Here is a 115343-nt window from a genome sequence, read left to right as displayed (position 1 = left end):
GGTCGAGCGCTGCTTTACAGACGGCGTGAACCATAGTGGAGGCCTTCAGGACATCGCGCCAGTAGCCGGCCTTCATGGCTGAAAGGTTGCGCACGACCAGCGGCAGAGCTTCCGCGCCAGGCGGGCGCAGACTGGATGACCAGTTGATGACCTGGCCAGGCGCGATCAGCAGAGCAACAAAGAGTGCGACCTGCGCCGCGATGAGCAGGACAAGCATGAGACACTGGGCGCGTGTCAGCGGCGCCGCAAACAATGCGGTGATCACGGTCGCTCCTTTCGCGAGTGAATGGTTCAGGTGATGGGCACGAGTGCCGCCCTCACCGCATCATCGAGGGGCGTATGCGACTCGCGCCGAGCAGGCTAGCCAGCCTGCCATTGTCCAGCGCGAGGCTCTGCTTCCACAGCCAGCGCATTTCGATCGCCTCGCGCATGAAGCGCACGAACGGCGCCGCGAACCAGAGCGTGATCCACGGGAACGGCTTCACCGGCAGGTCGGGACGGCCGACGACGCGGCGGACGGCGTCGATCATCTCGCGGCCGGTCGCATCGTAATTAGACGGAAGTCCGGCTGGCTTCGCGGTGGGGGTCGCCTGCGCCGAAATTCTCTTTTCATCCGCCGGCTCAATTATATCACCACTGTCCAGTCCCCGCGCGAAAAATATTCCTCTTTCGCTTTATCGGAAATCATGATTGTATCTCCCCATCCCGCCTCGGCACGAGGGGCGTATCGCGATCGTCACGGCACGCGGGGTGGGATGCGGTGGGCGCAGCGGCTCGCAGCGTGACGAAGGTCATGCGGACGAACGAAGCCGTTGCGCCGGCGAAATCGTAGGGTCCTGGCCACCCGGTGCTGAGGCCAAGCGCGCGACAACGCGTTCGCGTTGCGCGGGCGACGGGGGCAAGACAGCCGGTCCCCGGGGAGAGGACGTATAAGCCGTCAAAACCATCGCGCGGGGAATGCCGGGATGCCTCGGCTGAACCTGTGGTTCCTGCCGCCTGCATTCTTGTTCGCAGGCGGGCCATGGGTGCGGCCAGCACCCGGCATTCCCCGCGCCCTCGGCTTTCGAGGGCGAAACGACCGGCACAGCTCGGACGCATCGCGCGCCGCGAGGCGGAGACGACTTGCCCGGACGGCGCCGACGATCGGACGAATGATGGATCGCTCCCCGCATGATCGCCGCGGGCTCAGATCGCCTTCCGGCCGGCCAGGGCCGACACGATCGCTTCCGACAATTGGCCGAGCCGGAACGGCTTGGCGAGCAGCGCGGTCGTCGCCCGGAGTTCCTCCGGCACCAGCGAGGGATCGGCGAAGCCGGACATGAAGACGATCGGCAGCTCCGGCCATCTGCGGCGCACCTCGCGCGCCAGGTCGATGCCGGTCATGGCGTCCGGCAGCAGAATGTCGGTCAGCAGCAGCGCGAACGGATCCGGCCGCTCCAGCGCGGCGATCGCGGCCGTCGCATGGGTGACGACAACCGGGCCGTAGCCCATCGAGGTCAGCATGGTCGATGCCATCGCGCCGACCAGCGGATTGTCCTCGACCACGAGGATCCGTTCGCCGGTCTGCGGCCGCGCCAGCCGCGCCGCACCGGCCCGCGCGCGACTGCCGGCGCCCGGCCCCGCGCTCGGCAGATACAGCGTGACGCAGGTGCCTTCCGCCACCCGGCTGTCGATCAGCACCGTGCCGCCCGATTGCCGCGCAAAGCCATAGACCATGCTGAGGCCGAGGCCGCTGCCCTTGCCGAACTCCTTGGTGGTGAAGAACGGCTCGAAGGCGCGGCGCGCGATCTCGGGCGGCATGCCGGCTCCCATGTCCGACACCGCGATCGTCACGTAGTCGCCGGGCATGATGCGCTCGTCGCCGTCGTCGAGCGGCTGGTCGAGCACGGCATTCGTCGTCGTGATCGTCAGGCGCCCGCCGCCGTCCATTGCATCCCGCGCATTGAGCGCCAGATTGAGCAGCGCGTTCTGCAATTGCGTCGGGTCGATCAGGCAGTGCCACAGCATCGGGTCCTGCGCCAATGCGATCTCGATGTTCTCGCCGAGCGTCCGCTGCAGGATGGTCGTCATCCCGCTGACGAGCTGGTTCACGTCGGTGACCTGCGGCTGCAGCGCCTGCTTGCGGGCGAAGGCGAGCAGGCGGCGGTTGAGGTCGGCGACCCGCTCCGCCGCCTCGATCGCCCGCTCGACCATGCTGCGGCGGGAGCTCTCGCCGGGCGGGAGCGCGTCGAGCAGCAGATCGAGATTGCCGAGCGTCGCCGCCAGCATGTTGTTGGAGTCGTGCGCGATGCCGCCCGCCAACTGGCCGATGGCCTCCATCTTCTGCGCCTGCCGCAGCTCGTCCTCGATGCGCTTGCGCTCGGTGATGTCGACCGACAGCACGAAATAGCCGCGCACCGTGCCGTCCTGGCTGCGATCCGGCACCCGGATGGTCTCGCACCAGCGTTCGCGGCCGTCGGGAAACGCGATCTTCTCCTCGCCGCCCGCGGTCCGGCCGGCCAGCGCGGCCTCGATCTTCGGCCTCACCTCGCCGCGCCGGGCCGGATCGATGTAGTCGTCGATCCGGCGGCTGCGGCCGATCCCGCTGGGCGGCTGCGCATACCATTCGCGCGCGACGCGGTTGGCATAGCGGATGTCACCATCGGCGCCGACCTGGACGATCAGCGCGGGCACGTTCTCCGTGACCAGCAGATGCTGCTCGAAATTGTCGCGCAGCGCCTGCTCGGACGCCGCGCGCAGCCGCCATTGCCGCGCCAGGACGAGGCCGAATCCCGCGATCAGCAGATTGAGCCCGGCGGCGATGGCGCTGTAGTACAGCGCATTGTTTTTCCAGCCGGCCAGATATTCGATCGGGTCGCGCGCCACGGTCACCACCAACGGCAGGCCGGCGACGCGGCGATAGCTGATGCTCCGCGACGTTCCGTCCGTCATGCCGCTGCCCTCGAAGCTGCCGTGAGGGGCCTGCGGGAGATAGAGACTGAACAGCCGATTGGACCGGACGTTGCGGCCGGCGAAATCGTCGGCATGCGGCGTGCGCAGCAGGATCGTGCCGTCGTCGCGATAGAGCGTCACCGTTCCGCGCTGCCCGACGTTCAGCGACAGGAAGAACTGCCGCAGATTCTCGTAGTCGACAGCCACGACGATCACGCCGGCAAATCGTCCGTCCGGCATCATAAAGGCGCGGCTGACCGCGATGAACAGACCCCTGTTCACGCGCGAGGCCACCGGCACGTCGATGAAGAGACCGCGGCCGGGGTCATCGCGCTGGACCTTGTAATAGGCCCGATCGGCGAAATTGTTCTCGCGGCCGGGAACTCCGTTGCCGGCGCTGTCGCCGAGCAGATTGCCGTCCGCATCCAGCACGACGATGCCGCCCGCGGCGGGGTACGGCACCACCCTGCGCTTCAACTCGTTGATCAGCGCCGGATTGCCGGCGGTGAGCAGCGATGGGTCCTGCTTGAGACTGTCGATCGTCGTGTTCAAGAGCACGTCGACGCCCTGGATGTTGCGCAGCATGTATTCTTCGAGCGCGCGGGCGAGATCGCCGTTGGCGGCCTCGGTCGTCCGATAGGTCTCCCGATAGTTGACGGAAAGCATGTGCGCCACGAAGGCATCACACAGCAGCGCCAGCACGAGGCCACTCAGCACGATGATCCAGGGAGTCCAGCGCCGGTCCATCCAGGAGCCGGACGCGAACCTCGTCCAGGCGTCGACGATGCCTGCCTGCCGCGGACCGCGCCGATGGTCGGCTCTCGCTTTGATCTGGTCCGGCATGGCGTCGCATTCAGGAGGTCGTCGGGCGGTTTGATTGTGAATCGATCGGCGCGTCAAGCATCGGCGAAGGTCCGGATTGTGCCGAATTCCGCGTCTCCAGGCGCGTCGCGATCCATATCGCGGGCGCTCGATAGCACGGTTTGCCAGGGCGTGTCATCGGTACCCGCCAGGGGCTGCGGCGGTCGCGGAGGGGCTCGACGCGTCAAGACGCGATCAAAGCTGGAGCTCGAACGCCTCGCGCTCGGCGCGGCTCAGATGCAGGCCATGCTTGGTACGCCGGTCCAGGATGTCGGCGGCCGTGACGGCCCACTCCTGCTCGCGCAGGAAAACGAGCTCGCGCTCATAGAAGGAGGCACCGAAATGGCGGCCGAGATCGCCGACGTTGCGGGACGCTCCGAGCAGATCGCGCGCACGGGTGCCGTAGAGCCGCGCATAATGTGCTACCACATCGCGCGGCAATCCCGGATACGCGCCGGCGAGATCGGCAAGGAACCGATCGAACGGCGCGCCGAGATCGCCGCCCGGAAGCCGCGCGCCCGCCGTCCATGCCGGCGCCATCTGCGGAAACCACGGCGCGAGGCGTTCCATCGCCTGCTCGGCGAGCCGGCGAAACGTCGTGATCTTGCCGCCGAAGATCGACAGCAGCGGCGGCTGCCCGGGTGCACCGTGCACCTCGAACACGTAGTCGCGCGTCACTGCCGACGGATTGTCGGCGTTGTCATCGTAGAGCGGCCGCACCCCGGAGAAGGCGTGAATGATATCACCCTTGCCCGGCGCGGCCCGGAAATAGCGATCGAGCACCGCGAGCAGATAGTCGATCTCAGCACCATCGACAGCGACGTCGTCTGCGCGGCCATCATGCACGATGTCGGTGGTCCCAATCAGCGCCAGATCGGTCTCATAGGGATTGACGAAGATGACGCGGCGGTCGGTGTTCTGCAGCAGATAGGCCTGCGATCCGCTCCAGAATTTTGGCACCACGAGATGGCTGCCTTTGACAAGCCGCACATTGTGCGCGGAGTCGAGCCCGGCGACACCCTGCACCACGTCCTGCACCCAGGGACCTGCGGCATTCACCAGTGCCTTCGCGCGGACGATCTGCACCTCGCCATTCTCGGAGCGCATCTCCAGCCGCCAGGAATCGCCCTCGCGCCGCGCACTCACGGCGCGGGTGCGCGGCAGGATAATGGCTCCCTTGTGCGCGGCATCGACGAGATTGAGGATCACCAGCCGGGCATCGTCGACCCAGCAGTCCGAATATTCGAAGCCGCGCCGGAACTCGGGGCGCAGCGGCGCGCCCTCCGGCTCATGCGCGAGGTCGAGGTTGCGGCTCGCCGGCAGCTGCTTGCGGCCGCCGAGATGGTCATAGAGGAACAGCCCGGTGCGCACCAGCCAGGCGGGACGCTGCTCCGGCGAGTGCGGCAGCACGAAGCGCATCGGCCAGATGATGTGAGGCGCCGAGGCCAGCAGCACCTCGCGCTCGATCAGCGCCTCGCGCACCAGGCGGAACTCATAGTACTCAAGATAGCGCAAGCCGCCATGGATCAGCTTGCCCGAACGCGACGAGGTGCCTTGGGCGAAATCGTCCTTCTCGCACAGCAGCACCTTCAGGCCGCGGCCGGCGGCATCACGGGCGATACCAGCGCCATTGATGCCGCCGCCGATCACGGCGAGGTCCAACAGACCGTGATCGGATCCGCTGCGTGAGACCGTCGCATTCATCGCTTGCTGCTGCGCTTCTTCTCTGGCTTGCTGCGCGCAGCGGCGCGCGCCTTCGTCGCAGTCTTGGCCGGCTTCGCCGCTTTCGCCTTGGGCTCCTGCAGGCCATAGGTGGAAAAGCCCTGCGCTGTCTCGGCGATCTCCGCGTCGCCGAGGATGTGCGGCTGGCCGAGCGCGAGCGACAGATAGTACTGCTTCGCGATGGTCTCGAGCTCGACCGCAAGCCACATCGCCTTGTCGAGATTGGGGCCGACCGCGATCATGCCGTGATTGGCCAGCAGGCAGCCGTTGCGGCCTTCCAGCGCCTCCAGCGCAAGCTCGGACAATTCGGCCGTGCCGAACCGCGCATAGCCGGCGCAGCGAATGTCGGTGCCGCCGAACGCGGCCATCATGTAGTGGCAGGCCGGGATCGGCTTGCGCGAGATGGCGAGCACGGTGGCGTAGGTCGAATGGGTGTGCACGACGCCGCCGACATCCGGACGGCCGCGCATGATGTCGAGATGAAAGCGCCATTCCGTCGACGGCTTCAACGGCCCCTCCCAGGAACCGTAGTCCCCCTCGAGCGGCATCGCCGCGATCATCTCCGGCTTCATCGAGTCATAGGGCGTCGCCGATGGCGTGATCAGCATGCGGTCCTTGTAGCGGGCGGAAATGTTGCCCGAAGTGCCCTGGTTCAGCCCCGACGCATTCATCCATCGGCATTTGGCGATGATGGTCTCGCGGATCAGCCGTTCCTCGCGATTCATGTCGAAAACCTTTCGTCGTCAGCAGGGATTGAGCGGCGGCTCGCCGGCCAGATAGCGGCGAACCTCTTCGGCCGCCTGGTCGGCGGCAAAGGTGACGGTGCGCACGGAGGCGCCGGCGATGTGCGGCGTCAGCGTGACGTTGGGGAGCTGCAGCAGCGGCCAGTCCGGCGGGACCGGCTCGACGGCGAAGGTGTCGAGCATCGCGCCCGCCAGCCGCTGCGAGCTGAGCGCGTCATGGAGCGCGTGATAGTCGACCAGGGGCCCGCGGGCCGTATTGATCAGGATCGCACCCGGCTTGATTCGCGCCAGCGCGTCGCGATCGATGAAGCCGGTGGTCTCCGCGGTCACGCGGGCATGCAGGCTGATGACGTCGGCACGCGACAGCAGCTCGGCCAGCGCGACATGCTCGACCCCGTCGTTGCGGTCGTGCGCGCTGAGCTGAACGTAGGGGTCGGCCACCAAGATCTTGCAGCCAAACGCCTTCAACAGCTTCACCACGCGGGTGCCGATCGCACCATAGCCCACGATGCCGACTGTCATCTCGCCGAGCTCACGTCCCGTGCGATCGGCGCGGTAGAGATCGCCGCGCCACTCGCCGCCCCGCATCGACTCGTGGCCGCTGCGGATCAGCCGGGTCTCCGCGAGCATCGCGCCGATGGTGAATTCCGCCACCGCGCTGGCGTTGCGTCCGGGCGTATTGACGACGAGCACGCCGTGATCGCGCGCCGCCTGCATGTCGATATTGACCGGGCCGCCGCGCGACACCGCGATGAATTTCAGGCTCGGCAGCCGCCGCAGCATCGCGCGCGAGATCGGCGCGAGATGCGTGACCAGCAGGGGCGCCTCGCCGATGAACTCAGCGAGCTCATCAGGATCGCCCATGAACTCCTTGAGCCCGTCGAGCTTCGAGCCGGCATAGCCGTGCTCCATCGGCTCGTCCGGCCAGGGCTGCTCGAGCATGCGGATGTCGATGCCATCGCCGCAGATGGCGGTGATGCGCTGGGCAAACACCGAGGGCAGCATGAAGCGGTCGCCGATGATGGCGATGGAGCTAGACATGATCGGCACCCGTGCGCTGCGCGGCGAGCTGCTTCCAGACCGGCCGTGCCGCAAGACGGGCGTCGACATAGGCCGGGAACAATTGCGCATAACGTTCCGCCAGCGCCGCATCCGGCGCTTGCGGCTCATCCAGATACGGTCTCACCCATTCCTCCGCGCAGATCATCATGTCCGGGTAGAGCCCGGTCGCAACCGCCGCGATCATCGCCGCGCCCGATGCGCCGGCCTCCTCGCGACGGCAGACTCGAATCGTGCTGCCAAGTGCCGCACCAAGAATGGCGCCGAGCGCGCGGCTGCGCGCCGCGCCCCCGGTCAGGCGAATTTCCCTCGGCAGCGGTCCCATCGCCGCGTAGCAGTCGCGTGCGGCGAAGGCCAGTCCCTCCATCACGGCGCGCATCAGATCCCAGTAGCCGTGGCGGATGCGCAGGCCGACCAGTTGGGCGGACGCCTCGTGGGACACGAAGGGGCCTCGTTCGCCGGCGTCGGAGATGAACGGATGATACAGCAGCTCGCCCACCTTCGCCGCGAGCACATGCTCGTCGAGGCGCCGGATCAGATCATTGCGCGACCTCGCGATGCCTTCCATGGCGAGCACGCCGCGCGCGACATCGAGCAGCCAGTCGATGTTCAAGGTCGCAGCCATGGTCGACTGCATCTGCGCATAGTGACCGGGCACCGGGAACGGCATCGTATAGCCGGTCGCCTCGGCATTCAGCTTGACCGCGTCGGCGCCGTTCACCAGCCGCATGTGCATGCCGGTCGAGCCGATGATGGTGCAGCCGACGTCGGGTGCGGGATCATACAGCCCACCACCGAGCGCATTGCAGATGACGTCGACATAGCCGAGCGACACCGGCACGCCATCGGGCAAGCCCGCCTCGGCCGCGGCCGCCGCGGTCAAGCCATGCGTCGTCGTGACACCATCGACGACATCTGGAAACAGGCGCGCGGAATCGGCAATGCCGACGAGACGCGCGGCTTCGCCGTCGAAGCCGCGCCGGCGAAAGTCACCGCAGGAGAACGTCGCCTCGGACGGATCGGTCGCCCGCTTGCCGGTCAGCTTGAAGTAGAGCCAATCCTTGCAATGGAACGCCGTACCCGCGCGTTCGAGCATCTCTGCGTCATGCGCCTGCAGCCAGGCCAGCTGCGCCCCCTGCTGGCAGGCGTTGAGCCCCGATCCGGTGCGCTGATAATGCGCGGCGTTGCGCTCGCCGCCTCGGAAGGTCTCAACGAAGCCTGCCGCGCGCGAGTCGAGCCACAGCAGCGCGGGCGCGACTGGGCGGCCGTCCGCGTCGATCAGCCAGGTGCCGTCGCCCTGCCCGGTCACGGCGATCGCGGCGGCGCGACGGGACAGGTCCGGCAGCGCGCCGCCCAGGCCGCGCAACGCCGCGACAGTGTCGGTCCACGTCCGCTCCATGTCCTGCTCGACACGACCACCGGGCAAGGTGGTGTAGCTGTTCGGAATCGCGAACTCGCCGAGCTGGCGGCCATCCCGCGCAAACGCGACCGCCTTGATCACCGAGGTCCCGGCGTCGATGCCGATGATCACGTCGCGGGTCGCAGCCGAGGTCATGGTCAGCGCGCCTCCGCGTGGCGGACGCAGATGCCGTCGGCGCCGAAAATGTGGAGATGGCGTGACTCCAGCGCGCAGGGCACGACATCGCCCGGCCGCGCCGCGATCTTGCTCGATGTCACCGCGACCAGCAGATGACCGGCGCATTCGCCCGCAATATGCGACTGATCGCCGAGCCACTGGTTGGAGACCACGCGCAGCCGCGCCTCGCCGCTGCCGATCGCGATCCGCTGCGGCCGGATGCCGACCTTGATCCGATCGGTCCGCACCAGCGTCTGCTGTCCTGCCACGTCCAACGTCTGCCCGGGAATATGAAAGGCAACATCGGAGCCGACAGACAAGCGGAACCCGCCTTCCTCCTGCGTCACCACAGTCTCCAGCAGATTCATCGGCGGCTCGCCGATGAAGCTCGCGACGAACAGATTGGCCGGACGGTTCTTCAGCTCGCGTTCCCCAGCGAACTGCTGCAGCACGCCATCCTCCATGACGGCGATGCGATCAGCGAGCGCGCTCGCCTCGGTCTGGTCATGGGTCACGAAGATCGCGGTCATGCCGCGCTCGGCGAGCAGGCCCTTGATGCGGCCGCGCAGCACCGCGCGCAATTGCGGCTCCAACTGGCCCATCGGCTCGTCGAGCAGATAAAGGTCGGCATCGCGCACCAGCGCCCGTGCCAGCGACACCCGCTGCTGCTGGCCGCCGGAGAGCGCGCGCGGATGATGATCGAGAATGTCCTCGATCTCGACCAGGCGGGCGATGCTGTCGACGCGGTGGGCGATCTCGACGCGCGACAACTGCTGCGCCTTCAGGGCGAAGGCGATATTCTCGCGCACCGTCAGCGGCGGATACAGCGAATAGCCTTCGAACGCCATCGCGACCCTGCGCTTCGCCGGCGCCAGATCATGGATCGGCCGCTGCGCCAGCGCGATCGATCCAGAGCTCACACTCTCGAAGCCGGCGATCATACGCAAGGTCGAGGTCTTGCCGCAGCCGGACGAGCCGAGCAGCGCGACGATCTCGCCGGCCTTCACCTCCATGTCGAGCGCGCGCACCGCGTGAACCGGCGCCTTGCCTCGGCTGTGATAGACCTTGTCGACGTTGCGGATCTCGAGCATGCCCATCTCACATCCTCACGCCGCCTGCCGACGCGGCAAGACACCAATACGGTCTCCCGTCGCATGGTCGAACAGCAGCGCCGCTTCAGGCACGAACCGCACGAACACGTCCTCGTCGGCGCCGGCTTCCAGCGCCTCGGGCGCCAGCGCCGCCAGCCACTCGGATCCGTCAGCAAAGCGCAGCAGCACCACGGCACGCTCATGAATCGGGGTGACGGCGACGGTGCGTGCGGGGATCGCGCCTTCACCGCCATGGCGCGTCACCGCGACATCGTCCGGCCGCACGCCCAGCCAGCAGCGCTCCCGCGCATCCGCCGGCAGATCATCGACGTCGAGCCGGACCTGCGTCCCGGCGATAGCCGCTATCAACCGGCCCTGCTCCACCACCGGCACGACCTCCGAGAGATTGATGCTGGGATCGCCGAACAGCCGCGCCACCGCAACCGACGCCGGCCGCGCATAGATCTCCTCCGGACGCGCCACCTGCACCAGGCGGCCATTGATCAGCACGGCAATGCGATCGGCGATCGCCATCGCCTCGCGATAATCCTGCGTCACATAAAGCACCGCCGCAGAGCTCCGGCGCAGCAGGCTCGGCAGCTCCAGCCGCATCTCGTAGCGCAGCTTGGCATCGACGTTGCGCAAGGGATCGTCGAGCAGCAGCACCTCAGGATTGCCGATCAGAGCGCGCGCCAGCGCGGTGCGCTGCTTCTGGCCGTTCGACAGTTCACGAGGCTTGTGGCCGAGCACGTGCTCGATCTTCAACAGCCGGCTCATCGCCGCAACCTTCGCCGCGACATCGGCTGCGCCCGTCGCCCGCAGGCCGCTGGCGATGTTGTCTCGCGCGCTCATATGCGGAAACAGCGCAAAGTTCTGGAACGCCATGCCGATGCCGCGCTGCTCCGGCGCCGCATCGACGATCGAACGGCCCCCGACCAGGATGTCGCCCGCATCAGGCTCGAACATGCCGGCGATCATGCGCAGCAGCACGGTCTTGCCGCTCCCGGACGGGCCGAACACCGCGACGATCTCGCCGGGCTCGACCGCGAGCGACACGCCCTTGGCGCAGCTTGCGGCGCCGAAGCTCTTGTCGACCGATTGGAGTTCGAGACGCGCCATGTATCCTCAACCCTTCACTGCACCGAGCGAGAGACCTTCGACCAGATAGCGCTGCGCATAGAGCGCGAGCAGCAAGGTCGGCGTCACCGACAGCACGATTGCGGCTGCGATCTGGCCATATTGGATGCCGGACGCCGTCACGAAGGCGAGCGCCCCGACCGTCACCGGCTGCTTGTCGGCGGAGGCCAGGATCAGCGCGAACACGAAATTGTTCCAGCAGAAGATGAAGGACAGCAAGCCCGCCGCCGCGATCCCGGGTCCCGCCAACGGAACGGCAATGCGCGTGAAGGCCTCGCGCCAGGAATGCCCGGCCAGCCGGTAGGCATGCTCGATGTCGGGGCTGATGTCCTCGAAATAGCCGCGCACGATCCACAGGATCAGCGGCAGCGCGATCAGCTGGTAGACCCAGACGATGCCGAAATACGTGTCGTTCAAGCCGAGCTGCTGGTAGTACAGCGACAGCGGCAGCAGCACCAGGAGCGGCGGCGCGAAGCGGAACGACAGCAGCGTGAAGGCGATGGTCTCGCCGAGCCGGAACTTGAACCGCGCGAACGCATAGGCCGCGGGCACGCCGAGCAGCAGCGCCAGGATCACCGAGGCGCTCGACAGGATGAAGCTGTTCATGAGGTTACGCATGAACGAGATCTGCAGATTGCCGGCTGCCGTACGGAGCTGTCCCGAGATCAGCGCCTCGTAATTGGCGAGCGTCGGCTCGAACAGGATGCGCGGCGGGATACGCAGGATCTGCTCGTTGCTCTGGAACGACATCATGAGGATCCAGACGATCGGGAACATGAAGAAGACGAGCACCAGCGAGAGCGCAATGCCGCGGAAGATGCGCCCGGCGAGACTGGAATGATCCATCGGCGGCCTCCTCAGGCGTGACCGTGGGCGCGTTCGCGCAGCCGCAGCCAGTTCTTGATGAAGATGTTCGACAGGATGTTGGTGATCAGCCACAGGATCATCAAAAGCGCCGCCGAGCGTCCGACATTGGTGTACTGGAAAAATTCCAGATAAGCCTGCACCTGGAACACCATCAGCCGGTCGCCGGGGCCGCCCTGCGTCATCGCATAGACGATGTCGAACTGCTGGATGGAGTCGAGCAGCCGGAACAGCGACGCCGTGATGATGTAGGGCGCGAGCATGGGCAGGGTGATGCGGAAGAACACGAAGCTCGCCGGCACGCCGTCGAGCGCCGCCGCCTCGAACGGCTGCCGCGGCAGCGAGCGCAGGCCGGCCAAGAGCAGGATCATGATAAAGGGCGTGTAGACCCAGACGTCGACCAGCACGACGGTGAACAGCGCGGTCGACGGATCGGACGCCCACTTGAAATCGTGCGCGCCGAACAGGCCGACAAGATAGGACAGGATGCCGAAGCTCGGATTGGTCATCAGCTTCCACATCAGCGCGGCGATCGCCGGCGCCGTCATCAGCGGCAGCAGCAGCATGATCGAGACGGCGTTGTGGAAGCGCGTCGGCCGCCGCAGCAGGAGCGCGATGCCGAGGCCGAGCAGCAGTTCGGCGATCACGGTCACCGCGGTGTAGACGAGCGAGATCCGCAGCGTGTTCCAGAACGCAGGATCGGACAGGAAGTCGATGTAGTTGTCGACACCGATGAAGCCGCGCAAGTAAGGCAGGTTGAGCCGGTAGCGCTGCAGCGAATAGATCGCCGCGGTCACGAATGGCACCAGGATGGCGATGCAGACCAGCAGCGCCGGCAGGCTCAGCAGATATGGCAGCAGCCGTCCGCGCCATCTCTTCGCGCGGCGCGGCGCCGCGTTGGTTTCGACAAGTTCAGCCATGCTCATGACAGGCGTGATCACACATTCGCGGTGATGGGCCGGTCCGGACGCCCGTGGGGGAGCGGCCGGACCGGCGGGTGGTCGTGGAGAGTCCGCGTCCAGCCTCAGCCGAGGCCGGCCTGCTTCAACTGACGGTTGATGCTCTCGGCCAGCTTGTCGAGGCCCTCGTCGACGCTGATCTCCTTGGCCACCATCTTCTGCAGCGAGGCCGCCCACTCCGTCGTGAGGTCGAAGAACAGCGGCTGCGCCGTGAAGTAGATCTTCGCTCCCGGTGCCGAGAGGTCATGCTGCTCGAGATAGCCGGGATAGGACTTGGCGATGCGGTCGCGGAATTCGCTGTCCTTCCACACAGAGGCGCGGACCGGATTGACGAAGTCCATCTTGCGGGCGCCGAACAGATCATGCTCGACGGAGGCCGCCCACTGCATGAACGTCCAGGCCGCATCCTTCTGCTTGGAGAAGCTCGACATCGCCAGCGACCAGATCCAGACGTTCGGCGTCGGCGCCTTGGCGGCCGGATTGGCTGCAAACGGCGCGTAGCCGAGATTGCCGCGCTCCTTGTTCTCGCCGCCGTTCATGAAGTAGCCGAGAATGTCGGCGTCGAAGATCATGCCGGAGGCGCCGGCGCCCAGATCAGTGCCGACCTGGTACCAGGTGTAGGTCGACCAGTTCTTGGGGCCCGAGCCCTGGATCATCCTGACCCACTTCTCGTGGAAGTCCTTCGAGGCCTTGGTGTTCATCGCGGCCTTGAGCTTGCCGCCCTCCATCACGAAATCCTTCTGGCCGAAATTGGCGTAGGCCGATAGGAAGCCCGGATGGATGGTGGCCCAGGAGCGCGAGCCGCGCACACCGACGCCGTAGGGACCGCCGGCATCCTTGGTGATCTTGGCCGCGACGTCGAGCATCTCGTCGAGGTTCTTCGGCGGCTTGACGCCGACCTTGTCGAATATCTTGCGGTTATAGGTGATGTTGTTGAGCTCGTAGCCCCACGGAATGCACCACTGCTTGGCCTTGCCGGAGCCGAGCTCGGAGCCGGCGACGCCATCCCAGGCCGTCGACGACCGCAGGCCGGGCAGCACGTCGTCCCAGGCGAAGGCCGGATTGGTCTTGGCGGGATCCTTGATGTAGGTGTTGAGGTCCTCGATCCAGCCGGCCGGACCATAGGTCCAAGTCATGTAGGCGCCGGTCATGAAGGCGTCGTACTGGTCGGACTTCGACGACAGCGCCGCCGTCACCTTGTCGAAATAGACGTCCTCCGGGAAGATGTCGTAGGTGACGTTCATGCCGGTGAGGCTCTTGAACGCCTCGATGTCGCCGATCATCGCATCGACGTAAGGATGCTTGTTCAAGAGCAGCTTGACGGTCTTGCCGCTATGCGCCTTCCAATTGAAGTCAGCGGCCATCGCCTTCGACATCGCGGACGCAAAGGCGGCATTGGCGGCGACACCGGCAATGCCGAGCTTGGCGGCACCGTCGAGCAGATCACGCCGGCTGATGCGCTTGCCGGCATAGGACGCAAAGAGATTCTTCTCACGATCGTACATTCAACCCTCCCTTTGTTTCTTGTAGAGACGTGTTCGCGTTACCTGCCCTTCCGACTCTTGTTCTTGGAGTTGCCAGATGTCTTCTCCGGCTTGTCAGTCGCCAATGCCTGAGCGGTCGCCTCGTCGATGATGAGGCCATTCAGGAAGCCGCTGCGCAGCACAGCGCGCAGGGCCGTGATCTTCGCCTCGCCGCCGCCGATGGCGACGATGCGGTGTTTCTTCAGATCGGCAGCGGCCATCGAGGTGGCCCGCGCCGAAAGATCGAGATCGAGCAGCTCGCCCTGGGCGTTGAAGAAATGCCCGAGCAGGTCGGCGCAGGCGCCGGCGCGCTTCAGCTCGACGACCTCGTCCGGCTTGATCATGCCGCTCGACACCAGGAAGCCGTCGGCATGGATCTGGCCGATGCCGACGAACAGCAGCGAAGCCTTCTGCGCGAGAGCAAACACGTCGGCAATGCCGAACTGCTGCATCAGCACGCGGCGGTCGGCGACGGAGTTGGCGAACACGGGCACCGGCAGCAGATAGGCTTCGGCGCCGGTGCGCTCGGCCAGGCGATGGATCACGTCGAACGGATTGGCGGCGAATTTGCGCGTCAGGCCACCGAGCAGCGACACGAACTGCACGTCGCGCGCCGGCGTCTGCGGCAGTTGCGCCACCACGGCCGCGAGCGTGCGGCCGTGGCCGACACCGATGATCTTGTCGTCGCCGCGCTCCAGCACCTGGCGCAGGAAGCTCGCGCCCTCCAGCGCCAGCGCCTTCAGCGGCAGGTCGCCCTCTCCGAGATCCGGCGCGACACGGCAGAAGTCGAGCCCGTAGCGTTCGGCCAGCGCGTTCTCAAGTGCGACGCATTCGGCGACGGGACCCTCGACGAAGACACGGATCATGCCCTCGCGGCTGGCGCGCGCGATCAGGCGATGCGCCTTCGTGCTCTGGATGTTGAGCCGATCGGCGACCTCCGACTGCGTCAGCCCGGCCGCGAAATACAGCCATGCGGCGCGCGTCGCCAGCGAAGCCTCGCCGTCCACCATCGACGCCCTGTCGGAAGCTGTCGTCACGCTTGAATGCCTGCTTGCAAATTTCTTCACACCTTGCAAAAAATTGCAGACGGCGATCCGGCCGTCAATCCCCCAAACGTGCTGCAGCGCGTCAGGGATGACGCGCCGGGCAAGCACAGGCATGCTCGCCGGCGCACAACGGGATGAGGTCGCATGACGGAGTTGTTTGTCGGCATCGACGTGGGCACGAGCGGTGTGCGCGCCTGCGCCGTCGACGCGCGCGGCGAGATCAAGGGCGCAGCCGCAGTTCCGCTCGCCGCGCCGCGCCAGGACTGCAACGCCGTCGACCAGGATCCCGAGCTGTGGTGGCAGGCGACGGTCGCAGCGCTCGACAAGCTCGGCAGGATCGTCGATCTCGGCGCCATCGCGCGCATCGCGGTCGACGGCACCTCGGGCACCTTGCTGCTGATCGACGCCGACGGACGGCCCCGCTCGCACGGACTGATGTACAACGATGCGCGCGCGGTCGACGAAGCCAGGCGGATCGCCGCGGTGGCGCCGCCCGAGAGCGGCGCGCATGGCACGAGCAGCCCGCTCGCCAAGCTGCTGCATCTGCTCGCCTCCACCAGCGGCGCGCGGCACGCCGTGCATCAGGCCGACTGGATCGCCGGACGCCTCGCCGGCCGCCACGGCGTCAGCGACGAGAACAACGCGCTGAAGCTCGGCTATGATCCCGTCAGGCGCGAATGGCCGCGCTGGATCGATCAGCTCGGCGTTCCCCGCGACGTGCTGCCGAGCATTCTGGTGCCGGGCACGCCATTCGCCGACATCGATCCGTCGACCGCGCGCGCGCTCGGTCTGTCGCCGTCGGCGCGCATCGTCGCCGGCACCACCGACGGCGTCGCCGCCTTCATCGCCACCGGCGCCGACACGCCAGGCGATGCGGTGACCTCGCTCGGCACCACGCTAGTGGTGAAGCTGGTCGCGACGCAGCCGATCTTCGCCGCCGATCAGGGTGTCTACTCGCACCGCCTCGGTGACAAATGGCTCGCCGGGGGTGCATCGAACTCCGGTGGCGCCGCGCTGCTCGCGCATTTCACCGCCGCCGACATGGCCTGCATGACCCCGCTGCTGCGCCCGGACGAGCCCACCGGGCTCGACTACTATCCGCTGCCCAAACCCGGCGAGCGCTTCCCCATCGCCGACCCCGCCCTCGCACCAAAGATCACGCCGCGCCCGGCCGAGGATCACCGCTTCTTCCAGGCGCTGCTCGAAGGCATCGCGAGCGTCGAGGCGCTCGCCTATCAGCGCCTGCACGCGCTCGGCGCACCGGCGCTGCGGCGGGTGATCAGCATTGGCGGCGGCGCCCGGAACGACGCCTGGACCGATATCCGCCGGCGCATCGTCGGCGTGCCCGTGAGCGTTGCCGCGCAGACCGAAGCGAGCTACGGCGCGGCGCTGCTGGCGCTGCAGGGACCGCCGCAATGACGGCGGCAGCGTGCGAGATCAGCGGCCTGTCCGCCATCGCCGAGCGGTTCGATCACGTCCTGCTCGATCAATGGGGCACGTTGCATGACGGCAGGACCGTGCTTCCGGCGGCTCACGACTGCGTCCTGCGGCTGCGCGAGGCCGGCAAGCAGATCCTGGTGCTGTCGAACTCCGGCAAGCGCGCGAGCGCCAATGCCGAGCGCCTTGCCCGGCTCGGCCTGCCGCGCTCGACCTATGACGGCATTCTCACCTCGGGCGAGGTGACCTGGACCGGCCTGCGCGACCGCACCCGCGCGCCCTTCACCGATTGCGGCAGCGCCTGCTTCCTGATCACCCGGGGCGGCGATTGCTCGCTGATCGACGGGCTCGACCTCGTCCTCGTGACGGACATGCGTGACGCCGACTTCATCCTGCTCGGCGGCCTCGACGACGACCTCGCCGAGCCGGACCTCTGGCGCGATCGCTTCACCGGAGCGGCGGCGCGCGGCGTGCCGATGATCTGCGCCAATCCCGACCTGATGATGTTCGGTGCGGCCGGTCTCGTGCCAGCCCCCGGCACGCTCGCGCGCGCCTATGAGTGGCTCGGCGGCCCGGTGAGCTTCGTCGGCAAGCCATATCGGCCGATCTTCGCGGCCGCGCTGGAGCAGCTCGGCGATCCGGATCCGCACCGCGTGCTGATGATCGGCGACTCGCTCGACCATGACGTCGCCGGCGCCCGCGCCACAGGCTTGCAGAGCCTGCTGCTCGGCGATGGCGTGCATCGCACGACGTTGGCCGGCGCGCCCGACCTCGCTGCGGCGACGCGCAAGCTCGCGGCTTCGCCCGGCCGCATGCCGAACTGGACGATGCAGCACCTGTCGTGGTGAGAAGGAGACGCGAGATGCGCCAGCCTGCCGAGCTTCATGAGTTGCGCCGGATGTCGGCGCGGGTCGGCCGCAACATCGAGCTGGTGCAAGGCGCCGGCGGCAACTCCTCGCTCAAGCGGGATGACGTGCTGTGGGTGAAGGCGTCCGGCACCTGGCTTGCCGACGCCGACGCGAAGGACATCTTCGTGCCTGTTCTGCTGCCTGCGGCGCGCGATGCGCTCGCCGCTGACGACGAACGCATTCCGCTGGCCGCTCCCGGCCACTTGCGCGCCTCGATCGAGACGGCGCTGCACGCGCTGCTGCCGCACCGGGTCGTGCTGCACGTCCATGCCGTCAACACCATCGCCTGGGCGGCGCGGCGCGATGCGCGCGATGACTTTGCGGCCCGGCTGGACGGGCTCGCCTGGCGCCATCTCGACTACTTTCATCCCGGGCTGCCGCTGGCGCGCGCGGTGAGCGCCATCGTCGCGCGCGAGCGCATCGACGTGCTGATCCTCGGCAATCACGGCCTCGTCGTCGGTGCCGAGAGCTGCGATCAGGCCGAGGCGCTGGTCCATGACGTCGAGCACCGGCTGGCGCTGCCGGTACGCCCGGCGCTTGCTGCCGACGCAGCGGCCTTGCGCCGTCTGTGCGCCGGCACCGCCTATCGCCTGCCGCACGATGCTGGTAGCCACGGCATCGCCACCGATCCGTTCAACCGCGCCATCGCGACCGGCGGCTCATTGTATCCGGACCACGTCGTGTTTCTCGGCCCGGGCCTGCCGACGATCGAGAGCGCCAGCGACCTCGCCACGCTGCTCGCGCGCGCCAAAGCGAGCCGCCTGCCCGCGCCCGTCGCAGCGCTCGCGCCGGGTCTCGGTGCCATCATCCGCAGCGACGCCAGCCCGGGCGCCGAGGCCATGCTGAGCTGCCTCGCGCTCGTGACCAGCCGCCTGCCGCTATCGGCCGATATCGGCTATCTCTCGTCGCAGCACGAGCAGTTGCTGCTCAACTGGGACGCCGAACGTTACCGCCAGCAACTGACGGCAAGCCGCCAGTCGTCGAATTGAAGCGGCGGAGGACCACGCGATCATCGCTAGAGACCGGGGGGGACGACGCCCTCGCCACGATCCGTTCACGAAGCGCATCTCCGACCTGATCGATGACCTCGCGCCAATCGCGCCTTTCGCGCTGACGGAACAGGCGCATGCGCGGGTACCAGACGCTGTCGTCACGATCGAGCAGCCAGCGATAGTCCGGCGTGTACGACAGGAGCGTCCAGGTCGGACAGCCAAGCGCGCCGGCGAGATGAGCGACACTGGTATCGACCGTGATCACGAGATCCAGACATGAGATCAGCGCGGCGGTATCGGCGAAATCGGCAAGTAGACCCGACAGGTCCACGATCCCGCTCGCCTCCTGGAGCACGGCCTTGTCTTCGGCCTTCGGCTCCTTCTGCAGGCTGATGAACGCCGCATCCTCGCGGAGCAGGCTGGAAAACATGCGCAATGGGATGGAACGATTGTGGTCGTCGAGGTGGTTGGGATTGCCTGACCAGACCAGGCCGATCCGCAATTTCTCCGGGGTGCCAAGGCGCTCCTGCCAGAGTTGGATCCGATCCGGATCAGGCGCCGGCAAATAGGACACCGGCGCTGGAATCGTGGCCAGTGTCGTCCGAAAGGCAAGCGGCAGGCTCATGATCGGACACTGGACATCCACTCCCGCAAGTTCGCTGGCCTCCGCGACAGGAACACACTGCGAAATGCCTGGCATGTTCGACAACAGCGGAAGCAACGACTCTTGAACGGCGAGGATCACGCGCGCGCCCAGCGCTGCGACCATCGGCACGTAGCGGACGAACTGGATCGTATCACCCAGTCCTTCATCGGCGGCGATGATGATGGTTTGTCCCGCGAAGGCCGGATGGCCGTCCGGTCGTTCATGATTGGACGCCTCCGGCCGGCTATTTTGCCCGATTGAACTGGTAGGAGCCCTGGAGGAAGACGCCATAACGCTCCGTCGTATATCTCAGGACCTGGTTGAACGAATCGACGGCATTGGTGCTGAGATGCCACCACCGTCCACCGATGCCGATGCGGAAATTGTCGGTCAGCTGGTAGTTCAGCACGGTCTCGGCCTGGAAGCCGGTTCCTTGCCCCGAGGCAGGATCGCGCCCGAACGTGAAATAGTGTGTATCGATCGCATTCTGCGAGGTCCAGACATAGGCGGCCTCCGCCTGCCAGCTCAGCCGGTCCGACAGCCGCGTGTCGAGGGAGACACCGGCCCGTCCGCTATGCCAGCGATCCTGCTCGGTCACCACCTTGACGCCAGGCCCCAGCGCAGGAGCGCAGATCGTCGGATTGCCGCCCACCTGGGTGCAGCCGCGAGCATCCACCGTCTCCGTCCAATATTGATAGCCGACGAAGGCGCCGAGCCGGAAGCGTTCGGTCTCCAGCAGGTTGAAACCGACATCGAGATTTGCATATTGCAGCCCCCCGCCCACGCTGCTGACGGTCTTGGACGACGGATTGACGAACGGAGCGAAGTCCTCGTCGACGAGCGTACCCGAGCTGATCTTGCCCGCCCCTATATAGCCCTTCAGAAACATGTTGGTGAACGGACCGTCGAGCGCATCGATCCTGAAGAACATCTCGCCGCTGTGCCCGGTCATACCGCCATAGGCGAGCCGGGAGACCTGAAGCGTCGCAGCCTGATCGGCGAAATAGCGGTAGCGATTCTGCCCGGAGCTGAACCAGTAGCGCACACCGGTCTCCAGCATGTAGGACGGCAGGATCGACGCGCGCGATTGCAGCGGCATGTCGCCCGAGCCTGCCCCCTGCCCGCCCTGCAACGCTGCAGGCCTGGCCCAGGCGCAACTGACGATCGAGGCGTTGCACTTCGTGACACCGTCGGCGTTGAAATCGCGCCGCAACGTGACCGTCGCGAACAGGTCCTTGGTCGTCGTCTTGACGTTGGCGAGCGTGCTGTCGACGAACCGATAGCCGATCTCCGTTTCCAGGCTGATCTCCTTCGACCAGAGATAGCTGACCAGCAGCGACGGCAGAACCGTGTACTCCTTCAGGTCGGTCCGGGTCCCGGACCTGTACCCCGCCCGCAGCCGCGGGCTGATGGCGAGATCGGGCGTGATCGGATAGCGCGTGGCAAGATCGAGAACGTAGAACTTGGAGTCCGCCAGGCTCGCGTAGCGCAGCGCACCCATGAACAGATCGCCCGGCTTGATGATGCCGTTCCCGGTCAGCTGGGCCGACAGATAATATTCGAGGCCGCTCGCCGGCGTGCCGTCGACGCCGCCGGACGGCAGCGTGCCGGTCAGGTTGGTCACCGTGGCATCGGCAGCAACCTGCCAAGTCTCATTCAATGGCCGCGAGTAGCTCACCATCGCCGACTGGAACGTCGGCGTCCGGTCGATCGCGAGCTGCCTGATCTCGCCCGCGGTATTGAACTTCATCATGTCGTAGAGGGTGAGGAAGGGCTGCCCCTGCAGCGCATTCCAGGTCGAGAGAAATGGCACTCTTCGATAATCGAACGAGGCGTTGACCACCGACTTGTCCTCGAACGTATACGTTCCCGAGAACACGGCGGCATTGAGCGCGCGGAAATGCGTGTCGTAGTCGATCAGGCCGAGCAGCGACTTGTTGGCGTCGAAATAGCGGAATTCGGCGCCGATGGCCTGGCGGTCGACGATGTTGCGGTCGTATTGCGTGATCAGGTAGACCGTGGTCTCGAGGCCACCCAGGATCTTGCCGAAGTCGATGCTTGCGCCATAGAGCGTCTTGCCATCCTTGAACGGTGCGTCGAAGCGGCTCCAGTTCGGCGAGCCCGCGAGCACGTTCAAGCGCAGCCCCGGGCTCTTCTGCCAGCTCAGCACCGCGCCGTCGAAGCGGCCGATCACGCCGCCGGTGTTGCGGGATTGCCGTCCGACGCGCAGCGTCACGTCGGCCTCCTTCAGCGTGTAATCGACCTGCGCGGTCGAGACGCCGTATTTGTCGTTCCCGGTATCGAACTGGCGCTCATGGGTGAACGCCAGCCTGAACTTGGTCCTGATGCGGTCGTTGTCGGCGGTACCGAGAAAGTCAAAATTGGTCAGCAGCGTGTTCTGATGCACCCGGTGCGCGTCGGGATCCGCATTCGGGTTCGGCGCAATCGCCCTGTCCTTGACGGCGCTGGTCGTGTCGTTGGTGATGAAGGTGGTCGAGAGGCTGCCCGACATCGACCAGCGGGTGTCCCCGTTCGGCCCTGCCGCCTTGGTCGACATGCCTGCCCCCATGTCTCCGCCGTCGGGCGTGACGGAAGGCATGTCGCGCGGCCGCGCCGGCGCGCTGCTGGTCGCGGTGAGAAGCGCGGCAAGCCGCTGCCTCACCCGCTCGGCGCCCTCGCCGCTCGGATAGCGGCGCAGATAGTCTTCATATTCCGCCTGCGCGGCAGCGGTCTGGCCGGCCTTCTGCCGCGCCACGCCGAGCAGCTCCTGCGCCTCGGCGCTCGAGCCGTTCTCGGGGAGTTTCAGCACCTTTCGCAGGAGATCGATCGCAGCGCTGAAATTGCCTTTCTTGATCGACGCGCGCGCCTCGTCCATCGAGGCCTCCGCAAACCGGATGTCCGCCGCGGACGCCTGCTGCGTCGTGCGATTGTCGTTGCGGACCGACGCCGCCGCACCGGGGACCGCAACCGGTTTCGGCGCATCCGGGGCGGCTACGCTCGGCACCAGGGCCTTCACCTTGCACGCCGACACCGGACCCTTTCGGGCCACCACGATCGCCACCTGCTCGAAGCTGCCGGATTGGACGATCTGATAGGTGAACTCGCTGGCAAACTGGACGACGAGGATCGGTCCCCTGTTCTGATCGAGCGTCAGATAGACGTCCTGGAGGCCGGAGCCCTGGGCATTGTCGACACGCACGCCTTCGCGCCTGACCAGGCGCCGCGCCATGATGGCGTCCCGGTCGACCAATTGCAGCGAGACGCTGAGCTGGCTGCCTTGGTCGAGCGGGAAATGCCCGGTGTAGCGGACACGAACGTGAAAATTGACCCGCAGAAGGCTGCAGTTTCCGATCGTCGTGGCATTTGCATTGGCGACGAACTGATCGATGACCGGCTGGGCCGGTGCAACGCCAAAGACCCCGTCGAGCAGGATTGCGAGCAAGCCGGCCAGCAGACCGATCAGCCATCCCGCCGACCTCGCTGCCGCGGCTTGTCTGAAGCAGCCGCGCATCACCAGCCACCTCCATTGACCCGGTGCTGCCGCTGGCGGCGGGTGACGATGGTGGTCTGCGACTTGTCAGCATAGATATGGCATGCGCCTGTGCAGTCCTTGAGCTCGGCGACGGTGTAGTCCATCGGCGCCGGCTTCACGAGCTTGGCGTGCTGCTGCGGGCGGAAATCACTGGCGTGGCAGGCGGCGCAGTCGGGCTTGTAGGCCGCGAACTTGAACAGAACGGCCTGCGAGTTGCCGCTGTGGCAGGCGGTGCAGCCGATGGCCGCGCTATGGTTCGGATAGCTCGCCGACATATGCCGGTAATTGACCGAGCTCCAGCTCACCGTCCGGTGGCAGCTCTCGCAGGGGACGTTGGTCACGAAGTGCTTCGGCGACTTTCCTGTGGCGTTGGAGCCGTTGTGACAGCTGGCGCACGGCGCAGTCAGGCTGGTGTGATCCATCCGCGCGCCCGAGAACGACACGGTATTCTTGTGGCAGCTTTCGCATGGCGCGCTGGTGACCACGTGCTTCTGGGGCTTGCCGCTCGCGGCCATGCCGTTGTGGCAGCTCGCACAGGCCGCCATCGTGCCGGTGTGGCTGAAGCGGGCGCCGCTGAACGTCGTCGTGCTCTTGTGGCAGGTCTCGCACGGCGCATTCGTCGTGACGTGCTTCTGCGGCTTGCCCGTCGCGGCCATGCCGTTGTGACAGCTCGCGCAGGCCGCCATCGTGCCGGTGTGGCTGAAGCGGGCGCCGCTGAACGTCGTCGTGCTCTTGTGGCAGGTCTCACAGGGCGCGCTGGTGACCACGTGCTTCTGCGGCTTGCCGCTCGCGGCCATGCCGTTGTGGCAGCTCGCGCAGGCCGCCGTCGTTCCAGTATGGCTGAACCGGGCGCCGCTGAACGTCGTCGTGCTCTTGTGACAGGTCTCACACGGCGCAGCGGTTGCGACGTGCTTCGGCGGTTTGCCAGGCGCGGTCATTCCGTTATGGCAGGATGCGCATGGCCCTTGCGCCGTCATGTGATTGAATCTGGAACCGGCCTCCGTGGTGCTCGATCCGGCAAGCCCTGCCCTCGGATTGAACGTCGGCAGCAGCGACGGAAGCCGACCGGCATTCTTCGCTTCCGGCGAGTCGCTGCCCGTATCGGTTGGAGGCAAGAGCCTGCCGCGGGGATCATTCGGCGAGAGCGGCGATGTCGCGGATGTCATCCGGGGCGGCGTGCCCAACAGCTGCGGCACGGACGCCGCCGCGCCGCCAGCTTTGGCCGAACTGTCGGGCTTGGAGGAACCGGACGAACCGGCGGAGGCCCCTGCTTCGGACCCCGCTGTCGGGGCCGTCGACGGCGCAGCCGTGTTCGCCAGCGGCTTGCTGCTGAACAGGAGCGTCGAACTGGATGGCGCGGCAGGCTTGGCGGCAGCGCCGGCCTGAGATGCAGCCGGTGCAGCGCTCGTACCGGGTGCTGCATCGGGATTCGGTGCTGCCGTCATCGTCCGGTTGGCGGTCGAGGCCGGCGTCACCGCCTTGACGGCCGGCGCCTGAGCCGGAACAACCGACCGCGCCGTCGTGGAGCAGCCTGCTGCCGGCTTCTGCGGGTCGTCGTCCCAGGTGGAAAAGTTGGCGGCGGCGCGCACGTGGCAGCAGCCGCAATCCTGCGACTTCGCGCTATGATCCGGCCCCTGCGCACCCCTGCGGCCCTGGCTGCGATACGAGCCGTTGTGACAGCTGTCGCAGCGCGTGGCATGCACGGCAGCATGGCTCATGGTGTAGGTCGCGAAGCTCGCCGCGGTGTTGCTGTGGCAGTTCGAGCACTGCACGCCCGTCACCGGAATATGCGGCGGGGTGGTCAGGCCTTTCGCGCTCGAACCATTGTGGCAGGCTGAGCAATTGGTGTTGGCCGCGGAGTGGGTGAACGCCGCGCCGCCCCAGCTCACATATCCGCCGCTGGCGGCCTTGCTGTGACAACTGACGCAGTCGGCGCCGCCGGTGGCGACGTGGTTCGGATACGACGCCGTACCCATGGCTCCCTTGGTGCCCTGGCCGGTGAAGCTGCCGTTGTGACAGCTGTCGCAGCGTGCCGTCGCCACTGCGGCGTGGTTCATGGTGTAGGTGGCAAAGCTCGCCGCGGTGTTGGTGTGACAGTTGGAGCATTGCAGCGTCCCGGTCGGGATGTGCGGCGGCGTGGTCATGCCCTGCGCCGTCTTGCCGTTGTGACAGGTCGCGCAGTTGGTGTCGGTGGCCTTGTGAGCAAACGCCGCGCCGCCCCAGCTGGTGAAGCCGCCCGAGGCCGCCTTAGCATGGCAACTGACGCAATCCGCCCCGCCAGTGGCAACGTGGTTCGGATACGACGCGGTTCCGATTGCGCCCTTGGTACCCTGGCCGGTGTAGCTGCCGTTGTGACAGCTATCGCAGCGCGCGGTCGCGACCGCGGCGTGGTTCATGGTGTAGGTCGTGAAGCTCGCGGCGGTGTTGCTGTGGCAGTTGGAGCATTGCAGCGTGCCGGTCGGGATGTGCGGCGGCGTGGTCATGCCCTGCGCGGTCTTGCCGTTGTGGCAGGTCGCGCAGCTGGTGTCAGTCGCGGCATGCTTGAACGCCGCACCGCCCCAGCTGGTGAAGCCGCCGCTCGCCGCCTTGGCATGACAACTGACGCAGTCGGCTCCGCCGGTAGCGACGTGGTTCGGGTACGAAGCGGTGCCAAGCGCCCCCTTGGTGCCTTGGCCGGTGTAGGAGCCGTTGTGGCAGCTATCGCAGCGCGCGGTCGCCACCGCGGCGTGGTTCATGGTGTAGGTGGCAAAGCTCGCCGCGGTGTTGCTGTGGCAGTTCGAGCACTGCAGCGTCCCGGTCGGGATATGTGGCGGCGTGGTCATCCCCATCGCCGTCTTGCCGTTGTGGCAGGTCGCGCAGTTGGTGTCGGTGGCGGCATGCTTGAACGCCGCGCCGCCCCAGCTCGTGAAGCCGCCACTCGCTGCCTTGCTGTGACAGCTGACGCAGTCGGCACCGCCGGTGGCGACATGGTTCGGATACGACGCCGTGCCCAGCGCCCCCTTGGTGCCCTGACCGGTGAAGCTGCCGTTGTGGCAACTGTCGCAGCGCGCGGTCGCCACCGCGGCGTGGTTCATGGTGTAGGTGGCAAAGCTCGCCGCGGTGTTGCTGTGGCAGTTCGAGCACTGCAGCGTGCCGGTCGGGATGTGCGGCGGCGTGGTCATGCCCAACGCCGTCTTGCCGTTGTGGCAGGTGGAGCAATTGGTGTCGGTGGCCTTGTGAGCAAACGCCGCGCCGCCCCAGCTGGTGAAGCCGCCCGAGGCCGCCTTGGCGTGACAGCTGACGCAGTCGGCGCCGCCGGTGGCGACGTGGTTCGGGTACGACGCGGTGCCCAGCGCTCCCTTGGTGCCCTGCCCGGTGAAGCTGCCGTTGTGACAGCTGTCGCAGCGTGCCGTCGCCACCGCGGCGTGGTTCATGGTGTAGGTCGTGAAGCTCGCCGCGGTGTTGGTGTGGCAGTTCGAGCACTGCAGCGTGCCGGTCGGAATGTGCGGCGGCGTGGTCATGCCCTGCGCCGTCTTGCCGTTGTGGCAGGTCGCGCAGTTGGTGTCGGTGGCGGCATGCTTGAACGCGGCGCCGCCCCAGCTGGTGAAGCCGCCGCTCGCCGCCTTGGCGTGACAGCTGACGCAGTCGGCGCCGCCGGTGGCGACATGGTTCGGATACGACGCGGTGCCGAGTGCGCCCTTGGTGCCCTGGCCGGTGTAGTTGCCGTTGTGGCAGCTGTCGCAGCGCGCGGTCGCCACCGCGGCGTGGTTCATGGTGTAGGTGGCAAAGCTCGCCGCGGTGTTGCTGTGGCAGTTCGAGCATTGCAACGTCCCGGTCGGGATGTGTGGTGGTGTCGTCATCCCCATCGCCGTCCTGCCGTTGTGACAGGTCGCGCAGCTGGTGTTGGTCGCGGCATGCTTGAAGGCCGCGCCGCCGAAGCTGGTGAAGCCGCCGCTCGCCGCCTTGGCGTGACAGCTGACGCAGTCGGCTCCGCCGGTCGCGACGTGGTTCGGATACGACGCGGTGCCGAGCGCCCCCTTGGTGCCCTGGCCGGTGTAGTTGCCGTTGTGGCAGCTGTCGCAGCGCGCCGTCGCCACCGCGGCGTGGTTCATGGTGTAGGTCGTGAAGCTCGCCGCGGTGTTGCTGTGGCAGTTGGAGCATTGCAGCGTGCCGGTCGGGATGTGCGGCGGTGTCGTCATGCCCTGCGCCGTCTTGCCGTTGTGGCAGGTGGCGCAGCTGGTGTCAGTCGCGGCATGCTTGAACGCGGCGCCGCCCCAGCTGGTGAAGCCGCCGCTCGCCGCCTTGGCATGACAACTGACGCAGTCGGCTCCGCCGGTAGCGACGTGGTTCGAGTACGAAGCGGTGCCGAGTGCGCCCTTGGTGCCCTGGCCGGTGTAGTTGCCGTTGTGGCAGCTGTCGCAGCGCGCGGTCGCCACCGCGGCGTGGTTCATGGTGTAGGTGGTAAAGCTCGCCGCGGTGCTGCTGTGGCAGTTCGAGCATTGCAGCGTCCCGGTCGGGATGTGCGGCGGCGTGGTCATGCCCAACGCCGTCTTGCCGTTGTGACAGGTCGCGCAGTTGGTGTCGGTCGCGGAATGCTTGAAGGCCGCACCGCCCCAGCTGGTGAAGCCGCCCGAGGCCGCCTTGGCGTGGCAGCTGACGCAGTCGGCGCCGCCGGTGGCGACGTGGTTCGGGTACGACGCCGTACCCATGGCTCCCTTGGTGCCCTGGCCGGTGAAGCTGCCGTTGTGACAGCTGTCGCAGCGTGCCGTCGCCACTGCGGCGTGGTTCATGGTGTAGGTGGCAAAGCTCGCCGCGGTGTTGGTGTGACAGTTGGAGCACTGCAGCGTGCCGGTCGGGATGTGCGGCGGCGTGGTCATGCCCTGCGCCGTCTTGCCGTTGTGGCAGGTCGCGCAGTTGGTGTCGGTCGCGGCATGCTTGAAGGCCGCACCGCCCCAGCTGGTGAAGCCGCCGCTCGCCGCCTTGGCATGGCAACTGACGCAGTCCGCCCCGCCGGTGGCGACGTGGTTCGGATATGACGCCGTGCCCAGCGCCCCCTTGGTACCCTGGCCGGTGTAGCTGCCGTTGTGACAGCTATCGCAGCGCGCGGTCGCGACCGCGGCGTGGTTCATGGTGTAGGTCGTGAAGCTCGCGGCGGTGTTGCTGTGGCAGTTGGAGCATTGCAGCGTCCCGGTCGGGATGTGCGGCGGCGTCGTCATGCCCTGCGCCGTCCTGCCGTTGTGGCAGGTGGAGCAATTGGTGTCGGTGGCCTTGTGAGCAAACGCCGCGCCGCCCCAGCTGGTGAAGCCGCCCGAGGCCGCCTTGGCATGGCAACTGACGCAGTCGGCGCCGCCGGTGGCGACGTGGTTCGGATACGACGCGGTGCCGAGCGCCCCCTTGGTGCCCTGGCCGGTGTAGTTGCCGTTGTGACAGCTGTCGCAGCGCGCCGTCGCCACCGCCGCGTGGTTCATGGTGTAGGTGGCAAAGCTCGCCGCGGTGTTGCTGTGGCAGTTCGAGCACTGCAGCGTCCCGGTCGGGATGTGCGGCGGCGTGGTCATGCCCTGCGCCGTCTTGCCGTTGTGGCAGGTCGCGCAGTTGGTGTCGGTCGCGGCATGCTTGAAGGCCGCACCGCCCCAGCTGGTGAAGCCGCCACTCGCTGCCTTGCTGTGACAGCTGACGCAGTCGGCACCGCCGGTGGCGACATGGTTCGGATACGACGCCGTGCCCAGCGCCCCCTTGGTGCCTTGGCCGGTGAAGCTGCCGTTGTGGCAACTGTCGCAGCGCGCGGTCGCCACCGCGGCGTGGTTCATGGTGTAGGTCGTGAAGCTCGCGGCGGTGTTGCTGTGGCAGTTGGAGCACTGCAGCGTGCCGGTCGGAATGTGCGGCGGCGTGGTCATCCCCATCGCCGTCTTGCCGTTGTGGCAGGTCGCGCAGTTGGTGTCGGTGGCGGCATGCTTGAACGCCGCGCCGCCCCAGCTCGTGAAGCCGCCACTCGCTGCCTTGCTGTGACAGCTGACGCAGTCGGCACCGCCGGTGGCGACATGGTTCGGATACGACGCCGTGCCCAGCGCCCCCTTGCTGCCCTGGCCGGTGTAGTTGCCGTTGTGGCAGCTGTCGCAGCGCGCCGTCGCCACCGCGGCGTGGTTCATGGTGTAGGTGGCAAAGCTCGCCGCGGTGTTGCTGTGGCAGTTCGAGCACTGCAGCGTCCCGGTCGGGATATGTGGCGGCGTGGTCATCCCCTGCGCCGTCTTGCCGTTGTGGCAGGTCGCGCAGTTGGTGTCGGTCGCGGCATGCTTGAACGCGGCGCCGCCCCAGCTGGTGAAGCCGCCCGAGGCCGCCTTGGCATGACAACTGACGCAGTCCGCCCCGCCAGTGGCGACGTGGTTCGGGTACGACGCGGTGCCGAGCGCCCCCTTGGTACCCTGGCCGGTGTAGCTGCCGTTGTGGCAGCTGTCACAGCGCGCCGTCGCCACCGCGGCGTGGTTCATGGTGTAGGTGGCAAAGCTCGCCGCGGTGTTGCTGTGGCAGTTCGAGCACTGCAGCGTGCCGGTCGGGATGTGCGGCGGCGTGGTCATGCCCAGCGCCGTCTTGCCGTTGTGGCAGGTGGAGCAATTGGTGTCGGTGGCCTTGTGAGCAAACGCCGCGCCGCCCCAGCTGGTGAAGCCGCCCGAGGCCGCCTTGGCGTGACAGCTGACGCAGTCGGCGCCGCCGGTGGCGACGTGGTTCGGGTATGACGCGGTGCTCATGGCACCTTTGGTGCCCTGGCCGGTGAAGTTGCCGTTGTGGCAGCTGTCGCAGCGCGCGGTCGCCACCGCGGCGTGGTTCATGGTGTAGGTCGTGAAGCTCGCCGCCGAGTTGGTGTGACAGTTCGAGCATTGCAACGTCCCGGTCGGGATGTGTGGTGGTGTCGTCATCCCCAGCGCCGTCCTGCCGTTGTGGCAGGTCGCGCAGTTGGTGTCGGTCGCGGCATGCTTGAACGCCGCACCGCCCCAGCTGGTGAAGCCGCCGCTCGCCGCCTTGGCGTGACAGCTGACGCAGTCCGCCCCGCCAGTGGCAACGTGGTTCGGATACGACGCGGTGCCGAGTGCGCCCTTGGTACCCTGGCCGGTGTAGTTGCCGTTGTGGCAGCTGTCGCAGCGCGCGGTCGCCACCGCGGCGTGGTTCATGGTGTAGGTGGTAAAGCTCGCCGCGGTGTTGCTGTGGCAGTTCGAGCATTGCAGCGTCCCGGTCGGGATGTGCGGCGGCGTGGTCATCCCCTGCGCCGTCTTGCCGTTGTGACAGGTCGCGCAGTTGGTGTCGGTCGCGGCATGCTTGAAGGCCGCGCCGCCGAAGCTGGCCGTGCTGGTGTGACAGGACTCGCAAGGCAGATTGGTCTGGAGATGATTGCTGGACTTGCCGCGCGCGGTCGTCCCGTTGTGACAGTTGGCACAACCGGCGACGATGCCGGCGTGGTCCATCTTCATTCTGATGCGAAAACTCGCCGTCGACCTGTGGCACACATCGCATGGCGCTGCGGTCGTGATATGATTCTTCGACTTGCCCCGTGCCATCACACCGTTGTGGCAGGTCGTACATGACGCCTTCGCCTGGGTATGATCGATCGCCCGGACGTCCTTCCATGTCGAAGTCTGATGGCAGCTCTCACAGCGCCGCGTGGTCATCGGGTGATTGACGGACATGCCCGCCGTCTGCGCGCCGTTGTGGCAACTGGCGCACTGCGTCTGCGTGCCCTTGAACCGCCCGCCGACGTGACAGGACGAGCACTCCACGCCGACATGGCTTCCGGTCAGCGGAAACCCGGTCGAGACGTGATCGAATGAGCTCTGCGCGGCAGCGTGCCCTGCCAACACCAGAGTGAGCAGCACACAGGCGAGCAGCCACTGCACCATGCGGTGCGAGGCTCGCGCCAACAGCCCCAGTCTGCTGTAGCAGCTGCTCAACTCCAACTCCGCTCTTCACTCTCGACTCGATCGCCAGCCGGACATCCGACGGCGACCGGCCGACCCCAATCCAGCCGAGACCGTTGAGCGTCCGCCGCTCGGCGGTCGCCCTGACAAACCCAAGACACTCTTGCGGATTCCCCCTACGGCCCGGCGGCACGTCTTCCCCAGCCACCGAATACTCGAAACGCTCCGTGCTCCCTTGATTGAGCGCTGCATCGATTAGGCGATGATGGAGTCACCGGCCAGATCACGCAGCCTTCGCTAAGCCTACGACAGAGCTTCCAGAGACGCGCAAAGCTGGCCCAAAACTGGGCCAAGCTGAACTCAAGCTGAATGGAGGTTTAGGTTTCTGACCTCACCCGCGCGCGATGGTCCGGCAAGCCCATCACGCAAGCCATTGATCTGCATTCGAACTGATCAGTATTGCGAGCTCTTATCAGCTCGATACGATGTCAGACGTCTTGCAGCAGCCACCGCGGCCGTTCGAATCAGTTCCTGATCTGAACGTTGCGCCATCCCGTTGCGACATGGCAGCGCTCGCACGTCTGACCGAAGGTACCATTGTGCACGTCCGAGCTGCGATGACAGCTGAAGCAATCCATCGGCAACTTCAGATCCGGCGGCGACTTGGCCTTGTGACAGGCCTCGCAGGTGATCTTCTGGTGGACACCGACCAGCGGGAATCGTGTCTGCCGCGCGTGATCGAAACGCCATAGCCGCCATCCGTTCGGATTGTGGCAGTTGGCGCATCGCCCGCCGAGTTTCCCCTGGTGGAAATCCTTGTGGCAGCTCTCACAGGCCATCGGGGTGTTCTTGTAGGTCGGCGTCCGGTGGCACTCCTCGCAGGGCACCGACTTGTGCAGGCCGATCAAGGGGAAGCGCGTGATTTCATGATCGAAGGAGAGCTTCTTCCGCCAGCCCATATCGCTATGGCACGTCTCGCAACGCTCACCGAGCTTGCCCTGATGCGGATCCTGCTTGCGGTGACAGGACACGCATGAGGTCGCGAGCTTGTCCCGATAGAGATCACCCGTATGGCAGCCCTCGCACTTCACCTTGGCATGCGCATTTCGCAGGGGGAAGCGGGTCTTGTCGTGATTGAAGCGGACCGTCTTCCACTTGTCCTGATCGTGGCAGGTCTCGCACTTGTCGCCGAAGCGGCCGCCATGGACGTCCTGAAGACGGTGACATGAGCCACAGGAGGTCGGCAGATCCTTGTATTGCTGACCGGAATGACACGTCGCACAAGCGACCGACTTGTGGGCGCCCACGAGGGGAAACCGGGTCTTGGTATGGTCGAACTCCTTGGTCGCGCGCCATTTCACCGCCGTGTGGCAGTTCTCGCAGCGTTCACCGAGTCGACCGCGATGCGGATCAATCGCCTTGTGACACTCGAAACAGGTCGAGGGCGCGTTGCGGAACTTCACCTTCGCGACGTGACATCCCGCACAAGGCACGGTCTTGTGCGCGTCGACGAGCCGGTAGTTCGTCATGTCGTGGTTGAAGGTCTCCTTGTCGAGCTGGACGATGTCGGTTCCACGCCCCTTGTGGTCGGTGTGACACTGCCTGCACTCCTGGCTCAGCGCCGCCTGGTCGCGTCCGTGCAGGCGCTCACGCTGCCTGCGATCGACGGCAATCTCCTTGTGGCAATCGAGACAGAGGCCCGACTGTGCTTTCCGCGTATAGGCTTCGTGGCACTTTCCGCATTCGCTCTCGAGCTTGGCATGCTTCTCGACCAACGGGCCCGGCATGACGAGCTTCTCCAGCAACGTCTGCGCCCGCCCCCCGGCCGAGAGCATCGCAACGCCGGCCAGGACGGCGACGACGACCGCAACACGCCACCGCATCACGCAACTCCGTCAATAGTGATGGACGGCCCAGACATGAACGACGCCCGCCAGCAGCATGAGAAAAAACAGCGGCAGATGAAGCACATGCCACAGCGAAAACAATCGTTCGAAGAACGTCAGCTCAGCGGCCTTGCGTACCGCAGCGGCGTAGCGCCGCACCACCTCCTCGATTCGCTTCTCGCGACGCCGCCGCTCGGACCACGACCATCGCGCGCGCTTGGCTTCGGCGCGAATGAGCCGGCGCGCTTCCGCAACCACATTGGCGCGCAGCCGCCGCGTGCGCGCTGCGATGACCGCGCCGGTCCGCAGGCTGCCCAGCGCGGTTCGGGGTACCCTGTTGTCGAGCCCCTTGCTGAAGGCGGCCAACTCCCGCGACACGAACGAGACGGCCTGCATCTCCTGACCGAGCTCCGTTCGCATTGCCTCGGCCTCGGCGAGCAGCTCCTTGACACGCGCTCTCCCGCCATGGAGGCCCATATGGATCTTGCCATAGATGTAACGGCCGACCACGCCGCTGATCGCCACGATCAGCATGGTGAAGAACGCCACATTGCTGTTGAGCGCCCCCAGCTGGAAATTCGCATGGAACAGGATGAGCACGGGACCGATGACGCCGAGCAGCATGTGCGTCCTGAACCAGAACGGCACCGAGCCGATCCCGCGCAGCGACTTGAAGCGCTTGCGCATCGAATAGGCCAGCAGCGACAGCATCGCGACGCTGCCGTAGATCCCGAGCCAGTATCCGGTGCCGGAGCCCGGCGTAATATACTCCTCCTCCTTCTGCAGCCACCCCACGGTAATCGCTCCGAGAACGACGACCGTGATGACAACCGGAATGGTTCCTCGAAGAGGATTGCCCCGCGCGCGAGCGACCGCTGCTCTGCTCATGACCTCGACGTTTCCTGTGAAACCCGAATGCCGGATTGGCGGAAGCCAGACTCGTTCGCGGATCTCCGGATCTCAGTCGAGAGACCACTTAGTGATAACCACTTGCAACATCCCCATCCGTCTTCCGACACCGACGTCATTAGTCCGAAATCAGTGCGAGCCATATTTCCGCCGACGGCATCTGTTCAACGAATGGTCCAATCCTTGTCTCCAAGACGTCAGATCATTCTGGAATTTCTATGTCGGCATCTCTTGAGAGGAATTTGCATCTAGCACCGCATCGAACCTCTTCACGCGGAGTTCGCGGCCAGCGGCTCTCTTCTGCTGTTAGTTCATAAGACAAGGGAGCGAGACGACATGGCGCTCGATCTCCTGATCGTCTACGCCGCGCCGATGCTCGGCGTCTGGGCCACCTACATGGCGGTGCGCAAGAGAAGAGAAATAAAGAGCGTCGCGAAGCTCTCGGCCGCCAAGGAAGCCGGTCTGCTTGAGCCGGCATCCTTGCATCCTATCATCGATCCCGCCTTGTGCATCGGCTGCGGGTCATGCGTCAGGGCGTGCCCGGAGGGCGACATTCTCGGCCTGATCGGCGGCAAGGCGTCGCTGGTCGAACCTTCGCATTGTATCGGACACGGCGCCTGCAAGGCGGTGTGCCCCGTGAACGCCATCACGCTGGTGTTCGGCACCGAAACGCGCGGCATCGACATTCCAAACGTGGACGAGGCGTTCCAGACCAACGTACCCGGCATCTTCATCGCCGGAGAGCTCGGCGGGATGGGGCTGGTCCGCAACGCCATCGAACAGGGGCGCCAGGCGATCGACTCCGTCCGCAAGGTCAAGAACATCGGCAAGTCCGACATGCTCGACGTCGTGATTGTCGGCTGCGGTCCGGCCGGACTTTCCGCCAGTCTCGCCTGCCTGCAGCATCGGCTGCGCTTCGTGACGCTGGAGCAGGACTCGCTTGGCGGCACCGTCGCGCACTTTCCCCGCGGCAAGCTGGTGATGACGGCACCTTTCACGCTGCCGCTCGCGGGCAAGTTCAACTTCAGAGAGCTCAGCAAAGAGCAGTTGATCACCTTCTTCATGGGGATCGTGCGCAAGGCCCGCCTCAAGGTGAACGTCGGCGAGCGCGTCGAGGCCGTCACGCGAATGGGAGAAAGCTTCGACGTCAGGACGAACCGCGGCAGCTACAGAACGCATGCCGTGCTCCTGGCGATCGGGCGCCGCGGAACGCCACGCAAGCTGGAAGCTCCTGGCGAAGAGCAGAACAAGGTCGTCTATCGACTGATCGACCCCGAACAGTATCGCGGCCAGCACGTGCTCGTCGTCGGTGGCGGCGACGCCGCACTGGAAGCCGCGTGCTCCATCGCCGACGAGCCCGGAACGACGGTGACCCTGTCGCATCGCAGCGAGTCGTTCGGCCGCGCCAAGCTGAAGAACCGTCAACGGACGGAAACAGCCGCTCGATCGGGGCGGCTCCGGGTCATCTACAACTCCACGGTCAAACGGATCGGCAGCGACGACGTCGACATCGATGCCGGCGGCAACACGAGCACGATCCGAAACGATGCCGTCATCGTCTGCGTCGGCGGCATTCTGCCCACCGCATTCCTGAAGAGCATGGGTATCGAGGTGGAGACGAAATATGGCACGGCTTAAGTCCTCTCACATCATCATCCCCCTGATCTGTCTCGTTGGCTCGACCGTGCCGTCGGTCGCCCCGGCCGGCGACGCGCCGGCCGGCGTGAGCTCCGAAGCATTCGCGAGCCAGGCGGCCGATGCCGCGATCCGCGCCGGACATCCTGAGGACGCACTGAAGCTGCTCGAGCGCGCCGCCAACGCCGGGGATCCGGAGGCGCAGTACCGGCTTGCGTCGCTCTACCGCGCCGGTCTCGGCACCAGAGCAGACGATACGCTGGCGTTCAAATGGATGGAGGCAAGCGCAAGGAAGGGACACGTCAAGGCGCAGTACAATGTCGCAGCGATGTGGCTCGCGGGCCGCGGAACACCGGCCGATCCCGACCGGGCGCGGGAGTGGCTACGCAAGTCGGCGGCGGCTGGCTATCAGCCTGCCGAGCAGTTGATGGCCGACATGGCCAGCCGAGACGCGCGACCCCGCGCCAGGGAGCCGGCGCGCGAAGCTGCGCGCAGGCCGCCACCGACGCTCGATGCGCAGGCCGCCATGCGAAACGGCCATCCGGCCATCATCGACGCCGCCCTGCGCGGCCAGTTCGATCCGATGCGCCAGCTCATCGCTGCGAAGGCTGACGTCAACGCGGTCAACGAGGACGGCGATACGCCTCTGGCGATCGCCGCGGCCGCCGGGCATCTTCGGCTGGTGGAGCTCCTGCTCGCCTCGGGAGCCAACCCGAACACCGGCAACCGGCGCGGCGACACGCCTTTGATGCTGGCAGCGGACAAGGATCATGGAGACATCATCAAACTGCTGCTGACGAAGGCGGCCGACCCATCTGCAGCGCGTGCAGATGGCACGACCGCACTATTGATGGCGCTCAGCCGCTGCAACGGCGCCGCGATCGCTGCGCTCCTCGACGGCGCCTCCGGCAGTCTGCCCGCGTCGGCGGACGGCCGGACCCCCCTCATGATCGCGGTCGCGTCGTGCCCCAATGGCCCGCTCGATCGGCAACTCGTTCAGAGATCCGACCTCAACGCCGCCGATGGGCAGGGCCGCACCGCACTCTGGCACGCGGCCGGCAATGGCAATACGCACGCGATCGGACAACTGATCCGCGCCGGTGCGGACGTCAACCGCGCTGACGCCGACGACAAGACGCCGTTGCTGAATGCCATCGAAGGCCGCAGCGACGCGGCCTCGCTGCTTCTGTTGGACCATGGGGCCGACCCGAAACACGCGACAAGAGGCGGAAATACCGCGCTCATCCTCGCTGCGCGCGCCGGCCTTGCGGATGTCGTCAGTGAGCTTCTCAGGCGCAAGGCCGACCCGAACGTGCGCAACGGTCAGGGCATGAGCGCGCTGATGATGGCAGCCCATGAGGGGAACATCGGCATTGCGCACAGCCTTCTCGCCGCCGGTGCCGAAAAGCAGTTGAGGAACAAGCGCCGCGAACGTGCCACGGACATCGCCGCGGCCAGCGGTCACGGCGATATCGCCAAGCTTCTGGAATAGCGGACGATTTCGTTTCGCCTTCCTGCCTATCATGCGGTCGACCTCGCGTTCGCTGCTCGCTGCTCGCTGGCGCCGCAGACGATTCGCGCGTTATTTATCAACGAACATACCGCTCCATACCAAGACGCCTCGATGATACCGCTCTCCGGCCGTGAGTGCGAATGAGTTGCAGTTACACTACGATGCACGTCGATGGATCATCATCATTCCGTACGAATGATGCCTCATTCGGCGCATTGATTGTCGGCGCATCACAGACACTTGATAGTTAGCTGCAGGAATATCCGCTGCAGTCGGAGATACCAAATGACAGCGGAGGTCGGATCGTTTGCGCTCATTCTCGCGCTCCTCGTGTCGCTGGTGCAGTCGATCGTTCCGTTCGTAGCGCTGCGCCGCCAATCCGCGATGATCGCCGGCTTCGTTCGTCACGCTGCCTTGACTCAGTTTCTGTTCGTAGCGATCGCATTCGCATGCCTGACGTCGCTGTTCGTCCACTCCGACTTTTCAGTCCAGGTCGTCGCAGCGAATTCGCACACGCTGAAGCCGCTGCTCTACAAGGTCTCCGGAGTCTGGGGAAACCATGAGGGATCCATGCTGCTGTGGGTCCTGATCCTCTCCTTGTTCGGTGCTGCCGTTGCATTGTTCGGAACGAACCTTCCCGAGCGGCTGCAGAGCAACGTTCTCGGCGTGCACGGCATGATCGGCCTCGGCTTTCTGGCGTTCATCGTCTCGACGTCGAATCCGTTCGCGCGGCTGGTCGATGCTCCCCTCGAAGGCAACGGACTGAATCCGATCTTGCAGGATCCTGGCCTCGCCTTTCATCCGCCGTTTCTGTATCTGGGTTACGTCGGCTTCTCGATGGCGTTCTCGTTCTCGGTCGCCGCGCTGATCGAGGGAAAGGTCGATGCCGGCTGGGCCCGCTGGGTCCGACCGTGGGTGCTCGCGGCCTGGTGCTTTCTCACGATTGGAATCACGCTGGGCAGCGCATGGGCGTACTACACGCTCGGCTGGGGCGGCTGGTGGTTCTGGGACCCCGTCGAGAACGCCTCCTTCATGCCGTGGCTTGCGGGGACTGCGCTGCTGCATTCCGCCCTGGTGGTCGAACGTCGGAGCGCCCTCCAGAGCTGGACGATCCTGCTGGGGATCGTGACCTTCTCATTGAGCCTGATCGGGACCTTCCTGGTGCGATCCGGCGTGCTCACCAGTGTTCATGCCTTCGCACAGGACCCCTCGCGTGGCGCATTCATCCTGGCGCTCATCCTGGTGGCGACCGGCGGGGCGTTGACGCTGTATGCGATCCGAGCCCCAAGCCTGAAGCACGGTGCGCTGTTCGCGGCCGTCAGCCGCGAGAGCGGCCTCGTCCTCAACAATGTGCTGCTCACGGCAGCCGTGGCCACCGTGTTTCTCGGCACGTTCTACCCGCTCCTCGTCGACATGCTCGGAAACGACAAGATCTCCGTCGGCCCTCCCTACTACAACCTGACGTTCGTTCCGATCATGGTTCCGCTGCTGCTTGCCATGGTGATCGGCCCGGTTCTGAAATGGAAGCGCGATCTCCTCGTTGCGGCCCTGCAACGACTCCGCCTGGCCGGAGGACTTGCGGCATTCATTGCCGTCGCGATCCTCATCGCGACGTTCGGACAGCGTTTCCTGGTCGCGTTCTTCTTCGGCATCGCCGTCTGGCTCGTGATCGGCTCGCTGATGGTGCTGGCTCATCGCGTCCGCCTCGGCATGACGACTCCCCTGGCGACCTCGCTCAACCTCGCGCGCACCACCCCGCTCGCGGTCTACGGCCTGGTGCTGGCCCATGCGGGAATGGGCGTCACCGTCGCAGGCATTACCGGGATGACCGCGTGGGCCAGCGAGAAGGTGCAGATGCTGCGGCCGGGCCAGAGCCTGCAGCTCGCGGGCTACGACATCAAGTTGCGCTCGATCGGAAAATTTCCAGGCCCCAACTACGAAGCCGAGCGTGGCACGTTCGACATCACGCGGAACGGCAAACCGTTCACGCAGCTTTCCAGCGAGCGCCGCTTCTATCCCGTCAGACAGCAGCAGACGACCGCCGCCGGCATTCGAACCAACCTGCTCTGGAACGTCTACGTGACGCTCGGCGATCCCGACGACAAAGGCGCGTGGGCGGTGCGTTGCTACTATCACCCGCTGGTGCCGCTGGTCTGGATCGGCGCGCTGATGATGGCGTGCGGCGGCTTCGTCTCGCTGGCCGACCGGAGATTTCGTGTCGGTGCTCCGCGACGGGCGATGCGGGCCGTACCCACTGCCGTTCCTGCTGAATAGGACGAGATATGCCGCGCCTCCCCTATCTCATACCGCTCGCGGCTTTCGTCGCACTGGCCGCTGGACTGGCCTTCAGCCTGACCAACGATCCGCAGCGAATGCCCTCGACCCTGATCGACAAGCCGACCCCGCGGTTCCAACTCGCGTCGCTCGACGGCAAGGGCGGCGGTCTTGCCAGTACCGACCTGCAGGGCGACGTGGTCCTGCTCAACGTGTTCGCATCCTGGTGCCCCGGATGCCGCATCGAACATCCCATGCTGCTCAAGCTCGCGGAGAGCTCCGCGATCCCGATCTATGGGCTGAACTGGAAGGACGATCGGAACGACGGCAAACGTTGGCTTGCCAAGCATGGCAGTCCCTATGCCCGTGTCGGCTCCGATGAGTCCGGCCGGGCCGGCATCGATCTTGGCGTGACCGGCGTTCCCGAAACCTTCGTGATCGATCGGGCCGGCCGCATCCGCTTCCGCTATCCCGGCCCGCTGACCGAAGATGTATGGCGTGACGATTTCGAACCTCTGCTGAAGGCACTCAGGAGCGAGTCATGAACTGCCGGCGGATCAAGCGCGCGGCCGAAGCGCTTCTCGTCAGCTCGCTCGTGCTGACGGCGACCTGGTCGCCATCTCGTGCGGTGCTTCCCGACGAAATGTTGCGCGACGAGGGGCTGGAGGCCCGCGCGCGCGCGCTGGGCCAGGAGCTGCGCTGCGTCGTTTGTCAGAATCAGAGCATAGACGACTCCAACGCTCCGTTGGCGCATGATCTGAGGGTGCTGCTGCGCGATCGCCTGCAGGCCGGCGACAGCGACCGGCAGGCGGTGGACTTCCTGGTCGCACGCTACGGCAACTTCGTCCTGCTCAAGCCTCCCTTACAGTGGAATACGATCGCGCTGTGGATCGGTCCCCTGCTCGCTTTGCTCACGGCCGCCGTCGGCTTCGGCCGCTACGTGCGCCGGGCGGCAGCCAATGCGAGTGCGCCCGAGGCGGAGCACGTCGCTCCGCTCAGCGCCGACGAACTCGAAGCCTTCGAGGCGATCCTCGATCGACGGAGCCTTTCATGATGCTGTGGCTGATCCTGACGGCGATGATTTCCGTGGCCGCCGTGCTCATATCGACGCCATTCATCCGCAGCTACGAGCGGAGACGGTTGGCTTCGGCTCAGGGACTTGCCGTCCACCACGACCAGCTCCGCGAGATCGAGAGCGAAACCGCACGCGGCCTGATCGACAAGTCGGATGGCGAGAACGCGGCCAGCGAGATCAAGCGGCGCATTCTCGCCGCAGCCGCCGCCGAACAGCCGCCGGCGCCCTCCCTCACCAGCTCCGAACGAAAATTTGCGCTCGCCGTCGTCACGATGACCGTGGTGTTCGGCTCGGTCGTCCTGTACGCGGTCATCGGAAACCCGGATGTCCCCGCGGCCGCGCCGGTCCAGACCGCCGGCGGCACGACGCTGAAGTCGGTTGGCGAAGCGCGAACGGACGCCGGCACCCAGGCCATTGCGTCGTTGGAGCAGATGGCCGGCCAGGACGGTCGCGACCGCCCGCAGCAGGGCAGCGGACTGCCGCCGGTCGAAGAGATGATCCAGCGTGTGCAGACCCGACTGGAGCGAAATCCCAGGGATCCGGACGGATGGCGGCTGCTGGGCTGGTCCTTGTTCAACATCGAGCGCTTTGCGGAGGCGGCGCAGGCCTATGCGCGCGCAATGGAGCTGCGGCCAAGCTCGGCAGAGTACCGCAGCGCGCGGGGCGAAGCGCTGGTGCGGGCCGCGGACGGCACCGTCAACTCCGAAGCCCGCGCGGATTTCGACGAAGCACTCAAACTGGATCCCAAGGACGCGCGCGCCCGTTTCTTCATCGGCGTCGTGAAAGAACAGGATGGAGACAAACGGGGTGCGATGGCCGACTGGACGGCGATCGTATCGGAGGCCGATCCGAACGAGCCGTGGCTGCCTGATCTCAAGCAGCGGCTCGGCGCGCTTCGTCGCGAGCTCGGGGAGGATGACGCCTCGCCATCGCCTGCCCGGCCGAACCTGTCCGCCGAGCGCATGCAGGAACTCCTGCGCTCCGGCAAGACCGCGCAGAGCGAGCCGGCGGAGCCGCGCGGCCCCCGCGCCGAGGACATCCGCAAGGCGGAAAGCATGTCCACACAGGATCGCAACCTCATGATCCGGGGCATGGTGGATGGCCTTGCGAGCCGACTCGAACAATCACCGCGCGATGCAGAAGGCTGGATCAAGTTGATCCGCTCGCGGGTGGTGCTGGGTGACGTCGAGGCGGCGAAACAGTCGCTGCAACGCGCACTGTCGGTCTTTGCGGAGGACGCCCCGGAGCGCACGCGCATAGCTGACGCAGCCAAAGAGCTCGGGATCAATCCATAGCGTTCGAGGGCCCGATCCGCGTGTCCGCATCGTCGGAACCCGTTCGGCAACCGGAGGAATGGCAATGCGCATTCTGCTCATAGAGGACGAGCCCGTCTACGCGGAGCGCATCAGGGAAAGCCTGGCCGATGCCGGTTTCGAGGCGGATCTCGCCACCGATGGCAGGCAGGGCTGGATGCTGGGCAACAGCCAGCCCTATGATGCCGCGGTCCTCGACCTCGGCCTGCCGTGCATTTCGGGCCTCGACGTGCTGCAACGCTGGCGTCATACCGGGCACACGCTGCCGGTGCTGATCCTGTCCGCCCGCAGCGGCTGGGTCGAGCGTGTCAACGGCCTGAACGCAGGCGCGGACGACTATCTCGAAAAGCCCTTCAAGGCCCAGGAGCTCGTCGCGCGGGTCAAATCGCTGCTCCGTCGGGTTTCCAGCAGACCGGAGGCCGTGCTCCGCCTCCGACAGATCGAATTCAACGCGGCGGCTGGCCTGGTCAAGAAGGACGGGGAGATCGTCGACCTGACTGCACTCGAGTTGCGCGTGCTCGAGTTCCTCATGCGCCGCGCCGATCATATCGTGTCGCAGACCGAGCTGCTGGAGCACATCTATCCGAGCAGCGACCATCGCGACTCCAATACGGTCGAAGTCTACATTGCCCGGCTCAGGAGAAAGCTGGGGCGGGACTGCATTCGCACCGTCAGAGGCATGGGATATCGCTTCGGATAGAGCCATGTTCAGCCGCAACTTCCGAGCCCGGATGATCGCGGTCGCCGCGATCTGGATTTCAATCGTCTTGTTCGCCAGCGGGCTCGGGCTCTCGATCGTCATTCGCCGTGTCGTCGAGGCCCACTTCGATCATGACCTGCTGGATCACGCCCGCGAGCTCGCCGATCTCGTGGAACTCGACGCAGCGCAGCGGCTGTTCATCGCCCGCAATCTGAGCGATCCGCGTTTCTCTCCGGCCAGATCCGGAATGTATTGGCAGGTCATCCTGCAGAACGGCGAGACCGTGCGTTCGCCCTCGCTACAGGATGACCTCTCTCTTTCGGTCACGCCCGACCAGACCCGCGAGGGCTCACTGCCTCCCTCCACGGCGCTGGCGAATGTGGAAGGACCGACCGGGCCGATGCGGATGGTCCGAAACATCAGCGAGCCGTCTCGTCTCGGGCAACCCGTCGAAATCCGAATCGGTGCCGACGAGCGACTGATCAGTGACGAGATGGAGCACCTCAATCTGACACTGATGGCGACGCTGGGTCTGCTGGCCCTCGCCATGGTTGGCACCGCCTACGCTCAGGTCGCCTACGGCCTGCGGCCGCTGCAGCGGATGAGTCGCGCCATCGTGGAAGTGCGCAGCGGCAAGACCACACGCCTGCCCGAGGACCTGCCGGAGGAAATCATGCCGCTCGTCACCGAATTGAACGGGATGATCACGGCAAACCTCAGCATGGTCGATCGCGCTCGCGTGCTCGCAGGAAGCTTTGCGCACGCGCTGAAGACGCCTCTGGCAATCCTCGACGAGGAGGCCGCACGGCTGAAAGCGTCCGGTCAGGAGAGCCACGCGCAGATCCTGTCGGAGCAGTGCTCGCGCATGGCGCTGCTCATCGACTACCAGACGGCGCGCGCAAAGGCCTCCACGATCGCGAATGCAGGTGCGTTTGCGGTCGTCGCCGACGTCTTGAGGAGCATCATCGATACCTACTCGCGATTCAGCCCGGGGCACGACCGGCGGTTCGAAGTCGAAGGAGCGGCCGACGTCGTCGTTGCCTGCGATACCAACGATCTGACCGAGCTCATCGGCAACCTGCTCGACAATGCGGCAAAATGGGCACATGACCTCGTCGTCGTTTCGATCGAGGATCTCGACAGCTCCGTCTTGATCACGGTCGAGGACGACGGGCCCGGCATTCCGGCCGAACATCGAATGCGCGTGTTCGACGTGGGCACGAGACTTGACGACGCGAAGCCGGGCACTGGGCTCGGTCTGGCGATCGCCCGCGACCTGACCAGCCTCTATGATGGCCGACTGTGGATCGAGGATTCGAGAATGGGGGGCGCCGCCCTGAAGCTCGCACTTCGAAAGAAGGGTGATCCAAGCTCATCGTGACATGACTGGTGCCCGCAAAGCGACCGCAGCGGCATACGGCACGAAGCCAGTGGAGCAGGAAATCACCATGGCAAGATGCCCTGGGCCGGCGCGCCAACGACGCCAGCCGTAGTCGGTGAGAGGCTACTTTCGAACAGCGCGGGTCAGCAGCGTCGGCAAAATCGCAAGCTTCCCCGGCCGCGCTATCTCAGTGTCGAGAGATAGGCGACGACGTCGGCCCGCTCCTTCGCGTCCGCCAATCCTTTGAAATACATCTTGACCCCGTGAACGTCCCCGCGAGGATCGGCGATATAGGCATCCAGTGCCGTTGCGGTCCAAGGCGCGTTGTTCTTTTTCATGCTCTCCGAATAGGCGTAGTCCGGCACAGCCGCCGGCTGGCGTCCAACGATGTTCCAGAGGCTCGGGCCGACCTTGTTGACGCCGATCTCGGCAGAGTGGCAGTTATGGCAGATGCGCTGGAAGATGCTTTTCCCGGCGACCGGATTGCCGTCGAGCGCGCGGGCGCTCGGTGCCAGGCTGACGAGAACGGCGACAAGAACGATGCGGCGGAGCATGCGAGATCTTTCCCTTTTCGATCCGGAGCGGGCGCGGGCCAGCCCCCCGGCCAGGCGCGGTGAGCAGATCCGGGCAGATGATCGGACGACAGCCCGGCCCAAGTCCTTGTTCTGGATCAAGCCGCGCAGTTGCCGTTGCTGCTCAATTGGCCTAATCTTCTAAAAAAACGAACGATCACCAACAACCCAAAGTGTCGTTCCGGGAGGTGCCCGATGGGAGACGCCGATCCTCGGCCCCCGCGTCCGTCTGGCGTGACTGCTGCAAAGTCCAAGGCTGCAACGGAGGCCGCTGCGGCGGCCGACATCTGCAGCCAGTTGCCGGCCGACGGGTTGGCGATGGTGCTGATCTTCCTGTCGCCCCACTACGATCCAAACGAGTTCATGGTGGAGGTGACGACCCGTCTTGCGGACATCCCCGTATACGGCTGTACGACGGCCGGAGAGCTGTCGCCCGATGGCTGGGACGACAACAGTGTCGTCGCTCTCGGATTTGCCGCCGAAGATTTCACGGTATTCGCACAGCCCATCTTCGGGTTGTCGGGCTTTCGCGTCGATGAAGGACGTCGCCTCGGCAACCAGCTGAGGCAGGATCTGTCGCGGCACGGTGGTCGCGACGACGACGGCGTGTTCGGACTCGTCCTGATCGACGGCATGTGCCAGCGCGAAGAGGCGATCATGTCGGCGATCTACGCCTCGCTCGACAATATTCCCCTGGTTGGCGGGTCGGCCGGCGATGGTCTGCGGTTCGAGCGCACCTGGGTCTTTCACGACGGCAAGGCCCACACGGACATGGCTGTGCTGATCCTGATCAGGACGTCATTGCCGTTCCGGCTGTTCAAATGCGACAATTTCGAGCCGACCTCGACCAAGATGGTGGTGACGGAGGCCGATCTCGAGCAGCGCATCGTCAAGCAGCTCAATGCCGAGCCGGCGGCGGAGGAATATTGCCGCGCGATCGGAATCGCCGATTCCGAGCTCGACCCGTTCCTGTTTGCAGCCCATCCGGTCCTGGTGCGAGTCGGCGGCTCCTATTTCGCGCGCTCGATTCAGCGCGTCAGCCCTGACGGCTCACTCCGGTTCTTCTGCGCGATCGACGAAGGAATGGTGCTGACGGCGGCGAGGTCACGCAATTCCGTGGCGGCCGCCCGCGAGATGCTGGCCGAGGTCCGCGACGAGATCGGCGAGGTCTCGATCTTCATCGGTTTCGAGTGCATCCTCAGGCGTCTTGACGCGGAGCAGCATCAGTTTGCGCGGGAAATGTCCGAGCTCTATCGCGACAACCGGATCGTCGGGTTCCATACCTATGGCGAGCAGTACGGTTCAATGCATGTCAATCAGACGCTGACCGGGGTCGCGATCGGCAAACGTGGAGCGACGCAGCAATGACCGCCGCGGCGTCTCCGGAAGACCTGCAGCGCGAGGCGGCCAAGCTCAGGAAGATCAACGCCGCGCTGATGTCCCGGGTCGAACGCTCGATGGACCAGCAGTTCAACGCGTTCTCACTGTTCGAAACGGCGATTGCGCTCGATCAGCAGGTGCGCGAGCGAACGCGCCAGCTGCGTGATGCGCTGCGTTCGATCGAAACCGCCAACAAGGACCTCTTTCGGGCCAAGCAGCAGGCTGAAGCGGCGAGCTCCCTGAAATCCTCGGTTCTCATCTCCGTCACGCATGATCTGCTTCAGCCGCTCAACGCCGCGCGGCTCACGCTCTCGACCTTGGCGGACGAGGTCTCGTCCGATCGCGGAACGGCCATGGTCGGCCAGGTCGACCATTCGCTGGCCATGCTCGAGGATCTGCTGCGATCCCTGCTGGAGATTGCCAAGCTCGATGCCGGAGCCCTGCGCCCCGATGTCAGGCCCGTTCTGCTCTCGACCCTGTTCGAGCCGCTCGAACGCGAATTCGCCCCGATCGCGGCCAAACGCGGGTTGTCCCTGCGCATTTGTCCGTGCTCGATCGCCGTGGTCTCGGATGCCATGATGCTGCGGCGCATCTTGCAGAACCTCCTCGCCAACTCCCTGCGCTACACACGGCAGGGCGGCGTCGTCATGGGATGCCGGCCGGGGCCGGGAGCGGGCCGGGTTCGCATCGAGGTCCACGACACCGGCCCGGGGATTCCCAAGCCGCAACAAGAAGCGATCTTTCTCGAATTCCAGCGCGGTCGGCCGAGCGCCGAGGATCAGGCCGGTTTTGGGCTGGGCCTGTCGATCGTTCGTCGCTTCGCCAAGGCATTGGACCATGAGGTCAGGCTGGCTTCGCGGGTTGGACATGGGTCCACATTCAAGCTCGAGCTCGACCGCGCAGACCCGGCAGCCGTACTGCCGGATCCACATCCCGCGGATCACGTCGACCACGACTATGGCGGGCTCGAAGGCGCCAAGATCCTGCTGATCGAAAACGACCTGGCCACCGCCGAGGCCATGGTCAGTCTGCTGGAAAAATGGGGCTGCGACGTCGTAGCTACGGCGTCGTTGAATGACGCCTTGCAGCGTTTGAGTGCGCTCGGCGCAGTCCCTGAGACGATCATCGCGGATCTGCACCTGGATGGCGACGAGAGCGGGCTTGCCGCCATCCGGGACATCAGGCAATCCCTTGGCCGAGATGTTGCGGCCATGATCGTGACCGCCGACTATTCCGAAGACGCAGCCAGGGAAGCAAGCCAATACGGGCTCGAGATCTTGACCAAGCCGGTCAGGCCTGCGGAGCTTCGCGCGCTGTTGTCGTTCTTGCTGTCATGAGCGCTTCAGCGCCGTTTGCCCGAGCTGGCGTGCGCGGCTCGCTGATGAGGTTCACGAAGTCGATCTTTTCCATCTCGATGATGGCCTTGGTCCTGCTCATGACGCGAAGCTTGCGCAGGATCTCCGAGACGTGGACCTTCACTGTCGTCTCGCAGATCCCGAGCTCATAGGCGATCTGCTTGTTCTGCAGTCCACGGCGGATAAGGTCGAGCACGCGCAGCTGCTGCGGCGTCAGCTCGTGAAGACGCTTCAGGAGGTCCTGAGCAGGAAGCCGGCCACGGCGCGCGCCGGCGCAGAGGGAGCCGCCTTCAACATGGACCTCGCCGCGCAGCACGGCGTTGATTGCCTCGGCAAGCTGCTGCTTCGAAGTCGATTTCGAGATGTAGCCGGAGACACCCAGCGCGAGCACGTGGGCGACGAGGTCCGGGTCCCGATGCGCGGAAACGACCAGGATCGGCGTGCGCGGCGCGGTCTTGCGGATGCGGATGACGCCGGAGAGTCCGGTCGTTCCGGGCGTCGAGAGGTCGAGCAGGATCAGGTCGAATCTCGGCGGAGATGAAAGAAGCCCAACGGCCACGTCGACGGACGTCGCCTCGCGCATCTCGGCGTCAGCCAGAGCGGCGCGGATCGCGCTCTCCAGCGCCTCGCGAAACAGCGGATGGTCCTCGACGATGAGCAATCGAGCCACGTGCCTGTCCCCTCCCCGGCCAGATCGAAGGTCCGGCTTATTCAGTGTCGCGGATCCGACATTCAACCAGCGTGCGCGCCGCGTCTTCGAAGGAACGTCAGAACCGGAGCATCAGCGATATCGCGTTGGCTGGCATCAATCAACGACCAAGACGCCATCGACGTCGCCACGCCTGCGGTGGCCGTGAAGTCTTGCGGCGCAACAATTCCGCTACAGGTGTTTTCTGCCCGAAGCGGTGCGCGATCCCTGACGGTCGGCCGGCGCGTTCAGCGCGATCTTGCCGATCTCGATGATGGCCTTGTTGCGGCTGAACAGGCGGAGTTTTCTCAGGATCTCGGTGATGTGCGCCTTGACGGTCGACTCCGCAAGCTGAAGCTCGCCGGCGATTTCCCGGTTCTGATAGCCACGCCTGATCAGGTCGAGGACGCGAAGCTGTTGCGGCGTCAGCTCCTCGAGACGCGCCTGCAGCGCGCGAGATGAGCCCTTCCCGTGGCGCTCGACCGCGGGCACGAAGTCTTTCGGGACCGAGATCGAGCCGCTGAGCACGCGCTCGATCGCGGACGTCAGCTCGCGCTTCGAGGTCGACTTCGGCAGATAGCCGGCCGCGCCGAGCGAAAGCGCCTCGCGCACCACGTTCTGGTCCTCGTCACTCGAGACGATCGCGACCGGAAGCCGCGGATGGGCGGCGCGAAGCCGCTGGAATCCCGAGAAGCCCATGGCATCGGGCAGCGTCAGATCGAGCAGCGCCAGGTCGATGTCGGGTTCGAGCGCAAGGGTGCTGAGGGCATCGGCAATCGACAGCGCCTCGAAGATCTCGGCGTCAGGATGCGCCAGACGCACCGCATTACCGAGAGCTTCGCGAAACAGGGGATGATCGTCGATGATCAGAAAACGCGTCATGTCCGACCTTCACTCGCTGCCAGCACGTGCCGGGTGATCCGGCAGATCGTGTCGGCCGGTGTCGCTCCCTCAATTTGCCGTCTCTGACGACTGCACGGTCAGCAGGAATGTATAGATGCTCTCGAACTGGTCGTCGGTAAAGACCTCCTTCCAGGCGGGCATGCCCTTGGAGGGACGGCCTTCATGCACGGTGGTCCAAAATTTGTCGCGCATGTCCTCACCGTAGCGGGTCTGCAGCCGTCGCAGGTCGATCCGGCGTTCTGCCTGCACGGCGTCGGGTCCGTGACAGTGGGCGCAGGTGCCATTGAAGATCTCTTTGCCTAGCGTCACCGCCTCGGTCTTCGACTCGCTCGCAGTCGAGTCCGAAACGCTGGTCACGACGGCCTCGGCGACCGGCTGGCGGAGAAGCGGAGCGGGGTCAGTTGTCGACGCCAGCTTGATCGGGCGCGGCACGGCGCCGAGCCTGATCGACGGCTCGCTCGGCAGCCCGTATTTGACCGCGAGCTCGGCGATCCGCGGCGCGAGCTGCGGCAATGCGGCGTCGATCTGATCGCGCAGTTGGCCGGAGCTCTTGGCAAGGCCGATCGCGGCATCCCAGGATAGCCCGTCGCCCTCGACCGGCTGGATAAGGAAGCTGCTCTCGTAGGTCGTCTTGTTCAACCAGCCTGCAACCGGCCCCCAGACGAAGGCGACATCGGCCCTGCCCTGGGCCAGCGCCGCAAGGCCCTCGTCCGGCGTCAGCACCGTCACCTTCTCGATGTCGTCGCGTTGGGCCAGCAGGTTTTGCGGCGTGGTCTGGTATTGCACGGCGACACGCTTGCCTCGGAGATCGTCGATGCTGTGGACGATGAGCGTCCCGCGGCTGACGAGTGCGTAGGTCTCGGTCGCGATCTTCTTCGAGAAGATCACGGCCGGTCCCATGAAGTCCGCTGACAGCGGCAGGCCGATCATCGCGTCGCACTGCTTGCCCAGCAGCGTCACGCGCACGGTTCGCTTGCCGAAATAGGATTTGTACCAGTCATAGGCCACGGGGCGGCCGAGTTCCTGTGACAGCGCCTGACCGACCTCGAGATAGAATCCCGGCTGCGTTGGATTGTTGCTCGAGAACGGAAGATTGGTCGGATCCGCGCAGAGTCGCAGCGGCTCGGCCTCGTTGGCCTGACCCGCCGCCGACGAGGCCAGCAGGGTGGAGGCCATCAAGGCGACGAGAGCCGTCGCGCTTGCTGACAGTTCGGCGGCCCGCCTATTCGAGCCAGTCTGACGGCGATTCAGGCGCATCCTCGATCCCTCAGGTCTTGTTTATCTGTTTATATGGTACGGCTCGGTCTCGCGGCCGGGCCGCCTTCCTTCGTCCGCTTGATGCGGATTGGCCGAACGCTGCGCGTGTCCCCGCGGCCGGGGACACGCGTGGCCGTCGTGAACTCTGCGGCTATTGGACCGCGAACACGAACAGGGCGCCGCCCTCGGGAGCTGCGTTCGTCATCTTCTTGCCGATCTCACCCAGGAACGCCGGGATCGAGGCGGTGCGACCAACGACGACGGCGACGTATTGCTTGCCGTCGACCGAATAGGTCACCGGACCGGCCCCGATGCCGGAGCCGAGATTCTTCTTCCACAGGATCTTGCCGGTCTTGGCGTCGATGGCGCGGAAATCGCCGTGCAGATTGCCGGAAAAGACCAGACCGCCGGCGGTGCTGAGCGTACCTCCGTTGAACGGAAGGTCTTCCTGGATCGACCAGACTTTCTTGTTGTTCACGGGATCCCAGGCGATGAGCTCGCCGAGGAATCCGCCCGGGCCTTCCTTGGTCGGGAATTCCGCACCGAGATAGAACACGCCGCGCTTGTACGAGACGTCGCTGACCGCCCAGTCCATGCAGACATTGTTGGTCGGGATGTAGACCAGGCCGGTGTCCGGATTGTACGACATCGGCTGCCAGTTCTTGCCGCCGATCAGGTTCGGGCAGACGTCCTTGACGGGATGTCCAGGGCCCGGCCGCTTGTCCGGGTCCTCGACCGCGCGCAGGGTCGAAATGTCCCATTTCTGCGCCCAGTTGGCGAAGACGTACTTTTCGGCCGAGATCACCTTGCCGGTCTCTCGATTGGCCACGAAGAAGAAGCCGTTGCGATCGGCCTTCATCAAGGTCGGAACGGCTGCGCCGCCGACCTTGAGATCGGCGAGGATGGCTTCGTTGACGCCGTCATAGTCCCAGGCATCGGCAGGCGTGGTCTGGATGTGCCACTTGATTTTGCCGGTGTTCGGATCGAGCGCCAGCGTGGACGCCGTATACAGATTGGTCAGCTTGCCGAAATCGCCATTGCCGGTCGAGCGCACGGCGGTGTTCCAGGGACCGGGGTTGCTGGTGCCCCAATAGACCGTGTCGCTCTTCGGATCGTAGGAGCCGACCAGCCAGGCTGCGCCGCCGCCATGCAAGCCGGTGTCGCCCTTCCAGGTCTCGCTGCCAGGCTCGCCGGGCGCAGGCACGGTGTAGGTCTGCCAGACCATCTTGCCGGAGTTGATGTCGTAGGCCTGCAACGAGCCGCGCACGCCGTACTCGCCGCCGCCGAAGCCGGTGATGACCTTGTCGCGCACGACCAGCGGCGGCGAGGTGATCACCGAGCCCTGCTTGTAGTCGACCACCTTCGTGGTCCAAAGCTCCTTGCCGGTGGCGGCATCGAGCGCGGTCAGCTTGCCGTCGAGCCGGCCGACGAACAGCTTGCCGTCGGCATAGGAGATGCCGCGGCTGTTCACGTCGCAGCAGGCATATTGCAGCGTATCGTCCGGAATATCCGGCTCATAGGTCCATTTGCGCGCGCCGGTCGCGGCATCCAGCGCGTAGACGTATTTCGGACCCCACGACGTCGAGACGTAGAGCGTGTTGCCGATCACGATCGGCGAGGCCTCGTTCGAGCGTAGCGAGGCCAGCGAGAACGAATAGACCAGCGACAGCTTACCGGCGTTCTCGGTGTTGATCTCCTTGAGCGGGCTGAACCGGGTGTTGCCGTAGTCATGTCCGGCCATCGCCCAGGCGCCGGGCTCGCTAGCGGCCTTCAGCGCCGAGTCGTTGGCGCGGACGCCCAACGTGCCGGCGACAAGGAAGGCAACCGTCGAGATGCCAGCCAAGAATCTCCTGCTCGTGAAATTCATCAGTTCCCTCCGCCTATGTCTTTGTTGTGTTCGTATGACGCGTGCGCGCGAGGCCCCAGATGAGCAGTCGCGGTGCAAGCACCGGGGCGATTACAGCATCAGCGCGGCCCGGCTCTCATAGGCGGAAGGTAGTAGGCGGCGGGGATCAGGGTTGAAGGCCGATTATCCCTCCCTTTCAGCGACTTACCGGAATTCCGTGAGCTGCGAGCGGAAGGATCGTTATCGTGCTTCCACTGCGCGATCTCGTGGAAGCTTGGCGTCCTCGCGGTCGCCACACCGAGGGAAGCCCTCTCTCGATATGACGCCTTGAACAAACCGGACCGAAGAGCGGCATCTTTTAGTTCAGGCGCGGCCGCCGCTGGAATACGCGGGGCTCGGTGCCAGACAGGGAAACCCGAGCGCAAAGCTTGCCTTGGCCTGGTGACGTCTAGCTCTCCACGGGGTCGCTCGAGCTGAGGCGTTCGATCGCCTCCAGGTCGTGAATCGTGACCGACGCGTACTTTGCCGTCGCAATCCCATCCTGCTCGAGACTCTTGAGCAGACGATTGATCGTCTGCCGGCCGACCCCAATCATCACCGCAAGATCCTCCTGCGACAATCGCAAATCGATGACCAACCCTTTCTTGGTCTGTCGCCCGTGACGCTCTGCGAGCCTCTGCAATTCCTGCGCAAGCCGGTGAAGTGGACGCCGATTGCGGAGAATGATCAGGTTCTGCATCGACACGCGCAGGTGATCGCAGACCATTCGAACAAACGCAGAATAATACTCGTTGCTCTCGTTGATGAGCGCCTCGAACCGCTCCTGGCTCACGTGAAACAGCACCGCCTTGCCAATGGCGAATGCGTCATAACCATATGGGCGCCCGTCGAGGGCCGAGGTGACGCCGATCCACGACCCAGGCGAAGAGATCAGCAGGAAGGAGGGATTGCCGGACAGCGAAAAGCTGGTCAAGCGCACCTGCCCCGACACCAGGGCAATCAATCCGTCGCGGGAGTCGCTCGCGGAATAGATCAGGGAGTTGTCCGCGTTTCGAACGCGACCCAGACGAAGAATGTTGTCCGCCAATGACGGAGAAAGGCCAGCAAACCACTTGTTCCTGCGCAGAACAGCCTTGAGGACCGCTTTGTTCATTCGTCGCCACACATGAAGACGGGATGGTCGCTGTCGCGACATCTGTCATCCCATATCAGTGTAGCGGAGATCAATCGAGGTGGCCGGGCTCCCAGCGGTGTAGGCCCACCCCAGCGCGAGTCGCCGGATGTGGTAAAATGAGGCGCGTCACACCGGCGGCCCGCCAGCGCTAGAACGATTTTTCCTCGGCCTCATAGATGGTCATGACGGGCGGTCTCGCGCACAGCTTGGCGACCTCCTGCACGAACGCCCGTGACCCGGGTCGGGCGAAATGCGCCTCGAGCGCGATGGCGTCACGCCAGCGCTCGAAGAAGCGCAGACGGAGCGAGTTTTCACAATCGACCTGCACGGTGTGCTCCACGCAGCCGTCTTCCATACGCGAACGACGCACATGCTCCAGGCTGACCTTCATCAGACGATCAAAGCTTTCGCTAAGCCCGTCCACAGACCCCACAACGATGATCATCGGCTCACATCCTCACTCTTGTGTTCCTCAGAAAGCGCCGGATCGCTTTACTCGGTGAATGGCATGAGCGGGATCGTGCGGACGTCGAGACCTCGGCGCCTGGGATGGACGCCAGAACATTGGTTGCCTCGGTTGTCATGCTGACCGTCGTTACCCCGCGAAGTTGATTTTCTTGCACGCGGCGGCCTGCGTCCCGGCGCCCTCGCCGGCTCAAGCTAAGGTGATTTTGTGCATCGATTGTCGCGATTGCGACAGTCTCGGCCATGATCTGTGCTTGTCTCTTGGCGGCGTCACGACGCGGCACGGCCGGAGGCGCAACGGGCAACCATGTCGAAACGAGGAGACCCGATGTTGCTGACGGCCGAACGCCTCTTCGCAGTCGAGGGCTTGGTCACCATCGTGACCGGCGCGGCGAGCGGACTTGGCCTGGCCATTTCCCGGACCATGGCAGCCAACGGTGCCGATTTGATCCTGGTTGACAGGAACGAGACCGAACTGAGGCGGATCGGCGAGGAGATCATCCCGGGGGCAGAGATCGCGACGGTCGATGTCGCAGATCCAGACGCCATCCGGCGGACGGTCGATGACGTCATCGCGCGCAAGGGCCGGCTCGACGTCATGTTCGCGAACGCCGGCATCAGCGGGGGAGCCGGAATTCGATTGCCGCAGGGCCACATCGAGAACGTCGATTTCGCAGCCTGGAATGACGTTATTGCCATCAACCAGACCGGCGCGTTCGCGACCATCCAGGCTGCGGCCCGTCACATGAAGGCGCAGCGCGGCGGTCGGATCGTGGTCACGGCGTCGGTCGGAGGATTAAGAGGCTCGGCAGCGACCGCCTATGCGTATGCGGCCGCTAAGGCCGCGGTGGTGAACCTGGTCAGGCAGGCCGCGCTCGAGCTCGCCACGTTCGACGTCCAGGTCAATGCCATCGCGCCCGGCTTCTTCCGGACGGGGCTCGGCGGAGGCCGCCTGCTGGACGAGGCCGCGACAGCGCCGCTCCACGCCATGGTGCCGATGAACCGGCTTGGGATCCCCGACGAGATTGCCGGCGTCAGCCTGCTGATGGCATCGCCGGCCGCGAGCTATATCACCGGATCGGTGTTCACCGTGGACGGCGGAATCAGCGCGGCATGAAGCACCTCGAAGGCAAGGTCGCGGTGATCACGGGAGCTGCCAGCGGCATCGGGCGCGAGCTGGCCGCTGCCTGCGCTGCGCAAGGAATGAAGCTCGTTCTCGCCGACGTCGATCGCGACGGACTATCAGCCACGAAAGACCCGATGCCGGGCGGGATTGCCGTGCACACGGCGCAGTGCGACGTGTCCAGCGTCGAAGCGGTTCAACGCCTCGCCGACCTTGCCTTTGAAGAGTTCGGCAACGTTCACCTGCTCTTCAACAACGCCGGTGTCGCGGCGCTCGGCCCGGTCTGGTCCGCAACTCCCGAGGACTGGACGTGGGTGCTCGGAGTCAACCTCCTGGGCGTCGTCAACGGCATTCGCAGCTTCGTGCCGCGCATGATGGCTGCAGGCGACGAGGGCCACATCGTCAACACGGCGTCAGCCGCGGGCTTGAGCGCCGTTGCGGGCTCCGGCGTCTACTGCGCCAGCAAGCACGCGGTCGTCGCCCTGTCCGAGTGCCTTGCGAAGGACCTTCAGCTTGCCGGATCTGATCTCAAGGTCAACGTGCTGTGCCCCTCGCTGGTCAGGACGGCCATTGTCGATTCCAGCCGACATCGGCCGGTCCATCTGGCCGCGACCAATCCGGACAGCGCCCCCTTTGATCAGCGCGTCAGGGCGGGAATGGAGGCATCCGAGATCAGCGCTACCGATGTGGCCAGGATGACGATCCAGGCCATCCACGACGACGAATTCTACATCCTTCCGCATCCAGCGGTACGGCTCCGCGTCGAGGAGCGGCTCCGCAACATCATCGGTGATCACAAGCACCTCGAGCCCGACGCCCTCGTTGCGCCAACGGATGGACCATGAGCAAGTCAGACGACAATGCCGACCTCAGAGCCAGGATCGAGGCGCTCGAGAAACGCGTTGCCGAGCATGATGATCGCGAGGCGATCCGGACACTGCGCTGCACGTACCACGAATACGTCAACCAGGAGCGCGTCGCCGAACTGGCCGATCTCTTTGCGGAGAACGCCACCGTCTCCTATGGCGGTCGGCCGTCGGTGACCGGCCGCGAGGCCATCCGCGACTTCTTCCTCAACTTCCCGATCAAATGGGCGCGTCAATTCATCCACGCGCACGTCGTCGAAATCGATGGCGACCACGGCAGAGGCTACAGCCATCTCGACGGGCGCCCCGTTCTCAACGGCAAGAGCCTCATGGTCGGCGGCCGGTTCGATGATGAATATGTCAGGGAAAACGGCCGTTGGCTGTTTTCGAAAGTCGTGTTGACGACCTGGTACATGGTCCCGGTCGAGCCCGGCTGGGAAGCCGCGGCAGCGACCAGGCCGGCCCAGACCTGAGCTGCACGAACTGAGGCCTGCTGATTTGACGGCCGAGCTCCGTCAGACGTGGATAGTGGCGCCGACAAGGACGGCGTCATGCACGATCTTTCACGGGCCGTGCCCCGGCCCGCCCCGACTGGCGCCAACGCTGGGCACGCGTCGCTGCGGGGTCACTTACCCTAGCAACGTCACTGCGGCGGAGTCGGGGCGCCCGGCGCGACGGGTTCCATCAGACGGAATCAAGCTGATTTGGCCCTGTCCACAACTTCTGAATAAATTAACTCTGTTGCTTTTTTTCAGAAATCATGTTTGTGTATCGCCATCTTGGACCCGCCGAGAGGGGCGCTTCGCGATCGTCACGAGACGTGGGGTCTGGGGATGCGGTGGCCGCAGGCGTGCTGCAGCGGGCTTACGGGCTCGCCGACGAACGGCAGGCTTGCGGACGTGAAGACGCGTGGTCCTGGCGCCCCGATGCTGGCGCCAAGTCGTCGGGCGATGATCCCGAGGGCGACGGTGGCTAAAAAGCCGGACACCGGGGAGATCGCGACATAAGCGTGAAAACCATCGCGCGGGGAATGCCGGGATGTCTCGGCTGAACCTGTGGTTCCTGCCGCCTGCTTTTTTTCGCAGGCGGGCCATGGGTGCGGCCAGCGCCCGGCATTCCCCGCGCCCTCTCATTCTCGAGGGCGGAACGACCGGCAGAACTCGGACGCCATCGCGCCGCGGGACCGCAGTCCCTCGCCCGAACGAAAGGCGCGAGGCTGGAACAAACCGCAAACAGATTTGAATTTGAGGAGAGAGAGATGGTGCGCTCGGAGGGACTCGAACCCCCACGGTGTTACCCACTGCCACCTCAAGGCAGCGCGTCTACCAATTCCGCCACGAGCGCGAAGAAGAAGCCGGAGCCAGAGGAAGGGCGGCACCGGATCAGTGGCGCCCGTGTATCAAATCGATGTCAGGGGGACAAGGCCCGCCCTGCCCTAAAATACCGGATTGTGGACGGTTTTGGCGTGGGCCGTGGCGCGCTATCGCGACGTCGGCGTCGGCGAGCGCGGCAGCATCTGCTTGACCTCGACCGCGATGCGGTTGCGGTCGACCAGCACCACCCCATTTGCGATCGGCAGATTGTTGGCGAGCACCTTGACGTCGTCGGCCTCGGTGGCATCCAGCTCGATGATGGCGCCGCGGGACAGGCGCAGAACCTGGTGGATGGGCATGGAGCAGGTGCCGAGAACGACCATCAGGTCGACTGTCACTTTATCGAGGGTTGACACTGCAGGACCACCGAAGTCACGACTGGATTTTGATTGCCCAGACATCACCATGTTGTGGTTAGCCAATGGTTAACAGCCGCGAAACACTCGACCTGACCACCTTTGCGGGCCCTCCCGGCAACGCCGTGGATTGGCGCATCTCCGATTCGCCGGTCGACTACGCCCGGGCGACCGAATTCATGGAGGCGCGGGCGGCCGCGATCGCCGCCCATGAGGCCGCGGAGATGGTCTGGCTGCTGGAGCATCCGCCGGTCTACACCGCCGGCACGTCGGGCAAGGCCGAAGACCTGCGCGATCCGCGCTTTCCGCTGGTGCCGACCGGCCGCGGCGGCCAGGTCACCTATCATGGCCCCGGCCAGCGCGTGGCCTATGTCATGCTCGACCTCAAGCGGCGGCGCCCCGACGTGCGCGCCTATGTCGCCGCGCTCGAGGAGACCATCATCCGCACCCTCGACGCCTTCAACGTGCGCGGCGAGCGGCGCGAGGATCGCGTCGGCGTCTGGGTCAAGCGGCCCGACAAGGGCGAGGGCCACGAGGACAAGATCGCCGCCATCGGCGTGCGGCTGAAGCGCTGGGTGACCTTCCACGGCATCGCCATCAATGTCGAGCCGGACCTGTCGCACTTCCAGGCTATCGTGCCCTGCGGCGTGACCGATCCGCGCTACGGCGTCACCAGCCTGGTCGATCTCGGCCTGCCGGTGACGCTCGCCGATGTCGACGTCGCGTTCCGACAGGCGTTCGAGAGCGTGTTCGGCGCCGTCAGCGTCGCGCAGCCGGAGACGGCATGAGCTCACGCGGCGCCCTGCTGCGGCGGGACGTCGAGCTTCGCCGCAACATAGCGGCGCTCCTGGCTCAGGCCGCCGAAGCCGTAGGCATCCGCCTTGACCTCGTCGACATGCAGATAGGTCTCGTGATGCAGCGGGCCGATCAGCTCGGCCATGCGCGCGAACACCGCGGCGAGATAGGCGGCCTTCTCGTCCTTGGTGTTGGTGCCCTCGCTGACGTGAACGTCGATCCAGTAGCTGGCAAGCCCCTGCTCCGCCAGCGAGGCGCCGCCGGCGAACCAGTCCGCGGCATCCGCTTCCGAGACGATGACGGCGGTGACCTTGGGATCCTTGCGCAGGATGTGCGCGGTCAATTCGGTGATGGCGTCCGCGATGGCCTTCTTCAGCGACGGCGAGCGGCGCTGGCTGGCATAGACGATGTTGATCAACGGCATGGTCGGCTCCCGGTACCCAGCGCGTGACTGCGCTTCGGGAGCAAAGCTAGCCGCGCGGCACTCATTTTGGTATCTTATCGATATGGATATCAATGATAACGAGTTCATATGACCGCCACGCTCGACATTGCGACCGTCCGCGCCTTTCTGCTGGTGAGCGACCTGCACAGCTTCACCCGGGCGGCCGAGACGCTCGGCACCACCCAGGCCGCGGTCAGTCTCAAGCTGCAGCGGCTCGAAGCGCTGCTCGGAAAGCGGCTGGTCGAGCGTTCGCCGCGCGCGGTCCGGCTCACCGCCGACGGCGCGGCCTTCGCCGAGAACGCCCACGCGCTGGTTGCCGCGCATGACCTCGCGCTCACCGGGGCCCCCCGCATCCGGCCGCTGCTGTCGCTGGGCATCAGCGATCACGTCGCCGGCCCCGAGCTGGTGCCGATGCTCGAGCAGTTGCATGCTGCCATGGCGGACCTCGTCCTGTCGGTCAGCATCGGCTTCTCGCGCGACCTGCTCGACCGCTACGATGCCGGCAAGCTCGACGCCGTGATCGTCCGCCAGGAGGCGAGCCGCCGCGGTGGCGAGGCGTTGATCACGGACGAGTTCGGCTGGTTCGCAGCGCCCAGATTTCGTCTGCCGGCCGGCGGCACGCTGCCGCTCGCCACGCTCGCACCGCCCTGTGGCGTGCGCAGCATCGCGGTCCGCGCGCTCGAGCGTGCGCGAATCAGCTTCAGCGAGACGTTCGTCGGCGGCGGGGTGACGGCCGTTGCGGCCGCCGCGCGCGCCGGTCTTGCGATTGCGCCGCTGGCCCGCCGGATCGCACCCAGCGGACTGATCGATATCGGAACGGATCTCGGCCTGCCCAAGCTCGGCCGCTCCAAGGTGATGCTGCATGCAAAGGCGGGAGATGCGGCCAAGCGCGCGGCCTTGCGCACGCTGGCCGCGGCATTCCGAAGCGCCGCGATGTCGAAGTAATTGACGCCGACAGGACCTGATGTAGCATGGGTTAATAATCGGAGTTCAGGAGCAGCGGCTTGAACCGTCTCTTGACCGCAGCTGACATCGTCAGCGCCCCAGCAAAGCCGAGCCCGGCCTCGACCGGCGCGACCGGCCTCGAACCATTGCATCGCCACGCGCTGATCCGGACCTCGAACGCCGACGTGCTGCGCGACCTCGCGGGGCGCCGGCTCGGCGCCGAGCGCGTCGACTTCAGGAACGCCGAGCGCTTCGAGGCGATCGTCAACCTGATCGAACTCGAGACCATCGGTCTCGCCTTCGGCACCACGACCTGCGACATGGTCTGCGACCATCGCGCCGCCGACTTCATCAGAGTGCAGATCGCCCTGAAGGGACGCGCGGTCAGTTGCACTCCCGGCGAGGCGACCGACGTCAATGAGCATCAGTTCGCGGTCGCGCCGGCCGGCGCGCCATGGCAGATGGCGTGCCAGGGCGGCCATCGGCGACTGACCCTGCGGCTCGATCCGCAGGCGCTGCGACGGCGCCTCACGGCGCTGGTCGGCGTGCAGCCGCGCACCGACTTCGTGATCGACCCTGCCATTCCGGCCGCCGATCCGCAGGCCCGCAGCCTGATGCGGCTGCTGGACTTCCTGACGACCCAGCTCAACGAGCAGGATACGGCGTTCCCCGCCGCAGTCTATCGCGAGCTGGAGGATGCGGTACATGTCGCCTTCCTCTGCGCCAGCCGTCATCGTTTCCGCGACACGCTCCTGGATCCCTCTCCGATGCCGGACTTCGGCCTGGTCAAGCGGCTCGAGGACTACATCGAGGCCAACTGGCGCGAGCCGATCACGATCGAGCGCTTGGCGCGCGAGGCCGGGGTCAGCGTCCGGTCGATCTTCCGCCTGTTCGAGCGTGTGCGCGGCTATTCGCCGATGGCCTTTGCCAAATCGGTGCGCCTACGGCGCGCCCACGAGATGCTGCGCTCCGGCGATCCCGCCATCACGGTGGCGGCGGCCGCCGCCGCCTGCAACTTCGCCAATGCCGGACACTTCGCCCGCTACTATCGCGCCACGTTCGGCGAGCTGCCATCGGCGACGATGGCGCGGGGCGAGCGGTCGTGACGCATTCGGCCGCTCACAGGATGGATTCGAGCGCGCTGCGCAGGCTCTGATGCCGGAACACGAAGCCGCTCGACAGCGCCTTGTTCGGCACCACGCGCTGGCCGCCGAGCAAGAGCTCCTCGGCGAAGTCGCCGCCGATCCGGCGCAAGAGGCCGGCGGGAACACGCAGCAGCGCCGGACGCCGCAGGCAGCGCGCGAGCTCGGCGGTGAAGGCGAGATTGCGCACCGGCAGCGGCGCCGTCGCATTGACCGGCCCGGTGATGGCATCCGTCGCGATCACATGCGCGATCAGCCGAACGAGATCGTCGCGCTCGATCCAGGACATCCATTGCAGGCCGGAGCCGAACGGCCCGCCCAGGCCGAACTCGAACGGCGTCAGCATCCGCGCCAGGAAGCCGCCGTCGCGGCCGACGACGAGCCCGATCCGCAGCAATGCGACGCGGACACCGTGCGCTTCGGCACCGCGCGCCGCCTGTTCCCAGGCGTCGCAGAGGTCATGGCTGAAGCAGGCATGCGACTTGGCCGATTCGGTCAGAGGCTGGTCCTGCCACAGGCCGTACCAGCCGATCGCCGAACCGTTGACCAACACCTTCGGCTTGCGGTCGAGCCGCGCGATCAGGGATACGACCGCTTCCGTCGTAGCAAGCCGGGACTGCAGGATCGTCGCGCGCCTGGCCGCGGTCCACGGCGCGTTGCCGATCGGCTCGCCGGCCAGGTTGACGATCGCGTCGATACGGGTGCCGGAGGCGAGCTGATCGAGGCTGGTGATCAAGGTCAGCGGCGCCGGCAGCACTGCGGCCTTGGCCGGGTCGCGGACCAGGGCGACGACGTGATGGCCGGCCGCGGCGAGACCGGCCGCCAGCCGCGCGCCGATGAAACCGGTCGCACCCGTGATCAGGATGGTCTGCGCTGGCGGCAGCGCCGCGACCAGCCCGGCCGCATCCGGCTGCGACATCCGCGCAAGGCGCCGGGCCGCGGCGAAGTCGCGCAGGCCGCACAGCGCGGCGCCAACCGCGGCAGCAGCAGCAATCCAGCTCAGCACGCCGGCATAGGCCGGCACGATCACCGAAGGCCGCATCGCCCAGCCGATCAGCAGCGGCACCAGCAGCATGAGGATCGCGCCGTAGTTGATGGCGAGCAGTGTGTGATTGACGCGTTCGCTCGGCGGCAGCTTGCGCGTCAGATCCTCCTCGACGAAATCGGTGAGGGTGATAGCGATCTCGGCCAGAAGCACCGCGAGCACGAGGATCGCGAACAATCCATGCACCTCGCACCAGCCGAGGACGGCGAACAGCAGCGCATAGAGCCCATTGCGGACGCCGTGCAGCTTGAGCTCGCCCCGCTGTGACGGGCGCCAGGCCAGGCGCTCGGTGAACTCATGGTGATAGAAGGTGTCGAACACGCCCATCACGATCTGAAGCGCGATCAGGGACCAGAGCAGCGGCGTCATGGTGCGGACTCCCGGAACACGGCGCTCTGGCGCATGATGCGCCCGAAGCGCGGATGGACGATCTCGAGCGAGAAGCGAAAGACGCCGCTGCCGAGATCGGAATGGGTGACGGTGAGGTCGCCGGGCGTGAGCCATGCCGGCAGCACCCAGCGCCGGCCGGCGAAGTCGAACGTGTAGCCGGCGCTATGGAAATGAAGCGCGCCATCGGCGACGCCGACGCGCAGGCTCATGCTGAGGCCCCAGCCGAGATATTCCTCGAGCCCCGTCGGACCGGCGAAGCGCTTGGCGGAATGGATCACCTGCGGGAAGCCATGCGGGCGCCCGCAGATGCGCGTCCAGATCTGGCCGCCACTCGCCGCGTCCTCGGTCACCGCGACGATCATCGGCACGCCGATGTTCGCGCGCGTCGGCAGCGGCCCGCCGATCAGCCGCGCCAGATGCGCGAACCAGAAGCCGGCACGGCTGATCTCGGCCTGATCGACCTCGCCGACATAGACGACGGTGGCGCCATCGGCGAGGCGCTTGGAGAAGCGGCGCCAGATCGACACCGGCAGCCGTCCCCAATCCTCGGCGGACAGCAGCGCACGAAACCTGTAATCATCATGAAGCCTGGCGCTGGAGGGCGTTGAAAGTCCGGGATGTCGCATGGTCACCATGACGCCCTCCACTCTTCTCAAGCGCTGCCCGACCTGGACCTTCCCGTGGGCAGCAGATTTGCGATCTTCTCGCCGAGCTTGATCAGCGCGACGAGACGCGGCCGCGGCACCTTCAGCATCTGCACGTACCAACGGTCGACCAGCTCGGTGAACGCCAGCATGTCCTTCAGCCGCTTGGCTGCGACCGCGTTGATCGCGGGATCGCCGGTCGCCTCCGCGACGCAGGCGCGCAGCGCCGCGATGGCGGGATCGATCTCGCGTTCCTTGCGGCCGGCCGCGATCCGCTGCGCCACCTCCCAGATGTCGGTCTCGGCCTCGAAATGATCGCGGCGGTCGCCGAGGATCGGCACGCGCCGGATCAAGCCCCAGGCGAGCAGCTCCTTCAGCGAGTTCGAGACGTTGGAGCGGGCCATGCCGAGCGTGTCGGCGATGTCCTCCGCCGTCATCGGCTTCTCGGCGAGGTACAGCAGCCCGTGGATCTGGCTCACCGAGCGGTTCACGCCCCACTGGTCGCCCATGTCGCCCCAGTTGAGGATGAAGCGCTCGACGGCGGGAGGAAGTTTTCGATGACCTGTAATTTCTGTCATGACAGAAATATCTGACTGAAGAGAGTGAATGTCAAGAGGCGCGGCTTTGAACCGGACTGGCGGCCGGCCAGACGGATGTTACGGCGCACATTTTGCGCCTGCCGACCGCCCGGTTCCCGCCTGCCCCCCTCTGCAACAGGAGCAAGCCATGACGGCATCCGACAAGGCGTTCACTGGATCGATCCCGCAGATCTACGATCAACTGATGGTTCCCTTGATCTTCGCGCCCTATGCGCTGGACCTCGCGCGGCGCATCGCGGCGCACATGCCGCGCGACGTACTGGAGACGGCGGCGGGCACCGGCGTGGTGACGCGGGCCCTGCATGCTCAACTGCCGCCGGAGGTCCGGATCACCGCCACCGACCTCAACGAGCCGATGCTCGCGCAGGCGAAGACCCATCTCGCCGCTGCGGACCGCATCGCATTTCATCAAGCCGATGCGCTGGCCCTGCCCTTTGCCGATGCGAGCTTCGATGCCGTCGCCTGTCAGTTCGGCGCGATGTTCTTCCCCGATCGCGTCAAGGGCTATGCGGAGGCCCGCCGCGTGCTCCGGCCCGGCGGACGTTTCGTCTTCAACGTCTGGGACCGGATCGAGGAGAATGAAATTCCTCACGTCGTTCACGAGACGCTGCAGCAGGTCTTCCCCGAAAGCCCGCCGCAGTTCTTCACCCGGACTCCGCACGGCTACTACGATTCCGGACGGATCGAGGCCGATCTGACCGCCGCAGGCTTCACCGACATCGCGATCGAGACGGTGACGCATCGCAGCCGCGCGGCTTCGCCTCAGGACCCGGCCATGGCATTTTGCCAGGGCACGCCGATGCGCGGCGAGATCGAAGCGCGCGGCAGGCCCGGCCTCGCCGCCGTGACGCAGGCGACCGCGGAAGCGCTGGCGCGCCGCTTTGGCGAGGGTGCCATCGAAGGCCGGATACAGGCGCTGGTGATCTCAGCGGAGTGAGCGACGGGCTCGCGCGCCGTGTCGTTAGAGCGTCGGCAACACGGAGAACGCCTCGCCCGGCCGGCGCGGTTTGAGCTGATCGGCCGTCGCCGGGTTTTCCATCACGGCATCGACACGCGCTGCTGGCGGTCCCTCGCGGCAGGCTGCCAACACGGCGGCGACGTCGTCCGAGGGACCCGCGAACAACGCCTCGACACTGCCATCGCTGCGATTGCGCACCCAGCCTTCGAGGCCGTTGAGGATGGCCTGGTCCTCGACCCATGCGCGGTAGCCGACGCCCTGGACGCGGCCGCGAACCATGACGTGGACGATGGCGCGATCGGTCATGATCCGAGCCCCAGAAAATCGCGCAGGCGCTTCTTCACATCGGCGTCGCGCATCACGCGTGCCGTCAGCTCGGCCGACGGCAGCCCCTTGAGCTGCTTCGGCGAGACGCCGTCACGCAGCGCCTTCAGCGTCTCATACACCGCCTGCGTCGCGGCGGCGATCGGCGCATGGCCCTGCAGCGCGACGCGGACACGGCGCGAGGCGAGATAGCCGAGATCGGACATCTCCTCCGGCGCACCGCCGAGCACGATCGGCAGCGTGGTGGCGGCCGCGATCGCGTCGAGCTGATCGCGCGAGGTGATGCCGGTGAAGAACAGCCCGTCGACGCCGCAGGCCTCATACGCCCTGGCTCGCGCGATCGCGTCGTCGAGCGAGGTGATGGAGACCGCGCCCGTCCGTCCCAGGATGACCAGCGCGGGATCGCCGCGGCCGTCGAGCGCGGCCTTCACCTTGCCGACCCCTTCGGCCAGCGAGATCAGTTGCGGCTTCGCTTCGCCGAAAGCCTGCGGCAGCAGCGTATCCTCGATGGTGAGACCCGCGGCACCGGCCGCTTCCAGCTCCTGCACCGTGCGGCGCACGTTCATCGCATTGCCGTAGCCGTGATCGGCATCGACCAGCACCGGCAGCGCTGCCGCGCGCGACATCCGCCGCATCTGCTCGGCGAGCTCGGTCAAGGTGATCAAGGCAATGTCGGGATCGCCGAGGACGGCGAGCGAAGCCGCCGAGCCGCCGAACATGCCGAGTTCGAAGCCGAGGTCCTCGGCAACGCGGATCGAAATCGCGTCGTAAACGGAGCCGGGATGGACGCAGCGATCGCTGGCGAGGATTGTGCGCAACGCTTCTCGGCGAGTACGGAACGTCATCACGCCCTACCTCTCTCCGTCATTGCGAGGAGCGAAGCGACGAAGCAATCCAGAGTCTCTTGCTGGGCCCTGGATTGCTTCGCTTCGCTCGCAATGACGGCGGTTAGACTTACTACGCAAACTCCAGGATCAGCGCGTCCACCGCGAGCGTCGCGCCGGCGGTCGCGTGGATCTTCTTCACCGTGCCGTCCTGCTCGGCGCGCAGCACGTTCTGCATCTTCATGGCTTCGACCACGGCCAGCGTCTCGCCGGCCTTGACCTCCTGCCCTTCGGTCACGGCGATCGAGACCACGAGGCCGGGCATCGGGCACAGCAGCTTCTTGCCGCTATCACCCGCGGTGACGACCGGCATCAGCCGCGCCGCGGTCGCCTCGGTTTCCGTGTAGACGTAGACCGGTGCTTCGACGCCCTGATGCGCGAGCCGCACACCGTTCGCAATCAGGCGCGTCTGCACGGCGATGGCAGCGCCATCGATGGTGCCGTGCCAGACCGCATCGCCCGGTTTCCAATCCGACACCAGCTGATGCGCCGGGCCGACCTTGCCGTCGCCCCCGACGAAGCGGACCGTGATCGCGCCGTTCTCCCTGGTGATGTCGAGCAGGATCTCGTCGCGCCCGAGCCACACCGCGCGGCGGCCCTGTCGCTTCACAGGCCGGCCGATCATCTGCTGCGAAATCTGCCGCTTGCGCTCGCCGAGCACGTGGTCGATCGCAGCACCCACCGCCGCCAGCCGGCGCGCGATCTCGCCTTCCGGCGCACGCGCGGCAAAGCCCTTGGGAAACTCCTCGGCGATGAACCCGGTCGACAGCCGGCCCTCGCGCCAGCGCGGATGGTTCATCAGCGCCGACAGGAACGGGATGTTGTGGCGGATGCCGTCGACATAGAACGCATCGAGCGCGGTCGACTGCGCCTCGATCGCGGCAGCCCGCGACTCCGCATGGGTGACGAGCTTGGCGATCATCGGATCGTAATAGATCGAGATCTCGCCGCCCTCCTGCACGCCGGTGTCGTTGCGCACGGTGATGCCGTCAGCCTTGCTCTCCGCCGGCGGGCGATACTTCACGAGGCGGCCGATCGACGGCAGGAAGCTGCGGAACGGATCTTCCGCATAGACGCGGGATTCCACTGCCCAGCCGGTCATCGTCACATCCTTCTGCGCAAGCGAAAGCTTCTCGCCGGCGGCGACGCGGATCATCTGCTCGACGAGATCGATGCCAGTGACGAGCTCGGTCACGGGATGCTCGACCTGGAGGCGCGTGTTCATCTCGAGGAAGTAGAAGCTCTTGTCCTGGCCGGCGACGAACTCGACGGTGCCGGCTGAGTCGTAGTTCACCGCCTTGGCGAGCGCCACGGCCTGCTCGCCCATCTTGCGCCGCGTCTCCTCGTCGAGCAGCGGCGACGGCGCCTCCTCGATGACCTTCTGGTTGCGGCGCTGGATCGAGCATTCGCGCTCGCCGAGATAGATCACGTTGCCATGCTTGTCGCCGAGCACCTGGATCTCGATGTGGCGCGGATCGACGATGAACTTCTCGATGAAGACGCGGTCGTCGCCGAACGAAGCCTTGGCCTCGGCCTTGGCGAGATTGAAGCCCTCGGCGACCTCGGCGGTCGAATGCGCGATGCGCATGCCCTTGCCGCCGCCGCCGGCGGAGGCCTTGATCATCACGGGGTAGCCGATCTCGTCGGCGATGCGCACCGCGTGTTTGTCGTCCTCGATGACGCCGAGGAAGCCGGGCACGGTCGAGACCTTGGCCTTGGCGGCCGCCTTCTTGGATTCGATCTTGTCGCCCATCGCGGCGATCGCGCCTGGGTTCGGGCCGATGAAGACGATGCCGGCCTCGGCCAATGCCCGCGGGAAAGCCTCGCGCTCGGACAGGAAGCCGTAGCCCGGATGCACCGCCTCGGCGCCGGTCTTCTTGCAGGCCTCGACGATGCGGTCGATGAGGAGATAGCTCTCGGCGGCGGCGGGCGGGCCGATCAGCACGGCATCATCTGCCATCTCGACATGCAGCGCATCGCGGTCGGCTTCCGAATAGACCGCAACGGTTCGGATTCCCATGCGGCGGGCAGTCTTGATGACCCGGCAGGCGATCTCGCCGCGGTTCGCAATCAGAATGGTTTTGAACATGTTCTTGCTTGATACCTTTGGGCGGGCTCCCCGCTCGTGGCACAGGCGTCACACCGCGAGCTTGATCGGTTCGTCTATACCAAAATCGCCCGCGCGCAACCCGCCTCTCGTTCCGACCGTGCCGTCCGGCGAGGCATGCCAGCCGCGGGCATTGCCGTTACCCGGAATAGCTGTGGAAACGTCCGCGGGCATAGGCGTGGGACACCGCCTTCATGAGCTCACCGACCTCGGTCTCGAGAAAATCGTTCGCAACAATCAGGGCCCGAATGGCCGCGCGCAGATCGCCGCCGCAGGCAGCAATGGCCTGGTCCACGGCGGCCTCCAGCGCGAGGTATTCAGCGTCCGCGGCTTGAGCATCGGTGTTGGATTGCGATCTGGGCTGCATGCGCGATGGCGGTCCTCGCTCCGGTCACGCCGCCATGTTCACTTTATGTTCTCGGGAGTCAAGGCGGATCACGCCGCCCCGATCTCTTGATGCTGCGACTCGGCCTGCGGCTTTTCGGGCGCCAGGGTGACGGACGTCTCCCGGCCGCCTTGCCGCACCAGGCGGTGGACGAAGCCCAGCTTGCCGATGACCGGCGGCGTCAGGATGAAGGGATAGAGATCGCGCGCGCCCATCGCCCGGGCGACACTGTTCATGGCGAAGGTGAACGGCAGCCAGGCGTTGACGATGGTGTCGAAGTCCTCCGCGACATACGGATCGAAGGTGACGCGCGCTGTCAGTCCGCCGATCTGGTCGGCGGGCGGATCGATCTCGATACCGAACTCGGAGGCCATCTCCAGCGTATCGACGATGTGGAGGTAGTGCGCCCAGGTCTCGGCAAAATCCTCCCACGGATGCGTGGTGGCGTAGGCGGAGACGAAATTGTCCTGCCAGTTCATCGGCGGCCCCTGATCGTAGTGCCGCTTCAGTGCCTCGCCGTAGTCCTGGGTATCGTCGCCGAACACCGCCCGGCATTCGTCGAGCCTTCCGGCATCGCGCACCAGCACGTCCCAGAAATAGTGCCCGACCTCGTGGCGGAAATGACCGAGCAAGGTGCGATACGGCTCGCCCATTTCCAGCCGGCGCCGCTCGCGCTCGAAATCGTCGGCCTCGGCCAGCGCGATGGTGATGAGGCCGTTATCGTGTCCGGTCATGACCTTCTGCTGGCCGGTGGGGTCGTCGGCGAGGAAGTTGAAGATCAGCCCGTGCTCGGGATCCTCGATCCGTGTCTTCACAGGGAGTTTCCAGCGGATCAGCGAGTAGAACAGCCGGTGCTTGGCCACCTCCAGCTCTCGCCATCCCGCGAGTTGCGCCGGATCAGACAGATTGGGAATCGTGCCGTTATGCCGGCAGGCGCGGCAGAAGCCTGCTGTCTCGCCGATCTCGAGCAGCCAATTGCAGGCGTCGTGCTCGGCATTGGCGCAGAAGAAGCGCCCGGCCCTGCCGTCAGCCAGCGTTCGGAACCCCTCTTCCGCGGGCTCGATCGCCGACAGCGTCTGGCGCTCGGGCATGAAGGCGAGCTGATGGCCGCAGCGCCCGCAGCTGCGATTCTCGAAATACAGGATGTTCTTGCAGGCCTGACAGACGAAGAGCTTCACGGTATGGACCTACGTGTTGCGGAGTTCAGGGCCTGACGACGCGCGACAGTAACAGTCCGTTCCGGGAGCGCGGAACTTTTTATCTGCCCCGACGTTCACGTCATGCGGTCGTTTGCCCGCCTTAATCTCTGCCCAGTTTGCTTTCCTTGAACCCAATGTCGCCACGCTTCCGAACACCCGCGGTGGAATTCTCGGACGACTGCTCGCCACACCAGTACAGGTCAGCATGAACAGCGCGGATGCGCCCAGAGACGAAGTAAGGCCGGAGGCTGCCGCCGACGCGTTGCGCCAGCATATTGAGGAGATCGCCCGCGATCGGGATGAGGCCTATCGCGCGCTGCAGGAACGCGAGGCGGAGCTCGCGCGCATTCAGCGCATCGCCCGGGTCGGCGGCGTCGAGGTCGATTTGCGCGAGGGGTACCGCAACCGCCGCTCCCCCGAATACCTGATCATTCACGGCCTGCCGCCGGAGGCCGTCCACGAGACTCATGAAGACTGGGTCAGGCGCGTCCATCCCGACGACCGCGTCAAGGCCGAGCGGGACTTCATCGCCGCGGTGAAGAGCGATCAGGAGGACTACACCACCGAATACCGCATCATCCGTCCCAGCGACGGTGAGATCCGCTGGGTCCGCGTCATCGCGCGCATCGAGCGTGACTGGAACGGCCGTGCGATCCGTCTGGTCGGCGCGCATATCGATGTCACCGACCAGATGCTGGCGCAGGCCAAGCTGCGCGAGAGCGAGGAACGCTTCCGGCTGATCGCCGACAGCGCGCCGGTGCCGATCTGGGTGACGAAGCTCGACCGCACCCGCTCCTTCGTCAATCGCGCCTATATCGATTTCCTCGGCCTGCCCCCTGACGAGGCGCTGGCCTTCGACTGGCGCAAGGTGCTGCATCCCGAGGACCTTCCGCGCATCCTCGCGCAGCAGCAGTCGGGAGAGTGCTCGCTGAAGCCGTTCTTCCTCGAGGCGCGCTACCGGCGCGCCGACGGGGAATGGCGCTGGCTGCGCTCGGAATCGCAGCCGCGCTGGGATGCGAACGGCAAACATGTCGGGTTCATCGGCGTCGCTCACGACGTCACGGCCGCCAAGCAGGCCGAGATCGAGCTGCGCCGCGTCAACGAGACCCTCGAAGAGCGTATCAGGGAGCGCACCGCCCAACTCGAGGCCAATGAAGCGCGCATGCGCGCGATCTTCGACACCAGCAATCAGTATCAGGCCATCCTCGACGTCGAGGGCCGCGTGATGCATGCCAACCGCATCGCGGTCGCCGGCATGCGCGCCGGTGAAGTGAACGTCATCGGCCAGCCGCTCTGGGATGCGCCCTGGTTCACCCATACGCCGGGCGTGACCGAGATGCTGCGCAAGGCGTTCGCCCGCGTTCTCGCCGGCGAAAGCTTCCGGACCGAGATGCGGCTCGACTTCGCCAGCGGCCAGCGACATTTCGAGCTGTCAATGCGGCCGCTGTTCGACCAGCATGACGTGGTCACCGGCGCGGTCGCCGAGGCCGTCGACGTCACCGAGCGCATCCAGGGCGAGGAGCTGCTGCGGCAGTCGCAGAAGATGGAGGCGGTCGGCCAGCTCACCGGCGGCGTCGCCCACGACTTCAACAACCTGCTCACGATCATCCGCTCGGCCACAGACTTCCTGCGCCGCCGCGATCTTCCCGAGGAGCGGCGCCGGCGCTATGTCGACGCGATCTCGGAGACGGTGGAGCGCGCCTCGAAGCTGACCGCACAGCTCCTGGCCTTCGCCCGGCGGCAACCCTTGACGCCGCAGGTGTTCAATGTTGGCGAGCAGGTCGAGAACGTCGTGCAACTGATCCGTCCTCTCGTCGGCAGCCGCATCCAGATCGAGCTCGCGGTCACGGACAGCGGGCTGTTCACCCTCGCCGACGTCGCGCAATTCCAGACCGCGCTGATCAATCTCGCCGTCAATGCGCGCGACGCCATGAACGGTGAAGGTCATCTGCAGATCGGCGTGCAGCGAACCGAGAGCATTCCGGCCTTGCGGGGCCAGGGCCCCCGCCCCGGGGCCTTCATCGCGATCTCGGTCACCGACACCGGCGGCGGCATCGCGCCTCAACATCTCAACGCGATCTTCGAACCGTTCTTCACCACCAAGGAGGTCGGCAAGGGCACGGGTCTCGGCCTTAGCCAGGCGTTCGGCTTCGCCAAGCAGTCCGAAGGCGACATCGCGGTCGACAGCCGCATCGGCCACGGCGCGACCTTCACGATCTATCTGCCACAAGCCACGGCAACGGAATCCGGCACGGAAGCGGGCGCCGCGCGCATCGAGCCGGCGACCATCGGGCGCGGCTACCGCGTGCTCGTGGTCGAGGACAATGACGAGGTGGGGCAGTTCTCGACCGAGCTGCTTGAAGACCTCGGCTACGTCACCCGCCGCGTCGCCAACGGCGCCGATGCGCTGGCGATCCTGGCGAACGATGAGTTCGCCGTCGATCTCGTGTTCTCCGACGTCATCATGCCCGGCATCAACGGCCTCGAGCTTGCCGGCATCATCCGCGACCGCTATCCCGGCCTGCCGGTGGTGCTGACATCCGGCTACAGCCACGTGCTGGCGGAAAATGCCCATCACGGCTTCGAGCTGATCAAGAAGCCCTATTCGGTGGAATCGCTGTCGCGCATCCTGCGCAAGGCGATGGCCGAGAAGGCGCCGCTGCCGCGCTGAGCCGGCATCGGGAACCAACATTGCCGATCGGACGTTCTGTTCCGCAATGAGGTGCCGTGAACCGCGTCCGCGCGTCGCGCCGCACTCGGTCATCCGATGTCATTGCGGACCATTTGATGCGCTCCCTTCGCTCGCGGCTGTCGGCGCTCTGGCTCATGCTGGCAGTTTCCGGCGCGGCGACGGCGTATCTTCTTGTCGAGTCGTTCCAGCAGTCGAACGACGCCCGCGTGGCGCGCGCGCAGGACCTGGTCACGCGCGGCTGCCGCGACATCGCCGACCGCTATCAGTTCTTCGTCTCGGGCTGGCGCGGCGCGCCGGTCGACGACAGCCTGAAGCAGGACCTCATCCCGCTGGTGCAGTCCGCCTTGGCCGCGACGCCCGGCGTCGAAGGCGGCATCTGGCAGACGGAGACCGGGTCGCTGGCCTACGCCTATCCGACCTACGAAGGCACCGGACCCAAGACCGACCTGCCGGCAGCCGAACTCAGCGTGATCAAGCAGATCAACAGCGACGCGCAGCGCAGCGGCCGCCCCTTCACGACAAAGAATGCCGGACGGTCGCAGACCCTGATCGTTCATGCCTGCCCGTTGCGCGGTCCGCTCCAGAACGTCACCGCCTGGACCATGACCCGCGCCGCCGCGGCCGAAGGTCCGGCCTACACGCATCTGCTGATCGGGCTGATCGTGCTGGCGGCGACGCTGCTCGGCTCGGCGATCTGGCTGGCCTGGATCCTGGTGTCGTGGTCACGCCGCATCGCCATGATCGAGACGGCGCTGGGCGAGCCGACGGACAATGCCGACCTGCCGCAACTGCCGCACACCGGCGCCCGCGAGCTCGACCGCCTCGTCGACGCCGTCAACGATGCCGGCCATCGCCTCTCGGCGGAGCGCATGCGCGCAACCGCCGCCGAGCGCCTCGCAGCCGTCGGCCGGCTGTCGGCCACGCTCGCCCACGAGATCCGCAATCCGATCGCGGCGATGCGCCTGAAGGCGGAGAACGCGCTCGCCTCTCCCGACCCTGCGCGCAAGGCCGGCGCGCTCGAAGCGATCCTGCAGCAGGTGGCGCGGCTCGACGCGCTGCTGCGCGATCTCCTGGCGATGACCCAGGCGAGCCAGCCGAAGACCCGTCCCGTCGAGCTCGACGACTTCCTGCAGGCCACGATCGAAGCGCACCGCGATGTTGCCGCGCGCCACGGCCAGTCGCTCCGCGCCGTCGCGCCCTCCTCCGCGCGGTGCTGCTTCGATCCCGCGCAGCTGCAGCGCGCGCTCGACAATCTGATCCTCAATGCGATCCAGAACACGCCCGAGGACGGCGAGATCGTCGTCGCAGCCGAGATCGCCGATGGACGCCTGCTGTTTCGCGTCACCGACAGCGGCCCGGGCATCGCCCCCGGCATCAGGGATCGCCTGTTCGAGCCGTTCGTCAGCACCCGCGCCGACGGCACCGGGCTTGGACTTGCCATCGTGCGCGAGATCGCGCGCGCCCATCATGGCGATGCGCAACTCGCCCCTGTCAGCACCGGCACCAGCTTCGAGATCTCCCTGCCATGGCAACCATCCTGATCGTCGACGACGATGCGGCGCTACGCGACGGGCTGGCGGAGACGCTGACCGATCTCGGCCACGAGGCGATCACGGCGGCCTCCGGCCGCGAAGCGACCGGCATGGTGTCTCCCGCGACCGATGCCGTGCTGCTCGACCTGCGCATGCCGGGGCTCGACGGCATCGAGACCTTGCGCCGCATCCGCGCCGACGGCGATGCGCCTCCGGTGATCGTGCTGACCGCCTATGCCAGCCCTGAGAACACGATCGAGGCGATGCGGCTCGGCGCGTTCGATCATCTGGTGAAGCCGATCGGCCGCGACGCGCTGCGCGAGCTGATCGCGCGGCTGCCGCCGCGCCGGTCTCAGCAGCAGGACACGGCCTCCGCCGACGACAGCGGACTGATCGGCACCAGCGAGGCGATGCGCCGGGTGCAGAAGACGATCGGCCGCGCCGCCGATGCCGACGCGACGGTGCTGATCCGCGGCGAGACCGGCACCGGCAAGGAGCTGGTCGCGCGCGCGCTTCATGTCCACAGCCGGCGCAGCGCGTCTCCCTTCATTGCCGTCAACTGTGCCGCAATCCCACGCGATCTGCTCGAGAGCGAATTGTTCGGCCACGTCAAAGGATCGTTCACCGGCGCCAGCTCCGACCGCGCCGGCGCCTTCCGCGATGCCGGGTCGGGCACCCTCTTCCTCGACGAGATCGGCGACATGCCGCCGTCGATGCAGGCCAAGATCCTCCGCGCCCTGCAGGAGCGCGTCATCACGCCGGTCGGCGGCAAGCCGGTCAAGGTGTCGGCCCGCGTCGTCGCGGCCACGCATCGCGATCTCGCCAGGCTGGTCGCGAGCGGCGCCTTCCGCGAGGATCTGTACTACCGCCTCAACGTGATCCCGATCGAGCTGCCGCCGCTGCGCGAGCGCGCCCAGGACATCCTGCCGCTGGCCGGCCATTTCCTGGCGCTGGCGTCGGAGGGACGGCCGCGCCCGCAACTGACCGACGCGGCCATCGACAAGCTCGCTCATGCGCCCTGGCCCGGCAATGTCCGCGAGTTGCGCAACGTGATCGAACGCGCCTGCGTGCTGACGCAAGGAGCCCTGATCGACGCCGACGATCTCGACATCACCGACGCGCCGCATGACGAGGAGACGGAGACTTCGACGGACCTGCCGGCGGCGGTGGCGCGGCTGGAAGAGCGCCTGATCCGCCGCGCGCTGGCGGCGTGCGGCGGCAACCGCACCGAAGCGGCGCGACAGCTCAAGATCAACCGGCAACTGCTCTACACCAAGATGCAGCGCTACGGTCTGGGTGACGAGCAGGCGTCAGGAAATCCGACGCGCGCCGTCGGGAAAGACGACGCCTAGCGCCCCAGCCTTCATGCAACCCATTGATTTGTCGTCGTCCGGCACTTGGCACGGCCGTTGCGAACCATCTTGCGTCACCCCTGCCAAAGGAGTTCCAGGATGACGCGAAAGATGACGCCGATCATGGCCGCGCTGATGCTCGCCGCAGCGGGCTGCGGCATGACTGCGGCCAGCGCCCAGGCACCACTGTCCCCGCCGGATGCGACGTGGGATGCATCGCAGCTTCCGGAGACACGCGGGATCGTCAAGCAATACACGCTGACGCCGCGCGGCGATGTCGACGGACTGATCCTCAACGACGGCACCGAGGTGCAGCTGCCGCCGCATCTGACGGCTCAGGTCGTGTTCACGATCCGGCCGGGCGACGGCGTCTCGATCCGCGGCCTGCGCGCCCGCGCGCTGCCGCTGGTCGACGCGGCCTCGATCACCAACATCGCGACCGGCAAGACCGTCGTGGACGACGGTCCGCCCGACCGCCCCGGCCGGCACGGCGCCGACCAGACGGTCAGCGGACGGATCGCCACGGTGCTGCACGGCAAGCGCGGCGAGGTCAACGGCGCGGTGCTCGATGACGGCACGTCGCTCCGCCTGCCGCCGCCCGAAGCCGAACGGCTGGCCGACTGGCTGCATCCCGGACAGACGATCTCGGTGCGCGGCGACCTGCTCGAGACCGCCCTCGGCAAGCTCGTCGACGTCAAGGCCATCGGCACCTCGCCGGATCAGATGACGGAAATCGACGGTCCGCGCCCGCCACGCGGCCCGAGGGGCGGCCCCGACCGGCTCGGCCCGCCGCCGCCTCCGCCGCGCGGCTGATCTCTTTCCTTTCGATCACGAACGAACGCACCACAGGAGACGAACATGCATTGGATCGATCCCGAAAGCCTGCCGCTCGTGAACGGCGTGCTCGAACGCTTCGTGCTCAATCCGCATGGCGAGGTCGACGGCTTCGTCATGCGGGCAGGCGACAAGGACATCCTCGTCCATACTCCGCCGCATATGGCGGCGGAGCTGACGCACCACATCAAGGCGGGCGATACGGTCGGCGCGCGGGGCGTCAAGCCGCGCGGGGCGCAACTGCTCGCGGCGGTCGCCGTGTCGGCTGAAGATGGCCGGCACATCATCGACCACGGCCCGGACGAGGAGCGCGAGCACCCCAAGCACGACCATCACCGGATGGACGTCGAAGGCAAGGTGCGGCTGTCGCTGTTCGGCCCCAAGGGCGAGCTGCGCGGCGCGCTGCTGACCGACGGCACCGTCGTGCGCATCGGGCCGAAGGAAGCCAAGGAGATTGCCGAGCTGCTCGCGCCGAAAGCGACGCTGGCGGTTCGTGGCGACGGCATCGACACGCGCTTCGGCCGGGTCATCCACGCCCGCGAGGCGGGCCCGGACCTGAAGAGCCTCAAGCCGCTCAAGCATGGCCCCAAGAAGGACCCTGAGCATGGTCCCAAGAACGGACCGAAGCACAAGCTTGGGCCCAAGCACGATCACGCGCATGCGTGATCGCCTGCACTGACGCAACGAGGGACCGAGGCCTGAGAGCATGTCACAGGATGAGACTACCACGCGCCGGGCGCGCCGCGCGCTCGACGCCGCCAATTTCTTCCTGGCCGACGTGCGCGATGGCCTCGGGCCCTATCTTGCGATCTATCTCCTGACCGAGCAGAAATGGGACGAGGCCTCGATCGGCGTGGTGATGTCGCTGGCGACGATCGCCGGCATCGCCGCGCAGACGCCGGCCGGCGCGCTGGTCGACGCGACCAGGGCGAAACGGCTGGTCATGATCGTTGCCGCGATCATCGTCACGGCGGCGTCCCTGCTGCTGCCGCTGATGACGAGCTTCTGGCCGGTCGCGATCTCGCAGAGCATCGCCAATGCCGCCGGCGTGATCTTCGCCCCGGCGATCGCGGCTGTGTCGCTCGGGATCGTCGGCGCCAAGGCCTTCACGGCGCGCGTCGGCCGCAACGAGACCTTCAACCATGCCGGCAATGCCGTCGGCGCCGTGATCGCCGGGGCCGCCGCCTATGCGCTCGGACCATCGGCGGTGTTCTACCTGATGGCGGTCACGTCGGCCGGCAGCCTCATCAGCGTGCTCGCCATCCCCGAGCGCGCCATCGACCATGACGTCGCGCGCGGGCTGGCGCATCAGGCGGAGGGCAACCGAGCGGGCCAAGGCGAGCAGCCGTCGGGCCTGGACATTCTCCTGACCTGCCGTCCGCTGCTGATCTTCGCGGTCTGCGTCGCGCTGTTTCACCTCGCCAACGCCGCCATGCTGCCGCTGGTCGGCCAGAAGCTGGCGCTGCAGGACAAGAATCTCGGCACCAGCCTGATGTCGGCCTGCATCGCCGCCGCCCAGCTCGTGATGGTGCCGATGGCGCTCCTGGTCGGCGCCCGCGCCGACCGCTGGGGTCACAAGCGCTTCTTCCTGGCGGCGCTGCTGATCCTGCCGCTGCGCGCGGTGCTCTATACGCTGTCCGACGACAAGGCCTGGCTGGTCGGCGTGCAGTTGCTGGACGGCGTCGGCGCCGGCATCTTCGGCGCGATCATGCCGGTCATCGTCGCCGACCTGATGCGCGGCACCGGCCGCTTCAACGTCGCCCAGGGCGCGGTCATCACGGCGCAGAGCATTGGCGGAGCGCTGTCGACCGCGCTCGCCGGCCTGGTCGTGGTCCATGGCGGCTACAGCGCCGCATTCCTGGCGCTCGGCGCGGCTGCCGCCCTCGCCGTGATCGTGTGCTGGCTGCTGCTCCCCGAGACCGGTGGAGCAGAGGCCGCCCACCCGAACGCGGCGCCCTCGCCCGCTATCCCCGCCGAATGATTTGCTCTATCGATCCCCGATCATGTCCCTGCACGATACCTGGCTCGCCTACGCCATCATCATTCCCGCCATCGCCGGCGTCATCATCCGCCCCTTTCGGCTGCCCGAGGCCGTGTGGGCCGCCGCCGGCGCGATCCTGCTGGTCGCGCTCGGCCTGCTGCCACCAGCCGATGCGCTCACCGGCATCCGCAAGGGCGTCGACGTCTATCTGTTCCTGATCGGCATGATGCTGATCGCCGAGCTGGCGCACCGCGAGGGCCTGTTCGACTATCTCGCGGCCTATGCCGTGGAGCATGCGCGCGGCTCGCCGCAGCTGCTGTTCCTGCTGGTCTATGCGGTCGGCACCCTGGTCACGGTGCTGCTCTCCAACGATGCCACGGCGATCGTGCTGACGCCGGCGGTCTATGCCGCGACGCGCGCCGCCGGCGCCTCGCCGCTGCCCTATCTGTACGTCTGCGCCTTCATCGCCAATGCCGCGAGCTTCGTGCTGCCGATCTCCAACCCGGCCAATCTCGTCGTGTTTGGCGAACGCATGCCGCATCTGACCGAATGGCTGCGCCAGTTCACCCTGCCCTCGATGGCCGCGATCGCGCTGACCTACGTCGCGCTGTGGCTGACCCAGCGCCGCGCGTTGCGCGAGGAGACGCTGCGCACCGATGTCGAGAAGCCGCATCTCAGCCGCGAAGGCCGGCTCGCCGCGTTCGGGATCGGCGCCATCGCAGCCGTGCTGCTGACCGCCTCGGCGCTCGACGTTCAACTCGGCCTGCCGACGTTCGTCTGCGGCGTGGTCACCGCGGCCGCGATCCTGCTCATCGGCCGGCAATCGCCATGGCCCGTAATTCGCGGCATCTCATGGGGCGTGCTGCCGCTGGTCGGCGGCCTGTTCGTGATGGTGGAAGGTCTGAGCCGCGCCGGCGCGATCGGCCAGCTCAGCGCCTGGCTGCACCAGGGCGTGACGTCGTCGCCGCACGGCACAGCGTGGGCCGCGGGCCTGATCACCGCGGTCGCCGACAACATCGCCAACAACCTCCCGGTCGGCCTCGTCGCAGGCTCCGTCGCCACCAGCGATCACCTGCCGCATGAGGTCATCCGGGCCATCCTGATCGGGGTCGATCTCGGCCCGAACATCTCGGTCACGGGCTCGCTTGCCACCATCCTGTGGCTGACGGCATTGCGGCGTGAGAAGATCGAGGTGACGGCCTGGCAATTCCTGAAGATCGGACTCGTGGTAACGCCGCCCGCGCTGATCGCAGCGCTGGCGGCGGCCATGTGGTAAAGACGACCGAGGCTTAGGCGGCCGCCTCGTAGTTGACCGCGGTCTCAGCGATCTTGGTCAGCGTCTCGTCGGTCTTCCGCTCTTCGTTCAGCGTCTGGTCGAGCAGCTTGGCGGCCTTCGGCAGGTTGAGCTTGAGCGCCCAGGCCTTCAGGGTGCCGTAGCGCGACATCTCGTAGTGCTCGACCGCCTGCGCTGCAGCAAGAAGGCCGGCGTCGAGCGCCTGCGTCCCCTTGTACTCGTCCATGATCTCCTTGCCCTCGTCGATGATGCCCTCGATCGCATCGCACTTCTTGCCGCGGGCGGGCTTGCCGATCAGCTCGAAAATCTGCTCGAGCCGCTCGATCTGGCCTTCGGTCTCCTCCTGGTGCTTCTCGAACGCCGCCGCCAGCTTCTCCGACTGCGCCGCCTTGGCCATTTTCGGCAGCGTCTTCAGGATCTGCTTCTCGGCGTAGTAGATGTCCTTGAGGGTATCGAGGAAGAGCTCGTTGAGGTCTTTGTCGGCAGGCATGGTGTGCTCCCTGAATTGTGTGAGCCGACAACCGGGAAGCCACACCCTGGTTCCTGCCGCGGACTACCGCTCGACGAAAATCCTGTCCGGAGCGGTGCCGATCGGGCACGAGCCCCTTGTAACAAAACTGTCACCCGGCAAAACTAAAGCTCTTCCCTGCGGCGAGACGCCGCGATTCCGCCGATTGCTTTTCAGGAGTTTTCAATGCGCCGCCCGCTCGTGCTGCTGTGCGCCGGACTGACCCTGCTGTCGTCCAGTGCCGCATTTGCGCAGAACGCCACGCCCCATAACCTGATCCTGTTCATTCCCGACGGCCTGCGCGCGCTGAAGGTGACGCCGGAGACGGCGCCGGCCATGGCCGCCGTCCGCGACAAGGGCGTCAACTTCAAGAACTCGCACTCGCTGTTTCCGACCTTCACCATGGCCAACGGCTCGGCCATGGCGACCGGCCATTACCTCGGCGACACCGGCACGTTCTCCAACACGATCTTCACCGGCTACACCTCGGCGCCGGCCGGCGACACCATCGTGCCCTTCATCGAGAACGACGCCGTGCTCGGCGACATCGACGAGCATTTCAACGGCGACTACCTCAACGAGGACACGATCCTGAAGCTCGCCCGCAAGGCCGGCTATTCGACCGCCGCGATCGGCAAGCTCGGCCCGACCTATCTGTTCGACCACACCGGCTGCCCCTGCAAGCCGGGCGCGAGCTCCTCGATCGTGATCGATGACTCCACCGGCAACAAGAACGGCGTGCCGATCACCGACGAGATCAAGGACGCCCTGACCAAGGCCGGCCTGGCGCTGGCGACGCCGTCACGCGGCGACAACGGCAAGGCGGGCGACGCCAAGACGCCGGGCACGACCACAGCCAACGTCGCCCAGCAGGCCTATATGGTCGACGTCGCCACCAAGGCGGTGCTGCCGATGTTCAAGGCCCGCAACAAGCCGTTCGTGCTGGTGTTCTGGTCGCGCGACCCGGACGGCAGCCAGCACAATCAAGGCGACAGCCTGAACACCATCACGCCGGGCATCAACGGCCCGACCTCGATGGCCGGCATCAAGAACGCCGACGACAATCTGGCCGCGCTGCGCAAGGCGCTCGATGATCTCGGCCTGGCGGCCTCGACCAACATCATGGTCCAGGCTGACCACGGCTTCTCGACCATCTCCAAGGAGAGCAAAACGAGTCCCTCCGCCAAGGTCAGCTATGACGACACGCCGAAGGACTTCCTGCCGATGGGCTTTCTGGCGCTCGACCTCGCCAAGGCGCTCGACCTGCCGCTGTTCGACCCGAACGACAAGAACGCGGCGGTGCCCGAAGGCAAGCACCCCAAGGCCGGCAATGGCGTGCTCGGCAAGGACCCGGCCAAGCCCGATCTCGTCGTCGCCACCAATGGCGGCTCCGACTTGATCTATTTGCCCAACAACGACAGGAAGCTCGCCCGCCGCACCGTCAAGGCGCTGCTGGCGCAGGACTACGTCTCCGGCATCTTCGTCGACGACAAGCTCGGCGAGATCCCGGGCACCTTGCCGCTGTCGCAGATCAACCTGCAGGGCAAGGCGGTGACGCCGCATCCGGCGATCGTGGTCAACTTCCGCACCTATGTCGCGCCGGGTTGCGACCAGCCGTCCAACTGCCAGGTCGAGGTCGCCGACACCGTGCTGCGCCAGGGCCAGGGCATGCACGGCTCGTTCGGCCGCGGCGATACCTACAACTTCATGGCGGCCATCGGTCCGGACTTCAAGGCGGACTTCGTCGATCCGCTGCCCGTCAGCAACGCCGATGTCGGCGCCACCGCCGCCAGGCTGCTCGACCTCAAGGTCGCTCCGAAGGGCAGACTGATCGGCCGCGTCATGACCGAAGCGATGCCGAACGGCGCGACGCCCAAGGCTGTGTCGGACGTCGTCAAGTCCGATCCGGCCGCCGGCGGCCTGCGCACCGTGCTGAAGCTGCAGCGCGTCGGCACCCAGCGCTATTTCGACGTCGCCGGCTTCCCCGGCCGCACCGTGGGGCTGGATGACGAGGCGCCGAAGCAGAAGGCCGCGGCGAAGTAGTCAGTCGATCGCCAGTACTTCCATGCGATCACCGGAGTGCCCCGCGAAAGCGAGACACTCCTGTTTCGATCAAACGCGATGCCGTAGCCCGGGTGAGCGCAGCGATACCCGGGGACACTGTTCCCGCATGTCGCTTCGCTCATGCGGGCTACGGCCGTCTCTTCGATAGAGTGTGGCCCACTCACTCACCGCGCCACATCTAGCGTCACCCGGACCTCGACCGTCTTGCCGCCGCGAAGCACGCGCAGCACCACCGGATCGCCCGGAGCCTTGTTCTCCAGCGCGCGCGTCATGGCCTCGGGCGAATCCACCGCCTGCCCGTCGATCGCCAGTACGACGTCGCCGAGCGCGAAGCCGCCGTCGCGGGTCAGCCGCGCCGGGACCAGCCCGGCCTTGTCGGCCGCGGAATCCTGCTCGACATCGAGCACGAACACGCCGGACATGCCGAGCCGCGCCGACAGCGCCTCGTTGGCCTTGGGATCGGTGCGGATGCCGAGGCTCGGGCTGACATAGCGGCCGCTTGCGATCAGACGCGGCACGACCCGGTTGACCCTGTCGACGGGCACGGCGAAGCCGATACCGGCCGAGGCGCCCGACGGGCTGTAGATCGCGGTGTTGACGCCGATCAGCCGTCCTGCGCTGTCGAGCAGCGGCCCGCCGGAATTGCCGGGGTTGATCGCGGCATCGGTCTGGATCAGTCCGTTCAGGGTGCGGTCCTGCGTGACCTGAAGGTTGCGGTTGAGCGCCGAGACGATGCCGGTGGTGAGCGTGCTGCTGAGACCGAACGGATTGCCGATCGCGAACACCTTCTGCCCGACCTTGAGGTCGGCGCTGGTGCCGAGCGGCAGCGGCTTCGGCCGGTCGACGCCGACGCCGATCACGAGCACCGCCAGATCGTTCTCCGGACTGGCGCCGACCAGCGCGGCGCGGAACGAGCGTCCGTCGGTCAGGCTGACCAGCGCCTCGGTGGCGCCTTCGATGACGTGATAGTTGGTGACGACGTGGCCGAGGTCGTCCCACACGAAGCCCGAGCCGGTGCCGGAGCGCTCCTGCTGCGAATTGCCGGTCCACGGGTTGACCGATTGTTGAACGGTCGTGATGAAGACGACCGAGCCGCTGCGGCTCTCGAACAGCGCGATCGTGCTCTTCTCGTCGGCGGCGAGATCGCCGCGCGGCGTGATCTCGCGGGGCTTGGCGCGCATCCCGAGCAGCTCGGCCTGGATCAGCGGAAAGGTCTGCCAGGCCATCATGAGCAGCAGCGCCGTCGCCGCCACCGCGAACAGACGCGCGGCGAAGCTCCATCGGCTCATCTCGACATTCTCCGTGTTCGGTCGCATCACCGCCGATTGATTCACCGGCCGGGCGGCGCCATCAAGAGCCGTGATGCGATCGCCGCCGGTCAAAAAGACCGGTCAAAACGAAAAGAGCGCGATGAGATCATCGCGCTCGTCGAACTCATGCGGCTGGATGAACGCGACGCGCCTACATCCCGATGTCGATCATCGAGGGCAGTTGCGCCAGCGGCAGCACGGTGACGCCGACCAGGGTCGCGACCATCGCCATCAGCGCGCGGTTGCCCTGGCGCTTGCCGCGCATCTGCTTGGCGACCCATTCCAGCGCATCGGTGCGGATGCCCCGCGCATTGATCGGAGCCCAGCTCTCGATCGCGGTCTCCGGCGACAGCGCCACGCTGCGCGGCGGCACCGGCAGGCCGGAGGCGGCCGCGGTGTGATGCGCCACCGCCTTGGCGAGCAGATCCTCGAACCGGCCGTCGTCCTTGCGCTCGGTTGCGGCGGCATCGATCGCGAACAGCGCCTCGGCCTCGGCGCGGCTGACCGGCGCGTCGTTGATCGCGGCGGCGCTCAGAATGCGCGCGCACCAGGCCGCGTCATCGGCATCGAGCACGCGGGAGAAATGCACGCGTCCCGCGGTGGTCGGCCCCTCGCCGGTGATCACGCCGTCGCGCACGATGCCGAGCGCGAGAGCAGCGGTCTCACAGGAGGACGGTTCGAGACCATCGATGCCGATGGTTTTTGGTGCAGAGGTAGCCATGTTCTCTTCTCAGTTGCTGTGTTGACCCACCTTGTCGGCGCCCGTCTGAACGAGTGGTTAACGGTTCGAAACGGTGCTGTGGGTTTTTGTATCGGTTGCCGATTTGCCGCAGTGACCTCGATCACGGTTCAAACCGTGGGGCCTCAGGGGGCGGCGTGTTGCGACCGCCAGATGGCAAAATCTGGGCAAGCAGTCGTCTGACGGATGTTTCGCCGCAGCCCGGGAACTCAAAAGAAGTTGTTGGCCTCGTGAGCTTTGGGGCAATTATCTTCTCTTTTCCGTCAGCCGGTTCCCTTTCGCGGCGGTATTTCCTATAGTGTTTGGAAGATTTATTCCCACCACGTGCAATGAATTGAGGACTGCCATGGCTCTCCAGATCGGCTCCACTGCCCCCGACTTCGAGGCAGACACCACCGAAGGCAAGATCAAATTCCACGACTGGATCGGCGACAGCTGGGCGCTCCTGTTCTCGCATCCGAAGGATTTCACCCCGGTGTGCACCACCGAGCTCGGCGCGCTGGCGCGGCTGAAGCCGGAGTTCGACAAGCGCGGCGTCAAGCTGATGGGCCTGTCGGTCGACCCGGTCGACAACCACGCCAAATGGTCGGAGGACATCCGCGAGACGCAAGGCGTGGCGCCGAACTATCCGATGATCGGCGACACCGACTACAACGTCTCGAAGCTCTATGACATGCTGCCGGCGGCGATCTCCGGGGATCCGTCCAAGCGCAGCGCGGCCGACAACCAAACCGTCCGCAACGTCTTCATCATCGGCCCGGACAAGAAGATCAAGCTGATCCTGGTCTACCCGATGACCACCGGGCGCAACTTCCAGGAAATTCTCCGCGTCATCGATTCGCTGCAGCTCACCTCGAAGCACCGCGTCGCCACCCCCGCCGACTGGAAGCAGGGCGAGGACGTCATCATCGCCGGCTCGGTGTCCGATGACGAGGCCAAGACGATCTATCCGAACGGCTGGAAGGCGCCGAAGCCCTATCTGCGCGTCGTGCCGCAGCCGAAGTGAGGCCGGCAACCGACGTTTGACGACGTCATCCCGGGACGCCTCGCAGAGGCGGACCCGGGATTTCGATTGACCCGGCCTCGACTCGGAGCGCTTCGGGCCGATGCCCTTTCAGCCCCGCGGCGTCGCCCAGTCGGCGATCAGCAACCCCACCGTCGCCGATACCGCCGTGACGAACACGCCCCAGCTGATGTCGACCGCCACCACCGCCCAGGTCCACTGCTTGAGCATCGCCAGCGACGTCAGCTCGAAGGTCGCGTAGCAGAACAGCCCGAACAGCGCGCCATAGAGCAAGGTCGAGCGCCAAGTCGCATCAAGCGGGCCGCTGACGAAGATCAGAACGCCCACGACATAGAGCAGATAGAATAGCACCGCCGGCACGGGACGAATCTCGCCGAGCATCTCGCCGACCTGCGACTGGAAGAAGCCCTTGGCGACGATGCTCAGGAACGGGATGTCGAAGCCGAGCAGCACGGCCAGGGTTGCAAAATACAGGATGGCGTAGCGGCTCAAGGACGGCTCCTCCTTCACGTTTCACGCACTGCCGTCGGCGCGGGATCGGCCGGTGCCGTCAGCCGCGACGCTTGGTCTTGGGCTTCTTTCCACCAGGCGCCTTCGACCGTGGGCTATGAGACGGAAACGCCGGTCCGCCACGGCTGGACTTGTCGCCGTGCTTCTTTTTCTTCGTGAACGCCTGGGCATGGCCGGACTTCGACGGCGGAGCGTCGTGTTGCGCCCTGCTCCGCGGCGGAGCTTCCTTGTCCCGGCGAGGCTGATCGCGATGCAGCGGATGGTAGGCGCTTTCCTCTGCCTGGCGCCGTGGCTCGGCCTCGCGCCGCGCCGCCCGCTTCTCCGGACGCGGTTTGTCGGCGGCCCCCTGCCCCGACGGCGCAGCCGCCAGCGGCTCGATGCGGATCGTATCCTCCTTGTCGGGACGGCGGATGTTGGCGGCGAAGGCGTCCGCGACCCGCGCGGCGATCTCGAACTCCGTCGTGGTGTCGGAGATCTTGATGGCGCCGATGTCGTGCTTGTCGATGCCGCCGCGACGGCAGATCATCGGCAGCAGCCAGCGCGCTTCCGCATTCTTCCTGCGCCCGATCGCCGCCCGGAACCAGACGCTCGGCTCGCCCATGCCGTGGCGCGCCGACGGCTTCCCGGTCTTCGTTCGGGGCGACGGTGGCCGCTCCTCGCCGCGCACCGGCCGAGCGGCATCGCGACCGCGATCATGGCGTGACCGGCCGCGGTCCTCGCCGGGATCCAGAATGTCCTCCGGCGACGGCAGCCGCGCGCGATAGAGCCGCGCCAATGCGGCGGCGATGTCCTCGGCCGACCGCTCCGCCAGCAGCGCTTGCGCGAGCGCCAGATCCTCCGCCGTCGTCTCCTCGGTGAACACCTGGTCGTGCAGCATGCGCTCCTGATCGAGCTTGCGGATCTCATCAGCTTGCGGCGCCGCGCCCCACGCGGCCTCGATGCCGGCGAGGTTCAGCAGCGTTTCCGCCCGCCGCCGCCGCGCCGGCGGCACCAGCAGCACGCTGACGCCCTTGCGGCCGGCGCGGCCGGTGCGACCCGAGCGATGCTGCATCACCTCGGGATCGTTCGGCAGCTCGGCATGGATGACGAGATCGAGATTGGCGAGATCGATGCCGCGCGCCGCGACGTCGGTCGCCACGCACACCCGCGAGCGGCCGTCGCGAAGCGACTGCAGCGCCATCGTGCGCTCGTTCTGCGTCAGCTCACCCGACAGCGCGACGACGGAAAAGCCGCGCTCCAGCAGCGCCGCCTGCAGATGCCGCACCGCCTCGCGCGTGTTGCAGAACACGATTGCGCTCGGCGACTCGTAGAAGCGCAGCACGTTGACGACCGCATGCTCGACATCGTCGGCGGCGATGCGGATGGCGCGGTACTCGATGTCGGCATGCCCGCCTTCATCGCCCTCGACCTCGATCCGGAACGCGTCGTCCTGATACTGCTTCGCCAGCGCCACGATGCCGCGCGGAAAGGTCGCCGAGAACAGCAAGGTCCGGCGCGTCTCCGGCGTGGTCTCGAGAATGAACTCCATGTCCTCGCGAAAGCCGAGATTGAGCATCTCGTCGGCCTCGTCGAGCACCACGGCCTTCAATTCCGAGATGTCGAGACGCCCGCGCCGCAGATGGTCGCACAGCCGCCCGGGCGTGCCGACCACGATATGGGCGCCCGCCTCGAGCTCGCGCTGCTCGCGGCGTGGATCCATGCCGCCGACGCAGGAGACGACGCGCGCACCGGCGTGCTGATAGAGCCAGCCGAGCTCGCGCTGGACCTGCAGCGCCAGCTCGCGCGTCGGCGCCACGATCAGCGCCAGCGGCGCCGCCGCCGGCGCGAACCGTTCAGCGTCACCCAACAGATTCGCCGCCATCGCCAGCCCATAGGCGACGGTCTTGCCAGACCCCGTTTGGGCCGACACCAGGAGGTCGCGATCGACGGCGTCGTCCGCGAGCACCGCGAGCTGGACGGGCGTGGGAGTCTCATAGTTGCGCTCGGCCAGGGCGCGGGCGAGCGGCGGATGGGTCGCGGGAAAGGGCAATTGACGGAAAACCTCGTTTGATTCCGATGGCTTTACGCCATGCGGAGCGAAATCGCCATGCCCGCCCGCACCCAATCAACGCGGCGCTCCCCGGCCCCCCGCTACGCCGCTACTCGTCGCTCCACGGCCAGTGCCAGTGACGCCAGCCCCAGTTGCGGGGCCCGCTGCTGTCCATCGCCGCCTTCTGCTTGTCGTCGAGCGAGTCGTAGAGCGCCTGGAACGCTGGCCGGACGATCTTGATCGCCTGCTGCATCGTGTCGAGGCGCTGCTCCGCCAGCGCGAGGCGGTCGGTCGCCTTGGCCGGCGGCGTCGCCGGGCAGTCCTTCGTGATCAGCTCCGCAGCTTTGGCCGATGCCGCCTTGAGATCATCGAGCCGCGCCCGCTGCGTGTCGTTCGGCTTGATGGCCGCCTCGATCTGCGACATCCGCCATTCGGCAAATCCGGCCATGCGGGGATTGCAGAGGAAGCCGAACCCCCGGCCGCCCATCATCCCCGGCCCCATCATCATGCCCGGCCCCCAACCCGGTCCGCCTGCGCCCGGCTGGGCAAGGCCCGGGGCGGCGGTGACTGTCACGATTGCGGCTGCGAACACCAGCGCGCGTGGATCTAATCGCATGGCAGAACTCCTCGACGTGGCACCAATGAGTTCGCGCAAACTAAGCGCACGGCGAACTTGCCTTTTGAGCAAGATCAACGGACCAATGATGGACGACGGCCAAATTGAGGAGATGACAACGATACGCAGCTATCGCTGGATATGGACGTCGGCGGTCGCATCGGGCTGCGGGACGTTGGCTCATATAGGCCTGATGGAGCTCAAGAGCGGGCTTCACCTGTTGCCGCAGTTCGATCCCGCCTCGGCGCTGCTCGATACGCTCAAGCCCCTGTTCACCCGAGCGATGCAGGACGGGGCGCCGCTGTGGCTGCTCTCGCAGCTCAACGGAGCCTTCCTGATCGGCCTGCTGTTCGGGCGCTTCTTCCACCGCCTGCCCGGCGGCAGCGGTGTCGCCAAAGGCTTCCTGCTCGGGCTCGCCGGCTGGCTGCTGCTCGGCATCGGATTGTTTCCGGCTATCGGCCTCGGACCGTTCGCAACCTCGCTCGGGCTGGGCGCCGGCCCGGCGCTGTTCTCGCTGGCGATGGTCGAGGCGTATAGCGTCGTGCTGGGCGCCGTGTATGCGGCTCTGCAGGGACCGGATCAGAAGATCGAGGTCGGCCGCGGAGACGGCGGTCACGTCTGAGCGCCGCCGGGAGGGACTCCTGGCGTCATTTCGAAAAGACCGAATTTTTTTCTTTCGTTTTCTCGTAACTCATGTATGATCCGCGTCGTCCTGCCCATGCAGAGGGACGTACGCGTCGTCACGAACGTCGGTGCGGGATGCGGTGGCCGCGATTCATGCCGGACGCGCATTTCGCGCAGACGACCGGCATGATTGCGGGCGTGAAGTCGCAGCGTCCCGATACCCCGAAGCTGGTATCACGCTCGTGACGATGCTTGCGCATCGCGCGGACAATGGTGGCCAACAAGCCGGCGCACCAGGGAGACTGCGTATAAGCGTGAAGACCACCGCGCAGGGAATGCCGGAGTGTTCGGCTTTGCCTGTGGTACCTGCCGCCTGCATTTTTTTCGCAGGCGGGCCATGGGTGAGGCCTTCACCCGGCATTCCCTGCACCCTCTCGTTTGCGGAGGGTGAGCAAGCAGCAGAAACTCGGGCCCATCGTGCCGCGGGAATGCGAAGTCATGTTTGGCGCGTTCGATCAACACACGGTGTCATTCCGGGACGCCCGCACGGCGAGCCCCGGAATGACGTTGTGGAGATGGTCGTCGGTCTCACGCCAATCGTCGCGCGTGGCGACATGACGGTGTCGCAAACAACAGCAAGCCGATCGGCCAAGTTGATCGCCCATCGCACCGCGACTTCAAGTCCGCACCGCAGCAAACGCAGAGCAGCAAACTGCATCCCCGCTGGCGCAATGGCATGGGACTTGCTCAAATCGCACATCAGTTCGTCGCTTGCGGAGACATGGAATGCTTGAAGGAGCCGAAGTCCGGCTGGCCGTCGATATCGGGGGCACGTTCACCGATATCGTTCTCGACATCGGTACGCAGCGCCGGACGCGCAAGCTGCTGACCACGCCGACGCAGCCGGAGCAAGCCGTGCTGGACGGCACCCGTCTCATTCTCGCCGACGCGAAGGCGCGCATCTGCGACATCGATGTCTTCATTCACGGCACCACGCTCGCGACCAATGCCATCATCGAGCGCCGCGGCGCCAGGACCGCACTGATCGCAACGTCCGGCTTCCGCGATGTTCTGGATATTGGAACCGAGAGCCGCTACGACCAGTACGATCTCTCGATCGACAAACCGAAGCCGCTGGTGCCGCGCTCCCTGCGCTTCACCGTGCCCGAGCGCGTTGATGCCCACGGAGACGTCAGACTGCCGCTCGACGAAGCGGCGGTGCGCGCGCTGGTGCCGCAGTTGCGCGCCCTCGATGTCGCCAGCATCGCCGTCGCCTTCCTGCACGCCTACGCCAATCCCGCGCATGAGCGCCGCGCTGCCGAGATCCTGACCGAGGCGATGCCTGATGTCTCGGTCACTTTGTCCTCGGCGGTCTGTCCCGAAATCCGGGAATACGAACGCACCTCGACCGCGGTCGCCAACGCCTATGTGCAGCCGTTGATGGACAGCTATCTCGCGCGCATGGAGCGGGCGCTGCAAATCGAGCAGTTCCGCGGCGCGATCTATCTCGTCACCTCGGGCGGCGGCGTCACCTCGATCGCCACGGCGCGCCGCTTCCCGGTGCGGCTCGTCGAATCCGGTCCCGCTGGCGGCGCGATCTTCGCCGGCCAGATCGCAGCTACGCTCGGCGAGCGCAAGGTGCTGTCGTTCGACATGGGCGGCACCACCGCCAAGATCTGCCTGATCGAGAATTTCGAGCCGGAGAGCTCGCGTGTGTTCGAGGTCGACCGTGCCGCGCGGTTCCTCAAAGGCTCGGGCCTGCCGGTGCGCATCCCCGTGATCGAGATGGTCGAGATCGGCGCCGGCGGCGGCTCGATCGCGCGCATCGATGCGATGAAGCGCGTCACCGTGGGCCCGGAGAGCGCCTCTTCCGAGCCGGGTCCGGCCTGCTACGGCCGCGGCGGCCAGCGCCCGGCGGTCACCGATTCCGATGTCGCGCTCGGCATGATCGATCCCGACGCGTTTGCCGGCGGCACCATCAGGCTCGATCCCGAACTGTCGAAACAGGCCCTGCTCCGCGACGTCGGCGCCCCGCTCGGCTTGGACGCCGAGACCGCTGCCTACGCGGTGCACGAGGTCGTCTGCGAGAACATGGCGAGCGCGGCGCGCGTCCATGCCGTCGAGCGCGGCGCCGTCATCGGCCAGCACACGCTGATCGCCTTCGGCGGCGCAGCGCCACTGCATGCCGCGCGCGTCGCCGAGAAGATCGGCGTCGCCAGGGTGATCGTGCCGTCCAATGCCGGTGTCGGCTCGGCGGTCGGCTTCCTCGCCGCACCGATCGCCTATGAGCTGGTGCGCAGCCGCCATGCGAGGCTCGACGATTTCGACACGGCGCTCGTCTCCACTCTGCTGCAGGAGATGGCCGATGAGGCCCGCGCGCTGGTGGAGCCTGGTGCGGCCGGCGCACCGTTGCGCGAGCGCCGCTCGGCTTTCATGCGCTATGTCGGCCAGGGCCACGAGATCAATGTCGAGCTGCCGAACCGCCCGCTGACGGCGGACGACCTGCCCACCCTGCGTACGACCTTCGAGGCCGGCTACGCCGCGCTGTTCGAGCGCCCGATCCCCGGTGCGGCGATCGAGGTCCTGAGCTGGTCGGTGCTCGCGACGACGGATGCGCACCAACCGCCCGCCGTCACCGAGGTGCAACGCAAGCCTGCGGGCAAGGCTGCGGGGCACCGCAAGTTCTTCGACGGCCGCGCCGGACGCTTCGTCGAGATCCCGCTGTATCGCCGCGAGCAGATGGCGCCGGGCGCGGTCATCGCCGGCCCCGCCGTGATCGCCGAGGACGAGACCTCGACTTTCATCTCCAACAGTTTTGACGCGCATATCGATGGTGCCGGCAGCATCGTCATGGAACGGAAGGCGGCCTGACAATGAGTCCATCACAGAGCAGCCTGATCGACTTGCAGATCATGTGGCACCGGCTGATCGCCGTGGTCGAGGAACATGCCCAGGTGCTGCTGCGCACCGCCTTCAGCCCGATCGTGCGCGAATGCGGCGACCTCTCCGCCGGCGTGTTCGACCTGAACGGCCGCATGCTGGCGCAGGCCGTCACCGGCACGCCGGGCCACGTCAACTCGATGGCGGAGTCGGTGAAGCACTTCATCGCGCATTTTCCGATCCACACGATGAAGCCCGGCGATGCCTACATCACCAACGATCCCTGGATGGGCACCGGGCATCTCAACGATTTCGTCGTCACCACGCCCTGCTTCAAGGACGGCCAGCCGGTCGCCTTGTTCTCCTGCACCAGCCATCTGATGGATATCGGCGGCATCGGCTTCGGCCCCGACGGCACCGACGTATTCATGGAGGGGCTGTACATCCCGATGCTGAAGCTGATCGACCAGGGCGTCGTCAACGAGACGCTGATGGCCATGATCCGCGCCAACACCCGGCTGCCGGTGGACACCGAAGGCGACACCTATTCGCTCGCCGCCTGCAACGATGTCGGCTGCCAGCGCCTGGTCGAGATGATGACCGAGTTCGGCATCGCCTCGCTCGATGCGCTCGGCGACTACATCTGCGACCGCTCGCGCGACGCCGTCCTGGCCGAGATCGCCAAGCTGCCCAAGGGCACCTGGCGCAACGAGATGGTGGTCGACGGCTATGATGCGCCTGTCACCCTGAAGGCGGCGCTGACGATCTCGGAGAGCGGCATCCACGTCGACTTCGACGGCACCTCGCCCGCCTCGAAATTCGGTATCAACGTGCCATTGTCCTACACCACGGCCTACACGGTGTTCGGGCTCGGTTGCGTCGTGGCCTCCGCGATCCCCAACAATGCCGGCTCGCTGTCGCCGCTGACCGTGTCGGCGCCATCGGGCGCGATCCTCAATGCGCCGAAGCCGGCGCCGGTCGCCTCGCGTCATGTCATCGGCCAGATGCTGCCCGACGTGGTGTTTGGCTGCCTGCGCCAGATCATCCCCGAGCGCGTGCCCGCCGAAGGCACGTCGTGTCTGTGGAATCTCAACGTCCGCGGCCAGACCCGCTCCGGCGCCGGCGGCAATTACGGGTTCTCGATGGCGGTGACGTCGAACGGCGGCACTGGCGCCCGTTTCGACAAGGACGGGCTGTCGGCTACCGCCTATCCCTCCGGCGTGCGCGGCACGCCGGTCGAGATAGCGGAGACGCAGACGCCGCTGATCTTCTGGCGCAAGGAGCTGCGGCCGGATTCCGGCGGCGCCGGCCGCACCCGCGGCGGCCTCGGCCAGATCATCGAGGTCGGCAGCGGCGTCGACGCGCCGTTCGACATCCTCGCCGCCTTCGACCGCATCGACCACCCGCCGCGCGGCCGCGACGGCGGCCACCATGGCGAAGCCGGCTATGTCGGGCTCGCGTCGGGCAAGAAGCTGCGTGGCAAGGGTTTTCAGACCGTGCCGCCGGACGACCGGCTGGTGGTGCTGACGCCGGGCGGTGCAGGCATCGGCGATCCCCGCGAACGCGCGGCGGAGCTCGTGCAGAGCGATGTCGAGAGCGGGCTGGTGTCGGCGGACAACGCGGCAAAGGTCTACGGGCAGGCGCGGTGAGATCCTCATGCCAGTCGAAACATTGGTGGCCTCATGGTTCGAGACGCGTCGCAAGAGCGACGCTCCTCACCATGAGGGTTTAGCACCGCTATCGGTGCTGCACATTGACCATGAGGGGCGTCCTCATGGAGAGGATCAGCATCTGGCCGCGCAACGAGCCCTCATCCTGAGGAGCCCGCCGCAGGCGGGCGTCTCGAAGGATGGCCACGACCACACGGCTCGCCAAACCTCTTCCATTTCCCTTAGCTCAGCAACGAAGCGGAGACATCCATGATCACGCGACGGACGTTCACGGCAGGTGCAGCGGCGCTGCTCACGGCGAGCCAGGTCTCGACAAGGGCACGCGCGGCGACGACCAACTGGGACATGTCGACGGTCTGGCCCGAGGGCAACTTTCACACCCAGAACGCGATGGCCTTCGCCGAGGAGGTAAAGAAGCAGACCAACGGCGCCGTCAACATCACCGTGAAGGCAGGCGGTCAGCTCGGCTTCAAGGGCCCGGAGCATCTGCGCGCGGTGCGCGACGGTCTCGTCCCGCTCGCGGACGTGCTCAACATCCAGCAGGTCGGCGACGAGCCCTTCATGGGCGTTGAGAGCATCCCGTTCCTCGCCGGCTCGATGGACGAGCTCAAGGTGCTGCACAAATACGTGCGGCCTGAATATGAGAAGATCGCCGCGCGCAATAACCAGAAGATCCTCTACATCGTGCCGTGGCCGACGCAGTATCTGCACCTGAAGGTCAAGACATCAGACGTCGCCGGCCTGAAGAACATCAAGATCCGCGTGCCCGACAAGAACGCGGTCGACATGCTCAACGCCATCGGCATGGCCGCGGTCATGATCCCCTGGGGCGAGACGATCCCGGCACTGGCCTCCGGCGCCGTGGCGGGCGTCTCGACCTCCTCGGTCTCAGGGGTCGACGGCAAGTTCTGGGAATTCCTCAAATACGTCTACCCGACCAATCATGTGTGGTCGTCGCAGATGCTCAACGTGAACCTGGATTCCTGGAAGGCGCTGACGCCCGAGCAGCAGAAGACCGTCAGCGACATCGCCGCCAAGATGGAGCCGACCTTCTGGGCGAATTCGCTCAAGGCCGATGTCGACAGCCTCAACCGGCTCAAGGAAGGCGGCATGGAAGTGGTGCCGGTTTCGGATGCGATGATGACCGAGATCCGGGCCAAGACCGCGCCACAGATGGAAGCCTTCCTCAAGCGCGTGCCCGCTGCCGATCAACCGGTGAAGTCCTATCTTGCCGAGATGAAGCGTGGCTGACGCGATCGTGGAGCCGTCGCCGGGCGAACGGGCGAGCCTCAATGCAGCGGCGCCCGCGCCGCTGCGCATCCTGCTCGATGTCATCGACCGGCTGGGCCGGCTCGACGGCTGGATCGGCGGCGGCTGTCTGCTGACCTTGACGGCGCTGATGCTGGCCGAGGTGACGACGCGGGCGCTGTCGAACGTGCTGCCGTTCTTCCCGCCGACCATCTCGATCGCCTGGGAATACTCGTCCTATCTGATGGCGGCCTCGTTCACCTTCGGCGCGGCCATGACCTTGCGCGTCGGCGGCCATATCCGCGTGGTGCTGCTGCTCAAGAACGTGCCGGCGCCGCTGCAGCGCGCGCTGGAGGTGCTGGCCGCCGCCGCCGGCTTCGCCTTCATGGCGTTCCTGACGTCGGCGATGACCAAGTTCGCCTGGAGCTCCTTCGTCCGCGGCCAGGTCTCGACCTCCAGCGACACCCCGCTGTGGTTTCCGCAGGCCGTCGTCACCTTCGGCATGCTGCTCCTGACCCTGCAATTCCTCGCCCGCGCCATTCAGGCCGCGCTGGGACTGCCGCTGGAGGATCACCGCATGAAGGCGTCGCCGGTCGAATGAGAGAGCGTGCCCACGTCGCGACGATCGGTTCGCCGCGAGCAGCGGCCGCCGAACTACGCAGTTCTTGTCCATCAACTGATAGGCGAACTCTCACCCCGCACGCGGTGCGCCCCCTCTCCCCGTCCTTACGGGGAGAGGGTCGGGGTGAGGGGCAGCCACGCGGGAAGTGCGTGCGGAGAGACCTGTACCCCCTCACCCGGATTGCATCTTGCGATGCAATCCGACCTCTCCCCGCAAGCGGGGCGAGGTCGAACCGCGCCTGCGGCACGACCATCGCGCATCACGGCGATGCCATTCGCGACGATCCCACCAGTCTGGGATTCGCAGGCCCCATCCCGCCCGCCTCCCTCACCGCGGACTCCCCCTCCCCATGACCATCGAAGTCGTCGCCCTGTTCGCCATCCTGTTCGCTCTGCTGGCCGGCGGCCTGTGGATCGGGCTCACGCTCGCCTTCACCGCGACCCTGCTGCTGGCGATGTTCCGCTCGATCCCGCTCGACAAGCTGCTTCCGCAATATGCCTGGAACATTCTCACCACCCAGGAGCTGCTGGCGCTGCCGCTGTTCATCCTGATGGGTGAGCTGCTGTTCCGGACGCGGCTGTCGCGCTCGCTGTTCCAGGGGCTGGCGCCATGGGCTGGGCTGCTGCCGGGCCGCCTGCTCCACGTCAACGTCATCGGCTGCACCATCTTCGCCGCGATCTCCGGCTCGTCGGCCGCAACGACGCAGGTGATCGGCCGGATGTCGCTCAACGAGCTGCTGCGCCGCGGCTATGCGCGCGACATCGCGGTCGGCTCGCTCGCGGGCGCCGGGACGCTCGGCTTCCTGATCCCGCCGTCGAACATCATGATCATCTATGGCGTGCTCGGCGACGTCTCGATCCTCAAGCTGTTCACCGCCGGCGTGCTGCCGGGTCTCTTGCTGGCCGGCACCTTCATGGGCTGGGTGATGCTGCACACGACGCTGACGCCTTCGATGGTGCCAAAGGCGGAGGCGCAACTGTCGCAGGTGCCCTGGGCAGAGCGGTTCGCGGCGCTGAAGGATCTCGCCCCCGCCCTGTTCCTGATCGCTTGCGTCCTCGGGTCGATGTATGGCGGCCTGGCGACGCCGTCGGAGGCCGCCGCCGTCGGTGTGCTCGGCGCAGCGCTGGTGGCCTACTTCCAGGGCGCGATGTCGCGGCAGGTGGTGCGCGACGTGATGATCGGCTCGGTCATCACCTGCTCGATGATCGCCCTGATCGTGCTCGGCGCCTCGATCCTCGGCAACGCCGCGGCCTTCCTCGGCATTCCGCAAGCCGTGGCTACCTTCGTCAAGGGTCTCGGCCTGTCGCCGTTCATGCTGATCACAGTCCTGATCGTGTTCTACCTGATCCTCGGCTGCTTCCTCGACGGCTTTTCGATGATCGTGATGACCCTGCCGATCGTGCTGCCGATCGTGAAGGGCGCCGGCTTCGACGAGGTCTGGTTCGGGGTCTTCCTGGTGCTCGCGGTCGAAATGGCCCAGATCACGCCGCCGGTCGGTTTCAACCTGTTCGTGATCCAGGGCCTGACGGAGGACGGTCTCGGCTATATCGCCCGTGTGACCGCCCCCTATCTCGCCATCATGGTCGCCTTCGTGCTGCTGCTCACCCTCTTCCCGGGCATCGTGACGATCCTGCCAAGGCTGCTCTACGGATGAGCCGCGATGTCAGGCGGCTCGCATTCCGTCGAGGAACTTCTGCACCTCGGCCTTCAGCCGCAGGCTTTCGCTGGACAGCGCCTGGGCCGAGGCGAACATCCGGTTGGAGCTTTCGCCGGTCTCGCCCGCCCCACGCGCCGCGCTGCGGATGTTCTCGACCACCTCAGCGGTGCCGGTCGCGGCCGAGCGGACGCTCTGGGTGATGTTCTGCGTGGCGGCGCGCTGCTGTTCGACGGCGGCCGAGATCGAGGCAGCGATCCCGTTGATGCGCTCAATGGTCGAGCCGATCGCCTTGATGGCGTCGACGGATTCCTGGGTCACGGTCTGCATGTTGGCGATCTGGCTGGAGATCTCCTCCGTCGCCTTGGCGGTCTGGCCGGCAAGCGTCTTGACCTCCTGGGCGACCACCGCGAAGCCGCGGCCGGCATCGCCGGCACGGGCGGCCTCGATGGTGGCGTTGAGCGCCAGCAGGTTGGTCTGCTCGGCGATCGAGGTGATCAGCTTGACGACGTCGCCGATGCGGTTGCCGGCGTCGGACAGCTCCTTGATGCGCTGGTCGGTCGCGGTCGCCTGGTTGACCGCCTCGGCGGCGATGGCGTTGGACTCCTGCACGCGACGGATGATCTCGGCGATCGAGCCGGACAGCTCGTCCGAGGCAACGGCCGCGGTGCGGACGTGCTCGGAAGCGCTTTCCGAAGCGCCGGCCGAATGGCCGGACAGGTCGGCGGTGGTCCGCGCGGTCTGGGTGAGCTGGCGCGCCTCGCGCTCGAACTCGCCCGACGACGTCAAGACGTTCTCGATGATGCCGCCGATGCTGGCCTGGAAGGAATCGACGAAACGCTGCAGCTCGGCCTTGCGCTGCTCGACAGCCGCAGTGGCCGCGGCCGCCTGCTCCTCGCGCATCCGGCGCCGCTCGCTCGCGGCACTGCGGAACACGACCAGGCTGCGCGCGATCTCGCCGATCTCGTCGCTGCGGTCATCGGACTTGATCGCAACGTCCTCGCGCCCCTCAGCGATTGCGGTGAGCGCGTCGGTCACGGCGGCGAGAGGCTTGGTGACACGTCGCACCGCCAGCATCGTCAGGCCGAGCACCAGCAGCGCAGCGATCGCCGCGGCGACGACCATGGTCCGCATCGCCTGCGACAGCATGGCGTCGAGCTCGGCCATGGGCACGCCGACATAGAGAATGCCGATCACCTTGTCCGCCGGATTGGTGACGGGAAAATAAGCGGTCATGAACGACTTGCCGAACAGCGTCGCGGGGCCCTTGTAAGCCTCGCCGCGGCGCAGCAGCGCCTGCGCCGGATGATCCGCGGCAAGCTGGGTGCCCACAGCGCGGTCGCCATTCTCCTTCTTCACGTTGGTCGAACGGCGGACGAACTGTCCGCTGTCATCGACCACGAACAGCGTGGCGCTGCCGCCGACATAGGACACCGCGCGATCCACGATCGCATGATCCTTGATCTCGGGAATCGCCGGAATCTCGATGCGCGTAACGACGCCGTTCTGCACGCTGACTTTCGCGTCCTTGAACGTCTCGGTGAACGTCAGCGCAAAGGTGCGCAGATTGCCTTCGATGTCGCGCTTGGCGCGATCGGTGAAATCGGAGGACAGCGACCAGTACGCTGCGCCGACGACCAGGGCGGTATTCAGGGCGATCACGACAACGGCGCCGATCAGCGCCTTGGTGCCGAGCTTCAATTGGACGGACACGTCATAAACCTTCCAGGGGAACTGCAACTGAATCTCAAACTGCCCGTAGTTGGTTTCAAAGCAGTTATTTTCCGGAACGTAGAATACCGGAACTCTCGATAAAAAACGGCAATAAGATACCTGATCATGTCCTCCTCCCCCATCATCGTATGGTTTCGCGAGAGCCTGCGGCTGTCTGACCACCCCGCGTTGTATGAAGCCGCGAAGTCGGGCGCTCGGATCGTTTGTAGTTACGTCCACGATCAGGAAAGCCCCGGGTTGCGTCCGCTCGGCGGCGCGGCGCGCTGGTGGCTCGCGCAATCGTTGCGTGCACTCCGGGCCGAACTACATGCGCTCGGCGCCGAACTCGTGATCCGGCGCGGATCCGCGGCCACCGCGCTCGGCGAGCTGGCACGCCAGAGCGGCGCGAGCGCGGTGTACTGGAACGATGTCGCGCAGGCCGCACCGCGCGCCGTGGCTGCCGATGTCGAAGCAGCACTCGCCGAGATCGGCGTCTCCTCACGCGTGTTTCCCGACGACCTTCTGGTCGACCCCGCCGAGTTGCGCGGCAAGGATGGACGCGGCCCGCGCGTGTTCACGCCGTTCTGGAAGCGCGTGCTCGCTCTGGGCGATCCGCCGAAGCCGCTGCCGCGGCCGGCCCGGCTGTCGCACGCGCCGGGCGTCACGAGCCTGACGATCGACGAGCTCGCGCTCGAGCCAAGCAGGCCCGACTGGGCCGGCGGACTGCGTGCGACGTGGCAAGCCGGCGAGCGCGCGGCGCAGGCGCGCCTCGCCAGCTTTCTCGAAACGGCCGTGCAGACCTATGCCGCCAATCGCGACCGGCCCGACATCGAGGCGACCTCCCGTCTGTCGCCGCATCTGCGCTTCGGCGAGATCAGTCCGCGCCAGATCTGGCATGCGGCGCGATTTGCCGCCGCCGAGCGCCCGGCCTCCGCCGCTGGCATCGACAAGTTCCTGAGCGAGCTCGGCTGGCGCGAGTTCAGCCGCCACCTGCTCACCAACAATCCCGACCTCGCGACCCGCAACCTGCAGCCGGCCTTCGATGCCTTTCCCTGGGCCCAGGACGATGCAGCGCTGGAGGCCTGGCAGCGCGGGCGAACCGGCTATCCGATTGTCGACGCCGGGATGCGCGAGCTCTGGCATACCGGGAGCATGCACAACCGCGTCCGGATGGTCGCAGCCTCGCTGCTCGTGAAGCACCTGCTGATCGACTGGCGGCGCGGCGAAGAGTGGTTCTGGGACACGCTGGTCGACGCCGACCCGGGCAGCAATCCGGCAAGTTGGCAATGGGTTGCGGGATCGGGCGCCGATGCCGCGCCCTACTTCCGCGTCTTCAATCCCGTGCTGCAAGGCGAAAAATTCGATTCTGGCGGGACCTATGTCCGCCGCTGGGTCCCGGAGCTGGCACGCCTGCCGGCCGCGCTGATCCACCAGCCCTGGGCGGCGAAGCCGCTCGAGCTCGCCGAGGCCGCGGTTGCACTCGGCCGCACCTACCCGGCGCCGATCGTGGATCACAAGCCCGGGCGGGAGCGCGCGCTGGCAGCCTACGCGAGCTTGCGCACAAGTGATTAGTTGGGGCGCGCTTTGACAGCACGGAGAATCCAGCTATCGTCGCAGGGTTTCCAACAAATCGGGGGACCCGATATGGACGACACTCCACTCTCTGATCCGACCGTGACCGAGACCAGCATGCCCGCCGAGGCGCCGAAGGATCCGGTGACCGCGACGGCACCCAAGGCCCGGCGAGCGGCCAAGAAGACCGCGAAGAAGACCTCCAAGAAGGCTGCACCCAAGCGGGCCGCCGCCAAGGCCAAGAAGGTCGCGACCAAGAAGTCCGCCAAGAAGACTGCGAAGAAGACCGTGAAGAAGGCGGCCAAGAAAGCTGCGAAGAAGACGGCCAAGAAGGCCACCAAGAAAGCGGCCAAGAAGACGAAGAAGGCCAAGCGCTGATTCTGCCTGGCTCGGGACTGAAGGCGACTCGTCACCTTCGCTGACGGTCTCGGCGAAACAATCCAGTGCCCGGTAGTGGGGACGATCTGGCGCTGGATTGTTTCGTTTGTCGCCGTGCGGTTGGGAGCCGGGACCTGGCATCCGCGGCGCGGCGCAGCAAACGGTGATGCCGCGCGGACGCGGGACCGGCTTGCGATCGGATTGCCGGCGGAGGTCTGCTTGGACAGAGAGATTCCGTACGGGCGGCGCCCTCACCAGACGTCAGGACAGGGGTCGACGATCTTCCAGAGTTCGATGCCGTTCTTGATCCGCTTCATCTCGGTGGTGAGCCCGCCGTTGCGCCGGATCCAGTCCTTCACCGAATCGGGGTAATAGGACATCAGCTCGGACGTCCCCTCCACGCTGGTGACCTTGATGCCGAACGTGAACGCCTTGTCGTAATAGGCCTGGTGGAAGCCGAGGCTGGCCCTGGGCGTGACGCAGATCCTGTTGAGCGGCACAAAGCCGAAGACGAGCGTGCAGGCGGAATTGCAGATGCCGTCGATGATGACGCGCTGACGCGTTTCCCTGACGCGCTTGTACTTGGCCTTGTACTCTTCGATGTAGCCACCGTGATCGCGCGTAATGTGCAAATCCGCACGCGCCGGGCTAGCGGCGACCAGCAGGAGCAAGACGCTTGGGATCAGGCGATTCATGGACAGGACGGCAAACCCGGTCTTTTCTGGCGCTGTCGCGACAACGCCTCGGGCCCAATGCGCGACGGCACTTGCCGGACCTTGTCATGGTCTTCTTAAGCACGCGGAAAAGGCCAAAAATTTGACGGATTGTCGCCTTTTGCGCACCCTTTCCGCCACTTCCGCGTTAGGCTATCAGCCGGACGGCCGGCCTTGACGTCGTTTTCCGGAGAAGAGAAAAGTCATGAGCAAGCTCGCATCCCTCGCCGCCGCCTTGATCGTGTCGATTGCCGCCCTGGTGCCCACCACGTCCGAGGCGCGCAGCCATCATCGGCATCACCGCCACCACTACGGGCTGCCCTACACCGTCAGCTTCCTGCACAATTATGGCCCCGGCCCGCTGCCCGGCACCTTTGCGTTCTATGACGGTCCTTCCACCAACCACTGCTACCAGAGCTCGGCCGCCTATATCGGCCAGGACCGACGCCGGCATCCCTGCTTCTGACGCCATCCAAGGACGCCCGGCCAGCTTCGGCAAACGACCGTTGATATCCGACGGAGGCTGGCCTTGCCCATCCAAGTCTGGTATCCCGGTCACGCGGGAGATTTGGCCCGCATCGCGCGCTCGTAGCTCAGCTGGATAGAGCATCGGATTTCGATTCCGAGGGTCGGGAGTTCGAATCTCTCCGAGCGCGCCAGAGCCATTGACCAGCCTGCGCCCTGCTCCAGGGCGATCCGACCCTCCGGTCAGCCTGTCCAGATGACCTCCCAGGACGGCCGCAGTTTCGATGCCGGGACAGACGGGCTCAGGCGGTCGCGACGTCGTGCGTGAGCCGGCCGACCTGGATCAACGGCTGCGTCGCATCGCCGATTCCGCCGAAGACCTTCAGTTCGATCTCGACACGGGCATGGCCCGCGGTCGTTGGCCTGGTCGTCCCGCGCCACGTATCGATCATCTGCGCGAACGGGGCCACGAAGGTCGGCTTCACACCGGGATCGACCACCGATGGGGTCGGCGTCAGCAGGTTGATCGGCACCCGGACGCGCGGGATCGCCGGCTGGCCGGCCACGATCTCATAGCTGTACATGCCCTGCATCGCGACCTCGTCGCTGGTGCTGCCATTGCCGTTGGCATAGAGCGCGGCGAAGAACTTCGTCAGGCGCGCGTCGAGGTCACCGGATGCGCCCGGCATCGCGTCGAGCGGGAACGACGTATAATTCAGCTGGGGAACCACTGTGGAGGCGAACCGCACCTCGGGCGTCTGGAACAGGAATGCCGGGTTGGTGCTGGTGGTCTTGAGATCGGCCAGCGGGAACAGCGCGAGATTGCGCTGCACGAACACCGAGGCCCAGCCGCTCTGATACAGCAGGACGTCGAGCGTCGCGACCGACACCGTCCGGGCCGGCAAACCACGTGCCTCCGCTTCGCCGAGATAAACCGTCTTGCCGTCGACCTGACGCGTATAGACGTAGGCGATCTGTACGCCTGCGGGCAGCTCCGCCGGCGGCACCGCCTGGGGCGTATAGAGCTCGGGCGCGATGATTGCGATGACCGGCGCCGGGAGCGTGGTGGTGCCGTTCGAGATCGTATTGGCTACCGCATTCCAGCTCGCCGCCATCCCATCGATGGTGATGTTGACCAGATTGGTGCGCGCGTGTCCTTCCGCAGTGCCGTCGAGCGTCGACAGAAACTTCACGATCACATGTGCCGGTGCGGCCGCCAGTCTTGCAGCTCCCACGCTCTCCCGCGCGTAGGCATCCGCGACCTGCCTGGTTTCCAGTGCAAAGGCGGCGGTCGCCTTGCGCGCAGCCGCCAGCGTCGCCGGATCGGGTTCGGCGCCATCGATGCCGACCAGATACTGGTTGAGATCGCGCAGGATCGCCGGATAGTTGGTCACGAACTGCGCCAGCGCGGTGAACAGATCCGGCTCCCCGCTCAGCCTGGCCGAGCGGCGCAGCGTTGGCATGGTCGGACGGTTGAACTCCACCGTGCAGGACACCGCGTCTGCTGCCGCCTGCTGATAGAGATAGTCGAACGAATAGCACCAGGCGCTCAGCTTCGACGGATCGGTCGCGCCCTCGCCGGTGAGCTGCAGCGCCTGCTGGGCGGAGACCGTGGGCGGCGTCGGCAGGTCGCGATTGACGACCGGAATGTTGGCGACCTGGGTTCCCAACGGATAATCGAACGGTCCATTGACAAAGGCGAGCCATCGCGAACCGACATAGCCGTCGATGCCGGGGACGGTGCGCCGCTCGAACTCGAGATGGGTGAGCGACAGCGTAAGCTTCAGCGGCACATAGGCTTGATCGATGACGTTCTTGGTCGCGAACACGAAGGCGAGCCGCGGATCGTACCAGGTCTTGCTGGCGGGATCGTAGACCTCGCCGAGCGGGATGCGCGTCGGCGTGAGCGTGAAATTCTGGTTGTCCGTGGCGCCGTCGATGCTGCCTGCCGGCTGGCCGTAGAGATTCGGCGGACCGGCGGGATTGTTGTCGCCGCCACCGGTGACCTCGGTCAGCCCGAACACGACGGCCGCACCGGCCCGATAGGCTGCGCCGAGCTGGTTGAGCAGCTGCTGGCGCAGCTTCTCAGCTGCGGCAAAGGCGGTCGAGGGATCGCCCGCGCTGGTCGACAGCACCGGCAGCGTCTTCAGGCTGATCGTATCCGCCAGCAATTCCTTGGTCGACAGCACGCGTCCCAATGAACCATCCACGAGCGGATCGGTCACATCGTCGATCAGGTCGAGGATGAAGGCGTGCGGCGCATAGGCCGCCGACAGGAACAGATCGATCGCGTCCAGCGTACTCTGGAACCACTGGTTCAGGTCGGCGCCGTCAAGATGCAGCGTGTCGATCTCGCCGGTGTCGTAGCGCGTGATCGTCACATCGCCGCTCGTCAACGCCTTGGCGATCGGTTTCGGCGCGAAATAGCTCGGCGACGTGCCCAGCTTGAAATGGATGCCTTTCCCGGCCGCCTTGCCGAAGCGCACCGCCCAGAGCTGTTGCGCGCCGTCGGCCGCATCCTCGCCGTCGCGGGACAGGCCCTGCCCGACCTTGAGATACCAATCGGCCGTGGCGAAAATCGCCTCGACCGCTGTGCTGAACACCGTATAGGACACGTTGCCGTCGCCGTCGGCCCGCGGCAGGATCGCTGCGACCACGCCGGTGCCGCCCTGCAACGCCGCCACGGCCGGATCGACCAGCAGCGGATTGCGGCTGAGCGCGAGCGTCACGTCGAGCTCGAGGATGTTGCCCGCAGCGATCGCATTGACGTCGACAGGAAGCGACAGCGTCGCAGCGGGGGCTGCGGGCGCCTGTCCCTGCGTCACGAGCTTCAGATACAGCAAGCAGGCGCGCACATAGCCGCGAATGATGTCCGCCTGCGCATCGGTGAGGTCCACGTCGGGCTTGGCTAGCAGCGAATTCGACAGCCGCATTGCCACCGCGTTGCCGGAAACGCCCGGCACCTTCACGGAGACATTGGCGGAATAGTCCTGATGCAGCTGATAGTAGATCCGGGTGTAGAGCGAGAGATCGTCGGCGGCCCGCGCCGCACCGTCCGGCCCTGCATAGGCGGCGGCGTTGAGCGACAATGCAAGCTTGAACGCCGCACCGCTCGCGGATTCATAGGTGTAGCTGGCGTTGGTATTGATCCAGGACCCGAGCCCGATCAGCTCGTCGCGGTACAGCATCGGCACCGCAGCCCCGTTGAGCGCGCCGCGATACCGTTGCGGCGGCGCCTCGAACGGCGTCACCGTGGTGTTGCCGAAGATATCGCGCCATTGCAGCGCGACCTGCGCCATGGTGCCGACACCGAGATAGGGATTGGCCGCCTTTGGCGGCAGATTGGAATCGGACGGATCGGGCGCGGCGTTGACCAGCGCGAACTGCGCCCCGATGCCGATCGACTGGCGATAGTCGAAATCGGCAAGAGCGACCTGCGCCAGCCGGTTGCCGCGCGTCGTCGCCGAGCGGGCATGGCTCTCGAACGCACTGGCCTCGTTGTCGTCGTGATCCTGCGGACCGAACGGCATGCCGAGCGGACTGACCTTGTAGAAGACGTTGCCGGCGAGCCCGGCAGCAAGCGAGGTGTAGAGCTGATACATCGTCTTCTTGGCGAAGTCCGGCGCGGCGGGATCGTCCGGCGGGAGGCCGAAATTGTCGCGCGTCAGGGCGAACCCGATGTTCTGCGGTGGCAACTGGTCGCGTAGCGAGAACAGCTGAGGATCGAGATCGAGCACGGCATTGACCGGGAACAGTCCGGGCGCAGCGCTGGCGCCGCGGGCGATCAGGTCGACGTCCAAGCCGTAATAGGCGGCCATGCTGGCAAAGCTCATTCCGGGCGCGGCCGAGGAATTGACCTGATAGGTCAGCGGCGGGATGTAGAACACCGCCGCGAGCGCAACGGCGACTTGCGGATTGAATGCGGCGATGTCCTGGCCGGTGATCGGACGGACTGCACCGGCGGAGAACAGCCTGGCGAGCTTGTCGAGCGTGGCCTGCGCATCGATCGCCCCGCCGGTGCCGCGGACCAGATCCGCGTCGGTGAGCTGGCGGACCGCGCCCACGATCGGCACCAGCGCGTCCGCGGCGAGCGGCCTGGTCGCGTTGACCTCGGCGATCCGTCCGGGCCCGGGGCCGTAGATCGCCGCGAGCGCGTCGAGCGATGCTCCTGCTGCGACCGGCGCCGTTGGGCCGGTCGAGGCCAGCGACACCGTCTGCACCAGGTCGCTCTGCGGATCGACGGCGTCGGTCGTCACGAAGGCGTTGACGAAATCGGGAAGCGTGGTGCCGAAGGACTCGCTGCCCTGCGCCGCGAACGTCACGACCATCGTCACGATGCCGGAGCCCGAGGAATCGAACACGGCCGCCGGCAGGCCCTCCTCGCTTTCGACGTTCTCGTAGTAGAGATAGTAGCCGCCGCTGCGGACCGTGCTGAGCTCCCACATCAAGCGGATGAACTGCGCCGGAGAATTGGCAATGCCGCGCGGCGGAGCATCCTCGGCACTCAGCATCAGCCGCAGCGCCGCCGCCGGATTGGTCTCGGTCGACAGGTTGGTCTGGGTGATGAAGGCGAGGAAGTTGGCGTCCGCCGGCGTCACCAGCATCGGCGCGCCGGGTCCGGACTGGTTGTAGAGCAGGAAGACGGCCGAGGCGATGCCTTCGCCCAGCGCATCCATGGCGGTCAGGATGCGCTGCAGCCGGACCGCATCCTCCGAGCTGGGTCCGACCAGCTCATAGACGAACGGCAGCGACGGCGCGGATGCCGGACCGCTCGGCAGATCGCCTGCGCCCGTGCCCTGAGCAGCCAGCGCCGCCGCATCCGGCAGACGCTTGATCTCAATGTCGAGCCGCGTGCACCAAGCCCAGCGCCCCAGGTCAGCATAGTCGGTGCGTGCGGTCGCGGGATTGCTGCGGCCGATCTGCGGCTGGAACTTCGGCAGCAGCGCGAACGTCGAACGGAGATCCGGCATGACGGCGCGGATCGACTGCTCGCGCGTGGCGACCAGATTGGTCTGCGCCGGCGGCAGGCTCCACAGCGTCGGCTGCGTCTGCGCGCCGGCATCGGCGGCCGCGGCCACGCCGCTGCGATTCGTCAGCGCCAGCAGACTCGCGACGGATCCGCTCGACCAACGCGCATAGCCGCTGGCGGTGAACGGCCGCGGCTGGCGCTCGGCAAGCGGCAGCGCCGCAAACGTCGGGCTCGGAACGAAATTGCCAGGCGTCCTGGCCCAGCTGACGACGACGTTCAACGCGGCAAAGGCCTGGCTCAGATCAACCTCCATGCTGAGGCCGGTGCCGGCATTCAGCATGATGAAGTCGAGCAGGACACCGTGGCTCTGCGTCTCGCGCGCGAAGTCGATCTTGTAGCCGCTGGCAGAGCTGGGCGTCGGGAACTGCTGGCCGGTGAGCTGATAGACACCGTAGCCCGACTGCGTCCTTGGATAGAGGAACGCAGGCGACAGCGTCAGTCCGTCCTGGACCGGCAGCCGCAACCCATAGACCAGGAAGCGCGAGACCATGCCGGCGGTCTGGCCGACCTGGCCCGTGGCCGCGATCGCCGACCACAATGCGCCGACCGACAGAGCCTGAAGATTAGCGACGGTGAGCAGGCCGCGCTCCGCCTGCACCGAGAACAGTCCGGCGACACCGCGATTGGCGTCCGCGACCGCAACTGCGGTGGTCTGGAAGAGGCTCGCGACCGTCGCCAGCGTATCGGAGGACGGGCCGGATGCCCCGGCGGTCCTGTAGGTGATCGGCCAGATCGCGAGCGGCAAGGTCGGCTGCAGCAGGCCGGCGGCGCCATAGAGCACGCTCTGTGCGGCGAGCGCGTCGATCGAGATCGCGCCGAGTTGCAGCGCGATTTCGTCGAAGCTGTCGCCCTGCCGCGTCACATAGATCTGCTCCTTGCCCTGGCTGTTGGTGAGCAGCAGGATGACGCCGCCCTGCAGCATGTGGCGTGACCGGTTGGCCACGATCAGGCGGTCCGGCGTCGTGGTCCAGCGCGGCGTCGGCGCCGCGTCGGAATAGCGGCCAGCGATGCTTTGCAGGGTGTCGCCGGTCTGAACGACGTATTCGAGGTCGTCGATATGCAGCGACAGCCCGGCTCCCAAGGCATGATCGACGTTGGGCTGGACGATATCGGCAATGGTCAAGGCGTTGCCGACGATTCCGTTCAGCTCATCCAGGATGGCACCGATGCTGCTCGTCGCGGTCAGCGGATAGGCATAGCTCTGCAGCGCGTCGGCCGCGGCCTGGAGCAGTTGGCGCGCGATCAGCGTGAACGTGTCGACGAACACCAGGGCCGCCATCGACTCTGCCGAGTTCGCATCGCTCTCCGCGGCAAGCCGGCGCGCTTCCTTGTTCTGGGCCTGGATGTCCGCAGCTACCTGCGCGAACAGCTTGCTGACCGCGGTCGCATAGCCGGGCGTTGCCGTGGTGTAGGTCTCGAACGCGATCGACGACGTCTGGCCGCCGGACACGCCGGGGACCTGCAGCTTCAATCCGTCGAACACCGGAAACAGCACCGAGCCGGCATCGAGCTTGGTCTTCAGCCCCGAGGATTGCGCCGTCGCCGGATTGAAGATGTCGAGCGTGAAGGCGTCGGCCAGGAACTGCAACAGACCCTTGATCGACAGGAACGGATCGGCCGTGTCGGCGAGGCGCGCGACATAGGCCTCGAGCTGGGTAAGCGTCACCGACGTGGCCAGCGTCTCGGCGAGCTCGGCCGCATCCCCGCTCTCGTTCCCCAGTGCATCGATGATCCAGGGGAAGTAGACCTCGGCCAGCACGTCGAAGGACGTCTTGGTGGCGGACGGCGCGCTGGCCGCGGCATCCGGCGCGTCCATCGCGAGCAGGAGCACGAATGCCCCCTGGTTCGAGGTGGCGTCGGTGGCTCCCTCCGGAGCGAGCACGGTGTACTGCGCGCCGGCCATCAGCGACAGCTTGGGCTTGTTGCCATCTGCGGCGGCAAGTCCCATCCGGCGAGCGGCGGCCGGCGCGAGCCGCTTCGGTCGCGGCTTCAAGCTGCGCGCCAGCCGCATCGCCGCGTCCGGTCCGCGGGCATGCGCCCGCTGCATCAGCAGCGCGTCGGCGCGTGCCCCCTGAACCTCCCACGGGGCCGTGCTGGTCTGTCCGATCACGAAGGTCGCAGACACCTGGGCCGAGAACGACAGGCTGATCGAGATCGAGAACAGGCCGAGGTTGATCTTGACCTTGAGGCTGATCGTCACGCTCGCGCTGGCGACCACCGGGATCTCGCGATAGCTCTCATAGGTGAGCTGGATCGACAGCACGATCTTGACGTTGACCGAGGCTGAGATGATCGCGAAATCGACGCTGCCATACAGCAGGCCGATGATACCGACGGTGCCCGACAGCTTGAAGTAATAATCGCTTTGCAGCGCACCGCTGCTGGCGCGCGACGCCAGCGTGCGCGTGGCGTTATAGGGATGCCACGGCGCCACGACGCCTTCAACGATGCCGAACACCGTGAGCGCGAAACCCGCCTTCAGTGGCCCCTTCTCGAAATTGTAGCCCAGGCCGAGCTGCAGCCCGATGCCGAACTCGATCACCGGATCGAAGGTGCCGAGATTGGTCTTCGGGATCCTTGTCGAGGTCGCGTTGGAGAGCTTTCCGATGTAGAAGCCGCCGGCGCCCAGCACCGGGACGCCGTAGACGATCACCGAGATCGAGAAGGAACGCCGGAAATCGAGATTGTAGGGGAACCCGATGTCGATGAAGAAATCGCCGTTGGTATAGACCTTGATCCCGAGCTGCGGCAGCGTGATCGACACCGCGCCGAAATTGAGATTGCGGATGATGTCCGGGAAGGTGAAATCGATCTGGTAGACGCCGATGTCGTCGGTGATCTTCTTGTAGAGGATGTCGACGACGAGATTGGCGAGCCCGCCCATCTTCTCGCCGGCGAGTGCCAGCCGCAGACCATAGAGATTGGGGTCGTTGAACACCAGCATCGCATCGATCGACCAGGCGCCCGCCACCTTCATCAGGCCGAGATGCCCGGCAATGAGCCAGTTGTTGGACTGGTCGTAATAGGGCAGCCCCGGTGTCCCGCCGTCGTCCGCATTGGGATCGACCGGATTCATCTTGCCCGTCGTGCTGGGGACGGACTGCAGCGCGCAGATCACCTCCTTGGTGCTCTCGAAGCTGGAATGGCCGGTGATGCCGATGCGCTGCCCGAGCACCAGCAGGAACAGCTTGAACCATTCCTCGCCCCGGCCGGGCACCGAGGGCAGGTCCTTCACGTCCTGCCCCTTGGCCGGATCGAGCAGATTCTTGAACGCCGGATCGTCGGCGACGAGCGGGCTCGAGCCCTCGATAGCAAGCGTCACCTTGCCGTCGGTGTCGCGACGGAAGGTCAGCGCGGTGATGCTGATGAAGCCGAGGTTGATCGGGCTCGACAGCTCGTAAGTGGCCGACAGGCGTTGCGAGAAGCTCTCGCCGTTCTTGAGCGAGACGTTGACGCGTAGCGCATCGAGCGAGATCTGGTTGAGGAGATCCCACGGCGAGTCGAGGGTGAAGTACGGATTTCCGAGCGTGCGCACCAGCGCCTGGATTAGCGAGCCGATGCTCCAGCCCTTGAGGCTGAACGTGACCAGTTCCTTGTCGCTCTCCCAGGCGGCTCGGAAACCTTCCCACTCGACGAACAGGATATTGTTCGAGCCCGCCTCGGTCGTCTTGAACTCATAGCCCATGGTGAGCTTGAGATTGATCGCCGAGTAGACCCAGGTGCCTTGCGCGAAGCCGGAGAACTGCTGCTGGGCCGGCTTGTTGCCGTCATAACTGACGCCGAGCCGTGCCGGATCGATGCCGACGGTCTGATCGCCGAATGCGAATGTCCACTCGAAGCCGACGGTGATGTCGTAGCTCGTCTCCAGCTCGCCCTGCTCCGCCGGAATGGTCGCGGTGATCGCGAATTCGGAGATGATGAGGTCGCCGGGCAGGAAGCTCGGGAAACCGTAGGCGCTGCCGGGCGAAAAGAACTGGTTGATGAGGTCCGAGACCTCGAGCGACTCCTCCAGCGAGGCGGCGAGATCCCACCGCTTCGGCGTTTCGAACCCGTCATAGGTCACGCTGACCTTGGTGTGCAACGGCCCGACATCGAGGAATCCGCCGACGCTCGACTTCCACTGCGTCTGCGAGGCCGTCTGCAGCGCGCCCCCACGCGAGCTCCGCAGCATCGGTAGCGGCGCCGCCCGCAACAGCGTCGTCGCATTGCCGCCGTCCGGCGTCTGCGTCGGAGTCTGCGCCGCGATCGAGACGGTCCCTTCTCGCACGGCAAGGATCGGCTGGTTGTTGATCTTGAGCAGATTGAGGGTCAGGCTGAAGCCGGCATCGAACTGAAAGCTCTGCGCGCCGTAGTCGACCGCGACCGCGATGTCGCCGAGCTCGAAATCCCCGACATTCTCGACGTCGAGCACAACCGCGCCGCTGGACAGCGCCGTCAGGAAGTCGCTCAGCTTGGCGGTGCCCGCGAAGGACGCGTAGAACTGCTTGGCTGACGTGAACTGGACGGTGAATACGCCGTCGCCCTCGCCGTCCGGTCCCTTGAAGACGCTCGGTGCCAGCACGAACTCGGTGGTGAAATCATAGGTCTGCTGTCGCTTGGTGGCGTCGAACGGATACGCCATCGACCATTGCAGCGAGAAGCTGGTGATCTTGAAGTCGAGAACGCCGGTCGCCGGCAGGATCTGCCAGCTCGTGTCCTTTGAGCTGCCGATCTCGATCGAGACGGCCGTGATCGTCGGTGAGCTGCCGAGCGTGCCGGCGATCGAGAAGCCGTTGAGACCGACGAAGGCGAGGAACTGCTGCAGCACGTCGGGAGTCGCGGCGAGATAGCCGCCATTGCCGCCCATCACCTCGATCACCGTGGCCGGCGTCAGCGGATCGCCGCCTGTGACCACGGCGAGCGCCACCGAATAGTTGGCATCCGCGCCGGGCGTGATCTCGACGTCGAGCTGATAGGAACCGGTACCGCCGATGTCGAACTGCGAGGAGATCGCGAGCGTCGGCGCCTGGTCGCCCGCATCCGGATCGACGAGATCGGCCAGCACCAGGACGCCATCGACCTCGTCAGCGCCATCGGGCACAGGAATGGTCAGGGCCAGGCTCGGATCCTTGACCGTGAACTGCGACGCTAGCTTGAATGTGCCGTCCTGGATCGCCGCCCGCAATTGCCCCGGCGGGAACAGAACGGTCTCGCCGTTGAAGATGCCCATGTTGAGGGCGCCGCTCAGCAGCAGGTCGCCGGTCGGCGCGGTGAGCCCCGGAAACAGCAGCAGGAACGGCTTGGCGACGTCCGGCAGCGCGACCTTGGCGTCGAAATTCTGCACCGCGCCGCCGCTCACGGCACGCCCCGCGGAGTCACCGTACGGATAGCTGCCGGTCGCCGTCGAGAACACGAAGCTGACGTTCTTCAGCGTGCCGAACTGATTGAACGGGAAGCCGCCCATGAAGGCGAAGCTGCTGGTCCAGGTCCAGTTCGACGGCGTCGCCTCGGCCTGCACGATCAGTTGGTCGCCGTCCACCGTGAACACGAGCGTGGCCTTCGCGGCCAGCGGAGCGGTGGCGCCGATGAACGGGATCGTCGCCGACTGCACCGTGAACGCCGCCCCTTCCACGGGGCCGACGTCGGATTTTTCCACCGTGACCTTGAAATCGGCCGCGGTCTTGAGGAAGAAGGCCTGGCTCAGCCAGGTGTCGTAGTCGGCGGGGACCTTCACGGCGGGATCGGCGAGGCCCGCCGTCAGGAAGGCGGCATCGAGCGCGAAGGCGGTCTCGCCGGCGGCGGCTTCGACAGCGGCGCGGAGATTGTCGATAGCGCTCATCAGCCGGCGCTCCCTTCAGATGTCGGCGAAGACGCCGAAATGATCGCTGGTGTTGCGGACGCGCCCGTAGTTGCTCCAGCCGGTCAGATTTCCGGCGCCGCCGATCCCGGGATAGTTCGCCGCCGTCGGCGCGCCCGGCCACCCCATCGGCGCCGCGGTGAACTGGTTGGCCAACGCGACGGTGCCGAGGGGAGGATTGTCCGGCGGCGCCATGACCCCGTTCATCGGCGTGCCGGTCACCGTGTTCATGATCGTGGTCTGATAGTTGTGCATGCCGTTGTGCGGCCAGACCAGGACGTTGTCGATCGAGTAGAACGGCGCGGCGACGAAGTTCGAGCCGACATAGCCGTAGCCGGGATAAAAGCTCTGTCCCGGCCCGCCGCCGTTGGACCAGAGAAACTTGGACGCCGCCGTCTTGTCCTTGCCGCGAATATGGGTGGAGAAATAGCCCTTGTACTGGTCCAGATTGACGGGAACGCCCACCGCCGTCGGACTGACGAGCAGCGTGTAGGCACCGGGTCCGCCGGTGAGCGGATTGTAGAGACCCGAGGCCGTTCCGTTGACGGCGAACAGATTGACGTTGAAGTCGCCGCCGATCACCCGCGTCTCGTTCACACCCAGGGCGCCGACGACGTCGTTGATCGTCGACATCGTGGTGATGTAGTTCGCCGCCGCGGGGTTGTTCGGCGGCGAATGGATGCCGAAGATGGTGAGGTCGCGCTGGACGTTGCCGAGATTGTCGACCTCAGTGAACGTCGCCATGAACGGCTCGCGCAACCCGGCGAAGGCAACGGGCGCGCCGAGCGTGGTCGTGAAGGCGATGCGCGCGGCCACGACGTCCTCGTTGAGCCCGCCATTGTGCTGAGCGGCCGCAGGAATCTGCCGGACGCCACCAAGCCCCGGGGGGACCAGCATTCCGTTGACGTTGACGGCACCGAGAGGCACCAGCATGCCGTTGTACGGCGTGGCGACGCCGCCGCCCGGCGGCACCGACATGCCGCCATGCCCGCCGGTCCAGATGTTGGGCCCGGTGAAGTAGCGGTTGAGGGTGCCCGCAGTGTTGGTGCGGCGATAGAGAATACCGACCGTTTCGGCGCGCCCGCCCACCCCGGTGTAGAGCGGCGGCACGGCGTTCCATCCGCCCGCCACCATGGTGGCGGGGTTGTTGAGCCCGAACTGCACCATGGCGAGCGCATTGATGCCGCCGGTCTGGCTCGCCAGCGCGTTGGGCGCATTGTCGCCGGAGCTCACCTCGATGATGACGATGATGTCCGGCTGGGTGGCCGTCAGCACGGCATTGATCACCGCGCGGCGCTGGATCGCGCTCTGCATGTCGTTGAGGCCGCCATGCCCGCGCTGCCGCTTGATCGAGGCCGAAAAGATCTTGTTGATCGAGAAGTTCTCGATGTTCCAGAACAGGATCCGCGTCATGTTGACGGCTCCTGCAGCTCGGGCTTGCGGGCGGCAAATGCGAGCGACTGCTCGCAGCCCGGATTGTCGTCGGCGACATAGGCGGCATACCAGCCGAGGCTGCCGGTGTTGTCGGGATCGCCGAACAGGAAGAACTGGATATTGGCGGACGGCGGCAGCTTGGCGATGCCGAAGATCTTGATCGCGATATCGTCGATCCGCAGGCAGTAGAACCACTTCGGCCCGTCTTCCGGCAGCTTGCGTCCCGATGCGGTCGGCACCGGCTGGCGCAGGATCGAGATCGCGCCGACCGCAACCTTGATGACGCCCTGGATGCTGAACAGGCTGGCGCCGGGCGCCGCGCCCGGCAGGCTCATGCCGATGAAGACCGCATGCTGCGCGTCCGAGCCGGTGGTGACCGGCGACCATGCCGCAAGCAGTTGCGACTGGAAGCCGACGCCGGAGGCGAGCGCTCCCGGGCCGCCCAGCGTGATGTCGTAGACGACGCCGAACCAGGGTCCCTCCAGCTCGGTCAGGTTGAGCTGCGAGGTCACCGGCAGGAAGCCGAGATCCGACGGCTTCTGATCGCCGGTCGCGTTGACGAAGCTCTTGAGCTGCAGTGCGAAGCCGCGGAACAGGCTGGTGTCGCGCATCCTCGAGCCGTTGAGATTCCAGGCCAGGTTGCCGGTCGCGACCTGGAACCGCTTGGCTCCGGGCGTCGCCTGCGGATAGGTCATGCCGATCACGAGGCCGGAGAAGGCAAGCCCGACGCCGAGCGCTTCCTCCGGCGTGTCGGGCGGGCTGCCGAACGACAGCAGGTCGAGCGTCTCTCCGATGGTGCTCTCAAGCGCCGTGAAATCGAACTGTCCCCAGACCAGGAAGTTGCTGGCCACCGTGGCGCCCTGGTCCTGGGTGCCAATCGTGTTGAACTGCACGCGGTCGAAGGCAACGGCCGGTAGCACGTTCGACGGGCTGGTCAGCACGTTGGTCGTGTTCTGCTCGAAGACATAGGCGCCGCGGCCGCCCTGGTCGACATAGCTGCCCTTGAGCACGATTCCCGTGAAGGGCTGCGGCGTGCGGCGCGAGTACAGCCGCGAGACCGGCGCGCCGAACAGCGCCGCGACCGAGAGCTGGACGTGGCTGTCGAACCGCGTCAGCCTGGCGTTCTCGAACAACGACTGCAACTGCAGCACGGTGAAGTCGAACTCACCGCTCATCTGCACCGCCACCGGCACGTCAGGCGCAACGCCGTTGGAGATGTTCATTGCATAGCGCGGATCTTCGTAGTCGATCAGGCCGAACAGGCTCGAATTGCCCGGGGGCATCGTGATCCGGCCGCTCCGGCCATCGACCGTGACGCGGCTGACGGTGAAGCCGAAATGATGGGCGTTGAAGCGGGTGAAGTCGATGCCGGCGGCAAGCCCCGCAATCTCCGGCGGCATGTCGCGCTGGCCGAGATCGGCCGCGAGCACGATGACGCCGGTCCAGTTCGGATCCTGCGCGATGCGCGCGAAATTCTCGTAGAATGGGCCGGACGCTCCCTTCGAACGCACGACGGCTTCCGCGATGTAGTCCTGCAGCCATTGCGACAGGCCGGTGTAGGACAGCGCGGCGGTGACCGGCGGCGTGCCGGGCAACAGCGAGAACTGCTCCGCCGACGTCCAGCGATTGGCATTCGTGACCCGCTCCAGCAACGAACCGGAGCAGAACTTCATGATGACAACGTTGCGGTAGGCGGTCGCCGACGCGCCGGCGCCGACCGCCGCGGTCATGGTCCAGCCCGCGATGTTGACGGTGTTGGCGAACTGCGCGCCGGTGCCGAACGGCTCCGGATTGACGGCGACGAGAAAGAGCTGGTTGGTCTGCAAGGCGTCCTGCATCGCCTGGGTCGGAGCAGATAGCGCGAATGGCAGGGTGTTGCCGTCGCGGTCGATCGACTGCGCCATGCTGACCTTCAGATAGGCACCCGTCGTCGGATCGCCCGCGATGATGAAGCCCTGCGGCGTCGTCCCATCGGTGCTCGGGCCGTCCGGCAGCGTGCCGCGCAGCGCGTGAGCCCGCGCCGCCTGCACGCGCGCCGACCACGTCTTGCTGCCATAGCTCGAGATCAGCGACTTACGGGTCGCGGCCACGATCTGGCTTTCGAACTGGACGAGCGTAGCGCCATCGAGGCCGCTGCTCGCAGCAGCTCCATAAGGCACCAGCGGAAACGTCTTGTCGCTGCCCTGGGCAAGCGGCATGAATGG

General features: G+C 66.2%; 84 protein-coding genes and 2 tRNA genes (2 of these 86 only partly in view). 40 read left to right on the top strand and 46 right to left on the bottom strand.

The genetic code is table 11. From position 1 onward, the window contains the following. Window positions 1-36 carry the 3' end of a type II toxin-antitoxin system VapC family toxin gene (locus ACQR1D_RS12355; protein ID WP_315804157.1) on the top strand. It extends 537 nt beyond the left edge of the window, so 36 of the gene's 573 nt are visible here — the last part of the coding sequence; the start codon falls outside the window, past its left edge; it ends in the stop codon at window positions 34-36. A 281-nt stretch (window positions 37-317) separates the two neighbouring features. Here ACQR1D_RS12355 and ACQR1D_RS12350 read toward each other — a convergent pair whose 3' ends face one another. From ACQR1D_RS12350 to ACQR1D_RS12295, 12 genes are all read right to left on the bottom strand, one after another. Further along, window positions 318-530, bottom strand: a complete 213-nt coding sequence (locus ACQR1D_RS12350; protein WP_315804158.1) for a hypothetical protein — start codon at window positions 528-530, stop codon at window positions 318-320. Between the two features lie 655 nt (window positions 531-1185). Next, complete coding sequence (locus ACQR1D_RS12345) at window positions 1186-3774, bottom strand: ATP-binding protein (RefSeq protein WP_434894125.1); 2589 nt, start codon at window positions 3772-3774, stop codon at window positions 1186-1188. A gap of 213 nt (window positions 3775-3987) precedes the next feature. Continuing rightward, window positions 3988-5496, bottom strand: a complete 1509-nt coding sequence (locus ACQR1D_RS12340; protein WP_434894124.1) for a glycerol-3-phosphate dehydrogenase — start codon at window positions 5494-5496, stop codon at window positions 3988-3990. Next, window positions 5493-6239 (bottom strand): class II aldolase/adducin family protein, encoded by a 747-nt coding sequence (locus tag ACQR1D_RS12335; RefSeq protein ID WP_434894123.1) that lies wholly within the window; start codon window positions 6237-6239, stop codon window positions 5493-5495. The genes ACQR1D_RS12340 and ACQR1D_RS12335 overlap by 4 nt, the downstream gene beginning before the upstream one ends. 18 nt (window positions 6240-6257) lie before the next feature. Further along, window positions 6258-7298, bottom strand: a complete 1041-nt coding sequence (locus ACQR1D_RS12330; RefSeq protein ID WP_434894122.1) for a 2-hydroxyacid dehydrogenase — start codon at window positions 7296-7298, stop codon at window positions 6258-6260. Continuing rightward, a complete protein-coding gene (locus tag ACQR1D_RS12325) occupies window positions 7291-8871 on the bottom strand; it encodes an FGGY family carbohydrate kinase (RefSeq protein WP_434838288.1) in 1581 nt (526 codons plus the stop codon). Before ACQR1D_RS12325 ends, ACQR1D_RS12330 begins: the two co-directional genes overlap by 8 nt. Before the next feature lie 2 nt (window positions 8872-8873). Beyond that, entirely contained in the window at window positions 8874-9983 is a 1110-nt protein-coding gene (locus tag ACQR1D_RS12320) for an ABC transporter ATP-binding protein (protein ID WP_315804180.1), read from the bottom strand. A gap of 15 nt (window positions 9984-9998) precedes the next feature. Continuing rightward, the gene (locus ACQR1D_RS12315; protein WP_315804163.1) at window positions 9999-11102 is read right to left on the bottom strand and encodes an ABC transporter ATP-binding protein; all 1104 of its coding nucleotides are present in this window, start codon (window positions 11100-11102) and stop codon (window positions 9999-10001) included. 6 nt (window positions 11103-11108) lie between these two features. Then, window positions 11109-11966, bottom strand: coding sequence for a carbohydrate ABC transporter permease (locus tag ACQR1D_RS12310; protein ID WP_315804164.1), 858 nt, complete (start codon window positions 11964-11966; stop codon window positions 11109-11111). An 11-nt stretch (window positions 11967-11977) separates the two neighbouring features. Next, window positions 11978-12904 (bottom strand): carbohydrate ABC transporter permease, encoded by a 927-nt coding sequence (locus ACQR1D_RS12305; protein WP_315804165.1) that lies wholly within the window; start codon window positions 12902-12904, stop codon window positions 11978-11980. A 104-nt stretch (window positions 12905-13008) separates the two neighbouring features. Further along, complete coding sequence (locus ACQR1D_RS12300) at window positions 13009-14448, bottom strand: extracellular solute-binding protein (RefSeq protein ID WP_315804166.1); 1440 nt, start codon at window positions 14446-14448, stop codon at window positions 13009-13011. A gap of 38 nt (window positions 14449-14486) precedes the next feature. After that, entirely contained in the window at window positions 14487-15476 is a 990-nt protein-coding gene (locus tag ACQR1D_RS12295) for a sugar-binding transcriptional regulator (protein WP_315804181.1), read from the bottom strand. Window positions 15477-15656: 180 nt separating this feature from the next. Between ACQR1D_RS12295 and ACQR1D_RS12290 the strand changes: the two genes are divergently transcribed. From ACQR1D_RS12290 to ACQR1D_RS12280, 3 genes are read left to right on the top strand one after another with little or no spacing between them, the layout of a single operon-like run. Beyond that, the gene (locus ACQR1D_RS12290; protein ID WP_434838289.1) at window positions 15657-16931 is read left to right on the top strand and encodes an FGGY-family carbohydrate kinase; all 1275 of its coding nucleotides are present in this window, start codon (window positions 15657-15659) and stop codon (window positions 16929-16931) included. Next, on the top strand, window positions 16928-17797 hold the full coding sequence (locus ACQR1D_RS12285) for a TIGR01459 family HAD-type hydrolase (RefSeq protein WP_434838290.1): 870 nt from the start codon (window positions 16928-16930) through the stop codon (window positions 17795-17797). The genes ACQR1D_RS12290 and ACQR1D_RS12285 overlap by 4 nt, the downstream gene beginning before the upstream one ends. 14 nt (window positions 17798-17811) lie before the next feature. Continuing rightward, entirely contained in the window at window positions 17812-18846 is a 1035-nt protein-coding gene (locus ACQR1D_RS12280) for a class II aldolase/adducin family protein (RefSeq protein ID WP_434838291.1), read from the top strand. Here the strand turns inward: ACQR1D_RS12280 and ACQR1D_RS12275 are convergent. The 5 genes from ACQR1D_RS12275 to ACQR1D_RS12255 all read right to left on the bottom strand — a co-directional run bounded on the left by ACQR1D_RS12275 (window position 18785) and on the right by ACQR1D_RS12255 (window position 33591). After that, window positions 18785-19786, bottom strand: a complete 1002-nt coding sequence (locus ACQR1D_RS12275) for a glycosyltransferase family 9 protein (protein WP_434894121.1) — start codon at window positions 19784-19786, stop codon at window positions 18785-18787. The two genes, ACQR1D_RS12280 and ACQR1D_RS12275, sit on opposite strands and share 62 nt — an antisense overlap. Continuing rightward, window positions 19740-23006, bottom strand: a complete 3267-nt coding sequence (locus tag ACQR1D_RS12270; RefSeq protein ID WP_434838293.1) for a hypothetical protein — start codon at window positions 23004-23006, stop codon at window positions 19740-19742. Before ACQR1D_RS12270 ends, ACQR1D_RS12275 begins: the two co-directional genes overlap by 47 nt. Beyond that, a complete protein-coding gene (locus ACQR1D_RS12265) occupies window positions 23006-30943 on the bottom strand; it encodes a hypothetical protein (RefSeq protein ID WP_434838294.1) in 7938 nt (2645 codons plus the stop codon). Before ACQR1D_RS12265 ends, ACQR1D_RS12270 begins: the two co-directional genes overlap by 1 nt. Window positions 30944-31434: 491 nt before the next feature. Then, complete coding sequence (locus tag ACQR1D_RS12260; protein WP_315804955.1) at window positions 31435-32793, bottom strand: cytochrome c3 family protein; 1359 nt, start codon at window positions 32791-32793, stop codon at window positions 31435-31437. Between the two features lie 12 nt (window positions 32794-32805). After that, complete coding sequence (locus tag ACQR1D_RS12255; protein WP_315804954.1) at window positions 32806-33591, bottom strand: pyridine nucleotide-disulfide oxidoreductase; 786 nt, start codon at window positions 33589-33591, stop codon at window positions 32806-32808. A 450-nt stretch (window positions 33592-34041) separates the two neighbouring features. On the opposite strand from ACQR1D_RS12255, the gene ACQR1D_RS12250 reads away from it, so the two are divergent. From ACQR1D_RS12250 to ACQR1D_RS12215, 8 genes are all read left to right on the top strand, one after another. Further along, window positions 34042-35343 carry an NAD(P)-binding domain-containing protein gene (locus ACQR1D_RS12250; RefSeq protein WP_315804953.1) on the top strand — a complete coding sequence of 434 codons (1302 nt, stop codon included), beginning with the start codon at window positions 34042-34044 and terminating at the stop codon, window positions 35341-35343. Continuing rightward, window positions 35330-36832: an ankyrin repeat domain-containing protein gene (locus ACQR1D_RS12245; RefSeq protein WP_434838296.1), complete on the top strand. Its 1503-nt coding sequence runs from the start codon at window positions 35330-35332 to the stop codon at window positions 36830-36832. Before ACQR1D_RS12250 ends, ACQR1D_RS12245 begins: the two co-directional genes overlap by 14 nt. Before the next feature lie 306 nt (window positions 36833-37138). Further along, entirely contained in the window at window positions 37139-39127 is a 1989-nt protein-coding gene (locus tag ACQR1D_RS12240) for a heme lyase CcmF/NrfE family subunit (protein ID WP_434838297.1), read from the top strand. An 8-nt stretch (window positions 39128-39135) separates the two neighbouring features. Then, window positions 39136-39672 (top strand): DsbE family thiol:disulfide interchange protein, encoded by a 537-nt coding sequence (locus tag ACQR1D_RS12235; protein WP_434838298.1) that lies wholly within the window; start codon window positions 39136-39138, stop codon window positions 39670-39672. Beyond that, window positions 39669-40181, top strand: a complete 513-nt coding sequence (locus tag ACQR1D_RS12230) for a cytochrome c-type biogenesis protein (protein ID WP_315804950.1) — start codon at window positions 39669-39671, stop codon at window positions 40179-40181. The genes ACQR1D_RS12235 and ACQR1D_RS12230 overlap by 4 nt, the downstream gene beginning before the upstream one ends. Continuing rightward, the gene (gene ccmI, locus ACQR1D_RS12225; RefSeq protein ID WP_434894056.1) at window positions 40178-41497 is read left to right on the top strand and encodes a c-type cytochrome biogenesis protein CcmI; all 1320 of its coding nucleotides are present in this window, start codon (window positions 40178-40180) and stop codon (window positions 41495-41497) included. Before ACQR1D_RS12230 ends, ccmI begins: the two co-directional genes overlap by 4 nt. A 64-nt stretch (window positions 41498-41561) precedes the next feature. After that, the gene (locus ACQR1D_RS12220; protein ID WP_315804948.1) at window positions 41562-42215 is read left to right on the top strand and encodes a response regulator transcription factor; all 654 of its coding nucleotides are present in this window, start codon (window positions 41562-41564) and stop codon (window positions 42213-42215) included. Between the two features lie 4 nt (window positions 42216-42219). Continuing rightward, a complete protein-coding gene (locus ACQR1D_RS12215) occupies window positions 42220-43596 on the top strand; it encodes an ATP-binding protein (RefSeq protein ID WP_434894055.1) in 1377 nt (458 codons plus the stop codon). A 182-nt stretch (window positions 43597-43778) separates the two neighbouring features. Here ACQR1D_RS12215 and ACQR1D_RS12210 read toward each other — a convergent pair whose 3' ends face one another. Continuing rightward, window positions 43779-44270 carry a c-type cytochrome gene (locus tag ACQR1D_RS12210; protein WP_316237801.1) on the bottom strand — a complete coding sequence of 164 codons (492 nt, stop codon included), beginning with the start codon at window positions 44268-44270 and terminating at the stop codon, window positions 43779-43781. A gap of 93 nt (window positions 44271-44363) precedes the next feature. Here ACQR1D_RS12210 and ACQR1D_RS12205 point away from each other — a divergent pair, with 93 nt between their 5' ends. Further along, entirely contained in the window at window positions 44364-45536 is a 1173-nt protein-coding gene (locus ACQR1D_RS12205; RefSeq protein WP_316182176.1) for an FIST N-terminal domain-containing protein, read from the top strand. After that, window positions 45533-46885 carry a hybrid sensor histidine kinase/response regulator gene (locus ACQR1D_RS12200; protein WP_434894054.1) on the top strand — a complete coding sequence of 451 codons (1353 nt, stop codon included), beginning with the start codon at window positions 45533-45535 and terminating at the stop codon, window positions 46883-46885. The genes ACQR1D_RS12205 and ACQR1D_RS12200 overlap by 4 nt, the downstream gene beginning before the upstream one ends. Here the strand turns inward: ACQR1D_RS12200 and ACQR1D_RS12195 are convergent. The 6 genes from ACQR1D_RS12195 to ACQR1D_RS12170 all read right to left on the bottom strand — a co-directional run bounded on the left by ACQR1D_RS12195 (window position 46839) and on the right by ACQR1D_RS12170 (window position 53216). Continuing rightward, the gene (locus ACQR1D_RS12195) at window positions 46839-47573 is read right to left on the bottom strand and encodes a response regulator transcription factor (protein ID WP_316182172.1); all 735 of its coding nucleotides are present in this window, start codon (window positions 47571-47573) and stop codon (window positions 46839-46841) included. The two genes, ACQR1D_RS12200 and ACQR1D_RS12195, sit on opposite strands and share 47 nt — an antisense overlap. A 210-nt stretch (window positions 47574-47783) precedes the next feature. Continuing rightward, window positions 47784-48473: a response regulator transcription factor gene (locus tag ACQR1D_RS12190; protein WP_315804942.1), complete on the bottom strand. Its 690-nt coding sequence runs from the start codon at window positions 48471-48473 to the stop codon at window positions 47784-47786. 69 nt (window positions 48474-48542) lie between these two features. Further along, on the bottom strand, window positions 48543-49670 hold the full coding sequence (locus tag ACQR1D_RS12185; protein WP_434894053.1) for a c-type cytochrome: 1128 nt from the start codon (window positions 49668-49670) through the stop codon (window positions 48543-48545). A gap of 232 nt (window positions 49671-49902) precedes the next feature. After that, window positions 49903-51594, bottom strand: a complete 1692-nt coding sequence (locus tag ACQR1D_RS12180) for a PQQ-dependent methanol/ethanol family dehydrogenase (RefSeq protein ID WP_434894052.1) — start codon at window positions 51592-51594, stop codon at window positions 49903-49905. Between the two features lie 451 nt (window positions 51595-52045). Further along, window positions 52046-52750 (bottom strand): Crp/Fnr family transcriptional regulator, encoded by a 705-nt coding sequence (locus ACQR1D_RS12175; RefSeq protein WP_434894051.1) that lies wholly within the window; start codon window positions 52748-52750, stop codon window positions 52046-52048. Between the two features lie 169 nt (window positions 52751-52919). Beyond that, window positions 52920-53216 carry a putative quinol monooxygenase gene (locus tag ACQR1D_RS12170; RefSeq protein ID WP_434894050.1) on the bottom strand — a complete coding sequence of 99 codons (297 nt, stop codon included), beginning with the start codon at window positions 53214-53216 and terminating at the stop codon, window positions 52920-52922. A 348-nt stretch (window positions 53217-53564) separates the two neighbouring features. Between ACQR1D_RS12170 and ACQR1D_RS12165 the strand changes: the two genes are divergently transcribed. The 3 genes from ACQR1D_RS12165 to ACQR1D_RS12155 are packed head-to-tail and all read left to right on the top strand — an operon-like array spanning window position 53565 to window position 55698. After that, a complete protein-coding gene (locus tag ACQR1D_RS12165) occupies window positions 53565-54353 on the top strand; it encodes an SDR family NAD(P)-dependent oxidoreductase (RefSeq protein ID WP_434894049.1) in 789 nt (262 codons plus the stop codon). Next, window positions 54350-55204 carry an SDR family NAD(P)-dependent oxidoreductase gene (locus ACQR1D_RS12160; RefSeq protein ID WP_434847801.1) on the top strand — a complete coding sequence of 285 codons (855 nt, stop codon included), beginning with the start codon at window positions 54350-54352 and terminating at the stop codon, window positions 55202-55204. The genes ACQR1D_RS12165 and ACQR1D_RS12160 overlap by 4 nt, the downstream gene beginning before the upstream one ends. Then, window positions 55201-55698 carry a nuclear transport factor 2 family protein gene (locus tag ACQR1D_RS12155; RefSeq protein WP_434847800.1) on the top strand — a complete coding sequence of 166 codons (498 nt, stop codon included), beginning with the start codon at window positions 55201-55203 and terminating at the stop codon, window positions 55696-55698. The genes ACQR1D_RS12160 and ACQR1D_RS12155 overlap by 4 nt, the downstream gene beginning before the upstream one ends. A 786-nt stretch (window positions 55699-56484) precedes the next feature. On the opposite strand, the gene ACQR1D_RS12150 is transcribed toward ACQR1D_RS12155, so the two are convergent. Together ACQR1D_RS12150 and ACQR1D_RS12145 are read right to left on the bottom strand one after the other, a co-directional pair. Further along, window positions 56485-56569, bottom strand: a tRNA-Leu gene (locus tag ACQR1D_RS12150). A gap of 136 nt (window positions 56570-56705) precedes the next feature. After that, entirely contained in the window at window positions 56706-56999 is a 294-nt protein-coding gene (locus tag ACQR1D_RS12145) for a FliM/FliN family flagellar motor switch protein (protein WP_409997983.1), read from the bottom strand. A gap of 20 nt (window positions 57000-57019) precedes the next feature. Between ACQR1D_RS12145 and lipB the strand changes: the two genes are divergently transcribed. Next, a complete protein-coding gene (lipB, locus tag ACQR1D_RS12140; RefSeq protein ID WP_434838307.1) occupies window positions 57020-57742 on the top strand; it encodes a lipoyl(octanoyl) transferase LipB in 723 nt (240 codons plus the stop codon). A 2-nt stretch (window positions 57743-57744) separates the two neighbouring features. Here lipB and ACQR1D_RS12135 read toward each other — a convergent pair whose 3' ends face one another. Beyond that, complete coding sequence (locus ACQR1D_RS12135; protein ID WP_316182161.1) at window positions 57745-58173, bottom strand: tautomerase family protein; 429 nt, start codon at window positions 58171-58173, stop codon at window positions 57745-57747. Between the two features lie 108 nt (window positions 58174-58281). Here ACQR1D_RS12135 and ACQR1D_RS12130 point away from each other — a divergent pair, with 108 nt between their 5' ends. Then, window positions 58282-59139, top strand: a complete 858-nt coding sequence (locus tag ACQR1D_RS12130) for a LysR family transcriptional regulator (protein WP_434894048.1) — start codon at window positions 58282-58284, stop codon at window positions 59137-59139. A 59-nt stretch (window positions 59140-59198) separates the two neighbouring features. Continuing rightward, on the top strand, window positions 59199-60245 hold the full coding sequence (locus ACQR1D_RS12125; RefSeq protein WP_434894047.1) for an AraC family transcriptional regulator: 1047 nt from the start codon (window positions 59199-59201) through the stop codon (window positions 60243-60245). A gap of 13 nt (window positions 60246-60258) precedes the next feature. On the opposite strand, the gene ACQR1D_RS12120 is transcribed toward ACQR1D_RS12125, so the two are convergent. Genes ACQR1D_RS12120 through ACQR1D_RS12110 form a run of 3 tightly spaced genes read right to left on the bottom strand, consistent with a single transcriptional unit; the run spans window position 60259 to window position 62938 of the window. Beyond that, window positions 60259-61695, bottom strand: a complete 1437-nt coding sequence (locus ACQR1D_RS12120; RefSeq protein ID WP_434886688.1) for a TIGR01777 family oxidoreductase — start codon at window positions 61693-61695, stop codon at window positions 60259-60261. Then, entirely contained in the window at window positions 61692-62351 is a 660-nt protein-coding gene (locus tag ACQR1D_RS12115) for a DUF4166 domain-containing protein (RefSeq protein ID WP_316182156.1), read from the bottom strand. The genes ACQR1D_RS12120 and ACQR1D_RS12115 overlap by 4 nt, the downstream gene beginning before the upstream one ends. Window positions 62352-62368: 17 nt before the next feature. Further along, the gene (locus tag ACQR1D_RS12110) at window positions 62369-62938 is read right to left on the bottom strand and encodes a GbsR/MarR family transcriptional regulator (RefSeq protein WP_434894046.1); all 570 of its coding nucleotides are present in this window, start codon (window positions 62936-62938) and stop codon (window positions 62369-62371) included. A gap of 148 nt (window positions 62939-63086) precedes the next feature. Here ACQR1D_RS12110 and ACQR1D_RS12105 point away from each other — a divergent pair, with 148 nt between their 5' ends. Continuing rightward, window positions 63087-63896, top strand: coding sequence for a class I SAM-dependent methyltransferase (locus tag ACQR1D_RS12105; protein ID WP_434894045.1), 810 nt, complete (start codon window positions 63087-63089; stop codon window positions 63894-63896). 24 nt (window positions 63897-63920) lie between these two features. Here ACQR1D_RS12105 and ACQR1D_RS12100 read toward each other — a convergent pair whose 3' ends face one another. From ACQR1D_RS12100 to ACQR1D_RS12080, 5 genes are all read right to left on the bottom strand, one after another. Further along, window positions 63921-64223, bottom strand: a complete 303-nt coding sequence (locus ACQR1D_RS12100; RefSeq protein ID WP_315804918.1) for an acylphosphatase — start codon at window positions 64221-64223, stop codon at window positions 63921-63923. After that, window positions 64220-65086: an isocitrate lyase/PEP mutase family protein gene (locus tag ACQR1D_RS12095; protein ID WP_434874564.1), complete on the bottom strand. Its 867-nt coding sequence runs from the start codon at window positions 65084-65086 to the stop codon at window positions 64220-64222. Before ACQR1D_RS12095 ends, ACQR1D_RS12100 begins: the two co-directional genes overlap by 4 nt. 112 nt (window positions 65087-65198) lie before the next feature. Further along, window positions 65199-67214, bottom strand: coding sequence for an acetyl/propionyl/methylcrotonyl-CoA carboxylase subunit alpha (locus ACQR1D_RS12090; protein WP_315804916.1), 2016 nt, complete (start codon window positions 67212-67214; stop codon window positions 65199-65201). A 157-nt stretch (window positions 67215-67371) separates the two neighbouring features. Next, a complete protein-coding gene (locus ACQR1D_RS12085; protein WP_316182147.1) occupies window positions 67372-67599 on the bottom strand; it encodes a hypothetical protein in 228 nt (75 codons plus the stop codon). Window positions 67600-67667: 68 nt separating this feature from the next. Then, window positions 67668-68795 carry a zinc-binding metallopeptidase family protein gene (locus ACQR1D_RS12080; RefSeq protein WP_434874565.1) on the bottom strand — a complete coding sequence of 376 codons (1128 nt, stop codon included), beginning with the start codon at window positions 68793-68795 and terminating at the stop codon, window positions 67668-67670. A 226-nt stretch (window positions 68796-69021) separates the two neighbouring features. Between ACQR1D_RS12080 and ACQR1D_RS12075 the strand changes: the two genes are divergently transcribed. The 7 genes from ACQR1D_RS12075 (at window position 69022) to ACQR1D_RS12045 (ending at window position 78483) form a co-directional block, all read left to right on the top strand. Beyond that, complete coding sequence (locus tag ACQR1D_RS12075; protein ID WP_434874566.1) at window positions 69022-71487, top strand: PAS domain-containing protein; 2466 nt, start codon at window positions 69022-69024, stop codon at window positions 71485-71487. Between the two features lie 116 nt (window positions 71488-71603). Then, window positions 71604-73049: a sensor histidine kinase gene (locus tag ACQR1D_RS12070; protein ID WP_434894044.1), complete on the top strand. Its 1446-nt coding sequence runs from the start codon at window positions 71604-71606 to the stop codon at window positions 73047-73049. Continuing rightward, window positions 73034-74392: a sigma-54-dependent transcriptional regulator gene (locus ACQR1D_RS12065; RefSeq protein ID WP_434838316.1), complete on the top strand. Its 1359-nt coding sequence runs from the start codon at window positions 73034-73036 to the stop codon at window positions 74390-74392. The genes ACQR1D_RS12070 and ACQR1D_RS12065 overlap by 16 nt, the downstream gene beginning before the upstream one ends. 111 nt (window positions 74393-74503) lie before the next feature. Next, window positions 74504-75205: a hypothetical protein gene (locus ACQR1D_RS12060; RefSeq protein WP_315804965.1), complete on the top strand. Its 702-nt coding sequence runs from the start codon at window positions 74504-74506 to the stop codon at window positions 75203-75205. Window positions 75206-75250: 45 nt separating this feature from the next. Then, window positions 75251-75892 (top strand): hypothetical protein, encoded by a 642-nt coding sequence (locus tag ACQR1D_RS12055; protein ID WP_434838317.1) that lies wholly within the window; start codon window positions 75251-75253, stop codon window positions 75890-75892. Between the two features lie 40 nt (window positions 75893-75932). Further along, window positions 75933-77207 carry an MFS transporter gene (locus ACQR1D_RS12050; protein WP_434838318.1) on the top strand — a complete coding sequence of 425 codons (1275 nt, stop codon included), beginning with the start codon at window positions 75933-75935 and terminating at the stop codon, window positions 77205-77207. 22 nt (window positions 77208-77229) lie between these two features. Further along, a complete protein-coding gene (locus ACQR1D_RS12045) occupies window positions 77230-78483 on the top strand; it encodes an arsenic transporter (RefSeq protein ID WP_434838319.1) in 1254 nt (417 codons plus the stop codon). A gap of 13 nt (window positions 78484-78496) precedes the next feature. On the opposite strand, the gene ACQR1D_RS12040 is transcribed toward ACQR1D_RS12045, so the two are convergent. Further along, window positions 78497-78991 (bottom strand): ferritin-like domain-containing protein, encoded by a 495-nt coding sequence (locus ACQR1D_RS12040; protein WP_315776574.1) that lies wholly within the window; start codon window positions 78989-78991, stop codon window positions 78497-78499. 204 nt (window positions 78992-79195) lie between these two features. Here ACQR1D_RS12040 and ACQR1D_RS12035 point away from each other — a divergent pair, with 204 nt between their 5' ends. Next, window positions 79196-81052 (top strand): alkaline phosphatase family protein, encoded by a 1857-nt coding sequence (locus ACQR1D_RS12035; protein WP_434894043.1) that lies wholly within the window; start codon window positions 79196-79198, stop codon window positions 81050-81052. A gap of 185 nt (window positions 81053-81237) precedes the next feature. On the opposite strand, the gene ACQR1D_RS12030 is transcribed toward ACQR1D_RS12035, so the two are convergent. After that, a complete protein-coding gene (locus tag ACQR1D_RS12030; RefSeq protein WP_434894042.1) occupies window positions 81238-82362 on the bottom strand; it encodes a S1C family serine protease in 1125 nt (374 codons plus the stop codon). Between the two features lie 172 nt (window positions 82363-82534). Beyond that, on the bottom strand, window positions 82535-83104 hold the full coding sequence (locus tag ACQR1D_RS12025; RefSeq protein WP_315804904.1) for a hypothetical protein: 570 nt from the start codon (window positions 83102-83104) through the stop codon (window positions 82535-82537). A gap of 364 nt (window positions 83105-83468) precedes the next feature. Between ACQR1D_RS12025 and ACQR1D_RS12020 the strand changes: the two genes are divergently transcribed. Then, complete coding sequence (locus ACQR1D_RS12020; protein WP_434894041.1) at window positions 83469-84128, top strand: peroxiredoxin; 660 nt, start codon at window positions 83469-83471, stop codon at window positions 84126-84128. 108 nt (window positions 84129-84236) lie between these two features. Here the strand turns inward: ACQR1D_RS12020 and ACQR1D_RS12015 are convergent, their stop codons facing one another. The 3 genes from ACQR1D_RS12015 to ACQR1D_RS12005 all read right to left on the bottom strand — a co-directional run bounded on the left by ACQR1D_RS12015 (window position 84237) and on the right by ACQR1D_RS12005 (window position 87301). Continuing rightward, window positions 84237-84638, bottom strand: a complete 402-nt coding sequence (locus tag ACQR1D_RS12015) for a DUF2177 family protein (RefSeq protein ID WP_434894040.1) — start codon at window positions 84636-84638, stop codon at window positions 84237-84239. 58 nt (window positions 84639-84696) lie between these two features. Next, window positions 84697-86685, bottom strand: a complete 1989-nt coding sequence (locus tag ACQR1D_RS12010; protein WP_434894039.1) for a DEAD/DEAH box helicase — start codon at window positions 86683-86685, stop codon at window positions 84697-84699. A 109-nt stretch (window positions 86686-86794) separates the two neighbouring features. Further along, window positions 86795-87301, bottom strand: a complete 507-nt coding sequence (locus tag ACQR1D_RS12005; protein WP_315804900.1) for a Spy/CpxP family protein refolding chaperone — start codon at window positions 87299-87301, stop codon at window positions 86795-86797. A gap of 112 nt (window positions 87302-87413) precedes the next feature. Between ACQR1D_RS12005 and ACQR1D_RS12000 the strand changes: the two genes are divergently transcribed. The 6 genes from ACQR1D_RS12000 to ACQR1D_RS11975 all read left to right on the top strand — a co-directional run bounded on the left by ACQR1D_RS12000 (window position 87414) and on the right by ACQR1D_RS11975 (window position 95999). Beyond that, entirely contained in the window at window positions 87414-87923 is a 510-nt protein-coding gene (locus ACQR1D_RS12000; protein WP_316182123.1) for a DUF6789 family protein, read from the top strand. 788 nt (window positions 87924-88711) lie between these two features. Further along, window positions 88712-90796: a hydantoinase/oxoprolinase family protein gene (locus tag ACQR1D_RS11995; RefSeq protein ID WP_434838326.1), complete on the top strand. Its 2085-nt coding sequence runs from the start codon at window positions 88712-88714 to the stop codon at window positions 90794-90796. 2 nt (window positions 90797-90798) lie between these two features. Further along, window positions 90799-92454, top strand: coding sequence for a hydantoinase B/oxoprolinase family protein (locus tag ACQR1D_RS11990; RefSeq protein ID WP_434894038.1), 1656 nt, complete (start codon window positions 90799-90801; stop codon window positions 92452-92454). A 270-nt stretch (window positions 92455-92724) separates the two neighbouring features. Continuing rightward, entirely contained in the window at window positions 92725-93726 is a 1002-nt protein-coding gene (locus tag ACQR1D_RS11985) for a TRAP transporter substrate-binding protein (RefSeq protein WP_315804896.1), read from the top strand. Further along, on the top strand, window positions 93719-94324 hold the full coding sequence (locus ACQR1D_RS11980; protein ID WP_315804895.1) for a TRAP transporter small permease subunit: 606 nt from the start codon (window positions 93719-93721) through the stop codon (window positions 94322-94324). The genes ACQR1D_RS11985 and ACQR1D_RS11980 overlap by 8 nt, the downstream gene beginning before the upstream one ends. Before the next feature lie 370 nt (window positions 94325-94694). Then, on the top strand, window positions 94695-95999 hold the full coding sequence (locus tag ACQR1D_RS11975) for a TRAP transporter large permease (protein WP_316216077.1): 1305 nt from the start codon (window positions 94695-94697) through the stop codon (window positions 95997-95999). A gap of 9 nt (window positions 96000-96008) precedes the next feature. Here ACQR1D_RS11975 and ACQR1D_RS11970 read toward each other — a convergent pair whose 3' ends face one another. Then, window positions 96009-97712, bottom strand: a complete 1704-nt coding sequence (locus tag ACQR1D_RS11970; protein ID WP_315804893.1) for a methyl-accepting chemotaxis protein — start codon at window positions 97710-97712, stop codon at window positions 96009-96011. A gap of 126 nt (window positions 97713-97838) precedes the next feature. On the opposite strand from ACQR1D_RS11970, the gene ACQR1D_RS11965 reads away from it, so the two are divergent. Continuing rightward, window positions 97839-99284: a cryptochrome/photolyase family protein gene (locus ACQR1D_RS11965; protein ID WP_434838328.1), complete on the top strand. Its 1446-nt coding sequence runs from the start codon at window positions 97839-97841 to the stop codon at window positions 99282-99284. A 72-nt stretch (window positions 99285-99356) separates the two neighbouring features. After that, complete coding sequence (locus ACQR1D_RS11960; protein ID WP_434838329.1) at window positions 99357-99662, top strand: histone; 306 nt, start codon at window positions 99357-99359, stop codon at window positions 99660-99662. 251 nt (window positions 99663-99913) lie between these two features. Here the strand turns inward: ACQR1D_RS11960 and ACQR1D_RS11955 are convergent, their stop codons facing one another. Next, window positions 99914-100357, bottom strand: coding sequence for a hypothetical protein (locus ACQR1D_RS11955; RefSeq protein ID WP_315804890.1), 444 nt, complete (start codon window positions 100355-100357; stop codon window positions 99914-99916). 223 nt (window positions 100358-100580) lie between these two features. Here ACQR1D_RS11955 and ACQR1D_RS11950 point away from each other — a divergent pair, with 223 nt between their 5' ends. Further along, complete coding sequence (locus ACQR1D_RS11950; protein ID WP_316182112.1) at window positions 100581-100841, top strand: hypothetical protein; 261 nt, start codon at window positions 100581-100583, stop codon at window positions 100839-100841. Between the two features lie 116 nt (window positions 100842-100957). Further along, window positions 100958-101034 (top strand) — tRNA-Arg (locus ACQR1D_RS11945). Window positions 101035-101142: 108 nt separating this feature from the next. Here ACQR1D_RS11945 and ACQR1D_RS11940 read toward each other — a convergent pair. The 3 genes in view from ACQR1D_RS11940 to ACQR1D_RS11930 are tightly spaced (at most 15 nt apart) and all read right to left on the bottom strand, a layout consistent with a single transcriptional unit that may run on beyond the window. Next, entirely contained in the window at window positions 101143-111687 is a 10545-nt protein-coding gene (locus tag ACQR1D_RS11940; protein ID WP_434838330.1) for a LysM peptidoglycan-binding domain-containing protein, read from the bottom strand. Between the two features lie 15 nt (window positions 111688-111702). After that, entirely contained in the window at window positions 111703-113118 is a 1416-nt protein-coding gene (locus tag ACQR1D_RS11935; RefSeq protein ID WP_316237764.1) for a hypothetical protein, read from the bottom strand. Then, window positions 113115-115343 carry the 3' portion of a hypothetical protein gene (locus tag ACQR1D_RS11930; RefSeq protein ID WP_434838331.1) on the bottom strand. 1401 nt of this gene lie beyond the right edge of the window, so only the last 2229 of its 3630 coding nucleotides appear in the window; its start codon lies beyond the right edge, outside the window; its stop codon occupies window positions 113115-113117. The genes ACQR1D_RS11935 and ACQR1D_RS11930 overlap by 4 nt, the downstream gene beginning before the upstream one ends.

The sequence above is a fragment of the Bradyrhizobium sp. HKCCYLRH2047 genome (assembly GCF_051168175.1).
Taxonomy (GTDB): domain Bacteria; phylum Pseudomonadota; class Alphaproteobacteria; order Rhizobiales; family Xanthobacteraceae; genus Bradyrhizobium.
The sequence above is the reverse complement of the archived record's forward strand: the minus strand, read 5'-3'. Positions and strand labels throughout refer to the sequence as shown.

Bases quoted from the DNA above. Each gene is read 5' to 3' on its own strand.
- ACQR1D_RS12350 (WP_315804158.1), bottom strand. From the start codon at position 530: ATGATCGACGCCGTCCGCCGCGTCGTCGGCCGTCCCGACCTGCCGGTG.
- ACQR1D_RS12345 (WP_434894125.1), bottom strand. From the start codon at position 3,774: ATGCCGGACCAGATCAAAGCGAGAGCCGACCATCGGCGCGGTCCGCGG.
- ACQR1D_RS12340 (WP_434894124.1), bottom strand. From the start codon at position 5,496: ATGAATGCGACGGTCTCACGCAGCGGATCCGATCACGGTCTGTTGGAC.
- ACQR1D_RS12335 (WP_434894123.1), bottom strand. From the start codon at position 6,239: ATGAATCGCGAGGAACGGCTGATCCGCGAGACCATCATCGCCAAATGC.
- ACQR1D_RS12330 (WP_434894122.1), bottom strand. From the start codon at position 7,298: ATGTCTAGCTCCATCGCCATCATCGGCGACCGCTTCATGCTGCCCTCG.
- ACQR1D_RS12325 (WP_434838288.1), bottom strand. From the start codon at position 8,871: ATGACCTCGGCTGCGACCCGCGACGTGATCATCGGCATCGACGCCGGG.
- ACQR1D_RS12320 (WP_315804180.1), bottom strand. From the start codon at position 9,983: ATGCTCGAGATCCGCAACGTCGACAAGGTCTATCACAGCCGAGGCAAG.
- ACQR1D_RS12315 (WP_315804163.1), bottom strand. From the start codon at position 11,102: ATGGCGCGTCTCGAACTCCAATCGGTCGACAAGAGCTTCGGCGCCGCA.
- ACQR1D_RS12310 (WP_315804164.1), bottom strand. From the start codon at position 11,966: ATGGATCATTCCAGTCTCGCCGGGCGCATCTTCCGCGGCATTGCGCTC.
- ACQR1D_RS12305 (WP_315804165.1), bottom strand. From the start codon at position 12,904: ATGGCTGAACTTGTCGAAACCAACGCGGCGCCGCGCCGCGCGAAGAGA.
- ACQR1D_RS12300 (WP_315804166.1), bottom strand. From the start codon at position 14,448: ATGTACGATCGTGAGAAGAATCTCTTTGCGTCCTATGCCGGCAAGCGC.
- ACQR1D_RS12295 (WP_315804181.1), bottom strand. From the start codon at position 15,476: ATGGTGGACGGCGAGGCTTCGCTGGCGACGCGCGCCGCATGGCTGTAT.
- ACQR1D_RS12290 (WP_434838289.1), top strand. From the start codon at position 15,657: ATGACGGAGTTGTTTGTCGGCATCGACGTGGGCACGAGCGGTGTGCGC.
- ACQR1D_RS12285 (WP_434838290.1), top strand. From the start codon at position 16,928: ATGACGGCGGCAGCGTGCGAGATCAGCGGCCTGTCCGCCATCGCCGAG.
- ACQR1D_RS12280 (WP_434838291.1), top strand. From the start codon at position 17,812: ATGCGCCAGCCTGCCGAGCTTCATGAGTTGCGCCGGATGTCGGCGCGG.
- ACQR1D_RS12275 (WP_434894121.1), bottom strand. From the start codon at position 19,786: ATGGCGTCTTCCTCCAGGGCTCCTACCAGTTCAATCGGGCAAAATAGC.
- ACQR1D_RS12270 (WP_434838293.1), bottom strand. From the start codon at position 23,006: ATGCGCGGCTGCTTCAGACAAGCCGCGGCAGCGAGGTCGGCGGGATGG.
- ACQR1D_RS12260 (WP_315804955.1), bottom strand. From the start codon at position 32,793: ATGCGGTGGCGTGTTGCGGTCGTCGTCGCCGTCCTGGCCGGCGTTGCG.
- ACQR1D_RS12250 (WP_315804953.1), top strand. From the start codon at position 34,042: ATGGCGCTCGATCTCCTGATCGTCTACGCCGCGCCGATGCTCGGCGTC.
- ACQR1D_RS12245 (WP_434838296.1), top strand. From the start codon at position 35,330: ATGGCACGGCTTAAGTCCTCTCACATCATCATCCCCCTGATCTGTCTC.
- ACQR1D_RS12240 (WP_434838297.1), top strand. From the start codon at position 37,139: ATGACAGCGGAGGTCGGATCGTTTGCGCTCATTCTCGCGCTCCTCGTG.
- ACQR1D_RS12235 (WP_434838298.1), top strand. From the start codon at position 39,136: ATGCCGCGCCTCCCCTATCTCATACCGCTCGCGGCTTTCGTCGCACTG.
- ACQR1D_RS12230 (WP_315804950.1), top strand. From the start codon at position 39,669: ATGAACTGCCGGCGGATCAAGCGCGCGGCCGAAGCGCTTCTCGTCAGC.
- ccmI (WP_434894056.1), top strand. From the start codon at position 40,178: ATGATGCTGTGGCTGATCCTGACGGCGATGATTTCCGTGGCCGCCGTG.
- ACQR1D_RS12220 (WP_315804948.1), top strand. From the start codon at position 41,562: ATGCGCATTCTGCTCATAGAGGACGAGCCCGTCTACGCGGAGCGCATC.
- ACQR1D_RS12215 (WP_434894055.1), top strand. From the start codon at position 42,220: ATGTTCAGCCGCAACTTCCGAGCCCGGATGATCGCGGTCGCCGCGATC.
- ACQR1D_RS12205 (WP_316182176.1), top strand. From the start codon at position 44,364: ATGGGAGACGCCGATCCTCGGCCCCCGCGTCCGTCTGGCGTGACTGCT.
- ACQR1D_RS12200 (WP_434894054.1), top strand. From the start codon at position 45,533: ATGACCGCCGCGGCGTCTCCGGAAGACCTGCAGCGCGAGGCGGCCAAG.
- ACQR1D_RS12190 (WP_315804942.1), bottom strand. From the start codon at position 48,473: ATGACGCGTTTTCTGATCATCGACGATCATCCCCTGTTTCGCGAAGCT.
- ACQR1D_RS12185 (WP_434894053.1), bottom strand. From the start codon at position 49,670: ATGGCCTCCACCCTGCTGGCCTCGTCGGCGGCGGGTCAGGCCAACGAG.
- ACQR1D_RS12175 (WP_434894051.1), bottom strand. From the start codon at position 52,750: ATGAACAAAGCGGTCCTCAAGGCTGTTCTGCGCAGGAACAAGTGGTTT.
- ACQR1D_RS12170 (WP_434894050.1), bottom strand. From the start codon at position 53,216: ATGATCATCGTTGTGGGGTCTGTGGACGGGCTTAGCGAAAGCTTTGAT.
- ACQR1D_RS12165 (WP_434894049.1), top strand. From the start codon at position 53,565: ATGTTGCTGACGGCCGAACGCCTCTTCGCAGTCGAGGGCTTGGTCACC.
- ACQR1D_RS12160 (WP_434847801.1), top strand. From the start codon at position 54,350: ATGAAGCACCTCGAAGGCAAGGTCGCGGTGATCACGGGAGCTGCCAGC.
- ACQR1D_RS12155 (WP_434847800.1), top strand. From the start codon at position 55,201: ATGAGCAAGTCAGACGACAATGCCGACCTCAGAGCCAGGATCGAGGCG.
- ACQR1D_RS12145 (WP_409997983.1), bottom strand. From the start codon at position 56,999: ATGTCTGGGCAATCAAAATCCAGTCGTGACTTCGGTGGTCCTGCAGTG.
- lipB (WP_434838307.1), top strand. From the start codon at position 57,020: ATGGTTAACAGCCGCGAAACACTCGACCTGACCACCTTTGCGGGCCCT.
- ACQR1D_RS12135 (WP_316182161.1), bottom strand. From the start codon at position 58,173: ATGCCGTTGATCAACATCGTCTATGCCAGCCAGCGCCGCTCGCCGTCG.
- ACQR1D_RS12130 (WP_434894048.1), top strand. From the start codon at position 58,282: ATGACCGCCACGCTCGACATTGCGACCGTCCGCGCCTTTCTGCTGGTG.
- ACQR1D_RS12120 (WP_434886688.1), bottom strand. From the start codon at position 61,695: ATGACGCCGCTGCTCTGGTCCCTGATCGCGCTTCAGATCGTGATGGGC.
- ACQR1D_RS12115 (WP_316182156.1), bottom strand. From the start codon at position 62,351: ATGGTGACCATGCGACATCCCGGACTTTCAACGCCCTCCAGCGCCAGG.
- ACQR1D_RS12110 (WP_434894046.1), bottom strand. From the start codon at position 62,938: ATGACAGAAATTACAGGTCATCGAAAACTTCCTCCCGCCGTCGAGCGC.
- ACQR1D_RS12105 (WP_434894045.1), top strand. From the start codon at position 63,087: ATGACGGCATCCGACAAGGCGTTCACTGGATCGATCCCGCAGATCTAC.
- ACQR1D_RS12100 (WP_315804918.1), bottom strand. From the start codon at position 64,223: ATGACCGATCGCGCCATCGTCCACGTCATGGTTCGCGGCCGCGTCCAG.
- ACQR1D_RS12095 (WP_434874564.1), bottom strand. From the start codon at position 65,086: ATGACGTTCCGTACTCGCCGAGAAGCGTTGCGCACAATCCTCGCCAGC.
- ACQR1D_RS12090 (WP_315804916.1), bottom strand. From the start codon at position 67,214: ATGTTCAAAACCATTCTGATTGCGAACCGCGGCGAGATCGCCTGCCGG.
- ACQR1D_RS12085 (WP_316182147.1), bottom strand. From the start codon at position 67,599: ATGCAGCCCAGATCGCAATCCAACACCGATGCTCAAGCCGCGGACGCT.
- ACQR1D_RS12075 (WP_434874566.1), top strand. From the start codon at position 69,022: ATGAACAGCGCGGATGCGCCCAGAGACGAAGTAAGGCCGGAGGCTGCC.
- ACQR1D_RS12070 (WP_434894044.1), top strand. From the start codon at position 71,604: ATGCGCTCCCTTCGCTCGCGGCTGTCGGCGCTCTGGCTCATGCTGGCA.
- ACQR1D_RS12065 (WP_434838316.1), top strand. From the start codon at position 73,034: ATGGCAACCATCCTGATCGTCGACGACGATGCGGCGCTACGCGACGGG.
- ACQR1D_RS12060 (WP_315804965.1), top strand. From the start codon at position 74,504: ATGACGCCGATCATGGCCGCGCTGATGCTCGCCGCAGCGGGCTGCGGC.
- ACQR1D_RS12055 (WP_434838317.1), top strand. From the start codon at position 75,251: ATGCATTGGATCGATCCCGAAAGCCTGCCGCTCGTGAACGGCGTGCTC.
- ACQR1D_RS12050 (WP_434838318.1), top strand. From the start codon at position 75,933: ATGTCACAGGATGAGACTACCACGCGCCGGGCGCGCCGCGCGCTCGAC.
- ACQR1D_RS12045 (WP_434838319.1), top strand. From the start codon at position 77,230: ATGTCCCTGCACGATACCTGGCTCGCCTACGCCATCATCATTCCCGCC.
- ACQR1D_RS12040 (WP_315776574.1), bottom strand. From the start codon at position 78,991: ATGCCTGCCGACAAAGACCTCAACGAGCTCTTCCTCGATACCCTCAAG.
- ACQR1D_RS12035 (WP_434894043.1), top strand. From the start codon at position 79,196: ATGCGCCGCCCGCTCGTGCTGCTGTGCGCCGGACTGACCCTGCTGTCG.
- ACQR1D_RS12030 (WP_434894042.1), bottom strand. From the start codon at position 82,362: ATGAGCCGATGGAGCTTCGCCGCGCGTCTGTTCGCGGTGGCGGCGACG.
- ACQR1D_RS12025 (WP_315804904.1), bottom strand. From the start codon at position 83,104: ATGGCTACCTCTGCACCAAAAACCATCGGCATCGATGGTCTCGAACCG.
- ACQR1D_RS12020 (WP_434894041.1), top strand. From the start codon at position 83,469: ATGGCTCTCCAGATCGGCTCCACTGCCCCCGACTTCGAGGCAGACACC.
- ACQR1D_RS12005 (WP_315804900.1), bottom strand. From the start codon at position 87,301: ATGCGATTAGATCCACGCGCGCTGGTGTTCGCAGCCGCAATCGTGACA.
- ACQR1D_RS12000 (WP_316182123.1), top strand. From the start codon at position 87,414: ATGACAACGATACGCAGCTATCGCTGGATATGGACGTCGGCGGTCGCA.
- ACQR1D_RS11995 (WP_434838326.1), top strand. From the start codon at position 88,712: ATGCTTGAAGGAGCCGAAGTCCGGCTGGCCGTCGATATCGGGGGCACG.
- ACQR1D_RS11990 (WP_434894038.1), top strand. From the start codon at position 90,799: ATGAGTCCATCACAGAGCAGCCTGATCGACTTGCAGATCATGTGGCAC.
- ACQR1D_RS11985 (WP_315804896.1), top strand. From the start codon at position 92,725: ATGATCACGCGACGGACGTTCACGGCAGGTGCAGCGGCGCTGCTCACG.
- ACQR1D_RS11975 (WP_316216077.1), top strand. From the start codon at position 94,695: ATGACCATCGAAGTCGTCGCCCTGTTCGCCATCCTGTTCGCTCTGCTG.
- ACQR1D_RS11965 (WP_434838328.1), top strand. From the start codon at position 97,839: ATGTCCTCCTCCCCCATCATCGTATGGTTTCGCGAGAGCCTGCGGCTG.
- ACQR1D_RS11960 (WP_434838329.1), top strand. From the start codon at position 99,357: ATGGACGACACTCCACTCTCTGATCCGACCGTGACCGAGACCAGCATG.
- ACQR1D_RS11955 (WP_315804890.1), bottom strand. From the start codon at position 100,357: ATGAATCGCCTGATCCCAAGCGTCTTGCTCCTGCTGGTCGCCGCTAGC.
- ACQR1D_RS11950 (WP_316182112.1), top strand. From the start codon at position 100,581: ATGAGCAAGCTCGCATCCCTCGCCGCCGCCTTGATCGTGTCGATTGCC.
- ACQR1D_RS11940 (WP_434838330.1), bottom strand. From the start codon at position 111,687: ATGAGCGCTATCGACAATCTCCGCGCCGCTGTCGAAGCCGCCGCCGGC.
- ACQR1D_RS11935 (WP_316237764.1), bottom strand. From the start codon at position 113,118: ATGACGCGGATCCTGTTCTGGAACATCGAGAACTTCTCGATCAACAAG.